We start from the raw sequence: 113,838 nt of genomic DNA on the forward strand, positions 1-113,838 counted from the left end.
TTAGCGCCACCGGGCTTAACTTTTAGCGCTTCAGGTCAGACTTAAAATCACGCTGCTCGTAGCCGGTATACAGCTGACGAGGACGGGCGATCTTCATGCCTTCGCTGTGCATTTCGTTCCAGTGCGCAATCCAGCCTACGGTACGGGCCATGGCGAAGATCACGGTGAACATGGAAGACGGAATGCCCATCGCTTTCAGAATAATGCCAGAGTAGAAATCGACGTTCGGGTAGAGTTTCTTCTCGATGAAGTACGGGTCGTTCAGCGCGATGTGTTCCAGCTCCATCGCCACTTCCAGCAGGTCATCTTTGGTACCCAGCTCTTTCAGCACTTCGTGGCAGGTTTCACGCATCACGGTGGCGCGCGGGTCATAGTTTTTGTAAACACGGTGACCGAAGCCCATCAGGCGGAAGGAGTCATTCTTGTCTTTCGCGCGACGCACGAACTCAGGAATGTGCTCAACGGTGCTGATCTCTTCCAGCATCTTCAGCGCCGCTTCGTTGGCGCCGCCGTGCGCCGGTCCCCACAGGGAGGCGATGCCCGCAGCGATACAGGCGAACGGGTTCGCGCCTGAAGAGCCTGCGGTACGAACGGTTGAGGTCGAGGCGTTCTGTTCGTGGTCAGCATGGAGGATCAGAATACGGTCCATCGCGCGTTCCAGAACCGGGTTCACTTCGTACTCTTCGCACGGCGTGGAGAACATCATGCGCAGGAAGTTGCCCGCGTAGGAGAGGTCGTTACGCGGATACACAAACGGCTGGCCGATGGAGTATTTGTAACACATCGCCGCCATGGTCGGCATTTTGGACAGCAGACGGTAAGCAGCGATTTCACGGTGACGCGGGTTATTCACGTCAAGGGAGTCGTGGTAGAACGCTGCCAGCGCACCGGTAATCCCGCACATCACCGCCATTGGGTGAGAGTCACGACGGAACGCATGGAACAGACGGGTAATCTGCTCATGGATCATGGTGTGACGGGTCACGGTGGTTTTAAATTCATCGAACTGGGCCTGCGTCGGTTTTTCGCCGTTCAGCAGGATGTAGCACACTTCCAGATAGTTGGATTCGGTGGCTAACTGATCGATAGGGAAGCCGCGATGGAGCAGGATACCTTCGTCACCGTCGATAAAGGTGATTTTGGATTCGCAAGATGCGGTAGAGGTAAATCCAGGGTCAAAGGTGAATACCCCTTTGGAACCCAGCGTACGGATATCAATAACATCCTGACCGAGCGTGCCTTTTAGCACATCCAGTTCAATAGCAGTGTCACCATTTAGGGTGAGCGTTGCCTTTGTATCAGCCATTTACGGTCTCCTTAGCGCCTTATGCTTAAGACTGCGCTTTACCGGATTTGCTTTCAGCTGTTAATCACCGTTACCAGATTGTTATTTGGCTTACCGCTCAGCTCACGAGGACAAACCAGGGTACAGAGCTATGGCGCCTTGCAGGTAAACGAATGAAATATCAGTGAAACAACAGCAAATCAGCGTTTTTGCAGTCCGAATTATTCAAACCTGTATATCACTAATAACTGTCCTGATAACTTCGGTCAATACCATCACACTGTTACATAACTATTTGTCAGGTGAAAGAGAGACCTCATAACTTTTGCGCATTATATGCCTTTTCTGATGACGTTTGTAACAATATTGTTTAACATTTGTCAAATCAGATGATTAAAAATTAAAAAGATGTTGTTATCGTGACCCTGATCACTGTTCCAGAGAAAACCCGACAAACTGTATGTAGGTTAATTGTAATGATTTTGTGAACGGCCTATACTGCCGCCAGGTCTCCGGAACACCCTGCAATCCCGAGCCACCCAGCGTTGTAATGTGTCGTTTAAGCATCTGGAAGCACTGTTTTGCATGACGCGCAGTTATAGAAAAGGAACGCTGTCTGACCCGCATCGCAGTCCGGAGGAAGGAAACAATAAGAACAGCATGTGGGCGTTATTCATGATAAGAAATGTGAAAAAACAAAGACCTGTCAATCTGGATCTGAAAACGATCCGGTTCCCCGTAACAGCAATAGCGTCCATTCTGCACCGTGTTTCTGGTGTGATTACGTTTGTGGCGGTCGGTATTCTGCTGTGGTTACTGGGCACCAGCCTCTCTTCTCCTGAAGGATTCCTCCAGGCCTCTGCCATCATGAACAGCTTCTTCGTGAAATTCATCATGTGGGGCATTCTGACCGCGCTGGCGTACCACGTTGTGGTGGGTGTTCGCCATATGCTGATGGACTTTGGCTACCTGGAAGAGACTTTCGAAGCCGGGAAGCGCTCCGCTAACATTTCATTTGTGATTACAGTCGTGCTTTCACTTCTCGCAGGAGTTCTCGTATGGTAAGCAACGCCTCCGCATTAGGACGCAACGGCGTACATGACTTCATTCTGGTCCGTGCTACCGCCATCGTTCTCACCCTCTACATCATCTATATGATCGGTTTCTTCGCGACCAGCGGCACGCTGACGTGGGAAATCTGGAGTGGGTTCTTCGGATCCGCCTTCACCAAAGTGTTCACCCTGCTGGCCCTTTTCTCCATCCTTATTCATGCCTGGATTGGCATGTGGCAGGTGTTGACCGATTACGTTAAACCGCTGGCGATTCGCCTTCCACTGCAGCTGGCCATTGTGGTTGCACTGGTGGTTTACGTTATTTATGGATTCGTTGTGGTGTGGGGTGTGTAATGAAACTGCCAGTCAGAGAATTTGATGCTGTTGTGATTGGTGCCGGTGGCGCAGGTATGCGTGCCGCACTGCAAATTTCCCAGAGTGGCCAGAGCTGTGCGCTGCTCTCTAAAGTCTTCCCAACCCGTTCCCATACTGTGTCTGCGCAGGGCGGTATTACCGTTGCGCTGGGTAACTCCCATGAAGATAACTGGGAATGGCACATGTATGACACGGTAAAAGGTTCCGATTACATCGGTGACCAGGATGCCATCGAATATATGTGTAAAACCGGCCCGGAAGCGATTCTGGAGCTGGACCACATGGGGCTGCCGTTCTCCCGTCTGGAAAATGGCACCATCTATCAGCGTCCGTTTGGCGGCCAGTCGAAAAACTTCGGCGGCGAGCAGGCGGCACGCACCGCGGCGGCGGCTGACCGTACCGGTCACGCGCTGCTGCACACCCTGTATCAGCAGAACCTGAAAAACCACACCACCATCTTCTCCGAATGGTATGCGCTGGATCTGGTGAAAAACGCCGATGGCGCCATCGTTGGCTGTACCGCGCTGTGTATCGAAACCGGTGAAGTGGTTTACTTCAAAGCCCGCGCTACCGTGCTGGCGACCGGCGGTGCAGGCCGTATTTACCAGTCCACCACCAACGCCCACATCAACACCGGTGACGGTGTCGGTATGGCTATCCGCGCGGGCGTGCCGGTGCAGGATATGGAGATGTGGCAGTTCCACCCAACCGGTATCGCCGGTGCGGGCGTTCTGGTGACGGAAGGCTGCCGTGGTGAAGGTGGCTACCTGCTGAACAAACACGGCGAGCGCTTCATGGAGCGTTATGCCCCGAATGCGAAAGACCTTGCGGGTCGTGACGTGGTGGCGCGTTCCATCATGATCGAAATCCGTGAAGGCCGCGGCTGTGACGGCCCTTGGGGTCCACACGCCAAGCTGAAACTCGACCACCTGGGTAAAGAAGTGCTGGAATCCCGTCTGCCGGGCATCCTGGAACTGTCCCGCACCTTCGCGCACGTCGATCCGGTGAAAGAGCCGATTCCGGTTATCCCAACCTGCCACTACATGATGGGCGGTATTCCGACCAAAGTGACCGGTCAGGCGCTGACCGTGAACGAGCAGGGCGAAGACGTGGTTATTCCTGGCCTGTTCGCGGTGGGCGAAATTGCCTGCGTATCCGTACACGGCGCAAACCGTCTGGGCGGCAACTCGCTGCTGGACCTGGTGGTGTTTGGTCGCGCAGTGGGTCTGCATCTGCAGGAATCCATTGCCGAGCAGGGCGCGCTGCGTGACGCGACCGACGACGAAATTGATGCCTCTCTTGAGCGCCTCAACCGCTGGAACGGCAACCGTAACGGCGAAGATCCGGTGGAAATCCGTAAAGCGCTGCAGGAATGCATGCAGCACAACTTCTCGGTATTCCGTGAAGGCGACGCGATGGCCAAAGGTCTTGAGCAGCTGAAAGCGATCCGCGAGCGTCTGAAAAATGCCCGTCTGGACGACACCTCCAGCGAGTTCAACACCCAGCGCGTTGAGTGCCTGGAGCTGGATAACCTGATGGAAACCGCGTTCGCGACCGCGATGTCGGCAAACTTCCGTACCGAAAGCCGTGGCGCGCATAGCCGCTTCGACTTCCCGGAACGTGATGACGAAAACTGGCTGTGCCATTCCCTGTATCTGCCAGAGTCGGAAACCATGACGCGTCGTAGCGTCAACATGGAACCGAAACTGCGTCCGGCGTTCCCGCCGAAGATTCGTACTTACTAATGCGGAGACAGGATAATGAAACTCGAATTCTCAGTTTATCGTTATAACCCGGATGTAGACGACGCTCCGCGCATGCAGGACTACACCCTGGAAGCGGAAGAAGGTCGCGACATGATGCTGCTGGATGCCTTAATCCAGCTGAAAGAAAAAGATCCAACCCTGTCGTTCCGTCGCTCCTGCCGTGAAGGGGTGTGTGGTTCTGACGGTGTGAACATGAACGGCAAAAATGGCCTGGCCTGCATCACGCCAATTTCAGCGTTGCAGCGTCCTGGTCAGAAAATTGTTATCCGTCCTCTGCCAGGCCTGCCGGTCGTGCGTGATTTGGTGGTAGACATGGGGCAATTCTATGCACAATATGAGAAGATTAAGCCTTACTTATTGAATAATGGGCAAAATCCACCGGCTCGTGAGCACTTACAGTCTCCTGAGCAGCGTGAAAAACTCGATGGTCTATACGAGTGTATTCTCTGCGCATGCTGTTCTACGTCCTGCCCGTCGTTCTGGTGGAACCCGGACAAGTTTATCGGCCCGGCCGGTCTGCTGGCTGCCTATCGCTTCCTGATCGATAGCCGCGACACCGAAACCGACAGCCGTCTGGAAGGACTGAGTGACGCTTTCAGCGTATTCCGCTGCCATAGCATTATGAACTGCGTCAGTGTGTGTCCGAAGGGGCTGAACCCGACGCGCGCCATCGGCCATATTAAGTCGATGCTGCTGCAGCGCAGTGCGTAAGTAACGTTGCCGGATGGCGCTGCGCTTATCCGGCCTACGAAACTGTAGGCCCGGCAAGCGTAGCGCCACCGGGCAAAATGCAGAAACCTTTAAAAACTGCCCTGTACTACCCTGAAGTCCAGACAGTTTCTAAAGGTTCCTTCGCGGGCCAAATGAAAAGAGCTCGCAGGTGAACCCCGGCACGTACACGTGGTGTGCGTGGTAGTTTCTACGGCGAAAGTAAGCATAAAAATGCTTAAGGGATCACGATGCAGAACGGCGCAATGAAAGCCTGGCTGGACTCTTCTTATCTCTCTGGTGCCAACCAGAGCTGGATAGAACAGCTCTATGAAGACTTCTTAACCGATCCTGACTCAGTGGACGCAAACTGGCGTTCCATGTTCCAGCAGTTGCCTGGTACAGGGGTCAAACCGGATCAATTCCATTCCAAAACACGTGATTATTTCCGTCGTCTGGCGAAGGATGCCTCACGTTACTCTTCTGCGATTTCCGACCCTGACACCAATGCGAAGCAGGTTAAAGTCCTGCAGCTTATCAACGCTTATCGCTTCCGTGGTCACCAGCATGCGAATCTCGATCCGCTGGGACTGTGGAAACAAGACCGTGTGGCCGATCTCGATCCGGCGTATCACGATCTGACCGAGGCCGATTTCCAGGAAAGCTTTAACGTAGGTTCCTTTGCCATCGGCAAAGACACGATGAAGCTGGGCGATCTGATTGATGCGCTCAAGCAAACCTACTGCGGCTCCATCGGCGCGGAATACATGCACATTACCTCTACCGAAGAGAAGCGCTGGATCCAGCAGCGCATCGAATCCGTAGCGGGCCACGCGACCTTCTCGGCTGATGAGAAAAAACGCTTCCTCAGCGAACTGACCGCAGCGGAAGGCCTTGAGCGCTATCTGGGCGCGAAGTTCCCGGGCGCAAAACGCTTCTCGCTGGAAGGCGGTGACGCCCTGGTGCCGATGCTGAAAGAGCTGATTCGTCACGCAGGCAAGAGCGGCACCCGTGAAGTGGTGCTGGGCATGGCACACCGTGGTCGTCTGAACGTACTGGTCAACGTGCTGGGTAAAAAACCGCAGGACCTGTTCGACGAATTCGCAGGCAAACATAAAGAACACCTCGGCACCGGCGACGTGAAGTACCACATGGGCTTCTCGTCAGATATCGAAACCGAAGGCGGTCTGGTTCACCTGGCGCTGGCGTTTAACCCGTCACACCTCGAGATCGTCAGCCCGGTGGTTATCGGTTCCGTGCGCGCGCGTCTGGATCGTCTGGACGAGCCGAGCAGCAACAAAGTTCTGCCAATCACCATCCACGGTGATGCGGCGGTGACAGGGCAGGGCGTGGTGCAGGAAACCCTGAACATGTCCAAAGCGCGTGGTTATGAAGTGGGCGGTACCGTTCGCATCGTGATCAACAACCAGGTGGGCTTCACCACCTCTAACCCGCTTGACGCACGTTCTACCCCGTACTGCACCGACATCGGTAAGATGGTTCAGGCGCCGATCTTCCACGTTAACGCGGATGACCCGGAAGCCGTGGCTTTCGTTACCCGTCTGGCGCTGGACTTCCGTAACACCTTCAAACGCGATGTGTTCATTGACCTCTTCTGCTACCGCCGTCACGGCCACAACGAAGCGGATGAGCCAAGTGCAACCCAGCCGCTGATGTATCAGAAAATCAAAAAACACCCGACGCCGCGCAAAATCTATGCTGACAAGCTGGAAAGCGACAAAGTGGCGACGCTGGAAGATGCGACCGAAATGGTCAACCTCTACCGCGACGCGCTGGACGCGGGTGAATGCGTAGTGAAAGAGCTGCGCCCGATGAACATGCACTCCTTTACCTGGTCGCCGTACCTCAACCACGAGTGGGATGAGAGCTATCCGAACAAGGTGGAGATGAAGCGCCTGCAGGAGCTGGCTAAACGCATCAGCACCGTGCCGGACGCTATCGAGATGCAGTCTCGCGTGGCGAAAATTTATGCTGACCGTCAGGCCATGGCGGCAGGCGAGAAGCTGTTCGACTGGGGCGGCGCGGAAACGCTGGCTTACGCGACGCTGGTTGACGAAGGCATTCCTGTTCGTCTGTCCGGTGAAGATGCGGGCCGTGGCACCTTCTTCCACCGTCACGCGGTGGTTCACAACCAGTCTAACGGTTCAACCTACACCCCGCTGCAGCACGTGCACAACGGTCAGGGCCAGTTCAAGGTCTGGGACTCCGTGCTGTCTGAAGAAGCGGTACTGGCTTTCGAATACGGTTACGCCACGGCAGAACCGCGCACCCTGACCATCTGGGAAGCGCAGTTCGGCGACTTCGCCAACGGTGCGCAGGTGGTTATCGACCAGTTCATCTCCTCCGGCGAACAGAAATGGGGCCGTATGTGTGGCCTGGTGATGCTGCTGCCGCACGGCTATGAAGGCCAGGGTCCGGAGCACTCCTCCGCGCGTCTGGAACGTTATCTGCAGCTCTGCGCCGAGCAGAACATGCAGGTTTGCGTGCCGTCGACCCCGGCGCAGGTTTACCACATGCTGCGTCGTCAGGCGCTGCGCGGTATGCGTCGTCCGCTGGTGGTCATGTCGCCGAAATCCCTGCTGCGTCACCCGCTGGCGGTGTCCAGCCTGGAAGAGCTGGCGAACGGTACCTTCCTGCCAGCCATCGGTGAAATTGACGAGCTGGATCCACAGGCCGTGAAGCGTGTGGTGATGTGTTCTGGTAAGGTTTATTACGACCTGCTGGAACAGCGCCGTAAGAACGATCAGAAAGATGTCGCCATCGTGCGTATCGAACAGCTTTATCCGTTCCCGCACCAGGCGGTGCAGGAAGCGCTGAAACCGTACGCTCACGTTCATGATTTTGTCTGGTGCCAGGAAGAGCCGCTCAACCAGGGCGCATGGTACTGCAGCCAGCATCATTTCCGTGAAGTGATTCCATTTGGGTCAGCCCTGCGCTATGCAGGTCGCCCGGCCTCCGCCTCTCCGGCGGTAGGGTATATGTCCGTTCACCAGAAGCAGCAACAAGATCTGGTCAATGACGCGCTGAACGTCGATTAATTAAAGGATACATAATGAGTAGCGTAGATATTCTTGTTCCCGACCTGCCTGAATCTGTAGCAGATGCGACCGTCGCTACCTGGCACAAAAAACCAGGCGATGCCGTTAAGCGCGATGAAGTGCTGGTAGAAATCGAAACTGACAAAGTGGTACTGGAAGTACCGGCTTCGGCGGATGGCGTTCTGGACGCGGTGCTGGAAGACGAAGGCACCACCGTCACCTCTCGTCAGATCCTGGGTCGCCTGCGTGAAGGCAACAGCGCGGGCAAAGAGTCCAGCGCGAAGTCTGAAGAGAAAGCCTCTACGCCGGCTCAGCGCCAGCAGGCTTCTCTGGAAGAACAGACCAACGACGCGCTCAGCCCGGCGATCCGTCGCCTGCTGGCGGAACACAGCCTTGACCCGGCAGCCATCAAAGGTACCGGTGTGGGCGGTCGTCTGACCCGCGAAGACATCGACAAGCATCTGGCGAAAGCGCCTGCTCAGGCCGAAGCGAAAGCCCCTGCGGCAGCACCGGCAGCACAGCCTGCTCTGGGTGCCCGCAGCGAAAAACGCGTGCCAATGACCCGCCTGCGCAAGCGCGTGGCCGAGCGTCTGCTGGAAGCGAAAAACTCTACCGCGATGCTGACTACCTTCAACGAAGTGAACATGAAGCCAATCATGGACCTGCGCAAGCAGTACGGTGACGCGTTCGAAAAACGTCACGGTATCCGTCTGGGCTTTATGTCCTTCTACGTGAAGGCGGTGGTTGAAGCGCTGAAACGCTACCCGGAAGTGAACGCGTCCATTGATGGCGATGACGTGGTTTACCACAACTACTTCGACGTCAGCATGGCGGTTTCTACCCCACGTGGCCTGGTGACCCCGGTTCTGCGTGATGTGGATACCCTGGGTATGGCCGACATCGAGAAAAACATTAAAGAGCTGGCGGTGAAAGGCCGCGACGGCAAGCTGACCGTAGACGACCTGACCGGCGGTAACTTCACCATTACCAACGGCGGCGTCTTCGGATCGCTGATGTCTACCCCGATCATTAACCCGCCGCAGAGCGCGATCCTGGGTATGCATGCCATCAAAGATCGTCCTATGGCGGTAGACGGTAAAGTTGAGATCCTGCCGATGATGTACCTGGCGCTCTCTTACGACCACCGCCTGATCGACGGCCGCGAGTCCGTGGGCTTCCTGGTAGCCATTAAAGAGCTGCTCGAAGATCCAACGCGTCTGCTGCTGGACGTCTAGTCACGATTTAGCATCACCTGCCCCGTAGGCCGGCACACGCTGCGCCGGTCTACAGGTTTGAAGATAACGATTACCCTGAAGGATGGATAGAACACATGAACTTACATGAATATCAGGCCAAACAGCTGTTTGCCCGGTATGGCTTACCGGCTCCGGTGGGTTATGCCTGTACTACCCCGCGTGAAGCAGAAGAAGCCGCATCTAAAATCGGTTCCGGCCCGTGGGTAGTTAAGTGTCAGGTTCACGCTGGTGGCCGTGGTAAAGCGGGCGGTGTGAAGGTTGTTAAGAGCAAAGAAGAGATTCGTGCGTTTGCTGAACATTGGCTCGGCAAGCGTCTGGTAACGTACCAGACAGATGCGAACGGCCAGCCGGTTAACCAGATCCTGGTTGAAGCTGCAACCGACATCGCGAAAGAGCTGTACCTGGGCGCGGTGGTTGACCGTAGCTCCCGTCGCGTGGTGTTCATGGCATCTACCGAAGGCGGCGTGGAAATCGAAAAAGTGGCGGAAGAGACCCCGCACCTGATCCACAAAGTGGCTATCGATCCGCTGGCAGGCCCAATGCCTTACCAGGGTCGCGAGCTGGCGTTCAAACTGGGTCTGGAAGGCAAGCTGGTTCAGCAGTTCACCAAGATCTTCATGGGTCTGGCGACCATTTTCCTGGAGCGCGATCTGGCGCTGATCGAGATCAACCCGCTGGTGATCACGACCCAGGGCGATCTGATCTGCCTCGACGGCAAGCTGGGCGCTGACGGCAACGCGCTGTTCCGCCAGCCGGATCTGCGCGAAATGCGCGACCAGTCTCAGGAAGACCCGCGTGAAGCGCAGGCGGCACAGTGGGAGCTGAACTACGTGGCGCTGGACGGTAACATCGGCTGCATGGTTAACGGTGCGGGCCTGGCGATGGGCACCATGGACATCGTTAAGCTGCACGGCGGCGAGCCAGCGAACTTCCTCGACGTGGGCGGTGGCGCAACCAAAGAGCGCGTAACCGAAGCGTTCAAAATCATTCTCTCCGACGACAACGTGAAGGCCGTTCTGGTTAACATCTTCGGCGGCATCGTCCGTTGCGACCTGATCGCCGACGGTATCATCGGTGCGGTAGAAGAAGTGGGTGTTAACGTTCCGGTGGTTGTGCGTCTGGAAGGTAACAACGCTGAACTCGGCGCGAAAAAACTGGCTGACAGCGGCCTGAATATTATTGCAGCGAAAAGTCTGACGGATGCAGCTCAGCAGGTTGTTGCCGCAGTGGAGGGGAAATAATGTCAGTTTTAATTAATAAAGATACCAAGGTTATCTGCCAGGGCTTCACCGGTAGCCAGGGGACTTTCCACTCCGAACAGGCGATTGCCTACGGCACGCAGATGGTTGGCGGCGTAACGCCAGGTAAAGGCGGCACCACCCACCTGGGCCTGCCGGTGTTCAACACCGTGCGTGAAGCCGTAGAAGCGACGGGCGCAACCGCGACCGTGATCTACGTTCCGGCGCCGTTCTGCAAAGACTCCATTCTGGAAGCGATCGACGCAGGCATCAAACTGATCATCACCATCACCGAAGGTATCCCGACGCTGGATATGCTGACCGTGAAGGTGAAGCTGGATGAAGCTGGCGTGCGTATGATCGGCCCGAACTGCCCAGGCGTGATCACCCCGGGCGAATGCAAAATCGGCATCATGCCGGGCCACATTCACAAGCCGGGTAAAGTGGGCATCGTGTCCCGTTCCGGTACCCTGACCTATGAAGCGGTTAAGCAGACCACCGACTACGGTTTCGGCCAGTCCACCTGCGTGGGCATCGGCGGTGACCCAATCCCGGGTTCTAACTTCATCGACATCCTGAAGCTGTTCCAGGAAGATCCACAGACCGAAGCGATCGTGATGATCGGTGAGATCGGTGGTAGCGCGGAAGAAGAAGCGGCTGCTTACATCAAAGAACACGTGACCAAGCCAGTTGTGGGTTACATCGCGGGTGTGACTGCGCCGAAAGGCAAGCGTATGGGTCACGCAGGCGCGATCATCGCCGGTGGTAAAGGTACGGCTGATGAGAAATTCGCAGCGCTGGAAGCCGCAGGCGTGAAGACCGTTCGCAGCCTGGCGGATATCGGCGAAGCACTGAAATCCATCATTAAGTAAGTCCTCTCTGCTCCCCGAAAGGGGGGCGTTGCAGTATAAAAATGTCCGTTTCGACATGGTTGGCCGCTGTAAAGCGGCCTTTTTTATTGCCTGCGTCTGGCGACTAGCGTGAACTTGTAATCATCGGTATTGAACACGTTGCGGCTGTATTCAAATACCCGCCCGTCCTTCAGAAACCCGCGGGAGACTTTTTCCAGGATCGGCTTTGCCGGATCGAGCGACAGCGCGGCGATCGCCTCCTCTGACGGCATGATCGGCACCAGCTCCTGCTCGCTGCGATCGATAACCAGCTTTTTGATCTGCTCAACGTAGTGGTATTTCGAATTCTCCATCACTTCCCAGGTGAGGTCGGGAAACAGGGCCAGCGGCATCCACGTTTCTTCCAGATTTACCGGTTTTTGTTTGATAAAGCGGACGCGTTTGACGTGCCAGACTTTATCGTCATGAGAGAGATTCAGCTTTTCGGCAAGTTTTGCATCGGCTTTCAGCACTTCGAAAATGCTCACCTCACTGTGGGTATCCACGTTCCGGTCCGCCAGTTTTTCGTAAAACCCGGTGAGCTGGTAAATGTCGTAATTGACGCGCTCTTCTTTTACGTAGGTGCCGCTGCCCTGAATGCTCTCGACGATCTGCTCTTCCGTAAGCAGCTTCAGCGCCTGTCTCACCGTGACGCGACTCACGTTGAATGCCTCCTGAAGGCTGGATTCCGTCGGTAACGCATCGCAAGGCTTTAACTCTCCCGCACTGATTTTTTCGCGAAGCGCATCGGCTATTTGCCGGTACATCGGTTTGTTACCCATCGAATCTGCCTTTCTAATACCTTTTCATGGAATTATGCCTCCCGCTTAAAATTTGTAAATAATACAACTTAAATACAAATTTGCGTTGTTAGTGAAAATGATCACATAAATGTATTGTGTGGCCTGTCACAATTGCCACCAGACAATAACAACGTATGTGTGAGGATCTTATGAACCTGACGACCCTGACCCACACCAGTGCTGTCTGCGTGCAGGCGCACTATGCCAGCCGTGATGAGGCCATTCGCCAGCTTACAATGCGGCTGGTGGCGCTGGGCAAAATTACCGATGGCGATGCATTTCTGGCGGAGGTCTACCGCCGCGAATCTCAGGGGCCGACCGCGCTGGGTGAAGGGCTGGCTGTCCCGCATGGTAAATCGAGCGCGGTGAACGAAGCGGCTTTTGCGGTTGCTACGCTGCGCGAACCGCTGGAGTGGGAGGGGGTGGACGGCCCTGAACAGGTAGAGCTGATCGTCCTGCTTGCCATCCCGCCAGCTGAAGCGGGATCCACGCATATCCAGGTGCTGACGGCGCTGACGTCTCGCCTGGCCGATGATGCCCTCCGGGAACGCGTTATGGCTGCTGAGACGGCAGAGGATCTGCTTGATGCGCTGAACGGTGTCTCGAAGGAAGACGAGGCTGATACGCCGGTGAATGCACCAACCGTCGTCTGTGTCACCGCCTGTCCGGCGGGGATCGCGCATACCTATATGGCCGCAGAGTATCTGGAAAAAGCGGGACGTAAGCTCGGCGTCAACGTGGTGGTCGAAAAGCAGGGGGCGAACGGTATTGAAGGGCGCATTACTGCCCAGCAGTTACTGGAGGCGAAAGCGTGTATTTTTGCCGCTGAAGTGGCGATCAAAGAGAGCGAGCGCTTTCAGGGGATCCCCGCCATTTCCGTTCCCGTTGCGGAACCCCTGCGTCATGCTGAAGCGCTGATTGAGCGCGCGCTGGCGCTAAAGCCTTCTACCGATGCGCGCCATGCGCAGGTCGATACCGAAACGAAAAAGCGCGTTAAAACTGAACTCAAGCAGGCGCTTCTCAGCGGCATCTCGTTTGCGGTGCCGCTGATCGTCGCCGGCGGGACGGTGCTCGCCGTGTCGGTACTGCTGGCGCAGATCCTTGGCCTGCAGCACCTGTTTGACCAGGAAAACTCGTGGCTGTGGATGTACCGCAAGCTTGGCGGCGGCATGCTCGGCATTTTGATGGTGCCTGTCCTGTCGGCCTACACCGCCTACTCGCTGGCGGATAAACCCGCGCTGACGCCGGGCTTTGCGGCCGGTCTGGCTGCCAACATGATCGGCTCCGGTTTTCTCGGCGCTATCGTCGGTGGGCTGATCGCGGGCTATCTGATGCGCTGGGTGAAAAACCACATCCGGCTCAGTAGCCGCTACAACGGCTTTCTGACTTTTTATCTCTATCCGGTGATTGGCGTGCTGGGCGCGGGCAGCCTGATGCTGTTTGTGATTGGCGAACCGGTGGCCTGGCTCAATAACACGCTCACCGTCTGGCTTAACGGTCTCTCCGGCGCGAATGCGCTGCTTCTGGGGGCAATCCTCGGGTTTATGTGCTCATTCGATTTGGGTGGCCCGGTCAACAAAGCCTCTTACGCGTTTTGCCTGGGGGCGATGGCGAACGGGGTATACGGTCCCTATGCGATCTTTGCTTCCGTCAAAATGGTCTCAGCTTTCACCGTCACGGCGTCAACGATGCTGGCACCGAAGCTGTTTAAGTCGTTTGAAATTGAAACCGGTAAATCGACCTGGCTGCTCGGCCTCGCGGGCATTACCGAAGGGGCGATTCCGATGGCGATTGAAGATCCGCTTCGCGTCATTGGCTCATTTGTACTCGGATCCATGGTGACAGGCGCGGCTGTCGGTGCGATGGGGATCGGGTTGTCTACGCCGGGGGCCGGGATTTTCTCTCTTTTTTTACTTCACGATGCCGGGTTGGGCGGTGTGGTTGCTGCGGCGGGCTGGTTTGGCGCGGCGCTGGTGGGTACCGCTATCTCCACCCTGGTTCTGCTGCTCTGGCGACGCCAGGCGGTAAAAAAGGGCAGCTACGCCACTGAAGACGCCTTATCGTAAAAACGCACAAACAGGAAACGAAGATGAAAGCTGTATCTCGCGTTCATATCACGCCGCATATGCACTGGGACCGTGAGTGGTACTTCACCACCGAAGAGTCGCGTATTCTTCTGGTCAATAATATGGAAGAGATCCTGACCCGGCTGGAGCAGGATGATGAGTACAAATACTATGTTCTCGATGGACAGACGGCTGTTCTGGAGGATTATTTTGCCGTTGTGCCCGAAAACCGCTCTCGCGTGAAGGCGCTTGTCGAGCGTGGAAAGCTGATTATCGGCCCCTGGTATACCCAGACCGATACCACCATTGTGAGCGGCGAGTCGATTGTCCGCAACCTGATGTACGGCATCCGGGATTGTATGGCCTTCGGCGAACCGATGAAGATCGGCTATCTGCCGGATTCGTTTGGCATGTCCGGCCAGCTTCCGCATATCTATAACGGGTTTGGCATTACTCGCACGATGTTCTGGCGCGGCTGTTCTGAACGCCACGGGACCGATAAAACCGAATTTCTCTGGCAGAGCCAGGACGGCAGTGAAGTGACGGCACAGGTGCTGCCGCTGGGCTACGCGATTGGTAAGTACTTACCGGAGGACGAAGCGGGGCTGCGAAAACGGCTCGACAGCTATTTCGAGGTTCTGGAAAAGGCGTCCGTTACTAAAGCGATTTTGCTGCCCAACGGCCACGACCAGATGCCGCTGCAGCAGAACATTTTCGCGGTGATGGATAAGCTGCGTGAAATCTATCCGCAGCGTCAATTTGTGATGAGCCGGTTTGAGGAGGTCTTTGATCGCATCGACGCGCACCGCGACGATCTGGCGACCTTAAAAGGTGAGTTTATCGACGGGAAATACATGCGCGTGCACCGGACCATCGGCTCCACGCGCATGGATATCAAAATCGCCCATGCGCGTATTGAGAACAAAATTGTCAACATCCTCGAGCCGCTGGCGACGCTTGCCTGGACGCTGGGCTTCGACTACCACCACGGCCTGCTGGAGAAGATGTGGAAAGAGATCCTCAAAAACCACGCTCACGACAGCATCGGCTGCTGCTGCAGCGACAAGGTGCATCGCGAGATTGTCTCCCGCTTTGAACTGGCTGAGGACATGGCAGATAACCTGGCGCGTTTCTATATGCGCAAGATTGTCGACAACATGCCGCAAAGCGATGCCGATAAGCTGGTGATGTTCAACCTGATGCCCTGGCCGCGTGAGGAGGTGATGAACACCACGATTCGACTGCGCGCCAGCCAGTTCCGTCTGCGGGATGACAAAGGCAACGAGATCCCGTATTTCATCCGCAGCGCGCGCGAGCTCGACCCGGGCCTCATTGACCGACAGATTGTCCACTACGGCAATTACGAACCGTTTATGGAGTTTGATATTCAGCTCAGCCAGATATTGCCGTCGATGGGCTACCGTACGCTGTTTATCGAACCTAACGTGGCCGGGAAGGTGCTCTCTCCCGGGGAAAATACCGCCTCCTTACTTGAAAACGCCTTCTGGCAGATTGACGTAAATGACGACGGTTCGCTGCGCCTGCGCGACAAAGAAACCGGGCTTATTTATGACCGCGTGCTGGAAATCGAAGAGAGCTCGGATGATGGCGATGAGTACGACTACTCGCCTTCGCGGGAAGAGTGGAGACTCACTTCCGCGCAGGGCGAGCATGAATTTGAGGTTACGCATGAAGGCTGGCAGAGCAGGGCAGTTATCCGCCATCGAATCGCCGTTCCGGCGAACCTGGCGGAACGCGCGGCGCGCCAGCGAAACGGCTACCTCGACGCTGAATTTGAAATTACGCTAAGCCGCAACAGCAGACGCATTGACGTGGCGGTGCGCCTGGATAATCAGGCCGACGACCACCGCGTTCGCGTGCTCATCCCAACGCCGTTTGCGACCCGGGAGGTGTTAGCGGATACGCAGTTTGGCACGATCTCTCGTCCGGTGCAGGACGCGGCGATGCAAAACTGGCAGGAGGAGGGGTGGAAAGAAGCGCCGGTTCCCGTCTGGAATTTACTCAACTACGCCGTCCTGCAGGAAAAACGAAACGGGCTTGCGCTATTTACCGAGGGGCTGCGTGAATTTGAAGTCGTGGGTGATGAACAAAAGGCATTTGCTCTGACCTTGCTGCGCGGCGTGGGGGTACTCGGCAAAGAAGATCTGCTCCTGCGCCCCGGCAGACCATCCGGTATCAAAATGCCGGTCCCGGACGCTCAGGTGCGTGGTCCGCTAAGCTGTCGCTTTAGCCTCTTCAGCTTCAGCGGCACGCAGGAAAACGCGGGTGTCGCGCAGCAGGCTCAATCGTGGTTAACGCCGGTGCAGTGTTATAACAAGATCCCCTGGGATGCAATGAAGCTGAATCGCGCGTCGTTGACCATGCCGGAAAGTTACAGCCTGTTAGCGCTTTCGCCAACGGGATGCGTACTCAGTGCGATCAAAAAAGCGGAAGATCGTGATGAGCTCATTCTTCGTCTGTTCAACCCTTCACAGTCCAGTGCATGTGACGCGACGCTATCCGTCAATCCGGCGGTGAAGCGGTGCTGCGAAACGGACATGAATGAACGGCTGATGGACCACGGTGAAGACGAAGGGATTGTCGGGGCGTTCAGACCGGGACAGTCGCGAACCTTTAGCCTTCTTCTTGCCTGAGAATCGCTGATATCATTAAAAGGCTGCACTGTTTGCGGCCTTTTTCATTAAATAGTCACGCCGCAGTGTTAAGTTATGGGGTGACAAAAGTAAAATAAATGTAATTGCGAAGGGTTGCATAAATGCCGTGGAAAAATAACCCGGCCCGACTATGCTTTATTGTTTGCCGCGCATCGAAATGAGGCTTTTGTTTCGCGTTAATTAAAATCACTTCTGTTTATATTTTTTTTCGTCTTCGATAACCAATCACATCTTTACATGCACATATCATTAACATGGTTTTTACCATTCTCACCACGATTAAACATAGTTAACATCAAGGTTTGTTTTTGATTTAAATCAAAGTTTAATCCTTGGAAAAAGGTGCTGAAAAGCGCTAAATTGTTCCCGATCAAAATGGCCGAAAAGTGGTAATTTTGCTATAAATTGATCACCGTCGAAAAACGTAAATGTGATTCAATAAAAACCTGTTTATTGTAAGGGTTTTGCAGCGTATTATATTTGCGGTATCAATTTGAGTTTTTTATTAACGTATTTGTAACCTCACGTCATCGTTTTTATCCTCCTTCAGGGTAATAACGACGACAAGGATGCGAATAATTTGTATTGGGGCATGCGTGTGGATCTCTTTCTAACGGGGTTCACTCTCGGAGTCTTCATGCGATGAGCAAGGAGTCATGATGTTAGATATAGTCGAACTGTCGCGCTTACAGTTTGCCTTGACCGCGATGTACCACTTCCTGTTTGTGCCACTGACGCTCGGTATGGCGTTCCTGCTGGCCATCATGGAAACGGTATACGTTCTCTCCGGCAAACAGATTTATAAAGATATGACCAAGTTCTGGGGCAAGTTGTTTGGTATCAACTTCGCACTGGGCGTGGCAACCGGTCTGACCATGGAGTTCCAGTTCGGGACTAACTGGTCTTACTATTCCCACTATGTAGGGGATATCTTCGGTGCGCCGCTGGCCATTGAAGGTCTGATGGCATTCTTCCTTGAATCCACCTTTGTAGGTCTGTTCTTCTTCGGTTGGGACCGTCTGGGTAAAGTCCAGCATATGGCGGTGACCTGGCTGGTGGCATTAGGTTCGAACCTGTCCGCGCTGTGGATCCTGGTCGCGAACGGCTGGATGCAGAACCCTATCGCGTCTGATTTCAACTTCGAAACCATGCGTATGGAGATGGTCAGCTTTGCCGAGCTGGTCCTGAACCCGGTTGCTCAGGTTAAATTCGTTCACACCGTCGCTTCTGGCTATGTGTGCGGCGCGATGTTTGTACTGGGTATCAGTTCTTACTACATGCTCCGCGGTCGTGACTTCGCGTTTGCTAAACGCTCCTTTGCTATCGCTGCAAGCTTCGGTATGGCTGCGATTCTCTCCGTTATTGTTCTGGGTGATGAATCCGGTTACGAAATGGGCGACGTGCAGAAAACCAAACTGGCCGCTATCGAAGCCGAATGGGAAACCCAGCCGGCACCTGCTGCCTTTACGCTGTTCGGTATTCCCGATCAGGACGCGCAGGAAAACCGCTTCGCTATTCAAATCCCTTACGCGCTGGGTATCATCGCCACCCGTTCTGTTGATAAGCAGGTGACGGGTCTGAAAGAGCTGATGGTGCAGCACGAAGAGCGTATCCGTAACGGTATGAAAGCCTACTCGCTGCTGGAACAGCTGCGTGCCGGTTCTACCGACCAGGCCGTTCGCGATCAGTTTAACGACGTGAAGAAAGATCTGGGTTACGGTCTGCTGCTGAAGCGTTATACCCCGAACGTTTCTGATGCGACGGAAGCGCAGATCCAGATGGCAACCAAAGACTCAATTCCACGCGTTGCGCCACTGTACTTCGCATTCCGTATCATGGTGGGCTGCGGCATCATCATGCTGCTGATCATTGCGGCGTCCTTCTGGTCCGTGATTCGCAACCGCATCGGCGAGAAAAAATGGCTGCTGCGCACCGCGCTGTACGGTATTCCACTGCCGTGGATCGCGATTGAGTCCGGCTGGTTTGTGGCGGAATATGGCCGTCAGCCATGGGCGATCGGTGAGGTGCTGCCAACGGCGGTAGCGAACTCGTCCCTGACCGCAGGCGACCTGATCTTCTCCATGCTGCTGATTTGTGGTCTGTACACCCTGTTCCTGGTGGCTGAACTGTTCCTGATGTTCAAGTTCGCGCGCCTTGGCCCAAGCAGCCTGAAAACCGGTCGCTATCACTACGAGCAGTCCACTGCGACTACTCAGCCGGCACGCTAAGACAGGAGTCATCAAATGATCGATTATGAAGTATTGCGTTTTATCTGGTGGCTGCTGGTTGGCGTTCTGCTGATCGGTTTCGCCGTCACGGATGGTTTCGACATGGGGGTGGGGATGCTCACCCGTTTCCTCGGTCGTAATGACACCGAGCGTCGAATCATGATCAACTCCATCGCCCCGCACTGGGACGGTAACCAGGTGTGGCTGATCACCGCAGGCGGCGCGCTGTTCGCTGCCTGGCCGATGGTCTACGCGGCTGCGTTCTCCGGTTTCTATGTGGCGATGATTCTGGTGCTGGCCTCTTTATTCTTCCGTCCGGTCGGTTTCGACTACCGTTCGAAGATTGAAGATACCCGCTGGCGCAACATGTGGGACTGGGGCATCTTCATTGGTAGCTTCGTTCCACCGCTGGTGATCGGCGTGGCGTTCGGTAACCTGCTGCAGGGCGTACCGTTCCACCTGGACGAGTACATGCGTCTTTACTACACCGGTAACTTCTTCCAGCTGCTGAATCCGTTTGGTCTGCTGGCCGGTGTCGTCAGCGTGGCGATGATCATCACTCAGGGCGCAACCTACCTGCAGATGCGTACCGTGGGCGAGCTGCATCTGCGTTCCCGCGCGACGGCTCAGGTTGCTGCGCTGGTTACGCTGGTCTGCTTCGCGCTGGCCGGTGTGTGGGTGGTGTACGGCATTGATGGCTACGTGGTGACGTCTGCGATTAACCACACCGCACCGTCTAACCCGCTGACCAAAGAAGTGGCGCGTCAGGCGGGAGCATGGCTGGTGAACTTCAACAATACCCCTGTGCTGTGGGCGATCCCGGCGCTGGGCGTGCTGCTGCCGCTGCTGACCATGTTGACGTCTCGTCTGGAAAAAGGCGCGCTGGCGTTCGTGTTCTCTTCACTGACTCTGGCATGCATCATCCTGACGGCGGGTATTGCGATGTTCCCATTCGTCATGCCATCCAGCACCATGCTGAATGCTAGTCTGACCATGTGGGATGCAACGTCCAGCCATATGACGCTGAACCTGATGACGTATGTTGCTTGCGTGTTCGTTCCGATTGTTCTGGCCTACACCATCTGGTGTTACTGGAAAATGTTCGGCCGCATCACGAAAGAACATATCGAAAGCAACACCCACTCTATGTACTAAGTAAGGAGCTGAATATGTGGTATTTCGCATGGATTTTAGGGACGCTTCTTGCCTGTGCATTTGGTGTCATCACTGCCCTGGCGCTTGAGCACGTAGAAGCGACCAAAGCGGGTGAAGAAAAACACTGATGAATATTATCGCGAAACTTTACGCGGTAATGGATAAGCGCCCGTTACGGGCGCTTTCTTTAGTGATGGCATTACTGCTGGCAGGCTGTATCTTCTGGGACCCTTCGCGCTTTGCAGCGAAAACCAGCGAGCTTGAAATCTGGCACGGCTTCCTCATTATGTGGGCGGTGTGCGCAGGTGTGATCCACGGCGTGGGCTTTCGTCCGAAAGCCGTTCACTGGCAGGGAATTTTTTGCCCGCTAATCGCCGATCTGGTGCTTCTCGCCGGTTTGATTTTCTTCTTCTTCTGAATAAGAAATGTCCGTTAACGTTATGGGCTTACCCGAGCCCATAAAAATTTACTCTCCGTTTACTTTCCCCCATTCCAAACCATCTTTCCCGCGCGTATAGTAGCGAAGTTTAAAAGCTCTAACTTTTGTTGCATTACTGGGATGTAAAGTGAATACAACGCTGTTTCGATGGCCGGTTCGTGTCTATTACGAAGATACCGATGCCGGTGGTGTGGTTTACCACGCCAGCTACGTTGCTTTTTATGAACGGGCACGCACAGAGATGCTGCGCCATCATCACTTTAGTCAACAGGTGCTGTTGGCTGAGCGAGTTGCCTTCGTGGTACGCAAGATGACGCTTGAGTATTTTGCGCCTGCCAGACTCGACGATATGCTCGAAGTCCAAACTGAAATTACATCAATGCGCGGGACCTCACTGGTTTTCACGCAGCGGATAGTCAACGCAGAGAATAACGTACTGAACTCAGCTGAAGTGCTGATTGTTTGTGTTGATCCAACCATAATGAAGCCTCGTGCGCTTCCTAAGTCTATTGTCGCGGAGTTTAAGCAGTGACTGACATGAATATCCTTGATTTGTTCCTGAAGGCAAGCCTTCTGGTTAAACTTATCATGTTGATTTTGATTGGTTTTTCAATCGCATCCTGGGCCATCATCATCCAGAGAACGCGTATCCTCAATGCCGCTGGCCGTGAGGCTGAAGCGTTTGAAGATAAGTTCTGGTCGGGCATTGAGCTTTCTCGTCTGTACCAAGAGAGCCAGGGACGTCGTGAAAACCTGACCGGCTCCGAGCAAATTTTCTATAGCGGCTTCAAAGAGTTCGCCCGTCTGCATCGTGCAAACAATCATGCGCCTGAAGCGGTGGTGGAAGGTGCCTCGCGCGCGATGCGCATTTCGATGAACCGCGAGCTGGAAAACCTTGAAACGCATATTCCGTTCCTCGGTACTGTCGGTTCCATCAGCCCGTATATCGGCCTGTTTGGTACCGTGTGGGGGATCATGCACGCCTTTATCGCGCTGGGCGCGGTGAAGCAGGCCACGTTGCAGATGGTTGCACCGGGTATCGCTGAAGCACTGATTGCGACCGCTATCGGTCTGTTTGCGGCAATTCCTGCGGTTATGGCTTACAACCGTCTGAACCAGCGCGTGAACAAACTGGAACTGAACTACGACAACTTTATGGAAGAGTTCACTGCGATTCTGCACCGTCAGGCGTTTACCAGCACCGAGAGCAACAAGGGGTAAACCATGGCCAGATCGCGTGGACGAGGTCGTCGCGAGCTCAAGTCCGAAATCAATATCGTTCCGCTGCTGGACGTCCTGTTGGTACTGCTGCTGATCTTCATGGCAACAGCGCCAATCATTACCCAGAGCGTGGAAGTGGATCTGCCGGATGCGACAGAATCACAGGCGGTGAGCACCAATGACGATCCTCCGGTTATCATTGAGGTTTCCGGCGTAGGGCAATACAGCGTCGTGGTAGAAAAAGATCGTATGGATCAGCTGCCACCTGAGCAGGTTATTGCCGAAGCGCAGCGTCGCCTGGAGTCAAATCCGAAAACGGTCTTCTTAATCGGTGGCGCGAAAGACGTACCCTACGATGAAATTATTAAAGCGCTGAACTTGCTACATAGTGCGGGTGTTAAGTCAGTTGGCTTAATGACCCAACCTATTTGATCATCCGCGTAGTTTTTGGGAACCGATAGTGTCAAAGGCAACCGAACAGAACGACAAGCTTAAGCGAGCGATAATCGTCTCCGCAGTGCTGCACGTTATTCTCTTTGCAGCGCTGATCTGGAGTTCGTTCGACGAGCATATTGATGCATCAGCCGGCGGCGGTGGAGGATCTTCCATTGACGCCGTCATGGTGGATCCCGGTGCGGTAGTACAGAACTATAATCGCCAACAGCAGCAGAAGGCGAGTGCAAAACGGGCTGAAGAGCAGCGTGAAAAACAGGCGCAACAGCAAGCGGAAGAACTGCGTGAAAAGCAGGCTGCCGAGCAGGAACGTCTGAAGCAGCTTGAAAAAGAACGTTTGCAGGCGCAGGAAGCCGCGAAAGCGCAGGCAGAGCAGCAGAAACAAGCCGAAGAGGCCGCGAAAAAAGCACAGGAACAGCAAAAGCAGGCGGAAGAGGCGGCAGCAAAAGCCGCAGCGGACGCGAAAGCACAGGCTGATGCCCAGGCGAAATTAGCGGCAGAAGCGGCGAAGAAAGCGGCTGCCGACGCCCAGAAGAAAGCGGAAGCCGAAGCGGCGAAGAAAGCGGCCGCTGATGCTCAGAAGAAAGCGGAAGCCGAAGCCGCGAAGAAAGCCGCAGCTGATGCTCAGAAGAAAGCAGAAGCGGAAGCCGCGAAGAAGGCCGCTCAGGAAGCAGAGAAGAAAGCTGCTGCCGAGGCCGCGAAGAAAGCGGCTGCTGCAGAGAAAGCAGCAGCAGAAAAAGCCGCGGCAGAAAAAGCGGCAGCCGCCGAAAAAGCCGCTGCTGACAAAAAAGCTGCAGCTGAGAAGGCCGCTGCCGATAAGAAAGCAGCAGCTGAAAAAGCGGCTGCTAAAAAGGCTGCCGCCGCTGAAAAAGCCGCTGCTGCCGCAGGGGTTGACGATCTGCTGGGCGATTTGAGCTCCGGTAAGAATGCGCCGAAAACGGGCGGTGGGGCGAAAGGAAGTAATGCTGCTCCTGCGGGAAGTGGTAACACTAAGAGTAACGGTGCGACAGGGGCTGAAATCAACGGTTATGCCGCGCAGATTAAATCCGCTATTGAAAGCCGATTCTATGATGCGTCTTCCTATACCGGTAAAACGTGTACGTTGCGTATAAAACTGGCTCCGGATGGCATGCTTCTGGATATTAAGTCTGAAGGTGGCGACCCGGCTCTATGTACTGCGGCCCTGGCTGCAGCGCGTCAGGCGAAGATGCCTAAACCGCCTTCGCAGGCAGTCTACGAAGTCTTCAAAAATGCGCCGCTGGACTTCAAACCTTAAGTTACATTTTCCCCGTGCAAACGGGGAAAAATAGACCAGGTTTAGTCACAGGGTTCGGGTAGTTTTGTCTATTTGAGTTTGTTAACATTCTGCTAAATTATCGTGGGTAAGGTTACCCGGATAAGGGAGATATGATGAAGCAGGCATTACGTGTAGCATTTAGTTTTTTAATGCTGTGGGCAGCAGTACTGCACGCAGAAGTACGTATCGAGATCACCCAGGGGGTGGACTCGGCACGCCCAATCGGTGTTGTTCCGTTCCAGTGGGCCGGTCCTGGCGCTGCACCTGAAGATGCCGGTGGCATCGTGGCGGCTGACCTGCGTAACAGCGGTAAATTCAACCCGTTAGATCGTTCTCGCCTGCCACAGCAGCCGGGTAGCGCGCAGGAAGTTCAGCCTGCAGCATGGTCTGCACTGGGTATTGATGCCGTGGTTGTGGGTCAGGTTACCCCTAATCCAGACGGTTCTTACAACGTGGCCTGGCAGCTGGTGGATACCGGCGGTGCACCAGGTACCGTTCTGGCCCAGAACTCTTACAAGGTCAGTAAGCAGTATCTGCGCTACGCGGCACACGCTGCCAGCGATGCGGTATTTGAAAAACTGACCGGCATTAAAGGTGCGTTCCGTACCCGTATCGCGTACGTGGTGCAGACCAACGGTGGTCAATTCCCGTATGAGCTGCGCGTATCTGATTACGATGGCTACAACCAGTTCCTGGTGAAACGCTCCTCGCAGCCACTGATGTCTCCAGCCTGGTCTCCGGACGGTTCTAAGCTGGCGTATGTGACCTTCGAAAGCGGCCGTTCTGCGCTGGTTATCCAGACGCTGGCAAACGGTGCGGTTCGTCAGGTGGCGTCTTTCCCACGTCACAACGGTGCGCCTTCGTTCTCTCCAGACGGCTCTAAACTGGCGTTTGCGCTGTCAAAAACCGGTAGCCTGAACCTGTACGTGATGGACATTGGCTCTGGCCAGATCCGTCAGGTGACCGACGGTCGCAGCAACAACACCGAACCTTCATGGTTCCCGGACAGTCAAAACCTGGCGTTTACCTCTGACCAGGCCGGCCGTCCACAAATTTATAAAGTCAACATCAACGGCGGTGCTCCGCAGCGTATTACCTGGGAAGGTTCTCAGAACCAGAACTCAGACGTGAGCAGCGACGGTAAATTTATGGTAATGGTCAGCTCCAACGGCGGGCAGCAGCACATTGCCAAACAAGATCTGGTAGCGGGTGGCGTGCAAGTTCTGTCGTCAACGTTCCTGGATGAAACGCCAAGTCTGGCACCTAACGGCACTATGGTAATCTACAGCTCTTCTCAGGGGATGGGATCTGTGCTGAATCTGGTTTCTACAGATGGGCGTTTCAAAGCGCGTATTCCGGCAACTGATGGACAGGTAAAATCACCTGCCTGGTCGCCGTATCTGTAAATAATAATTAATTGATTACTAAAGGAATCATAGAAATGCAACTGAACAAAGTGCTGAAGGGGCTGATGATCGCTCTGCCTGTAATGGCAATCGCAGCGTGTTCTTCTAACAAGAACGCCAGCAATGACCAGAGCGGCGAAGGCATGATGGGTGCCGGCACCGGTATGGACGCGAACGGCAATGGCAACATGTCTTCTGAAGAGCAGGCGCGTCTTCAGATGCAGCAGCTGCAGCAGAACAACATCGTTTACTTCGATCTGGATAAATACGACATCCGTTCTGACTTCGCTGCGATGCTGGATGCGCACGCTAACTTCCTGCGTAGCAACCCATCTTACAAAGTCACCGTAGAAGGTCACGCGGACGAACGTGGTACCCCAGAGTACAACATCTCCCTGGGTGAACGTCGTGCTAACGCTGTTAAAATGTACCTGCAGGGTAAAGGCGTTTCTGCTGACCAGATCTCCATCGTTTCTTACGGTAAAGAAAAACCTGCAGTACTGGGTCACGACGAAGCGGCTTACTCCAAAAACCGTCGTGCCGTACTGGTTTACTAAGAGAATTGCATGAGCAGTAACTTCAGACATCATCTGTTGAGTCTGTCGTTACTGGTTGGAATAGCGGCCCCCTGGGCCGCTTTTGCTCAGGCACCAATCAGTAGTGTCGGCTCAGGCTCGGTAGAAGACCGGGTCACTCAACTCGAGCGTATTTCTAACGCTCACAGCCAGCTTTTAACCCAACTCCAGCAACAACTTTCCGATAACCAGAATGATATTGACTCTCTCCGCGGCCAGATTCAGGAAAGCCAGTATCAGCTTAATCAGGTTGTGGAACGTCAGAAGCAAATCTTGTTGCAGATAGATAGCCTGAGCAGCGGTGGTGGTGCAGCAGCGCAGCCAGCCGCAGGCGATCAGAGCGGTGCGGCGACGTCTACGCCAGCGCCATCTGCTGATACGTCTGCCTCAACAGGCGCGCCTGTACAGAGCGGTGACGCGAATACGGATTACAATGCGGCCATTGCCCTGGTGCAGGATCAATCTCGTCAGGATGACGCGATTGCTGCGTTTCAGAGCTTTGTTAAGAAATACCCTGATTCCACTTATCAGCCAAATGCCAATTACTGGCTCGGTCAGTTGAATTACAACAAGGGTAAAAAGGACGATGCGGCGTTTTATTTTGCCTCAGTGGTGAAAAATTACCCAAAATCGCCGAAAGCGCCAGATGCGATGTATAAGGTTGGCGTGATCATGCAGGACAAAGGCGACACGGCGAAAGCCAAAGCGGTTTATCAGCAGGTGGTCGCAAAATTCCCGGGTACCGAAGGTGCTAAGCAGGCGCAAAAACGTCTGAATTCGATGGGATGATTATCGCATGACCAGAAATCGCGTTATTTCTGGTCGTGCAGCATGATTACTAAGCAGTTAAGTGATCTTCATCGAAATTTTTGTTGCGCAGAATTCTTAAATCAGTAATATATGCCGCCGTTGCCACGGGATATCAAACAACGTGAAAGCAGCATAAAAGTGGGTCGTTAGCTCAGTTGGTAGAGCAGTTGACTTTTAATCAATTGGTCGCAGGTTCGAATCCTGCACGACCCACCACTTAACGCAGTTCCGGCAGTACAGAGTGGGTGATTAGCTCAGTTGGTAGAGCATCTCCTTTACACGGAGGGGGTCGGCGGTTCGAGCCCGTCATCACCCACCACTCGGGTCGTTAGCTCAGTTGGTAGAGCAGTTGACTTTTAATCAATTGGTCGCAGGTTCGAATCCTGCACGACCCACCACTTTAAAGTGGTACCGAGTAAAAATCTTCGAAGTCAGCACCCGAATGGGTCGTTAGCTCAGTTGGTAGAGCAGTTGACTTTTAATCAATTGGTCGCAGGTTCGAATCCTGCACGACCCACCACTTCGAAGAAAAAAATCCCGCAAGGGGTCGTTAGCTCAGTTGGTAGAGCAGTTGACTTTTAATCAATTGGTCGCAGGTTCGAATCCTGCACGACCCACCAGTGTAGAAAGGCGCCCTAAAGGCGCCTTTTTGCTATCTGCGGTACAACAAATGCTCCGCCCATCTATTCCCGGTGACTTTTCACGCCAGATTCGCTATCTTGTTTAGTATACAAAACACAATTGCCACGCGTTTTGCTATGTCAGGCAAATGAAAGGCAATATTGTTAAGCCCGTAAAACGAGAAGCCATAATGAGTGTGATGTTTGATCCTGAAGCCGCAATCTATCCGTTTCCGCCTAAGCCTGTCCCGCTGAGCCAGGACGAAAAGCAGTTCTACCGCGAGAAGATTAAACGTCTTCTTAAAGAGCGCGACGCGGTGATGGTGGCCCATTACTACACCGACCCGGAAATTCAGCAGCTGGCGGAAGAGACCGGGGGCTGCATTTCTGACTCACTGGAGATGGCGCGCTTCGGTGCACGACATCCCGCTTCCACGCTGCTGGTGGCCGGCGTGCGTTTTATGGGCGAAACGGCAAAGATCCTGAGCCCGGAAAAAACCATTCTGATGCCCACGCTTAACGCGGAGTGTTCCCTGGATCTCGGCTGTCCGATTGACGAATTCACGGCCTTCTGTGATGCCCACCCTGACCGGACCGTGGTGGTTTACGCGAACACCTCGGCAGCAGTGAAAGCGCGGGCAGACTGGGTGGTCACGTCAAGCATCGCCGTTGAGCTGATTGAACATCTGGATAGTCTGGGGGAGAAAATTATCTGGGCGCCTGATCGTCATCTCGGCAATTATGTTCAGAAGCAGACGGGGGCTGACGTTCTTTGCTGGCAGGGCGCCTGTATCGTTCATGACGAGTTCAAGACGCAGGCGCTGGCGCGCATGAAGGCGCTTTATCCTGACGCCGCCATTCTTGTGCACCCTGAATCTCCGCAGTCGATTGTTGACATGGCGGATGCGGTGGGTTCAACCAGCCAGCTTATTAACGCGGCCAGGACTTTACCTCACAAGCAGCTTATCGTGGCGACCGATCGCGGTATCTTCTATAAGATGCAGCAGGCCGTGCCGGAGAAAGAGCTTCTCGAAGCGCCTACCGCAGGCGAGGGGGCAACGTGCCGCAGCTGTGCGCATTGCCCGTGGATGGCGATGAACGGCCTGAAAGCGATTGCCGAAGGGTTAGAAACCGGTGGTGCGGCGCATGAAATCCACGTGGATGCAGCCCTGCGTGAAGGCGCGTTAATTCCGCTTAACCGCATGCTGGATTTTGCGGCTACACTACGTACTTAATTCACTACGCCCCGGGGAAAAGATGGATTTTTTTAGCACACAGAACATTCTGGTTCATATACCGATTGGTGCAGGTGGCTATGACCTGTCATGGATTGAGGCCGTTGGTACGCTGGCGGGATTATTGTGTATCTGGCTGGCAAGCCTTGAGAAGATCAGCAATTATGCGTTCGGGCTGATTAACGTCACGCTGTTTGCGATTATCTTCTTCCAGATCCAGCTGTACGCCAGCCTGCTTTTGCAGCTGTTCTTCTTCGCCGCCAATATTTACGGCTGGTATGCGTGGTCGCGTCAGAACAGCCAGCAGGAGGCAGAGCTGCAGATTCGCTGGCTGCCCTTGCCGAAAGCCATCGCCTGGTTTGTCGCCTGCGTGGTGGCCATTGGCTTAATGACCGTCTTCATCAATCCGGTATTTGCGTTCCTGACCCGCATTGCCGTTTCGGTCATGTCCGGCATCGGCCTGAACGTGACGATGCCAGAACTCCAGCCGGATGCTTTCCCGTTCTGGGATTCCTGCATGATGGTGCTGTCGATTGCGGCGATGATTCTGATGACCCGTAAATACGTTGAGAACTGGCTGCTGTGGGTCATCATCAACGTTATCAGCGTGGCGATCTTCGCCCTGCAGGGCGTCTATGCCATGTCGCTGGAATATCTGTTGCTGACCTTCATCGCGCTGAACGGTAGCCGGATGTGGATTAACAGCGCGCGTGAGCGAGGCTCTCGCGCGCTTTCCAGCTAGTGGTCATGATGATGTGAATGACCGGACTGCGCCTCGTTAAGGTGGCAGTCCGGTCCGCTACAGGGCTGATACTCCATCTGAACGGTGGCATGGCTAATGTCGTAGTGATGTTCCAGGAAGTGCTGGATGCGATCGAGCAGCGCATCGTGGTCGTGAGGTGGGATCACCTGGACATGGAGCGTCATGACCGGTTTCTCCCCCACCAGCCAGACGTGCACGTGGTGGACATTACGGACTTCCGGAACAGTACGGCGCAGGTTGCGCTTCAGCTCGTCGATGTCCATGGATGCCGGAGCCCCTTCAAGCAGTTCATTCACGCTCTCCTTCAGCAGCCGCCAGGCGCTGCGCAAGACCAGACACGACACCAGCACGGACAGAATCGGATCGACAGGCGTCCAGCCGGTATAGAGGATCACCAGCGCGGCGACAATCGCCCCGACTGAGCCGAGCAAGTCCCCCAGCACATGCAGAGCCGCCGCGCGCACGTTGAGGTTCTTTTCCTCGCTGCCGCGGTGCAAAATCCAGAAGGCCAGGATATTCGCCACCAGCCCTGCCACGGCAATCACCATCATTGTCGCCCCGGCAATCGGCTGAGGATGTCTGAAGCGCTGAATGGCCTCCCAGACGATAAGAATGGTAATGACCACCAGGGCAATCGCGTTAACAAAGGCGGCAAGGGTCGTCAGCCTCAGCCAGCCGAAGGTATGGCGTGTATTGGGGGGACGACGGGCAAACTGTACGGCCAGAAGGGCGAAAAGTAGCGCCGCTGCATCGGTAAGCATATGCCCGGCGTCAGCCAGTAGCGCCAGAGAGCCGGAGACCAGACCGCCGATGACCTCAATAATCATGAAGGTTGCGGTGACGCCAAAGGCCAGCAGCAATCGTTTAGCGTTGTCGTCGCCAGCGGCGTGGGAATGTGTGTGTGCCATGTTATCTTTCCTGATTCGTTATCGTTTTTAGTGTAGCGTTTTTAATAGGTTACTCAAAAAGAAAGGAGAGCCTTAGCTCTCCTTTTATCATTAATTTCACAGCCGGTTACTGAGTCGTACCATCTGTTTTGGTATTGGCATCATCCCCCACTTTGTCATTCGGGTCGGGACATTTGCCATCTTTACACATGGAGTTCTTATGAACTTCATCTTTGCTCATGCTGTCATGATTCATGGTGCCGGAGTCGGTACCGTTGGGGTGCAGCATGGTGCCGCCGGTGTTGGTGTTTCCATTATTGATCTGACTATTATCGACATTGTTCGGGGCGACGTTCTGTTTGGCATCAGGGGCGACCTGGCCTGCTGACGCAGCCGCGTTTGCATCACCGTTACCCGATGAGCCCGTTTCGGCCGCAAGAACGCTACCGCTGGCCAGGGTGAGGGTGGCGGTCAGGAAGAGGGTTGCCAGTTTTGTCATTTTCATCATGGTGCTCCTGTTCTTGTCGTTACGCTGGATAACTTTTTCCAACAGTGCATCTTTTTCAGAGGCGAAAGATTCCGCCATACGGACTTACGTCAGTCGGGAATCGCGTTTAAGCGTGTAAAAATGGTTGTTACAGTTAAAAAGCTTAGGTTAGATCTCGTTTTTCGCTATTTTGTGGCGATTTTTAGGCGAATTCCAGGAATTATCTGCGTGAAGTGTAAAACCGTGTTTACACTTCCTGAGCGACAAGATAGATTGAAAGGATTGCTTTCATTACTAAAGATATGGCAGAGCTGGAACGAAGATGAATTATCAGAACGACGATTTACGTATTAAAGAGATCAATGAGTTATTACCTCCTGTAGCACTCCTTGAGAAATTCCCCGCCACTGAAAATGCCGCAAACACGGTTTCTCATGCTCGTAAAGCGATCCATAAGATCCTGAAAGGTAATGACGATCGTCTTCTGGTGGTGATTGGCCCATGCTCTATCCACGATCCTGCTGCCGCGAAAGAATACGCAGCCCGTCTGCTCACCCTGCGTGAAGAGCTGAAGGATGAGCTGGAAATCGTGATGCGCGTCTATTTTGAAAAACCGCGCACCACCGTTGGCTGGAAAGGGCTGATTAACGATCCGCACATGGATAACAGCTTCCAGATCAACGACGGCCTGCGCATTGCGCGCAAGCTGCTGCTGGAGATTAACGACAGCGGGCTGCCTGCGGCCGGTGAGTTCCTGGATATGATTACGCCCCAGTATCTGGCAGACCTGATGAGCTGGGGGGCAATTGGTGCCCGCACTACTGAATCTCAGGTTCACCGCGAGCTGGCGTCCGGTCTCTCTTGTCCGGTTGGCTTCAAAAACGGCACTGACGGCACCATTAAGGTGGCTATCGACGCCATCAACGCAGCGGGCGCACCGCACTGCTTCCTGTCCGTGACCAAATGGGGCCACTCCGCCATCGTTAACACCAGCGGTAACGGTGACTGCCATATCATTCTGCGCGGCGGCAAAGAGCCGAACTACAGCGCAAAGCATGTGGCCGAAGTCAAAGTCGGGCTGGAAAAAGCCGGGCTGCCACCGCAGGTGATGATCGATTTCAGCCACGCCAACTCCAGCAAGCAGTTTAAAAAGCAGATGGAAGTGGGCGCAGACGTCTGTCAGCAGATTGCCGGCGGTGAGAAGGCGGTAATTGGGGTGATGATCGAAAGCCATCTGGTTGAAGGTAACCAGAACCTGGAAGGCAGCGAGCCGCTGGTGTACGGCAAGAGCGTGACCGATGCCTGCATCGGCTGGGATGACACCGACGCCATCCTGCGCCAGCTGGCGAATGCGGTGAAAGCGCGTCGCGGTTAATTCTGACGGCTCAAATAAAAAAGCGCGGACGGTTCCGCGCTTTTTTTATGGTCAGCGAAAATTACTTCGCTTTACCCTGGTTCGCAACGGCCGCCGCTTTCGCTGCGATTTCGTCCGCGTTACCCAGGTAGTAGTGTTTGATTGGCTTGAAGTTTTCGTCGAACTCATACACCAGCGGTACGCCAGTTGGGATGTTCAGTTCGAGAATTTCGTCTTCACCCATGTTGTCCAGGTATTTCACCAGCGCACGCAGGGAGTTACCGTGAGCGGCGATAATCACGCGCTCGCCGCTTTTCAGACGTGGCAGAATGGTTTCGTTCCAGTAAGGCACAACGCGGTCGATGGTCAGCGCCAGGCTCTCGGTGGTTGGCAGCTCAGCGTCGGTCAGTTTCGCGTAACGCGGGTCGTGGCCCGGGTAGCGCTCGTCATCTTTGGTCAGCTCTGGTGGGGTGACCGCGAAGCCGCGACGCCACTGTTTAACCTGCTCGTCACCGTATTTCTCAGCGGTTTCCGCTTTGTTCAGGCCCTGCAGCGCACCGTAGTGACGCTCGTTCAGTTTCCAGGATTTCTCAACCGGCAGCCAGGCCTGGTCCAGTTCGTCCAGCACGTTCCACAGGGTATGGATGGCACGTTTCAGCACAGAGGTGTAAGCAAAATCAAAGCTGAAGCCTTCTTCCTTCAGCAGTTTACCTGCTGCTTTTGCTTCGCTTACGCCTTTCTCGGACAGGTCAACGTCGTACCAACCGGTAAAGCGGTTTTCGTTGTTCCACTGGCTTTCGCCGTGACGCACCAGAACCAGCTTAGTAATAGCCATCTCTTACTCCTCAAGCATTTTTAGAATGATAACAATTCTCATTATATTGCCGTGGCCGTGCCAGCAGCAACGCTTAACCCTAACCATAGCGAAAATAGTCTCTGAGTGTAAGATGCTTGTGAATCCAGGGTTATGATTTTGTCTGCGATCGGCGCTATTTTCAGCAAGGCGCACAGAAAAAAGCCCTCCGGAGGGAGGGCTGAATATTAATGTGGAATAAAATGATATTCCGTCACGCTAACGTACTCTTCACCTGGGCGCAGCACGCAGTCCGGCTGCGGCCATTCCGGATGATTCGGGCTGTCCGGCAGGAACTCGCTCTCCAGCGCCAGCCCTTGCCAGTCGCTGTACTCTTCGTGTTCGCGCGCCGTCGTGCCGCCGAGATAGTTACCTGAGTAGAACTGCAGGGCAGGAGCGGTGGTATAAACCGTCATCTGCAGCTTCTCATCGGTGGACCAGACCTGTGCGGCAGGTTGTTTCACATCGCCTTTAGCCTGTAGCAGGAACGCGTGGTCGTAGCCTTTCACCTTGCGCTGGTCGTCATCGCTCAGGAAATCCTGGGCGATGGATTTCGCGCTGCGGAAGTCAAAGCTGGTGCCGCTCACGTCTTTGAGGCCCTGGTACGGAATGCCCATCTCATCAACCGGCAGATACGCATCCGCCAGGATCTGAAGCTTGTGGTTCCGCACGTCGCACTGGTTACCGTCCAGATTAAAGTACGCGTGATTGGTCAGGTTGACCGGACACGGCTTGTCGACCGTCGCACGGTATTCAATGGCGATACGGTTGTCGTCGGTCAATGTAAAGCGCGCGGAGGCGATAAGGTTACCCGGGAAGCCCTGATCGCCGTCCTGCGAATCCAGCGAGAACAGCACTTCGCCGTCGTTTTGACGAACAATTTTCCAGCGACGTTTATCAAACCCGTCCGGGCCACCGTGCAGTTGGTTCTCACCCTGGCTTGGCAGCAGGGTGTACTGCACGCCGTCGAGTTCAAAACGGCTCTTCGCGATGCGGTTCGCATAGCGCCCTACGGATGCACCCAGATAGGCAGACTGATTAACATACTGCTCGGGCGATGCGCAGCCGAGCAGGGTTTCGCGCACGCTGCCGTCCGGCATCGGTACGCGTGCTGAAAGAAGGGTTGCACCCCAGTCCATGAGCGTAACCACCATCCCCGCGCGATTGCGCAGGGTTAACAGGCGATACGGCAGACCATCCGGTGCGAGGGTAGGTGTTTCGTTTAGCACTGTCCGGCTCCTTGTGATGCTTTGCAAACATAGAAGGTTTCTTTGATACCTGTTTTTGCTTCGTACTGCTTCGCCACGGCGTCCTGTACAGCAGGGACCAGCTCCTCAGGCACCAGCGCAACGATGCAGCCGCCAAAACCGCCGCCCGTCATGCGCACGCCGCCTTTGTCGCCAATGACCGCTTTGACGATCTCCACCAGGGTGTCGATCTGCGGCACGGTGATTTCAAAATCATCGCGCATGGAGGCGTGAGATTCCGCCATCAGTTCACCCATGCGTTTCAGGTCACCTTTCGCCAGCGCGGACGCGGCTTCAACGGTACGGGCATTCTCCGTCAGCACGTGACGAACGCGTTTGGCGACAATCGGGTCCAGCTCGTGCGCCACTTTGTTAAATTCATTGAGCGTGACGTCGCGCAGGGCGGGCTGCTGGAAGAAGCGGGCGCCGGTTTCGCACTGCTCGCGGCGAGTGTTGTACTCGCTGCCCACCAGCGTGCGCTTAAAGTTGCTGTTGACGATCACGACAGCCGCGCCTTTTGGCAGGGGTACGGCTTTGGTGCCCAGCGAGCGGCAGTCGATCAGCAGCGCGTGCTCTTTTTTGCCCAGCGCGGAGATCAGCTGGTCCATGATGCCGCAGTTGCAGCCCACGAACTGGTTTTCCGCTTCCTGACCATTCAGGGCGATTTGTGCGCCATCCAGCGGTAAATGATAGAGCTGCTGGAACACGGTGCCGACGGCGACCTCCAGAGACGCAGAGGAGCTTAAGCCCGCCCCCTGCGGCACGTTGCCGCTGATGACCAAATCGGCGCCGCCGAAGTTTTTATTACGCTTCTGCAGATGCTTCACCACGCCGCGCACGTAGTTAGACCACTGCTGGCTGTCGTGCGTCACAATCGGGGCATCGAGGGAAAACGCGTCCGTCTCATTACCGTAATCCGCCGCAATCACGCGAACCTGGCGGTCGTCGCGCTTCGCGCAGCTGATGACCGTCTGGTAATCGATGGCGCACGGCAGCACAAAGCCGTCGTTGTAGTCAGTGTGTTCACCAATCAGGTTGACGCGGCCAGGTGCCTGAATTACGTGGGTGGCAGGGTAGCCAAATTTCTCAGCAAACAGGGATTGTGTTTTATCTTTCAGACTCATTTTTTAGACTCCTGATTCGCGATAGTGGACGTCGCTAACGGCACGCAGACGTTCAGCCGCCTGTTCCGCCGTCAGGTCACGCTGGGTTTCCGCCAGCATTTCGTAGCCCACCATAAATTTACGCACCGTCGCAGAGCGCAGCAGCGGCGGATAGAAATGGGCATGCAGCTGCCAGTGCTGATTCTCTTCGCCGTTAAACGGTGCGCCGTGCCAGCCCATGGAGTACGGGAAGGAGCACTGGAACAGGTTGTCGTAACGGCTGGTCAGCTTTTTCAGCGCCAGGGCAAGGTCGTCGCGCTGCGCGTCGCTGAGCTCGGTGATGCGCTGCACGTGCGCTTTCGGCAGCAGCAGCGTCTCAAACGGCCAGGCGGCCCAGTAAGGCACGACGGCCAGCCAGTGTTCGGTCTCCACCACGGTACGGCTGCCGTCGGCCAGCTCACGCTGCGCGTAATCCACCAGCATCGGCGAGCCGTTTTCCACGTAATACGCTTTTTGCAGGCGGTCTTCACGCTCGGCTTCGTTAGGCAGGAAGCTGTTCGCCCAGACCTGGCCGTGCGGGTGCGGGTTGGAGCAGCCCATGGCCGCACCTTTATTTTCAAACACCTGCACCCATGGGTAAGTTTGACCCAGCTCGGCAGTTTGCGCCTGCCAGGTGCTGACCACCTCTTTCAGTGCCTCAACGCTCAGCTCCGGCAGCGTTTTGCTGTGATCGGGGGAGAAGCAGATCACGCGGCTGGTACCGCGCGCGCTTTCACAGCGCATCAGCGGATCGTGGCTTTCCGGCGCGTCCGGCGTGTCGGTCATCAGGGCGGCAAAATCGTTGGTAAACACGAAGGTGCCTTTGTAGTCCGGGTTTTTATCCCCGGTGACGCGCGTATTGCCCGGACAGAGGAAGCAGTCCGGGTCGTGCTGCGGCAGCGTCTGTTTTGCAGGCGTCTCCTGCGCCCCCTGCCAGGGGCGCTTGGCGCGATGCGGAGAAACTAAAATCCATTGCCCGCTTAACGGGTTAAAGCGACGATGCGGATGATCGACGGGATTAAATTGCGTCATGACGGATCCTTAGTCCGGATAGCCTTGCGGGTGGCGTGACTGCCAGTGCCAGGTATCCTGTGCCATTTCATCAAGCGTGCGCGTGACACGCCAGTTAAGCTCTTTGTCGGCTTTGGTGGCGTCGGCCCAGTAAGCAGGCAGATCGCCCTCACGACGCGGTGCGAAGTGGTAGTTCACCGGCTTGCCGCAGGCTTTGCTGAAGGCGTTAACCACGTCCAGCACGCTGCTGCCGACGCCAGCGCCGAGGTTGTAAATATGCACGCCCGGTTTATCCGCCAGCTGCTGCATGGCCGCAACGTGGCCGTCGGCCAGATCCATCACGTGGATATAGTCGCGCACGCCGGTGCCGTCTTCGGTCGGGTAGTCATTGCCAAAAATCGCCAGCGACTCGCGGCGGCCTACGGCCACCTGGGCGATATACGGCATCAGGTTGTTCGGAATGCCCTGCGGATCTTCCCCCATATCGCCAGACGGATGCGCACCGACCGGGTTGAAGTAGCGCAGCAGCGCGATGCTCCACTCCGGCTGGGCTTTTTGCAGATCGGTCAGGATCTGCTCCACCATCAGCTTGCTTTTGCCGTACGGGCTCTGCGGCGTCCCGGTCGGGAAGCTTTCAACGTAAGGGATTTTAGGCTGATCGCCGTAGACGGTGGCGGAAGAGCTAAAGATGAAGTTTTTGACGTTGGCCGCACGCATGGCGGAGATGAGACGCAGGGTGCCGTTGACGTTGTTGTCGTAATACTCAAGCGGCTTAGCAACGGATTCACCGACCGCTTTCAGACCCGCGAAGTGGATCACCGCTTCAATGGCGTGGTCGTGAAGGATCTCGGTCATCAGCGCTTCGTTACGGATGTCGCCTTCCACGAACGTCGGGTGTTTACCGCCAAGACGTTCAATCACAGGCAGCACGCTGCGCTTACTGTTGCACAGGTTGTCGAGAATGATGACGTCATGGCCGTTTTGCAGCAGCTGCACGCAGGTATGACTACCGATGTAACCGCTACCACCTGTTACCAGAACTCGCATATTTCGCTCCATTGGGCTTATGGTATGTAATAACCATAGCATAACAGAGACGCGAAAAGTGTGACATGGGATAAAATAGTGGAATCGTTTACACTGTTTTTAAAATCCGATTTTCAGCTATCGTGAGGCATTGTAGATCAACGGGATAGCAATGTATTAGTGCAGGTTATCTGAAAAACGGAGGGCGGTGCCCTCCGGGGATTAATCGATTTTGCTTTGCCGATAGTAATAGTGCTCACCGTCCGGAACAAACTCCAGGCGGTGGGTGATGCAGGAGGGGGCATCTTCGGCATGATGTGAAACGAACAGCAGCTGCGTTTCACCTTCGCTAATCAGCACGTCCACAAAGCGGCGGATAAGCTGGCGGTTCAACGGGTCGAGTCCCTGCAGCGGTTCGTCGAGGATCAGCAGCGTAGGGTGTTTCACCAGCGCGCGAACGATCAGCGCCAGACGCTGCTGCCCCCACGAAAGACTATGAAACGGCGCGTCAGCAACCCGGTTGTCCATGCCCAGAATGTCCAGCCACTGCTGGGCCAGCTTGTGCTGTTTGTCCGACACCGCCTGATAAATGCCGATGGAGTCAAAATACCCGGAGAGGATCACGTTGCGTACCGTGGTACTGACCCGGTAATCCAGATGCAGGCTGCTGCTGACGTAGCCGATATGTTTTTTGATATCCCAGATGGTTTCGCCGCTGCCGCGACGCCGACCGAACAGCGTGAGGTGGTTGCTGTAGCCCTGCGGATGATCGCCGGTGATCAGGCTCAGCAGCGTGGATTTACCCGCGCCGTTGGGGCCGACAATCTGCCAGTGCTCGCCTGGATTGACAGTCCAGCTGAGGTGATTGAGGATAGCGCGATCGTCATAAGAGACCACCCCATCGCGCAGCACGATGCGCGGCTGGTGGGGATCAAGCGCGTGGCGCGCCGACGGGGCGTCGGGTTCCGGAAGGGTAATACCGTCGAGCTGTTCGCTGTGCGCGAGCTGGGCAATCAGCGCCTGCTTAAGCAGTGCGGTTTTTTCGCCGGTCTCGGTCAGGTTACAGTCGGCCAGGACGCCCGCGTGCTGGATAAAGTCCGGAATTTCATCAAAACGGTTAAGCACCAGCACGAGGGTATATCCCTGCTGATTAAGCGACGCCAGCAGAGACGCCAGCTGCGCCCGGGACTGCACGTCAAGACCGTCGAACGGTTCGTCCAGAATAAGCAGTTCAGGTTCGCTCATCAGCGCCTGACAAAGCAGCGTTTTTCGCGTCTCGCCGGTCGAAAGGTATTTAAAGCGCCGGTTCAGCAGAGGGGTGATACCGAACTGTTCTGCCAGGCGCTGGCAGCGGGCGGGATCCTTCACTTCATCCTGAATAATTTCCGCCGTCGTACGGCCGGTATCGTCTTCGCCAGGGCTGAGCAAATCGGTGTTGTTGCGCTGCCACTCGTCGCTGACCAGCTTTTGCAGTTGTTCAAACGACAGGCGCGTCAGGCGCGTAAAGTCGCTCTGGTATTGGCCCTTGAGGAGGTTGAGCTCTCCGGCCAGCGCGCGGGCCAGCGCGGATTTACCGCTGCCGTTTGTGCCGACAAACGCCCAGCTTTCACCCGCGCGTAGCGTCAAATCAGCAATCGTCAGCGTTCGGGTATCGCTAAGACGAAACGTGCCTTGCGAAATATGCAATGATGACATGATTTATCCCTGTTTTTGCAGCACCAGATATCAGGGATACGCACTGTCGGTACGATTGTCAATGTGCTCAGCACAAAGTGGCGATAATCACCCGGTCCGCGTTGAAATACGCGGTGACGGCAGCACCTTCTTCTACGTTGTCCGACTCGCTGAGCGGTATGGTCGCGCAAAGCGGCTGCCCATCTGCCAGGGTCATCAGCACTTCGCACTGCGCCTGGCCGCGTTCGATATGGCTGATGGTGCCCTGCAGCTGGTTATCTGCTCCCTTTGCCGCGTCGGGATCGCGTGTGATACTGACCCACGGCGCCTTCAGGAGCACCAGCACCTCTTTCCCTTCATCCAGTTCAAGACGTTCCGCGCTTTGCGCCGTTATGGCGGCCTTCAGACGGGTGGTGCCATCGGCAAGCAGGATCTCAATATGCTGCTGTATCTGCAGATTGTCGCGCGCCGTCACCGTACCAAACCACTGGTTGCGGGCGCTGGTTTGTAGCGAGAAGCGGGAAATGGCGGCCAGCAGACTGTCCAGCGGAACGTTATCGTCATCGCTTAACGCATCGAACGCTTTTTGCTGAATCTGGGCCAGCAGATCGTAAAGCTGAATAAGACGCTGACCATAGCGCGTCACGATTGCACCGCCGCCGCCTTTGCCGCCCGTGGCTCTGTCCACCAGCGGCTGTTCACTCAGGGTGTTCATGTCGTTGATGGCGTCCCAGGCACTTTTGTAGCTGATGCCCGCGTTTTTCGCCCCCTGGCTAATCGAGCCCGTTTGTTCTATTTGTTTAAGCAGGGCGATACGTCGCGGATCGGCGAAAAGCTTTTGCTGAAGTCGGAGTGTGAGGAGAATTTCGGCCTGCATAACAGTGTCCTGGCAAAAAGGGTATTGTGACCCAAATGGTGCAGGGCGCAAAGGGTACCGCACAAAAGGGGATGTTTTTCTCAGTTGAAAGGGTAGAATAAGCTGTTCACAATATCTGGAGAAAACCATGTTAGAGTTGTTGAAAAGTCTGGTATTCGCCGTGATCATGGTACCAGTAGTGATGGCCATCATCCTCGGTGCCATCTACGGCCTGGGTGAAGTGTTCAACGTCTTTTCGAACATTGGTCACAGAGACCAGGCTAAAAAGCAGCATTGATTCCCCCCCAAAACGCCCGGCTTGTCCGGGCGTTTTGCTCTCAAGATTTTCCCATTTTCGCCGATACTCTTTAACGCACTACGCCGGTTTACCTCTTCAGCGGTACGATTAAACGCTGGGATCTCCCTGACGTTACCGTTATATTAATGTGTATATAACGCTACTCACAGGAGTTACAGATGGCACGTTCATGGGTACGCCTTTTTGCAGGGGCAACGTTGACGCTTTCCCTTACCGGACACGCGCTGGCGGACGACGGTAAAATCACGGTCTTTGCGGCGGCGTCGCTGACTAACGCGCTGCAGGATATCGCGGCGGCGTATAAAAAAGAGAAAAACGTCGAGGTGGTCTCCTCGTTTGCCTCTTCCTCGACGCTCGCTCGCCAGATAGAAGCGGGCGCGCCGGCGGATCTGTTCATCTCGGCTGACCAGAAGTGGATGGATTACGCGGCGGAGAAAAAAGCGATTGATGCGGCAACCCGCGAAACGCTGCTGGGGAATAGCCTGGTTGTCGTGGCGCCAAAAGCCAGCGCCCAGGCTGACTTCACCATCAACAAAGAGACCCACTGGATAAGCCTGCTGAACGGCGGGCGTCTGGCGGTGGGCGATCCGGAGCACGTTCCGGCCGGGATCTACGCCAAAGAAGCGCTGCAAAAATTGGGCGCATGGGAGACATTGTCACCGAAGCTGGCCCCGGCGGAAGATGTCCGCGGCGCGCTGGCGCTGGTGGAACGCAACGAAGCCCCGCTGGGCATTGTGTATGGCTCTGATGCCGTTGCCAGTAAGGGTGTGAAAGTGGTGGCAACGTTCCCGGAAGACTCCCACAAGAAAGTGGAATATCCTGTTGCGATTGTTGATGGACATAAAAATGCGACCGTGACGGCCTTCCGCGATTATCTGAAGGGGCCGGAAGCGTCCGCGATCTTTAAACGTTACGGATTTACGACTCACTGATGATATTGACCGATCCTGAATGGCAGGCTGTTCTGCTGAGCCTTAAAGTCTCTTCCCTGGCGGTTGCGCTGAGTTTGCCCTTTGGGATCTTCTTTGCCTGGCTACTGGTTCGCTGTCGGTTTCCCGGCAAAGCGCTGCTCGACAGCGTGCTTCATCTTCCGCTCGTGTTGCCGCCCGTGGTGGTCGGTTATCTGCTGTTAATTTCCATGGGGCGACGCGGTTTTATTGGCGAAAAACTTTATGACTGGTTTGGGCTGACCTTTGCGTTTAGCTGGCGCGGAGCGGTACTGGCGGCGGCGGTAATGTCATTCCCGCTGATGTTGAGGGCGATCCGCCTCGCGCTGGAAGGCGTGGACATGAAGCTCGAACAGGCGGCCCGTACGCTGGGTGCCGGGCGCTGGCGCGTTTTTTTCACCATCACGCTTCCCCTGACGTTACCCGGCATTATTGTCGGGACGGTACTGGCGTTCGCCCGCTCGCTGGGCGAGTTTGGCGCGACCATCACCTTCGTCTCGAACATCCCCGGCGAGACGCGAACGATTCCGTCGGCCATGTATACCCTGATCCAAACGCCGGGCGGAGAGGGCGCGGCGGCGCGGCTGTGTATCATTTCAATCGTACTAGCCCTGGTATCGCTGCTGGTGTCGGAATGGCTGGCGCGGCTGAGCCGCGAGCGGATGGGGAAATAAGCATGCTGGAACTGAATTTCACCCAGACGCTGGGAAACCATACCCTGACGCTTAACGAGATGCTGCCTGCAAGCGGTATCACTGCCATCTTCGGCGTCTCGGGGGCGGGAAAAACGTCGCTGATAAATGCCATCAGCGGCCTGACGCGCCCGCAGTCAGGACGGATTGTATTGAATAACCGCGTCTTAAACGACGTGGAAAACAAGGTTTATCTCACGCCGGATAAACGCCGCATTGGCTATGTTTTCCAGGACGCGCGCTTATTCCCGCACTACAGCGTGCGCGGCAACCTGCGTTACGGCATGGCGAAAAGCATGGCCGGACAGTTTGATAAGCTGGTGACGCTTTTAGGCATTGAGCCACTGCTCGACAGACTGCCCTCGTCGCTTTCCGGCGGAGAAAAACAGCGCGTAGCCATTGGCCGCGCGTTGCTGACCGCACCCGAACTGCTGCTGCTCGACGAACCGCTGGCCTCGCTGGATATTCCGCGCAAACGTGAGCTCCTGCCCTACCTGCAGCGCCTGACGCGGGAAATTAATATTCCGATGCTCTACGTCAGCCATTCGCTGGATGAGATCCTCCATCTGGCCGACAAAGTGCTGGTGCTGGAAGAGGGCAGCGTCAAGGCCTTCGGCAACCTGGAAGAGGTCTGGGGCAGCAGCGTAATGAACCCGTGGTTACCCCGGGAACAGCAGAGCAGCATTCTGAAGGTGAGCGTCCTGGAACACCATCCGCACTACGCGATGACGGCGCTGGCGCTCGGCGATCAGCACCTGTGGGTCAATAAGATCGACAAGCCGTTGCAGTCCGCGCTGCGTATTCGTATTCAGGCATCAGACGTCTCGCTGGTGCTGCAGCCGCCGCTGCAAACCAGTATTCGAAATATTCTGCGCGCCAAAGTCGCGGAGTGTTTTGATGATAACGGCCAGGTGGAAGTGAAGCTCGAGGTGGGAAGCCGGACGCTCTGGGCGCGCATCAGCCCGTGGGCCAGGGATGAGTTAGGGATCAAACCCGGCCTGTGGCTTTACGCGCAAATTAAGAGCGTCTCGATCACCGCCTGATTACAGCAGGTGGGTATAAATATACTGCGCGATGCTGTCGGTGGTGTTGTCGCCAATCACCACGTTAGCGCGCGCTTTTACCGCGTCGTCGGCATTGCCCATCGCCACGCCCGTACCGACGGCTTCCAGCATGCTGATGTCGTTGTAGTTGTCGCCGAAGGCGATCGCGTCCTGCATTGACCAGCCCTGTGATTCCACATACTGCGTCAGACGCTTGCCTTTGCTGTTGCCTTTGCGGGCAATATCCACCTGATCGTGCCAGGACCACTCGCACTCCAGCCCCAGCGTTTCCTCGACGTGCTTCGCGAAGGTATTCAGTTTGGTCGTGTCTTCATCCGTCAGGGCGAATTTCCAGATAGCCTCAACGTCCTGGGCTGCCTGACGCAGGGAGGATACCTGGGTAAAGACCGGACGCTGCGCTTCAGGCAGGGACAACGCCCAGTTGCTGGTGCGCACCACGTGGCCGGTAGGGCGCTCGTAGACCATTGCGTTATCCACATACATCAGGCCGTGAATGGCATGCTCATCCAGCAGATCAATCAGTTGCAGCGCCTGGGGAACCGGCAGCGGGTCGGAGGCTAAAACCTTTTTTGTCTGATAATCATACAAATAAGTGCCATTACAACAAATTGCAGGTGTATCTAACGCCAGTGCCTGATAAAAAGGGTGAATGGCTACGTGATGTCGACCCGTTACGATAAGGAGTTGATATCCCGCTTCCTGCGCGCGTTTAAGCGCTTCAAGGGAGGAGGGGAGAAGGGTTTTTTGCGGCGTCAGTAAGGTACCGTCTAAATCCAGAGCAATCACACGCGAGGTCATCTGTTTTCCCGGGTTAATATTGAATTTACGTTTTGATGGGATGGTACACCGAGAGGCGAATGCTTCAAAATTCCTGTCGACAATTCAGCATTCACCGTCAAAAGTTAATTACTTTCATGCGCAGTGAGGAGTGAATATTCATGAAACAAACCGTTTATACCGCCAGTCCTGAAAGCCAGCAGATCCACGTCTGGCGCTTAAATACCGAAGGGACACTCACGCTGGTTCAGGTTGTTGATGTGCCAGGCCAGGTACAGCCGATGGTCATCAGCCCGGATAAACGTTTCTTGTACGTGGGTGTGCGCCCGGAGTTTCGCGTGCTGGCCTATCGCATCTCTCCGGACGACGGCGCGCTGACTTACACTGCCGAAGCGCCGCTGCCGGGCAGTCCAACCCATATCTCAACCGATCGTAAAGGCAACTTTGTCTTCAGCGGCTCGTATAATGCGGGCTGCGTCAGCGTAACGCGTCTGGAAGATGGCATTCCGGTCGAAACCGTGGATGTGGTGGAAGGGCTGGAAGGCTGCCACTCGGCGAATATCTCTCCGGATAACCGCACGCTGTGGGTGCCTGCCCTGAAGCAGGATCGTATCTGCCTGTTCACCCTGAGCGACGATGGTCACCTCGTGGCGCAGAATCCAGCTGAAGTCACGACGGTAGAAGGCGCGGGCCCGCGTCATACGGTCTTCCATCCGAACCAGCAGTACGCCTACGTGGTCAACGAACTGAACAGCTCCGTGGACGTATGGGAGCTGAAAGATCCAAACGGTCAGATTGAGTGCGTGCAGACGCTGGACATGATGCCGTCTGATTTCTCCGACACCCGCTGGGCGGCGGATATTCACATTACGCCAAATGGCCGTCATCTGTACGCCTGTGACCGCACCTCCAGCCTGATCACCGTGTTTAGCGTTTCCGAAGACGGCAGCGTGCTGGCGATTGAAGGCTTCCAGCCGACGGAAACCCAGCCGCGCGGCTTTAATATCGATCACAGCGGCAAATACCTGATTGCGGCGGGGCAGAAATCCCACCACATCGCGCTGTATGAAATTAAAGGCGAGCAGGGGCTGCTGGAAGAGAAAGGGCGCTACGCCGTAGGCCAGGGGCCGATGTGGGTGGTGGTTAACGCTCACTAAGCGGCTTAAAACAAAAAACCTCGCGAATGCGAGGTTTTTTTATGCCCGGTGGCAGTGCGTTTACCGGGCTTACATAACCTGTAGGCCGGGTAAGGCAAAGCCGCCACCCGGCAAAAGGAGAGCTTACTGCTTCGGCTCAGCAACCACTTTGCTACCCAGACCGCGGTTGTTGTACTCCCACATACGGTTGAAGTTAGCGTCGTTCAGGTTGCGCTGCACGTTCCCTTTATCGTCCACCGCACCGGTATTGCCGGAGAACGGACGTTTAGAGATCGCCGCATCCGCCCACGGCTTCGCCATGTTGAAGCCTTCGTTGATCACGCTGTCGCGGATCACCACCTGACCGTTGGTCGCCGCGTCCACGTCCAGGGAGCGTCCCAGCTGCGCCACGCCGTCACCGGCAGCGTTAAAGCGGCTGTTCACGGCCAGGAAGCCGAAGAAGAGGTTTGACGGGGTTGCCGGAGCAAACACGTAACCTTCCTGCTGGGTACGTGAGTTCACCACGCGGAAATCGGTGTTATCAAATACCACCGCGCCGCGGCCGGAGACCAGATCCACGTCACCTTCAACGTAGCTGTTGGTTACCAGCGTACGGGTCAGACGGTTATTCTGCAGGGTGTTCTGCACGCCGCTGTTGGTCACGAAGAAGGTGTTCTGACGACCCAGAATGTTGACGTTGTTAATCTGCACCTTATCGCCATCGCTGCGCAGCGCGACGGCCTGGTGGTTACCGGCGTCAACGCTGTCGCCCAGGGTATTCTGAATGGTCAGGTTCTGCAGCTGCAGACCGTTATTCTGGGACCAGAACACCGCAGAGCACATCACGCCAACCGTGGCGGAACGCTTGCTCTGGCAGTTATCAAACATGTACCACGCCGGTTTGCCCGGCATATATTTACCGGCCGGGTTCACCAGGTGACGCCAGGTGTTGCCGTCGATTTCAGAATCAATCGCCAGGCCAATTTTTACGTCGATTGCTTTTTCGCCCAGACCGTAAAGCGTAATGCTGCCCGGTGCCGCCGGAACATACACGGTGCCTTCATATTCGCCTGGCAGGATCGCGATGTACTGGCGAGACGCGCTGTGTTTCGTGATGGCAGCATCTACCGCAGCCTGAATAGAGGTATGCGTTACGCCCTGCGCACCTGCCGGGCCAACCACGAAGTCAGGCTGTTTCGGCAGGTTAATCGAAGACGGGGTCCACGGCGCAGCGTTAGGATCCATCGACGAGAAGTAGTGCGCACGGTCGAAGTTCTTCGCTTCATCAGCGGACAAAATCGGGCGGGAGGCGGTACCGGGCGCGACCTGCTCAGAAGGGCGCTGATCCGGTGGGGTTGAACTGCATGCGGATAAGGTCACGCCAAAGGCGAGCGCTAACGCCAGACGGGAAATCCTGGAAATGTTCAAGGTGAAGCTCCTGGGTATGCAAGTCTTTACGGGATAGACGAAATAGCCTGCTTTTTTATACTAAGTTGAGCGAAACGGGAAGATAAAAAGGGTAAAAGTTGCATTTTTAGCCCTGGAGCGGCGGGTAAGTGATCACAAATAAATAACATTTTCCGCAAAGTCGGTTGACAGCAGACAACAGATGAAAATAAATGTCTATACAACCCATGACAAGTGAAAGCCCATGCAGCAGATTCATCCTGACGATGTGATATGGCGAAATGCGCGACTGGCTACGATGGCGCCGGACGTCCGTGCGCCCTATGGACTGAAAGATCAACACGCCCTGGTTATACGGGGTCAAACTATCCTGGCCGTGATCCCTGAATCTGACATTCCGGCCGGACACACTCACTGTGTCGATCTTCAGGGTCGTCTGGTCACCCCGGGCCTGATTGACTGCCATACCCACCTGGTGTTTGGCGGCGATCGCGCGGCGGAGTGGGAGCAGCGTCTGAACGGTGTCTCTTATCAAACCATCAGCGCCCAGGGGGGCGGGATTAACGCGACCGTGACGGCGACGCGCAGCAGTTCACCCGAAACCCTGCTTAATCTGGCACAGCAGCGGCTTCAGCGTCTGATAAATGAAGGCGTCACCACGGTTGAAATAAAATCGGGATACGGCCTCAACGCCGATGCCGAAGAGAAAATGCTGCAGGTCGCACGCCAGCTGGGCCTCAATAATCCGATCGATATCAGCCCAACGCTGCTGGCGGCCCATGCCGTTCCGCCGGAATACCGACAGGATCCGGATGCCTACCTCACGCTGGTCTGCGATCAGATATTGCCCACGCTGTGGCAAAAAGAGTTGTTTGAAGCGGTCGACGTGTTCTGTGAAAACGTCGGCTTTACCCCGTCGCAAACCGAGCGCCTCTTCAAGGCGGCGACCGCGCTCGGTATTCCGGTGAAAGGGCACGTCGAGCAGCTGTCGAATCAGGGCGGGGCGGCGCTGGTCAGCCGGTATAAAGGACTCTCCGCCGATCATATCGAATATCTTGACGACGCAGGCGTTCAGGCGATGGCGCAAAGCGGCACGGTTGCGGTCCTGTTGCCGGGCGCGTTCTATTTTCTGCAGGAGCGCCAGCGTCCGCCGGTGGAACAGCTCAGAAAACAGGGCGTGCCAATGGCGGTCGCCACCGACTATAACCCCGGCACCAGCCCGTTTGCCAGCCTGCACCTGGCGATGAACATGGCCTGCGTCCAGTTTGGCCTGACGCCCGAGGAAGCCTGGGCTGGCGTCACGCGCCATGCCGCGCAGGCGCTGGGCCGCGGGGAAACCCACGGACAGCTACGAGCCGGGTTTGTCGCTGATTTTATCGTCTGGGATGCGCATCATCCGGTAGAGATGGTCTACGAGCCGGGACGCAATCCGCTGTATCAACGTATTTTCCGTGGGGAGGCAGTATGAGGTTATGGCGGCCCGTCGCCGAAACGGTCTGGCAGGGGCGCGACGACAGCGCCGAGGCCAGCAACGCAACGCGCATTTTCCAGACGATACGGCAGCAGGGAGCGTTCACGCCGCTGGCACCCGGCATTGCGCTGATAGGCTTTGAATGTGATGCAGGGGTAAAACGTAATCAGGGCAGGCCCGGCGCCGTGCAGGCGCCTGATGTGCTGCGTAAGGCGCTGGCAAATATGGCAAGCCATCTGGGACACGAGCGGCTGGCGGATATGGGGTCGGTTTACGTTGAAGGTGACGAGCTGGAAGCGGCACAGCAGGCGTTAAGCGATGCCGTGACAGCCTGCCAGCGGTCCGGGATGCGCACGCTGGTCTTTGGCGGCGGACACGAAACCGCGTGGGCGCACGGTCGCGGCGTGCTGGACGCCTTCCCGAACGAGCGGGTGGTCATTATCAACCTGGATGCCCATCTCGATCTGCGCAAGGCCGACCGGGCGACGTCCGGCACGCCGTTTCGCCAGCTGGCGCACTACTGCGATGAGCGCGGGCGGGCATTTCAGTACGCCTGTTTTGGCGTGAGCCGGGCGGCGAACACGCAGGCGCTGTGGGATGAGGCTGAACGCCTGAACGTCACGCTGGTGGAGGATCTCCATTTCAAGCGCGATGCGCTATCCGCGCTGGAAAAGGTGTTGGCCCAGGCCGATCGCGTCTACCTGACAATCGATCTGGACGTCCTGCCCGCCAGCGAAATGCCTGCCGTTTCCGCTCCGGCTGCGTTAGGCATACCGGCACTGGATCTCCTCCCCGTTATCGAACAAATCTGCCGTAGCGGTAAGCTACAGGCCGCCGATCTGGTAGAGTTTAACCCGCAGTTCGATCGGGACGGGCAGGGCGCAAAGCTTGCCGCCCGTCTGGCCTGGCAAATTGCTCACTGGTGGGCATAACACTATTCAAGGAGTCACGATGTTTTCACGCTCACCCCTGCCGCCGTCGAGCCCTCCCGCGCCTTTCTACGAAAAGGTGAAGCAGGCGATCAGCGAAAAAATCGCCACCGGCGTCTGGCGGCCGCACGACCGCATTCCCTCGGAGGCCGATCTGGTGGCGCAGTTTGGCTTTAGCCGGATGACCATCAACCGGGCGCTGCGCGAGCTGACCGACGAAGGGCTTCTGGTACGCCTGCAGGGCGTCGGGACGTTTGTGGCGGAGCCGAAAGGGCAGTCCGCCCTGTTTGAAATCCGCAGCATTGCGGACGAGATTGCCGCGCGTAATCATCAGCACCGCTGTGAGGTGCTGGTGCTCGAAGAGACCCAGGCCAGCGCCGAGCAGGCGGTAGAGCTGAACGTCAAAGAAGGCAGCCGCATCTTCCACTCCGTGATGGTGCATTTCGAAAACGACGTTCCGGTGCAGATTGAAGATCGCTGCGTGAACGCCGAACGGATACCGGACTATCTGAACCAGGATTACACCCAGACCACGCCGCATGCCTATCTCTCGCTCGTCGCACCGCTGACGGAAGGGGAGCACATTGTGGAGGCCGTGCGCGCCACGCCGCAGGAGTGCGAACGGCTGCGCATTAAAGAGCACGACCCGTGCCTGCTGATCCGCCGTCGAACCTGGTCCTCATCGCACATCGTGTCACATGCCCGGCTGCTTTTCCCGGGGAACCGTTACCGGCTGCAGGGCCACTTTATGTCATAAGTTTTATAAGCGTGATCGCTAACGCAATATAACAAAATTGTATCTTTTTTGTTAAATCTGACCTTGTGTGTGCTTGTCTATACAAGTATATCTAAATGCATCATCTGTCCCGTATAGGAGCACACAATGTCGTCAGGTAAATACCGCCAGCAGGACGTCCGCGCCGCGCGCGGCACCACCCTTACTGCCAAAAGCTGGCTCACCGAAGCCCCGCTGCGCATGTTGATGAACAACCTTGATCCTGAGGTGGCGGAAAACCCCCACGAGCTGGTGGTCTACGGCGGCATTGGCCGCGCCGCGCGCAACTGGGAATGCTATGACGCCATTGTTAAGGCACTGACCGAACTCGAAAACGACGAAACCCTGCTGGTGCAGTCCGGCAAGCCGGTTGGCGTGTTTAAAACCCACAAAAACGCCCCGCGCGTGCTGATCGCCAACTCTAACCTCGTACCGCACTGGGCCACCTGGGAACACTTCAACGAACTCGACGCGAAAGGGCTGGCGATGTATGGCCAGATGACCGCCGGGAGCTGGATCTACATCGGCAGCCAGGGGATCGTGCAGGGCACCTACGAAACCTTCGTGGAGGCCGGTCGCCAGCACTACAACGGCTCGCTGAAAGGCCGCTGGGTATTGACCGCCGGTCTTGGCGGGATGGGCGGCGCGCAGCCGCTGGCCGCCACGCTGGCCGGCGCGTGCTCGCTGAACATTGAGTGCCAGCAGAGCCGCATTGATTTCCGTCTGCGTACCCGTTACGTCGACGAACAGGCCGAGAATCTCGATGACGCGCTGGCGCGCATCAAAAAGTACACATCCGAAGGCAAAGCGGTGTCGATTGCCCTGTGCGGCAACGCGGCGGACATTCTTCCTGAACTCGTTGCCCGCGGCGTGCGCCCGGATCTGGTCACCGACCAGACCAGCGCCCATGACCCGCTGCACGGCTACCTGCCAAAAGGCTGGACGTGGGAAGCCTACCAGCAAAAAGCGGAAACCGATCCGGAAGGCACGGTGCTTGCCGCGAAACGCGCCATGGCGGAACACGTCTCCGCGATGCTGGCCTTCAGCCAGATGGGCATTCCGACCTTTGACTACGGCAACAACATCCGCCAGATGGCGAAAGAGATGGGCGTGAGTAACGCCTTCGACTTCCCGGGCTTCGTCCCGGCCTATATCCGCCCGCTGTTCTGCCGCGGCATCGGTCCGTTCCGCTGGGTTGCCCTGTCCGGTGACCCGGAGGATATCTACAAAACCGACGCCAAAGTGAAGGAGATTGTCGCGGATGACGAGCATCTTCACCACTGGCTGGACATGGCCCGCGAGCGCATTAACTTCCAGGGCCTGCCGGCGCGTATCTGCTGGGTAGGGCTGGAGTGGCGTCAAAAACTGGGCCTCGCCTTCAACGAAATGGTGCGCAACGGTGAAGTTTCCGCGCCGATCGTCATCGGCCGAGACCACCTGGACTCCGGCTCCGTCGCCAGCCCGAACCGCGAAACCGAAGCCATGCGCGACGGCTCGGACGCGGTCTCCGACTGGCCATTGCTGAACGCCCTGCTCAACACCGCCAGCGGCGCGACCTGGGTGTCGCTGCACCACGGCGGCGGCGTGGGAATGGGCTTCTCCCAGCATTCCGGGATGGTCATCGTCTGCGACGGTACCGATGAAGCCGCCGCGCGTATCGCTCGCGTGCTCCACAACGACCCGGCCACCGGCGTGATGCGTCACGCGGATGCGGGTTACGAGATTGCCATTGACTGTGCCAAAGAGCAGGGACTTAACCTGCCGATGATCCCTGCCACACAAGGAAAGCATGAATGAACGCGTTAACACTCACTCCCGGCTCACTGACGCTCAAGCAGCTGCGTAACGTCTGGCGTCAGCCGGTCACCCTGTCGCTGGATGAAAGCGCCCACGCCGCCATTAACGACAGCGTCGCCTGCGTTGAAGCCATCGTTGCTGAAGGGCGCACGGCTTACGGGATTAATACCGGCTTTGGGCTGCTGGCGCAGACCCGCATCGCGACGCACGATCTGGAAAACCTGCAGCGTTCGCTGGTGCTGTCGCACGCGGCGGGCGTCGGTCAGCCGCTTGACGATGAGATTGTCCGTCTGATGATGGTGCTCAAAATCAACAGCCTGGCGCGCGGTTTCTCCGGCATTCGCCTGAGCGTGATTCAGGCGCTGATGGCGCTGGTGAATGCGGAGGTCTATCCGTGGATCCCGGCGAAGGGCTCCGTCGGTGCCTCCGGCGATCTCGCGCCGCTGGCGCACATGTCGCTGCTGCTGCTGGGCGAAGGCAAAGCGCGCTGGCAGGGCGAGTGGCTGCCTGCGAAAGAGGCGCTGAAAAAAGCCGGCTTAACGCCGATCACGCTGGCGGCGAAAGAGGGGTTGGCGTTGCTGAACGGCACTCAGGCATCGACCGCCTTCGCGCTGCGCGGCCTGTTTGAAGCGGAAGATCTGTTTGCCTCGGCGGTGGTGTGCGGTGCGCTGACCACCGAAGCGGTGCTGGGCTCGCGTCGCCCGTTCGATGCCCGCATCCACGAGGTGCGCGGTCAGCGGGGACAGATTGATGCCGCCGCGATGTACCGTCACGTGCTTACCGACACCAGCGAGATCGCGGAGTCACACCACAACTGTGAGAAGGTGCAGGATCCGTATTCCCTGCGCTGCCAGCCGCAGGTGATGGGCGCGTGCCTGACGCAGCTGCGCCAGGCGGCGGCGGTGCTGCTGGTGGAGGCCAACGCGGTCTCCGATAACCCGCTGGTGTTCGCCCAGGAAAACGAGGTGGTCTCCGGGGGCAACTTCCACGCCGAGCCGGTGGCAATGGCGGCGGATAATATCGCGCTGGCGATTGCCGAAGTCGGCGCGTTGTCCGAGCGCCGCATCGCGCTGATGATGGATAAACATATGTCCCAGCTGCCACCGTTCCTGGTGCGTAACGGCGGGGTTAACTCGGGCTTTATGATTGCCCAGGTGACCGCAGCAGCGCTGGCAAGCGAGAACAAGGCGCTGTCGCACCCGCACAGCGTGGACAGCCTGCCAACCTCGGCCAATCAGGAAGATCACGTTTCGATGGCACCGGCTGCCGGGCGTCGTCTCTGGGAAATGGCCTCCAACACCCGCGGCGTGCTGGCGGTGGAATGGCTGGCGGCAAGTCAGGGTATCGATCTGCGTGAAGGGCTTAAATCCAGCCCGCTGCTGGAGCAGGCGCGTCATGCGCTGCGCGAGCACGTATCGCATTACGACGACGACCGCTTCTTTGCCCCGGATATTGATAAGGCGATGCAGCTTCTGGAAGAGGGGCGGCTGGTGGGGCTGTTACCTTCGGTGCTGTGATTTTTTTGCCCGGTGGCGCTGCGCTTACCGGGCCTACGAGTACGAAATCCAGGCCGGGTAAGGCGTAGCCGCCACCCGGCTTTTTTTACGAATACATCGCCGTAATCGACGCGCTCCCCAGGGAATGGAAATGCACGTTAAACCCGACCATCGCGCCGCTCGCGCCTTCATCGACGTCAATCTTCTCCACATCCAGCGCGTGCACCGTGAAGATATAGCGGTGAGTTTCACCTTTTGGTGGCGCCGCGCCGCCGTAGCCCGCTTTACCAAAGTCAGTACGCGTCTGAATGGCACCTTCAGGCAGGGCAACCAGGCCTGAACCGGAACCCTGCGGCAGCACGCGCGTGTCGGCAGGCAGGTTCGCCACGATCCAGTGCCACCATCCGGAACCGGTTGGCGCATCCGGGTCATAGCATGTCACGACAAAGCTTTTGGTGCCTGCCGGAACCTCGTCCCACGCCAGGTGCGGGGAGATGTTATCGCCCTGATACCCCATGCCGTTGAAAACGTGCCGTTCCGGCAGCTTTTCGCCGTCGCGCAGATCTTTACTGATGATTTTCATACGGTTTACCCTCGTTGATCGCTCGTTCAGCAAGTGTAATGCATTGGGTTAAATCGTGAAATGCGCGGGAATGTTAACGGCTGTTACAACCGCGTCGGTTAATTTTCGAAGCTGCTCTGGCGTGATGCTGTACGGCGGCATCAGATAGATAAGCTTGCCGAAAGGCCGGACCCACACGCCCTGGTCCACGAAGAAGCGCTGCAGCGCCGCCATATTCACCGGATGGGTGGTTTCAATCACCCCGATGGCGCCCAGCACGCGCACGTCCGCCACGAAATTCGCGCCCGAGGCGGCGCTCAGCTCCGATTTCAGCTGCGCTTCTATCGCCGCAACCTGCGTCTGCCACTCGCCGCTCTCCAGAATCGCAAGGCTTTCACTCGCCACGGCGCAGGCCAGCGGGTTACCCATAAACGTCGGGCCGTGCATAAAGCAGCCGGCTTCACCGTCGCTGATGGTGTCGGCCACCTGGCGGGTCGTGAGCGTGGCGGAGAGCGTCATGGTGCCGCCCGTCAGCGCTTTGCCGAGGCATAGAATATCCGGGGCGATACCCGCATGTTCGCAGGCAAACAGCTTGCCGGTGCGGCCAAAGCCGGTGGCGATCTCATCGGCAATCAGCAGAATGCCCTCGCGGTCGCACATCCTGCGAATACGCTTCAGCCATTCCGGGTGGTACATCCGCATCCCGCCCGCGCCCTGCACGATCGGTTCAAGAATGACGGCGGCAATCTCATGACGATGCGCCGCCATCAGTCGGGCGAAGCCGACCATGTCCATCTCGTTCCACTCGCCGTCGAAGCGGCTCTGCGGCGCCGGGGCGAACAGGTTTTCCGGCAGATACCCCTTCCACAGGCTGTGCATGGAGTTGTCCGGATCGCACACCGACATCGCTCCGAAGGTATCCCCGTGATAGCCGTTGCGGAAGGTGAGGAAACGCTGGCGCGCTTCGCCCTTCGCATGCCAGTACTGCAGCGCCATTTTCATCGCCACTTCCACCGCCACGGAGCCGGAATCCGCCAGGAACACGCACTCCAGCGAGTCAGGCGTCATCGCCACCAGACGGCGGCATAAATCCACCGCGGGCTGGTGGGTGAGCCCGCCAAACATCACGTGCGACATCTGGTCAATCTGCGCCTTCATCGCCGCGTTCAGGCGCGGGTGGTTATACCCGTGAATCGCCGCCCACCAGGAGGACATCCCGTCAACGAGCTGTTCGCCGCTGGCGAGGTGCAGCTCGCAGCCGTGGGCGGAGGCCACCGGATAGACGGGAAGGGGGCGGGTGGTGGAGGTGTAAGGGTGCCAGATATGCTGCTTGTCGAAGGCGAGATCGTCCTGGGTCATAATCGACTTGTAAACCATTTTGAAAAGTTTTAGGTTTACGAGTATAAACCGAACCGAAAATTAACAAAACCCTTTGGAGAAGCCCGATGGCTCACCACGCACGCTGGACGATGTCGCAAGTTACTGAATTATTCAACAAACCTTTCCTTGAGCTGATGTTCGAAGCCCAACAGGTGCATCGTCAGCACTTCGATCCCCGCCATGTTCAGGTCAGCACGCTGCTGTCGATCAAGACCGGCGCCTGCCCCGAAGACTGCAAATATTGCCCGCAGAGCGCGCGCTACAAAACCGGCCTGGAGTCAGAGCGCCTGATGGAGGTCGAGCAGGTCCTCGACTCCGCGCGCAAGGCGAAAAACGCCGGCTCGACCCGCTTCTGCATGGGCGCGGCGTGGAAGAACCCGCACGATCGCGACATGCCGTATCTTGAGCAGATGGTGAAGGGCGTGAAGGAGATGGGCCTCGAAGCCTGCATGACCCTCGGCACGCTCAACGAAGAGCAGGCGCAGCGCCTCTCGGCGGCGGGGCTGGATTACTACAACCACAACCTCGACACCTCGCCGGAATTTTACGGCAATATCATCACCACGCGTACCTACCAGGAGCGTCTGGATACGCTGGATAAGGTGCGTGACGCGGGGATCAAGGTCTGCTCCGGCGGCATCGTGGGCTTAGGCGAGACGGTGAAAGACCGCGCGGGCCTGCTGCTGCAGCTGGCGAACCTGCCGACCCCGCCGGAAAGCGTGCCGATCAACATGCTGGTGAAGGTCAAGGGCACGCCGCTGGCGGATAACGAGGACGTGGATGCGTTTGATTTTATCCGCACCATCGCGGTGGCGCGCATCATGATGCCAACGTCTTACGTTCGCCTCTCAGCGGGCCGCGAGCAGATGAACGAGCAGACCCAGGCGATGTGCTTTATGGCCGGCGCCAACTCCATCTTCTACGGCTGCAAGCTGCTGACCACGCCGAACCCGGAAGAGGACAAAGACGTTCAGCTGTTCCGCAAGCTGGGGCTGAACCCGCACCAGACCGAGGTGCTGACGGGCGATAACGAGCAACAGCAGCAGCTGGAGCAGCAGATTTTTAACGCCGACACCGACCAGTTCTACAACGCGGCAGCCGTATGACCTGGCAGGCACGTATCAACTCTGCGCTTGACGAGCGTCGGGCGGCAGAGGCATTTCGCGTTCGCAGGGTGGTGGAAAACGGCGCGGGCCGTTTTCTTACCCGTGAAGGCCAGCAGTTCTGCAATTTCTCCAGCAACGACTATCTCGGGCTGAGCCAGCATCCGGCCATTATCCGCGCCTGGCAGCAGGGCGCGGAGCGGTTTGGCGTGGGCAGCGGCGGATCGGGACACGTCAGCGGATACACCACGGCGCATCAGGCGCTGGAAGAGGCGCTTGCCGACTGGCTGGGCTACCCGCGCGCGCTGCTGTTTATCTCTGGGTTTGCCGCCAACCAGGCGGTCATCACGGCCCTGATGGGCAAGGACGATCGCATTGTCGCCGACCGCCTGAGCCACGCCTCCCTGCTGGAGGCGGCAAATTTAAGCCCGGCGCAGCTGCGGCGTTTTGCCCATAACGATGCGGGGCAGCTTGCTGCGCTGCTGGATAAACCCTGCGACGGACAACAGCTGGCGGTCACGGAAGGGGTGTTCAGCATGGACGGCGACAGCGCGCCGCTTGCCGCGCTGCACGAGGCCGCAAAGCGGCAGCATGCCTGGCTGCTGGTGGACGATGCCCACGGCACTGGCGTGATGGGCGACGAAGGGCGCGGGAGCGCATACCAGCAAAACGTGAAGCCGGAGCTGCTGATTGTCACCTTCGGCAAAGGCTTTGGCGTCAGCGGCGCCGCCGTGCTGTGCAGCGAATCCGTCGCCGACTATCTGCTGCAGTTTGCCCGCCACCTGATTTACAGCACCAGCATGCCTCCGGCGCAGGCCGTAGCGCTGTCGGCGTCGCTGGCTGTCATCCGCAGCGCAGAAGGGGAGGAGCGTCGCCAGCGGCTGGCAGAGCATATCTCCCGCTTCCGTCAGGGACTCGCGGCGCTGCCTTTCCACAGTCCCGATTCGCAGAGCGCTATTCAGCCGGTGATTGTCGGTGAAAACGGCCGCGCGCTGGCACTGGCACAGGCGCTGCGCCAGCGGGGCATGTGGGTCACGGCCATCCGCCCGCCCACCGTCCCACCGGGCACGGCGCGGCTGCGCTTAACCCTGACGGCGGCGCATGAAGCACAGGATATTGAGACGTTGCTGGAGGCGCTCCATGATGCCGGTGAATAAGCAGGCCATCGCGGCCGCATTTGGCCGCGCCGCGCAGAGCTATTCGCAGCATGATGAGCTGCAGCGTCTGAGCGCGCAGGGGCTTCTGGCCGCCCTTGGCGAGAACGGTTTTCCACAGGTGCTGGACGCCGGCTGTGGTCCCGGCAGCAACAGCCGCTACTGGCGCGGGGCGGGAAGCCAGGTGACGGCTATCGATCTCTCAGCCCGGATGCTGGAAGAGGCACGCCAGCGGCAGGCGGCAGATCGTTATCTGCTGGCCGATATCGAGGCGATCCCGCTGGCGGACGCGCAGTTCGATCTGGTCTGGAGCCATCTGGCGGTTCAGTGGTGCAGCAGCCTGCCGCAGGCCCTGCGCGAGCTTTATCGCGTGGCGCGGCCGGGCGGGAAGGTGGCCTTTACCACCCTGCTGGAAAGTTCGCTGCCGGAGCTGAATCAGGCCTGGAAAGCGGTGGATGAACAGCCGCACGCTAACCGGTTTTTATCGCATGAGCAGGTGACGCAGGCGCTGGCAGGCTGGCGCTATCGCAGCACGGTGCAGACCATCACGCTCAATTTTAGCGATGCGTTCAGCGCCATGCGTTCGCTGAAGGGCATCGGCGCCACGCACCTGCATACCGGACGCGAGAAAAAACCGCTTACCCGGGGGCAGCTGCAGCGCCTTGAGCTGGCCTGGCCGCAGCAGCGGGGGCATTTCCCGCTCTCCTATCAACTTTTTCATGGGGTTATCGAACGTGACTGAACGTTATTTTGTCACCGGCACGGACACAGAAGTGGGCAAAACGGTTGCCAGCACGGCATTGCTGCAGGCGGCACGGCTGCTCGGGAAAAACACCGCCGGGTATAAGCCCGTGGCGTCCGGCAGCGAGATGACGGCGGAAGGGTTACGCAACACCGACGCGCTGGCGCTCCAGCGTAACAGCACGCGTGAACTCGCCTATTCTGCAGTGAATCCGTACACCTTTGCCGAGCCGACCTCACCGCACATTATCAGCGCCGATGAAGGCCGTCCGATTGATTTCACCGTGCTTTCCGCCGGACTGCGGACGCTGGAAAGCCAGGCCGACTGGGTGCTGGTGGAAGGGGCTGGCGGCTGGTTTACGCCGCTTTCAGACACGCAGACGTTTGCTGACTGGGTGCAGGCCGAGCAGCTTCCGGTCATTCTTGTCGTCGGCGTCAAGCTGGGCTGCATCAATCACGCCATGTTGACCGCGCAGGCCGTACAGCAGGCAGGGCTGCGTCTTGCGGGCTGGATAGCCAACGACGTGGTTGCGCCGGGTAAACGCCATCAGGCGTATCTGGCGACGCTCAGGCGCGTCCTTCCCGCGCCGTGCCTCGGGGAGATCCCCTGGCTGGCTGACGGCGCGGAAAATGCCGAAATCGGACGTTATCTCGATCTCAGCGTTTTGCTTCCCGCGACATCCAGTGAGCGATAAGCTCATCATCCAGTTCGGTAACGTGGCCCTGCGCCACGTTACGCCCGCGATAGAGCAGACAGAAACGGTCCGCCACCCGGCGGATAAACGACAGCTGCTGCTCCGCTAACAGCACCGTCATCCCTAACTCCCGGTTTAAGCGCCCCAGCAGCTGCACCAGCTTCTGGGCAACGCTGTGCCCCGCGCCGTGCAGCGGTTCATCCAGGATCAGCAGGTGAGGGCGGTTCACCAGCGCATTAGCCAGCGCCAGCTGATACTGGTCGTCCGGAGAGAGCGTGTTGGCGCGGGTTCGTCGCAAAGCATAGAGCGCCGGGAACAGGTCGTAAACGTCATTTTTCGCCTCTGGGTTCGGTTTTCCCGTCGCCCGCATGGCGATATGCAGGTTCTCCTCAATCGTGAGCTGGGAGAAGATCCGCCTGTCCTGCGAGACATAGCCTATCCCCGGCCCGGAACGCTGTTCTGGTGGCGGATTGAGCAAATCGCGCGGCGGCGCGCCCGCCTCATACCAGATGATGCTGCCGCTTTCGACGGGCACTTTCCCGGCGATGCAGTTCATGAGGGTGGTTTTCCCCATCCCCGGCAGGCCAACGACGCCTGTACACATCCCTTGCGGAAAATCTAAATCCACATTCCATAGCGTATGTTGACTTCCGTAAAACTGATTCACTGCACGCAGGCTCAACATCTTTCTCTCCTTAAAAATGTGTGTAGGTGTGGCTCGTTGTTAAACTGCAAAACCCCTGCCATAAAGCGGAAAGTGATTAAAAAAGCGTCTTTTTTAGGAATAAGTCACAGAAGCGCGGGGGATAAAAAGGGGGATTGCACATCGACGGTGCCGACGGTGGTGAGTTGTGGTGCAGAGCCAGAAATGATGGAAATGTGAGCAAGATCTCGTCAGTTGGTTATGAATGACGCGACTGTTAATCAGCAAAAAAGAGCTATAAAAATTTTTTGCTGCCGCCTCGTGGGAAAATCCGGGAATTTGCAGAGCGCCAGTCTGTATGGGCTGGAAGCAGTTATCCACTATTCCTGTGGATAACCATGTGCATTAGAGTTAGAAAACACGCGATAAGCGAGAGAAGACGCGGCTTACGCCCAAATTGACGCGAAACGCGGCTTTAGAAAATATCGTTTATTTTTTAATTGGTTAGATAAAATCAATTCCCGTCATGAAAGTGTCACCCGTTGCCATAAAACTATCATTACCTGGCTTGACAAATGTTAAAAAAGAAAAAGTTCTGGGGATAACCTGACCTGACTGGTGTTTTATGTTGCCACTGTCCAAATTTTGGCCGCTATCGCGCTAATCATTCAGGCGCTATGCTAAATATCCTGACATGCTACTGGTTTTTCATCCAGTGTTTTTTACTGGCATTCCTGGCAACAAGGAGTAAAATTATTCACCTGCCGCTTATAACGTCATCAGGTTGTCGCCCATGAGTAAACCGTTCAAATTGAATTCTGCTTTCCGTCCGTCTGGCGATCAGCCTGAAGCGATCCGTCGTCTGGAAGAGGGGCTGGAAGATGGGCTGGCGCACCAGACGCTGCTCGGGGTTACCGGCTCGGGTAAAACCTTTACCATTGCCAACGTGATTGCGGATCTCCAGCGCCCTACGATGGTGCTGGCGCCCAACAAAACCCTGGCGGCGCAGCTTTACGGCGAGATGAAAGAGTTCTTCCCGGAAAACGCCGTTGAGTATTTCGTCTCCTACTACGATTACTACCAGCCAGAAGCCTATGTGCCGAGCTCTGATACCTTCATCGAGAAAGATGCGTCGGTGAACGAACACATTGAGCAGATGCGACTGTCGGCCACTAAGGCGCTGCTGGAGCGTCGCGATGTGGTTGTGGTGGCCTCTGTTTCGGCGATTTACGGCCTGGGCGACCCGGATCTCTATCTCAAGATGATGCTGCACCTGACGCAGGGGATGATCATCGACCAGCGCGCGATTTTGCGTCGTCTGGCGGAGCTGCAGTACACCCGCAACGACCAGGCCTTCCAGCGTGGTACGTTCCGCGTGCGCGGCGAAGTGATCGACATCTTCCCGGCGGAATCGGACGATATGGCGCTGCGCGTTGAGCTATTTGACGAGGAGGTCGAACGCCTGTCGCTCTTCGACCCGCTGACCGGACACGTTGAGTCAGTGATCCAGCGCTTCACCATCTACCCGAAAACGCACTACGTGACGCCGCGCGAGCGTATCGTGCAGGCGATGGAAGAGATCAAAGTGGAGCTGGCCGAGCGCCGCAAAGTGCTGCTGGCGAACAATAAGCTGCTGGAAGAGCAGCGCCTCAGCCAGCGTACTCAGTTCGACCTGGAGATGATGAACGAGCTGGGCTACTGCTCCGGCATCGAAAACTACTCCCGCTTCCTCTCCGGGCGCGGGCCGGGCGAGCCGCCGCCGACGCTGTTTGATTACCTGCCAGCAGACGGTTTGCTGGTGATCGACGAATCCCACGTCACGATCCCGCAGATCGGCGGAATGTACCGCGGCGACCGGGCGCGTAAAGAGACGCTGGTGGAGTACGGATTCCGCCTGCCGTCAGCGCTGGATAACCGTCCGATGAAGTTTGAAGAGTTTGAGGCGCTGGCGCCGCAAACCATCTACGTCTCTGCCACGCCGGGCAACTACGAGCTGGAAAAATCGGGCGATGAGGTGGTTGACCAGGTAGTGCGTCCGACCGGGCTGCTGGACCCGATTATCGAGGTGCGTCCGGTGGCGACGCAGGTAGACGACCTGCTCTCTGAGATCCGCGCCCGTTCCGCCATTAACGAGCGCGTGCTGGTGACCACGCTCACCAAGCGTATGGCGGAAGACCTGACCGAGTATCTCGAAGAGCACGGCGAGAAGGTGCGTTATCTGCACTCGGATATCGATACCGTGGAGCGCATGGAGATTATCCGCGACCTGCGTCTGGGCGAGTTTGACGTGCTGGTAGGGATTAACCTGCTGCGGGAAGGTCTGGATATGCCGGAAGTCTCCCTGGTGGCGATTCTGGACGCGGATAAAGAGGGCTTCCTGCGTTCCGAGCGTTCGCTGATTCAGACCATTGGCCGCGCCGCGCGTAACGTCAACGGTAAAGCGATTCTGTACGGTGACAAAATTACCCCGTCGATGGCGAAAGCGATCGGTGAGACGGAGCGCCGCCGCGAGAAGCAGCAGCGCTACAACGAAGAGCACGGCATTACCCCGCAGGGGCTGAACAAGAAGGTGGTGGATATTCTGGCGCTGGGCCAGAACATTGCCAAAACCAAAGCGAAAGGCCGCGGCAAGGCGCGTTCAGTGGTGGAAGAAGATACCGTCGTGCTGACGCCGAAGGCGCTGCAGCAGAAGATCCACGAGCTGGAAGGGCAGATGATGCAGCACGCGCAGAACCTGGAGTTCGAAGAGGCGGCGCAGATCCGCGACCAGCTTCATCAGCTGCGGGATCTGTTTATCGCGGCATCGTGAGTTTTTTGCCCGGTGGCGCTGCGCTTACCGGGCCTACAGGTTTAGCGTCTTTTGTCGCCCCGGTAAGCGCAGCGCCACCGGGGTTTTTGTTAACCCAACGCCTGAATCGCTTTCTCCAGCGCCTCGCGCAGCAGGTGGCGGTCGTGACGGTACTTGATGTCTGAGGCCTCCAGCGGCTCCTGCACCACCAGACGATCGCCGATACCGGATACATCCACCTTTGGCCCCACCACCACGCCGTCAATGATCTTTTTACCGACGTAGTGCTCCATCAAACTGAGTTTATCCGCCAGCGACAGGCTTGCGGCTGCCGGGCTCAGCTCACGCCCTAAATTGCCGATGTAGACCATCGGCGCCGGGGTGCGGCGCAGCGCCTGCGCCAGCTCTTTCACCAGCAGGATCGGCATCAGGCTGGTGTAAAAGCTGCCCGGACCGATCAGAATTAAATCCGCATCGCCAATTGCTTCTACGGCTTCACGCGTCGCCGGCACGCTCGGGTAAGTCATCAGCTCTTTGGGCGGCAGCAGAAGCTGGTCAATATTCACCTCGCCGTACACTTCATGCCCTTCGGCGTCGATGGCCATCAAATCGACCGGTTGTTCAGACATCGGGATCAGAAATGCGTCCACTTTGAGCAGGTTACGGATCAGATTGATGGCTTCAAGAGGCCTTACGCTCAGGTGATCCAGCGCCTTTAACATCAGATTTCCGAGGTTATGCCCGGAAAGTTCGCCATTGCCGCCAAAACGGTACTCAAACATCGCCGATGCGACGCTCGGCTCGGTAATTAACTGGTTCAGGCAGTTGCGCATATCGCCCCAGGCAATGCCGCCTTCGGCACGTCTGATCCGCCCGGTTGAGCCGCCGTTATCGGTGGTGGTCACTATCCCTGTCAGCCTTGAGCCGAGTGACGACAAAGAGGACATAACGCGGCCCAGGCCGTGGCCTCCGCCAAGAGCGACCACTCGGTCAAGATCCGCAAAAGTGCGATTGCGCATACGTATTCCTTATCACGTTCGATCGCGTAACAGTAACCTAACTACCCCTAAAAGACGATGCCTCACCCGAAGCAAAATGACGTATATCAATGTGAAAGTGCAATTTTTAGGTATTCTGTAGCGAAAATGCAGGATTGATTCGCTATATACGTAATTATATAGCGAAAAGCGATAATGGCGCTGTCAGACTTTCCGCGCTACTATCGCCTTAACCACGTTTTCAACACTGAAAACATACACTCTAGCCCTTGTGCCTGTGTCGAAAGATATGGCGCTCTGGCCGTGGCGAATTTGCCACCAGGGTACAGAAAGAAATGACTGTGCCTCCCGTATCTGGAAAGGTGTACATGGCTTCACAACTTACTGATGCTTTCGCGCGTAAGTTTTATTACTTACGTCTGTCGATTACCGATGTGTGCAACTTCCGTTGCACCTACTGCCTGCCCGACGGCTACAAACCGGGCAGCGTCACCAATAACGGCTTTCTCTCCGTGGATGAAGTGCGCCGCGTTACGCGCGCCTTCTCTGAGCTCGGCACCGAAAAAGTGCGTCTGACCGGCGGTGAACCCTCTCTGCGCCGTGATTTCCCGGACATCATTGCTGCCGTGCGTGAAAACGACCGCATTCGCCAGATTGCCGTGACCACCAACGGTTACCGCATGGCGCGCGACGTGGCCACCTGGCGCGATGCGGGCTTAACCGCCATTAACGTCAGCGTGGACAGTCTCGACGCCCGCCAGTTTCACGCCATTACCGGCCAGGATAAATTCCGCCAGGTGATGGACGGCATCGACGCGGCGTTCAGCGCCGGGTTCGAGAAGGTCAAAGTCAATACGGTGCTGATGCGCGACGTCAACCACCATCAGCTGGACACCTTCCTCGCCTGGATCAAATCCCGCCCCATTCAGCTGCGCTTTATTGAGCTGATGGAAACCGGCGAGGGCAGCGAGCTGTTCCGCCGTCATCACATCTCCGGCATGGTCCTGCGCGACGCGCTGCTGAAACGCGGCTGGATCCACCAGATCCGCCAGCGCAGCGACGGCCCGGCGCAGGTCTTCTGCCATCCTGATTACGAAGGCGAAATTGGGCTTATCATGCCTTACGAGAAAGACTTCTGCGCCAGCTGCAACCGCCTGCGCGTCTCTTCCGTCGGCAAGCTGCACCTGTGCCTGTTCGGGGACGGCGGCGTAGACCTGCGCGATCTGCTGGCAGACGATGCCCAGCAGGAGGCGCTTGAAGCGCGCATTTCTGAAGCGCTGACGCATAAAAAACAGACCCACTTCCTGCATCAGGGCAATACCGGCATTACTCAGAACCTGTCTTACATCGGCGGGTAATCAGGCTTAAGAAGGAATCAGAAGATGAGTCAGGTAAGCGCAGAATTTATCCCGACACGCATTGCTATCCTTACCGTTTCCGATCGCCGTGGCGAAGAGGATGATACCTCCGGCCACTGGCTGCGCGAGGCGGCCCATGACGCGGGACATCACATCGTCGATAAAGCGATCGTGAAGGAGAACCGCTACGCCATTCGCGCGCAGGTCTCTCAGTGGATCGCCAGCGATGAGGTGCAGGTGGTGCTGATCACCGGCGGCACCGGCTTTACCGCGGGCGATCAGGCCCCCGAAGCGCTGATCCCGCTGTTCGACCGCGAGGTGGAAGGCTTCGGCGAGGTGTTCCGCATGCTCTCCTTTGAAGAGATTGGCACCTCCACGCTGCAGTCGCGCGCCGTTGCCGGGGTGGCGAACAACACCCTGATTTTCGCCATGCCGGGCTCGACCAAAGCCTGCCGCACCGCGTGGGAAAACATCATCGCCCCGCAGTTGGATGCCCGTACCCGTCCGTGTAATTTCCATCCCCATTTAAAGAAATAAGCTATGTCACAACTGACCCACATTAACGCCGCTGGCGAAGCGCATATGGTGGACGTCTCCGCCAAAGCGGAAACGGTGCGCGAAGCGCGCGCCGAAGCGTTCGTCACCATGCTGCCGGAAACGCTGGCGATGATTATCGACGGCAGCCACCATAAGGGCGACGTCTTTGCCACTGCGCGCATCGCGGGTATTCAGGCCGCCAAGCGCACCTGGGACTTAATTCCGCTGTGCCATCCGCTGATGCTGAGCAAGGTGGAGGTAAACCTGCAGGCGCAGCCGGAGCACAATCGCGTGCGCATTGAATCGCTGTGCCGCTTAACCGGCAAAACCGGCGTGGAGATGGAGGCGCTGACGGCAGCGTCCGTGGCCGCGCTGACCATCTATGACATGTGCAAAGCGGTGCAGAAAGACATGGTGATTGGCCCGGTTCGCCTGCTGGCAAAAAGCGGCGGCAAATCCGGTGATTTTAAGGTGGACAGCCATGATTAAGGTGCTCTTTTTTGCGCAGGTGCGCGAGCTGGTGAATACCGACAGCCTGACGCTGGATGCCTCTTTTGAAAACGTTGCGGCCCTGCGCGCGCATCTGGCGGCACAGGGCGACCGCTGGGCGCTGGCGCTCGATGAAGGGAAGCTGCTGGCCGCCGTTAACCAGACGCTGGTGGAGCTTACCCATCCGCTGAAGGCCGGGGATGAAGTGGCCTTCTTCCCGCCGGTCACAGGGGGCTAATATGAGTGAAACCCGCATTCTGGTTGGCCCTGAGCGCTTTAACGTAGGGACAGAATACAGCTGGCTGGCGGAACGCGACGAAGACGGTGCGGTCGTGACCTTTACCGGCAAAGTGCGCAATCACAACCTCGGTGACAGCGTGAAGGCGCTGACGCTGGAGCACTATCCCGGCATGACCGAGAAATCGCTGGCGGAGATAGTGGACGAGGCGCGAGGCCGCTGGCCGCTCGGACGCGTCACGGTGATTCACCGTATCGGCGAGATGTGGCCCGGCGAGGAGATTGTCTTTGTCGGGGTGACCAGCGCGCACCGCGGCAGCGCGTTTGCGGCAGGGGAGTTCATTATGGATTACCTCAAAACCAGAGCGCCGTTCTGGAAGCGCGAAGCCACGCCGGAAGGCGATCGCTGGGTAGAATCTCGCGACAGCGATAAACAGGCCGCCAGCCGTTGGTAGTCGGTTTACGTGGATGTGTTACTCTTAACGTGTGTGTTTACTTAATCTTAATCAGGAGTGAATCATGGACCGATTTCCGCGTTCCGATTCAATAGTGCAGCAGACCCGTAGCGGCCTGCAGACGTATATGGCGCAGGTGTACGGCTGGATGACGGTTGGCCTGCTGCTTACCGCGTTTATCGCGTGGTATGCGGCGAATACGCCGGAGCTGATGATGTTTATCTTCTCCAGCAAAATCACCTTCTTTGGGCTGATTATTGCGCAGCTGGCGCTGGTGTTTGTGCTTTCGGGTCTGGTGCACAAGCTAAGTGCCGGCATGGCAACGACCCTGTTTATGCTCTATTCGGCGCTAACGGGGCTGACGCTTTCCAGTATTTTCATCGTTTACACCTACTCCTCCATCGCCAGCACCTTCGTGGTCACCGGCGGGATGTTTGGTGCGATGAGCCTGTACGGCTACACCACGAAGCGCGATCTGAGCGGTTTCGGCAGCATGCTGTTTATGGGGCTGATCGGGATTGTGCTGGCGTCGCTGGTGAACCTGTGGCTCAAGAGCGACGCGCTGATGTGGGCCGTGACCTATATCGGGGTGGTGCTCTTCGTCGGGTTGACGGCTTATGACACGCAGAAGCTGAAAAACATCGGCGAGCAGATCGACGTGCGCGACAGTTCAAACCTGCGCAAATACTCGATTCTGGGCGCGCTGACGCTCTATCTGGACTTCATCAACCTGTTCCTGATGCTGCTGCGGATTTTAGGCAACCGTCGCTAAGGTTGCTTTGCCGGGTGGCGGCTTCGCCTTACCCGGCCTGCAAAGCGCGAACCGTAGGTCGGGTAAGGCGAAGCCGCCACCCGACTTATTCACTTCGCTAGCATCCTCTCATTCTTCGCCCGCAGCTTCTTCGCCCGGCTCTCCAGCACCAGATAACAGACCGTCGCCAGCGCCAGCGGCAGGAAGTAATACAGCATGCGGTACGCCAGCAGGGCGGCGATAATCGTTCCCTGAGAAACATGCTCTCCGGCCAGCAGGGCAATAAATACCGCCTCCAGCACGCCGATCCCCGCCGGAATGTGCACAATCACCCCGGCAATGCTGCTCACCAGCAGCACGCCCAGCACGAAGAAGTAATTCACGTCCTCACCAATCAGCAGCCAGATAATCGCCCCCATCGCCATCCAGTTGGCGCTGGAGACCGCCATCTGCAGTACCGCAAACTTCCACGAGGGCAGGACCAGCTTTTGCCCTTTGATGGTCATATGGCGGCGCTTTGCAAACGCGCAGGCCCAGAGATAAACGGCGATAATCAGCAGCAGCACGATGCCCAGAATGCGCAGCGTGGCCTCGTCGATATACCAGTGAGCGGGCAGCTGCACCACGCCGATGGTGAAGATCACCCCGCCGAGCAGAATATAGCCCAGCCAGTTGGTGGTAATGCTCAGGGAAAAAATACGCGTGATGGTCCCGCCCGGCAGGCCGAGCCGCGAGTAGAGGCGATAGCGCATGCCAATCCCCCCGACCCAGGTGCTCAGCGTCAGGTTAAAGGCGTAGCAGATAAACGACACCAGCATCACCTGACGTTTGGCCAGCTTGTGGCCGCAGTAGGCCCGACCCAGCAGATCATAGCAGCCGTACATCAGGTAGCTCACGATAACCAGCCCCGTCGCGCCCAGCAGCACCATCCGGTTATAGTTGCGGATGACCTTCCACACCTCTTCCCAGTCCACTTTCTGCGCGTAGACCACCAGCAGCACCGCGACGGCAATAAAGAATACCCAGGTGAGGATCTTTTTTGCCAGACGCCAGCGTGGATGCGATTTTGACATCAGGGTTTGCCTCCGTCTTCCGCTTCTATGCGGTCCTGGGTTTCCATTTCGGGTTGTACCGGCGGGTCCACCTGCGCCAGCTTCGGCGTATGCGCCGGCAGCCAGCCGACCATCGCCGGGAAATGCCGCAGGAAGTGGAACACCACCACGCTGATGCCCAGGTTCCACCAGGTGCGTTTGGGAACCATAGACTCATCCACGCGCACGCAGTCGTTAACGATCAACGCCTGCAGGTTATCCCGCAGGGTCTGGTTAAACTGGCGGTCGTGTATGATCAGGTTGGCTTCAAGATTCAGCGACAGGCTCAGCGGATCGAGGTTACTGGAGCCCACGGTGGCCCAGTGATCGTCCATCAGCGCGACTTTGCCGTGCAGCGGTCGGCGGCGGTATTCGTAGATCTGTACGCCGCCCTTCACCAGATAGTTATACAGCAGCCGCGCCCCGACTTTGACGATCGGCATATCCGGCTCGCCCTGGACAATCAGCTTCACGCGCACGCCGCGTCTTGCAGCATTTCGCATGGCATGCAGCAGGCGATAGCCCGGGAAAAAGTAGGCGTTAGCGATGATCACTTCGCGCTTGGCGTTGGCCAGCATCTTGAGATAGTGACGTTCAATGTCGTCCCGGTGCTCGCCGTTGTCGCGCCAGACGAAAAGCGCCTGCGCTTCGCCGGGCTTCCGGTTCTCTTCCGGGCGATGGCGGCGTCGCCACCAGCGGCGTACGGCCTCTTTCCCCGGCAGGTTCTCCAGCTCAAACAGCAAGATATCCTGCACTACCGGGCCTTCAATGCGAATGGCGTAATCCTGCTTTGCTTCCGGGCCGTAGTCGGACATATGTTCCGCCGAGTAGTTAATGCCGCCGACAAACGCTACCGTCTCATCCACCACCACAATTTTGCGGTGCATTCGGCGGAAAAGATTGGTCCGCATGCCGAACAGGCGAGGGCCGGGATCGTAGTAGCGGAATACCACGCCTGCGGCGGTCAGTTCATTGACGAACGCATCGCTGAGGTCCGGCGAGCCGTAGCCATCCAGCAGTACTTCAATTTTGACGCCGCGCTGTGCGGCGCGCAGGAGCACGCTGTGCAGCTGCTTGCCGACGTTGTCTTCGAACCAGATAAAGGTTTCGAGGATCACCTTCTGCTGGGCGTTATCAATTGCCTTAAACACGGCCGGGTAATACTCGTCCCCGTTGACCAGCAGCGTGATCCGATTGCCTTCCTGCCAGGAACATTTCATAAGTGGATCTCCGCGCTGAGCGGGGCATGGTCGGAAAGATGCCGCCAGTTGAGAAGCGCCAGGGCGGTCGGGCTGCTGGCGTGGGCATTTTTAACGTAGATGCGGTCAAGCCGCAGCAGCGGGAAACGGACCGGGAACGTGCGCGCAGGCCTGCCGTTCGCCCGGGTGAAGATCTCCTCCAGCCCGGCATCCACCTTCAACGGATGGTTTGCCCGCTGGCGCCAGTCGTTGAAATCGCCTGCCACGACAACAGGTTCACCGTCAGGCAGCGCGTTGGCCCATTCGGCCAGCATTTTCAGCTGCGCCTGACGATGGGCTTCGCGCAGTCCCAGATGAACGCAGCCGACGTGGATGGGCAGCTCAAGGTCGGGCGGGGTAATGCGGCAGTAGAGCAGGCCGCGTTTTTCGCTCTCCCCGACGGAAACGTCGCGGTTTTCATAATGTTCAATGGGATAACGCGACAGCACCGCGTTGCCGTGATGACCTTCAGGATAGACCGCGTTGCGGCCGTAGGCGTAATCGCTCCACATGGTATCGGCCAGAAATTCATAGTGCGGCGTGTCGGGCCAGTTCTCAAAGTGAAGCGGATGTACTTCGTGTGCGCCCATCACCTCCTGCAGGCAGACAATATCCGCGCTGACGGTGCGCACCGCGTCGCGCAGCTCCGGTAAAATGAAGCGGCGGTTAAATGCTGTGAAGCCCTTATGAATGTTTATCGTCAGCACTTTAAGCGAGAAATGCTGCATTTTTTTCGTCATAAGCTCCTTCCTGAGTGACTATCCCGATGAAAATAAAGTGTAGTCGTCGTCACAAAAAGATGCGGCGTTACGGAATTTTCCGTAAAGTGCGGTAGTCTGATTAAGCAGAGAAAAATCCTTCAGGAGAGAAGCCATGAAGTGGCAACAACGTGTTCGTGTCGCAACTGGCCTGAGTTGCTGGCAGATAATGTTGCATTTACTGGTCGTGGCCGTACTGGTGATGGGCTGGATGAGCGGCACGCTGGTGCGTGTTGGCCTGGGGCTATGCGTCCTTTACGGCGTCACCGTGCTGTCGATGCTGTTTTTACAGCGCCACCATGACGCGCGCTGGCGGGAGGTGGGTGACGTGCTCGAAGAGCTCACCACCACCTGGTACTTTGGTGCGGCGATGATTGTTCTGTGGCTGCTGTCACGCGTGCTGCAAAACAACCTGCTGCTGGCCCTGGCGGGTCTGGCCATCCTCGCAGGGCCTGCGGTGGTCTCGTTGCTGACCAAAGAGAAAAAGCTACGCGATGTTGCGTCTAAACATCGCATAGGCCACTGAGCCTGTCGTGGCCGCGATGACCAGTAGCGGCCACAAACTTCCCCAGACAATATCCAGACTCGCATCCTTCAGATAGATCTGCTTGGTGATATCCGTAAAGTGGCGTATCGGGTTTATCCACGTCAGATCCTGGAGCCACACCGGCATATTCTCAACCGGCGAGACGTACCCGGAGAGCAGGATCGCGGGCATCATAAAGACGAATACCCCGATAAACGCCTGCTGCTGTGTCGAGCAGAGTGCGGAAATCAGCAGCCCAAACCCCACCAGCGACAGCCCGTAAATCACCATCGTGAAGTAAAACAGCGCCAGCGATCCGGCGAACGGGATCTGGTAGGCCCAAATTCCCACGCCCAGCACGATGGTGGCCTGGAAGGTGGCGACAATGAGCGCCGGCACCGCTTTGCCGACGAAAATTTGCCAGGTGGCGAGCGGAGAGACCAGCAGCTGATCCAGCGTGCCCTGTTCGCGCTCGCGGGCGACGGAGAGAGAGGTGACGATCATCACCCCGATGGTGGTGATCATGGCGATCAGCGACGGCACCACAAACCACTTGTAGTCCAGATTAGGGTTATACCAGTTGCGCACCACCAGTTCGCTGTTGTTGGGCTTCGGTTTGCCGTCCATCAGCTCCTGCTGGTAATCCTTCACCACCTGCTGGAGGTAGTTGGCTGCGATCTGGGCGCTGTTGGAGTTACGCCCGTCGAGGATCAGCTGCATCGGCGCGGTCTGGAAGGTATCCAGATTGCGGGAGAAATCCGCCGGGAAGCGCACCAGCAGCAGCGCTTTTTGCGTGTCGATGGTGGGCTGAATGTCCTGCGGGCTTTTTAGCAGCAGGATGTGGGTAAAGGCCTTCGCACGCGCAAAGCGCTGCGTCAGCTCGACGGAATGTTTGCCGTTGTCTTCGTTGTAAATGGCAATGGTGGCGTTGGTCACCTCAAGGGTGGCGGCAAACGGGAACAGTAAAACCTGGATCAGCACCGGCAACACCAGAATGGCGCGGGTTTGCGGCTCGCGCAGCAGGGATTGCAGCTCTTTGCGTATTAACGTCCATAAACGGTGAAACATGCGCGCTCCTTAATCTAACCGCCGTTTGGTTTTCATCCACGTCAACCCGATAAACATCACCGCCGACGCCATTAAAAACAGCGTGTTGATAATCAGCACTACCGGAATATTCCCCGCCAGGAACAGGCTTTGCAGCGTGCTCACGAAGTAGCGCGCCGGGATAATGTAGGTCACGGCGCGGATGACGGCAGGCATGCTGTCTATCTGGAAGATAAACCCTGAAAGCATTATCGACGGCAGAAAAGCGGCGTTCAGCGCCACCTGCGCGGCGTTAAACTGGTTGCGGGTGATGGTGGAGATGAGCAGCCCCATCCCCAGCGTGCTGAGTAAAAACAGGCTGGTGATAAAGAACAGCACCACCAGCGAGCCGCGGTACGGCACGCCGAGGATAAAGACGGACACCAGCATGCAGAGCAGCATCGCCAGCATGCCGAGGAAGTAGTAGGGAATAAGCTTGCACAGCAGCAGCTCGACGCGCGTCACTTCGGTGGAAAGCAGCGCCTCCATGGTGCCGCGCTCCCACTCGCGGGCGATGACCAGCGAGGTCAGAATCGCGCCAATGACCGTCATAATAATCGTCACCGCGCCCGGAATAATAAAGTGCTGGCTGATGGCGGCGGGGTTAAACCAGTAGCGCGTCTGCACGTCGATAAGCGGTTCAAACGTCTCGCCCCGGTCTTCCGCGCGCTGCATCTGCCAGAGTTGCCAGATCCCCTCCGCGTAGCCCTGCACGAAGTTCGCGGTGTTCGGCTCGCTGCCGTCGGTGATGACCTGGATCGGCGCATCGGTATTCGCCCGCGCCATGTTGGCGGCAAAATCCACCGGAATGACGATAAGACCGCGAATCTTCCCGGCCTGCATCTTCTGGATCAGCTCCTGGCGGTTGTCGCTGATGGTGGCATCAATGTAGGGCGAACCGGTCATGGCGTGAGTAAAGTCCAGCGCCTCTTCGCTCTGCTGTTCGAGTAAAATCCCGACCCGCAGCTTGCTGGAGTCCAGGTTAATGCCGTAGCCAAAGATAAACAGCAGCAGCAGGGGGATCACCACCGCAATCAGCCAGCTGCTGGGATCGCGCACGATCTGCCGCGTCTCTTTAACGCACAGCGCGCGCACCCGGCGCCAGGAAAGGGCGTTACTGCGCATGGGCATTCTCCTTATCCCAGTCGTGGATGAGGGTGATAAACGCCTGCTCCATGGTCGGGTCCGGCACCGCGTCGTCGGCGGCCTGGTTTTTCAGGTCGTCCGGCGTGCCGTGGGCAATCAGCTTGCCGCGATACACCAGCCCGATGCGGTCGCAGTACTCCGCCTCGTCCATAAAGTGGGTGGTCACCATGACGGTTACCCCTTTTTCCACCATGCTGTTGATATGCAGCCAGAACTCGCGACGGGTGAGGGGATCAACGCCGGAGGTCGGCTCGTCCAGAAACAGAATATCCGGCTCGTGCATCAGCGAGCAGGCCAGCGCCAGCCGCTGCTTAAAGCCGAGCGGCAGTTCGTCGGTGGCGTGGGAAGCGATAGTTGTTAACCCGAAGGCGTCGCTCATGCGGCGAATTTTCTCGTTCTGCGCACGCCCGCGCAGGCCGTACACGCCGGAGAAAAAGCGCAGATTCTGCTCGACCGTCAGGTTGCCGTACAGCGAGAACTTCTGCGCCATATAGCCCAGGTGCTGGCGCGCCTTGCCGGAGCTGACTTTGAGATCCATATCCAGCACCAGCGCTTTGCCGGACGTTGGCACCAGCAGGCCGCACATCATCTTAAAGGTGGTGGATTTTCCCGCGCCGTTCGGTCCGAGGAGACCAAAAATCTCGCCGCGCTTCACGGCAAAATTGACGTTGTCGGTGGCGGCGAAATCCCCGAACTTTTTGGTGAGGGATTTGGCTTCGATCACCGTTTCGCCCGGCGTACCTTCCACCGTGTGCAGGATCGCCCCAAGCGGCGACTCGGAGGTCCCCGCGCCGCCCAGCAGGTCGATGAACGCATCTTCAAAACGCGGCGCCGTCTCTTCCATCTCAATCGTCGGCATTCCAGGCGCCCGGCGAATATCGTCGACGGTGGCCTCTTTTTTGAGGATGACCCGCACCGAGCGGCCCTGAATCATCCCGTCGCTGACCTGCGGCAGCCTGAGCACCCGCTGCAGCAGCGAGCGGTTGGACGCCTGCGGGCTGTGCAGCAGGAAGCTGCGCCCGGCCATGCTCTGCGTCAGCGTCGTCGGCTCGCCCTGATAGAGTAGCTCGCCTTCGTTCATCAGCAGCACGTCCCGGCACTGCTCCGCTTCGTCGAGGTAGGAGGTGCTCCAGAGGATCAGCATCCCGTCGCCCGCCAGCTCGTGCACCATCTGCCACAGCTCGCGGCGGGAAATCGGGTCTACGCCGACGCCGGGCTCGTCCAGCAGCAGCACCTTCGGCTCGCCCACCAGCGTGCAGGCCAGCCCCAGCTTCTGCTTCATCCCACCGGAGAGCTTGCCCGCCAGCCGGTCGGTGAACGGGCCGAGCGAGGTAAATTCCAGCAGGCGGGCGAAGGTTTTCTCCCGGGTTTCGCCGGTGACGCTGCGCAGGTCGGCGTACAGGTTCAGGTTTTCCATTACCGTCAGGTCTTCATACAGGCCAAACTTCTGCGGCATATAGCCGAGCATGGCGTGGAGCGGGCCGTCGTCCTTTATCGGATCCAGGCCCAGCACGCGGGCCGATCCTTCATCCGGCTTCAGCAACCCCGCAAGCATCCGCATCAGCGTGGTCTTTCCCGCGCCGTCCGGGCCTACCAGGCCGGTCACATAGCCCTTCTGGATGGTGCAGTTCAGCGGCGCGACCGCAGGCTTATCCATCCCCTTAAAGCGTTTAACCAGACTGTTGAGCTGAATAACCGCGTCATTCATGTCGTTCCCCGCTGTTCACTTTTACGGTGACGGGCATGCCCTGGCGCAGGGCGTCGTCCGCATCGGTCACGATGATGCGCAGGCGATACACCAGGTCGGTACGCAGGTCCGGCGTTTCTACCGTTTTCGGCGTGAATTCGGCGGTAGGGGAGACAAACCCCACCTTGCCGTGATACGGCTTGTCCGGGCGACCGTCGGTATAAAGCAGCAGCTCGCGGCCCGGCTGCATCTGGCCGAGATTAGGCTCATCAATGTAGGCACGTACCCAGACCGGGCGGGTCAGGGAGAGGGTTAACACGGTGCTGCCCGCGCTGAGCATGCTGCCCGGCTCGACGGCGCGGGTCATCAGCGTGCCGTCAGACGGTGCGATGAGCGTGGTGTCGTGCAGATCCAGCTCTGCCTGCGCCAGCTGGGCCTGCGCCTGTTCAAGGCTGGCTTTCGCCTGGGCGATATCCTGCGGGCGGTTACCGGTGTGGTACTGGCTTAATTTATCCTGCGCGGACTTCAGGGTTGCCTGCGCCTGGTCGCGGGAGGAGCGCGCATTTTCCAGGTCATTCGCGGAAATGGTGCGGCTTTTCCAGAGCCCCTGCTGGCGAGCGTAGAAGTTCTGCGCGTAGTCATAGGCCGCCTGCGCCTGTTTGACGGCCGCTGCGGCCTGAGCGATCTCTTCGTCGCGATAGCCGGCCAGCATCAGGTCATACTGCGCCTGCGCAACGGAGACGCCCGCTTTGGCCTGCAGCAGCGCGTTCTCATAGGGCGCTTTGTCCAGCATCCCCAGCGTCTGCCCGCTTTTAATGGCATCGCCTTCGTCCACGTTCAGCGAGGCGAGACGTCCGCCCACGCGGAAGCTCATGTTCACCGTGCGAATATCCACGTTACCGTACAGCGTCAGGCCTTTATCCTGATGGCTCTGATACCACAGCCATCCACCGACGCCCGCGGCAAGCAAAACAATGACCACCAGAATGATGGCGACAGGTTTTTTCATGACTTCAGGCTCCTTTGCGTTAAGCCTTGCAGGATCAGATCGAGATGACAGGCGATCACCTCACCGATCTGCGCGGCTTTATCCTCATCAAATTGTGTCCAGCCGGTGCGTAACAGGATGGTTTCCCGGCCCAGACGGAAGGCAAGGATTTCACCCAGCAGGGCGTGGGTATGCAAAATTGTCGCGGTATCGCCGGCATCCCGCCCGGTATAGGCGGCGATCAGCCGGGTCAGGTGGGTATGCATCGGGGCAATGACCCGATCGTGTACCCGCTGGTAGGCGGCAGTGGGGGAGAGCTGCTCGCGGGAGATAAACTTGCTCAGGTTGAGCGTATCGTCGTGCGTCAGCACGCGGATCATGTTGTGGCAGGCACTCAGGATCAGCTGGCGGATGGCCTCGCGATCGGGCGACGGCTGGCCGAGCAGCGCGGTGGCCTCCTCGACGTGAGGGTGAAACTGCGTGCCGATAAAATCGGCGATCCACTCGGCGCAGGCGAGATATAAATCCTCTTTTGAGCCAAAATAGTAGGTAATCGCCGCAATGTTCTGCCCCGCCAGCGCCGCGATATCCCGGGTGGTCGCGTGCAGCCCGTACTCGCCAAACTGCGCCAGCGCGGCGGCAATAAGCTGGTTTTTGGCCTGTTCACCTTTGGTTGTTGTGGGTGTTGTATTCATGGCGGCATTAAAAATTAATCAATCGATTGATTAAGATTATGCCTGATTCGCATCCCCGTCGAGGGAACGCGGAGGGATATTTTATGCGCCACGTCACAAAAGCTGCTACACTCCGCCCCTTCGCGACATTGTGGTTTTTGTCCTCTCAATTGTTATATCTCCCTGAAAACTACACCTGTGATGGTCGGGGCGGTTCGGAGTTTTTATGTCTTTTGATTCCCTTGGCCTGAACCCGGAAATTCTGCGCGCGATCGCAGAGCAGGGCTACGTTGAGCCAACCCCAATCCAGCAGCAGGCTATTCCTGCCGTTCTTCAGGGTCGTGACCTGATGGCCAGCGCCCAGACCGGCACCGGTAAAACCGCGGGCTTTACGCTGCCGCTGTTAGAGCTGCTGGTAAAAAACCAGCCGCACGCCAAAGGCCGTCGTCCGGTTCGTGCCCTGATCCTCACCCCAACCCGCGAGCTGGCCGCGCAGATTGGCGAGAACGTGCGTGACTACAGCCGCTATCTCAACATTCGCTCGCTGGTGGTGTTCGGCGGGGTCAGCATCAACCCGCAGATGATGAAGCTGCGCGGCGGCGTGGACGTGCTGGTGGCAACGCCGGGCCGTCTGCTGGATCTGGAACACCAGAACGCGGTGAAGCTGGATAACATCGAAATTCTGGTGCTGGACGAAGCCGACCGCATGCTCGACATGGGCTTTATTCACGACATTCGTCGCGTGCTGGCCAAGCTGCCGCCGCGTCGTCAGAATCTGCTCTTCTCCGCGACCTTCTCCGACGAGATCAAGGCGCTGGCGGAAAAGCTGCTGCATAACCCGCTGGAAGTAGAGGTGGCGCGCCGCAACACCGCCTCTGAGCAGGTGACGCAGCACGTTCACTTTGTGGATAAAAAGCGCAAGCGCGAACTGCTCTCCCAGATGATCGGCCAGGGTAACTGGCAGCAGGTGCTGGTCTTTACCCGCACCAAGCACGGCGCGAACCACCTGGCGGAACAGCTGAACAAAGACGGCATCCGCAGTGCGGCGATCCACGGCAACAAGAGCCAGGGGGCGCGTACCCGTGCGCTGGCGGACTTCAAGTCTGGCGACATCCGCGTGCTGGTGGCGACCGACATCGCCGCCCGTGGCCTCGACATTGAAGAGCTGCCGCACGTGGTGAACTACGAGCTGCCAAACGTGCCGGAAGACTACGTGCACCGTATCGGCCGTACCGGTCGTGCGGCGGCCACCGGTGAAGCGCTCTCTCTGGTGTGCGTGGACGAGCACAAGCTCCTGCGCGACATCGAACGCCTGCTGAAGAAAGAGATCCCGCGCATCGAAACCCCGGGCTATGAAGTGGATCCGTCGATCAAAGCCGAGCCGATTCAGAACGGTCGCGGTCAGGGCGGCGGTGGTCGCGGCCAGCAGCCGCGTCGTGCCGAAGGTGGCGCGCCGAAGACAGCGGGCAAACCGCCGCGTCGTAGCAACGACAGCAAACCGGCCGGTGACAATCCGTGGCGCAGCGGCGAAGGCAAGCCGGCAGGGGAAGGGCAGCGCCGACGCCGCCCTCGCAAGCCTGCTAACCCGCAGTAATCTGGAAGCCCGGTCGTAAAGCCGGGCTTTTCTTTTTGCGGCAGCGAAGAGAAAGTGCCACAATAGTGGCTGTTTATACAGTATTTCAGGTTTTCCAATGGCTTTAACCGCGGCGCTGAAAGCGCAAATAGGCGCCTGGTATAAGGCGCTACAGCAGCAGATCCCCGATTTTATCCCCCGAGCGCCGCAGCGGCAGATGATTGCCGACGTGGCAAAAACGCTCGCCGGGGACGACGGGCGACATCTGGCGATTGAAGCCCCGACCGGCGTCGGGAAAACCCTGTCGTATCTCATTCCCGGCATCGCCATCGCGCGGGAGGAGGACAAAACGCTGGTGGTCAGCACCGCCAACGTGGCCTTGCAGGACCAGATCTTCAGCAAAGATTTGCCCCTGCTGCGCAAAATCATCCCCGACCTGCGGTTTACGGCCGCCTTTGGCCGCGGGCGCTACGTCTGCCCGCGTAACCTGGCAGGGCTTGCCAGCAGCGAGGCGTCGCAACAGGATCTGCTGGCGTTCCTCGACGACGATCTCACGCCCAACAACAAAGCCGAGCAGGAGCTCTGCGCAACGCTGAAAGGCGATCTTGATGGCTATAAATGGGATGGCCTGCGCGATCACACCGATAAAGCCATCAGCGACGATCTGTGGCGCAGGCTCAGCACCGACAAGGCCAGCTGTCTGAACCGCAACTGTCACTACTACCGAGAATGCCCGTTCTTCGTCGCGCGGCGCGAAATTCAGGAAGCCGAAGTGGTGGTGGCTAACCACGCGCTGGTGATGGCGGCGCTGGAGAGCGAAGCGGTGCTGCCGGAGCCGAAAAACCTGCTGCTGGTGCTCGACGAAGGCCACCATCTGCCCGACGTGGCGCGCGACGCGCTGGAGATGAGCGCAGAAATTACCGCGCCCTGGTTCCGCCTGCAGCTGGATCTCTTCTGCAAGCTTGTCGCCACCTGCATGGAGCAGTTCCGGCCGAAAACCACGCCGCCGCTGGCGGTGCCGGAGCGTCTGAGCGATCACTGCGAAGAGGTTTACAGCCTTATCTCGTCTCTGAACAACATCCTGAATCTTTATCTTCCCGCTACCCAGGAGGCGGAACACCGCTTTGCGATGGGCGAACTGCCGGAGGAGGTGATGGAGATTTGCCAGCAGCTGGCGAAGCATCTGGAAAAGCTGCGCGGGCTGGCGGAGATGTTCTTTAACGATCTCAGCGAGAAAACCGGCACCCATGACGTTGTTCGCCTGCACCGCATTCTGCTGCAAATGAACCGTGCGCTCGGCATGTTCGAAGCCCAGAGCAAGCTCTGGCGGCTGGCCTCGATGGCACAGGCGTCGGGCGCGCCGGTCACCAAATGGGCCACCCGTGAAGTGCGCGACGGCCAGGTCCACCTGTTTTTCCACTGCGTGGGCATCCGCGTGGCCGATCAGCTGGAAAAAATCATCTGGCGCAGCGTGCCGCACGTGGTCGTGACCTCCGCCACGCTGCGCTCCCTGAACAGCTTCTCGCGGCTGCAGGAGATGAGCGGCCTGAAAGAGAAAGCGGGCGATCGTTTTGTCGCGCTGGATTCGCCGTTTAACCACTGCGAGCAGGGGAAGCTGGTGATCCCGCGCATGAAGTATGAGCCGCTTATCGACAACGAAGAGCAGCACATTGCGGAGATGGCAGCCTACTTCCGCGAACAGGTTGAGAGCAGAAAGTACCCAGGCATGCTGGTGCTGTTCGCCAGCGGACGGGCGATGCAGCGTTTTCTGGAACATGTGACCGACCTGCGCCTGCTTCTGCTGGTCCAGGGCGACCAGCCCCGTTACCGGCTGGTGGAAACCCATCGCAAGCGCATCGATAACGGCGAGCGCAGCGTGCTGGTAGGATTGCAGTCCTTCGCGGAAGGTCTGGATTTGAAGGGCGATTACCTGACGCAGGTGCATATTCATAAAATTGCCTTCCCGCCCATCGACAGCCCGGTCGTTATCACCGAGGGCGAGTGGCTTAAGAGCCTCAACCGTTATCCGTTTGAGGTGCAGAGTTTACCTGCGGCGTCGTTTAATCTTATTCAGCAGGTCGGGCGTCTGATCCGTAGCCACGGCTGCTGGGGGGAGGTGGTGATTTATGACAAGCGTCTGCTCACTAAAAATTACGGCCAACGGTTGTTAAACGCGCTGCCGATCTTTCCGATTGAACAGCCAGAGGTCCCCGAGGTAAAAAAACGCCCGGCAACACTGACCGCCGGGCGCAGGAAAAGCATCCGTGCTAAGGGGCGCGGTCCTACTGGTAAGTGAAGGTCACCTGCACCACGCTGCTGAACGTCCCCGCGCTCACCGGCATGGAGGTGGCGTAGTAGCGTGCGGCGAGTGGGAAGGTGGCCGTATGATCGTTTTGATTAATCACCGCGTTAAAGCTCGCCTGCGGAGCGATGAGAATATTGTCCTGCCGGTCTGCCAGCTCCAGCGCCAGCCCCTTTGCGCTGCCGATATTGGCGAATTTAGTGGGGTGCGTGCTGTCCGCCTGGCCATAGAAGTAGGCGGTGGCAAGCGCGAGGCTTGGCGGGCAGTGGGATACTGACAGGGAAAAGTCTTTCCACTCGCCAGTATCGCCCACGTCTTTAAAATCACCGGATGCCGCCTGACCTAAATCCACCGTCAGGTTCCGGCTGGCGCTGTCGATGATGCAGGTATTGGCGTAAATGTTGCCCGTCATCTGGATCTGAATATCCTCGGCGTGTGCCTGGGCGATCAGCCCCAGCGCCAGAAACGCAATTATCTTCTTCATGTCAGTTACTTATAAGCAAGCGTGATGGTGGCAACGGTGTTGGCCGGACCGGGAGTGACCACGTCGCTGACCTGCTCGTAGCGCACCTCAAACGGTATGGTCAGCGTTTCGTTGGCAATGGCTTCGCTTCGGGTGTTAACGTAGGTATCAAAGGTGGCGATATTGTCGTCGAACAGCATTCGGACACCGACGCCCGTCGCGACGCCGGTCTGCTGCGTGAGTTTCAGCACCCCTTCGAAGGCCGTTTCATAGCCGTTTGAGCTGGTAATTTTCACTTCAGGCTGTACGGTGCTGTTGCAGTTCACCGTGACGTCAAAGTTTCGTGCCGGGGAAGAGAGCATCCCCACGCTGATAAAATCGCTGACCGGGAAATCCCCCAGATTGACCGTCAGGTTTTTCGGCAGGACGGAGCAGGTGACCTCTTTCAGAATAACGTTGCCTGCATAGGAGATGGTGTTGGGATCGCCCAGCCCTTCGTGGTGATAAACCCCGATCCCAAAACGGGTCTGACTTTGATTCAGCGTGCCTGACGCTACGGTATCGCTGGTTTTGACCAACTCCAGCGTAACGTCGAAATTAAAGGTCTGTTTGCCATCGCTGGAAACATAACCCAACGGCGTTCCTGTGGAAATGCAGTTAACGCCTCCGGCTCCGCTGATGCGCTGCCCCTGATCGTTCATCAGGGCCACACCGATCCCAGGAACTCCCGAATCGTAGACACCTTTCAGGCCTGGAATCTCAGCCCCAGTGCCGTAGTAACAAGAGACAATTTCCAGCCCCTTATCTTCCGCATTATCACAATTACCGGCGATATGGGCGGTTTGCTCTGTACCCGGGATCGTTTCGCCAACGGCCAGCGTCGTGGGAACGGAGATAGAGGCCACGTTGATCATTTTCGGCAGATCTGGCGTAGTACAGGTCGCCTTCGCATGCGGCATAAATAACGCGGCGGTTCCCAGAACCAGTAAGAAAAAGCACTGTTTAATCATTTGCATAATCGTTAGCCTGAACGGTGGATCAGTGACACTGCGCGGCAGCGTTAATGATGCTGGTTTTCTCTTTCTCATCCGTTAGCGCATAGTCAGCGACGCAGTGCTCGTTCGCCCCCTGTCCCCAGGAAACGTAGAGATGCCCTTGCTGCGGCAGACCAGAGAGGTAGGTCTGGCCGTCATTCCCGACAATAAATTCGCTGTCCTTATCCTCGGTGGTGACCGTTGCGCCGAAGGGCAGCGGTTTACCCTTTTGCGTAAGCGTCATCAGGACGCGGTTACCCACGCGGGTGTTAAAGCTGGCGCGCACCACGGCCCCGCGGGTTGGCGTCACGATCTGCGCCGCGTGGGTGACGTCGGCGTTGTCCGGTAGCGTTTCGGTATCCAGCGCGATGGTGTTGTGGCGATACGCGGTAACAAACGGCACGACGGTGTAGCCGCGGAAGTCGGTCTCGACGCCCGTCTGGTTTGTGATATGGGTTCCGTGCGTGCCCGGCGCTTTCACCAGCGCGATGGTGTCACCGAGCGGCTGGCTCAGGGTTATTCCGTTCGCATGGGCAACCACGCCACCCTGCAAACCGACGTTCACGGTCTGCTGATATTTATCCTGACTGACGCCTGCGCTCACTTCACCATAGGTCGCTTTATAATCGGCGTTGATGCTGGTGGAGTTACCGCTGCCGGTGCTGCTCAGCCCTTCCTGGGTGTTCCAGTTCAGGTTGTCCTCTTTCAGCGCCGTGCCGTTCAGGCCGATGTTCTGCGTCGTGCCGTCTTTGGTGTTGTTCAGGTTGTAGGTGGCCCAGGTGTTATGCATCCAGCGGTCCAGCGGCACCGAGACGCTCAGCGAGAACTGGTTGTCGTTTGTCACCTCGTTACCGTCTTCATCGCTGTCCCGGGTGTTTTTGTTCATGCTGTAGCTGAGGCTGTAGCTCACCCCGTGCCAGCTATTGTTGTAGCTGACGCTCATCGAGGTCATGTTCTGGCTCTGACTCCAGAACGTCTCTTTCACCATGCTCAGGGTGACGGATCCCCAGCCTTCCGGCAGCGTCTGGTCGATGGTGGCTTCGGTTCGGGCGCGGCGCTGCTGCGGTGCAGACCAGTCGTCGGAGCGGGTATATGACTCCATGGTGTCTTCAAGGGTGTAAAACCCTTTGCTGTTATAGCGATAGCCGGCCAGCGAGAAGTTGGTGCCTGACCGGGCGATGTCTTTGCTATAGCGCACGCGCCACGACTGGCCTTTGCTGGCCTGCTGTTTTTTCAACAGGGCCTTCGCGCGGGTCACGTCAATGGAGAAGGCGCCTAAATCGCCCATGTTTTTCCCGACGCCAGCCGCCTGAGACTGGTAATGGCTGCTCTGCTGCACGCCACCGTAGGCGGTGAAACCGTAGGGTAAACCGTAGATGGCGCTGCCCTGGGCAAACGGGGTCTTCTCGACGTCGTTGTCATAAGAACGGTAGTGTCCGGCAGTCACGCTGTAGCGCAGATTTTTTTCACGCTGCAATACCGGCACGGAGGCAAACGGCACGACGAAATGGCTTTCGCTGCCGTCGGTCTCTTTCACGGTGACCTGAAGATCGCCGCTGCTGCCGGTGGGGTAGAGATCGTTAATTTCGAACGCGCCGGGGGCGACCGTATTCTGATAAATGATGTAACCGTTCTGGCGTACCACCACCTGCGCGTTACTGTGGGCGGTGCCGCGAATAATAGGGGCGTAGCCTTTTTCACTGTCCGGCAGCATGTCGTTATCGGATTTCAGCTCCACGCCGGTGTAGGGTACGCTGTCAAAAACGTCGGAAGGCGAGGAACTCTGGCCGACGGTGAGGTCGCTTTTCATCGCCACAATATCGCGTTGCGCGTAGGTATATACGGAGGTGAATTTTTGGTCCTCCTCGTTACCCGTGGTGCTGCGATTCCAGGTGGAATAGTTGCGAATGCGCCATGCGCCAATGTTCAAACCCGGACGCAGGTTAACGTACTGGCTGCTGTTATCCTGTTCACCCGGCTGGCGCGCATGGCTTTGGCTGGCATTTGCACTGTAGTTAAGCAGGCCCGCGTTAATTCCTTCGTCAAACTCTTTTGGGTCAATGTAGCCGCGAGGCACCTGACCGAGCGCCGACTGGGGAATGCTCAGCAGCAGTTGCTGGTTGCGAACGCGGAAGGTCGCGGATGCCGCAGGGATGGCGTGTAAATCGGCGCACTGGCCTTTGGCTTTCAGCTGCGGATATTTTTGGGTTTTGATCCCGAGGCTTTTTAAATCGTCCACGGTAAAGCAAGGTTGCAGCGTGCTGTTGTCCTGATCGTCTTTCTGCAGCGTAAAGGTGACATCGCGGGTATCAATTTTATTATTATTGATAAACACCGTAACCTGATATTTACCCGGCGCCTGGCCTGGGCCTTTTTCATAGACGGATAAATCGGTTTTTCCCTGCTGGGGATTATCAATATCCAGCAGGGCAGGGTTAAAATAATCATCAGCCATAACCTGATGCGCAAAGATCGCCATCGCCAGGCCAAAAAGAATGACCAGCAATGACGAAAATCGGCAGGTGAACGGCTTTTTATGGCTGTACATGATTATTTTATTACCGGGGAAAAGTATTAATGAACGGATTTCGACCAGGTATGGCTGATGCTGCCGTAATCAGTAATAATGGAATACGTCACGTTCGAGCCTCTGACATTACCCGGTATGGCAAAATGCGTTTCTGTTTTTGGAACGGCCCAGGTCGCTTTCGTCACTTTCTGACCATTCAGGGTGACCGCCTGGAAATTCATATAAAACGGCGTGGGGTTATTCACCACCAGCTCGTTACCTTCGCGACGCCATTCAAGCTTATCGGCCACGTCTTCTGGTCTGCCTTTTACCGCAGACGGGCGATACAGCAATTTAATACGGGTATTAATCGCAATTTGCAGCGTATTCACGCCTGCCACCTGCTTTGAGGAAGGGATCGCTTTAATATTCAACCAGTACAGGGATTCCCTGTCTTCAGGCAAATTTCCGCCCGTACGTACCACGCGCAGAACGTTATCTTCTTTCGCATCCAGACGGAAAAGCGGCGGGGTGATGAGGAACGGGGCTTTGGCCAGGTTTTTGCCGCCGGAATCAACCCAGGACTGCACCAGATAATCCGTCGCATCTGGATTTGAAAGACCAAGAGATGATTCCTTTTTATCTCCCTGGTAGACCAGACGGGTGCCATTAATAATGACGCCCGCATGTGCAGTGGCGGCTACCAGTAAAAGCGTGCTCAGTAAATAACCGTGGCGCATACAGATTTCTCAATAAATAGATGAGATATTAATGCCCGCAAAAGCATTAATATCTCAGGATTGATAAGATCAGTTATAAATAACGGTGAAGGTCGATACAGAGTTAGCAGGGCCTGCGGTGATCGCAGCGCCGGTTTGGATATAACGGGCACCAAATTCCAGATCGTTAACCGCCGTACCGGAGGTTAATTGATACTGCTGCGATGGCGTATACAGGCTGACAGGCTGCTCTGAGGCATCAACCAGCTGAATTGCCACACCGGTCGCCGCATCGCTATCTGGCCTTAAGGCCAGCGTAGCGTTGTTATTCGCATCTGGCGTACCGCCGAAATTAATGGCTGCGGAGGTGACCGTGTCAGGACAATTCGTTAACTGAATATCAAACTTCGTTAATGTGCTGGTAGAGCCAGCGCCGGTAAATACCGTTTTAGACACTTTTCCCAGCTGAACATTTAATGGATTACTTAATCCATTCACGACCTGACAAGCAGAATCGATAATTTCACCGGTGAAATTGATCTGACCTTCACCGTTTGTTGCCGCAAACGTGGATGCAGAACATCCCACCGCTGCGGCGATGATTAAACCTAAAGCAACCTTGTTCATAACAAATCCTGATATGTTTCTGGTGAGAGCGTTGCCTGGACGTTTTCACCGTTGACCCTTAATGACTTTCCGCTGGTTATTTAAACAAATAATGATGCATTAAGAATCTTCTGCAGGAATCACAAATAATTGAAATAATGCTTGAGTTTCATTTTTATCCTTAAAAACAGAGCGTTGATGATGTAGAAAAAAACTAACGTCCGAACGTTTAACAGGGCTATATTGTTACCAGAAGGATATTTTCAGGAGAGATGTCGTGGATTATCGCAAGATTATCAAAGAGGTAGGCAGGGGCAAAAACCACGCCCGCGATCTGGACCATGAAACTGCTCGCGCCCTGTATACCCGAATGCTCGATGGCGAGGTACCTGACCTGGAGATGGGCGGCATCCTGATTGCGCTGCGTATCAAAGGCGAAGGCGAAGCGGAGATGCGCGGTTTTTACGAGGCGATGCAGGCGCAAACGCTGCGCCTGACGCCGCCGGTGGCAAAACCGATGCCGATTGTCATCCCGAGCTATAACGGCGCGCGCAAGCAGGCAAACCTCACTCCGCTGCTGGCGATCTTACTGCATAAGCTGGGGTTCCCGGTGGTAGTTCACGGGGTCAGCGAAGATCCCACCCGCGTGTTGACGGAGACCATTTTCGGCATGTTGGGGATTGAGCCAACGCGTCATGCAGGACAGGCGCAGGCGAAGCTGGATGGCCATCAGCCGGTTTACATCCCCGTCGGAGCCCTGTGTCCGCCGCTGGAAAAGCAGCTGGATATGCGCTGGCGGATGGGCGTGCGCAACAGCGCCCACACCCTGGCGAAGCTGGCGACGCCGTTTGCAGAAGATGCCGCATTGCGCCTTTCCAGCGTATCGCACCCGGAATACGTGGGGCGTGTCGGGAAATTTTTTGAGGAGATTGGCGGCAGGGCGCTGCTGATGCACGGTACAGAAGGTGAGGTGTATGCCAATCCACTCCGCTGCCCTCAGCTGATGCTGATCGATTCTGCCGGTACGCGCGCTGTTCTGGCGCGCGGGGAAGAGAATACGAACGTCATTCTCCCTGAAGCGAAAGACCCGCACACCACCGCGCACTGGATTGAACAGTGCCTCGCCGGAAGCGTGCCTGTGCCGCAGTCTATTAAGCTGCAGATGGCCTGCTGCCTGCTGGCAACCGGGGAAGTTGATACGGTCGAGGCCGGTCTCAAACGCGTGGACGCGGCGTTTTAGACAAAAAAAAGCCCGTCCAGTGGCGGACGGGCAAGCAAGGGTAACAAACAACAGGGTCAATGAGGGTTGGAGCAGCTCACCAGAGGGTTTGGCGAGGGGACAGCATTCATTCAGGCGATTATTTGTAGATAACCGCGGTACCGCTCAGCTTGTTATTGCCGTTAGCGGAGGTAATAGTGTATCCGCTTGCACCGGCAGCAGCCGCTTTCTCAGCCAGTTTGGCTTCCAGACCGTCCAGGGTGGTCGCGCCATCAGCACTCACCACACCGACTTTGTTCATGTTCTGTGCCTGAGCAGAAGAGACTGGCTCTACGGCGAAAGCGCCGAAAGACAGAGCGGACAGGGCAACAGCAGCTACAGCATATTTGATGGTTTTCATAAGTAATCTCTCGCAGGTGTTTCTGTTAAGGGGACGATGTTCCGTCGATGTGATGAGTATCACGTTTTTTCTTGAGAGATAAAATCGAAGAGAATTGACGTGGTCAATCAAAAAAATTGAATGACAAATAACTTATTGATTACTAATAAATTCAAAGTGGCGCTTTACACTTCTTGTGGATGCGCTTTACAGAACAAAAATGAAGGGCACATTTTGCTACGCGGTTCGCTAAAAATCGTGAGCGTAAAGGTAAGTGCCCCGGCGGTTAACTTAGGTAAAGGAAAGTCAACGTAACTGGCTGTCTTTCGAACCTCTGCGATTATAACCTGAATGTGAAGCATTTTTTGAATCTTTATTCTGCTGACACGTAATACATAACCTTACTCCTGGAATGGCTTTTCGCCGCGCCTCCGGGATCGGTTCTCCACACTCTTCGCACTCCGCCAGGCTTTCGCCGCGTGGGATTTCACCGCGAGCGCGCGCAACCGCATCTTCAATCGTACTGTTGATCTGTTCGTTTACGGCGTCATCATTCGCCCAACCGGAAGCCATAGCATCCTCCTGAAATGGTGTTATGCCCTGCTTTTAATGTGGGGTTAAAAAATGAACAATCAAGGCGAGGAAGAGAGCAAACTGCATCTGGCAGGCAGATGCAGTCATGGGGTGGGGCAGATTATTTATAGATGGTCGCTGTGCCGTACATATGGTTATCTCCGCCAGCGGAATTCACCACGAAGCCTTTTGCACCTTCCTGGCGGGCTTTTTCCGCCAGTTTATTCTGCAGATCGTCCAGGTTACTTGCGCGGCTTACGGAGACGGTGCCTGCAGGCTGAAGCTGGCTGGTGTCGGTACTCTGGGTTAGCGACTGAATGGCCATCGCAGAAAATGACGCGGTCGTCAGGGCGGCGGCGATAACAACAAGGGTCAGGTACTTTTTCATAATCACATCCTCATGAGGAAACAACAGGTGATTCCCCTTAAGTTTAGAAGCCTGACGAGTGTGACTTAGCGCAAATATTTGATGATGATCTGCTTATTTTTTGAACGATAAAAATTGACATTGCGCTGACAGATCATAGACATAAAGGTGTTTGATTTATGGCGGCTTTTTAAGCGCCGCAGAGAAAGATTTACCGTTGGGCCAGCAAAGGGTATCTTACGCCGCTGTTTAAAGGAGAACGCCATGACTTCCCAAAAGCCGGGATTGCACCCACGAAACCGCCACCGCAGCCGCTACGACATGAATGCGTTATGCCTGAGCTGCCCGCCGTTAAAGGACTACATTGTCCAGACCCCCGCGGGTGAACCTTCGGTCAACTTTGCTGACCCCCAGGCGGTTAAAATGTTGAACAAAGCGCTGCTCGCACATTACTACGATGTGGCGAACTGGGATATTCCGGAAGGCTTTCTCTGCCCACCCGTTCCGGGCCGCGCGGATTACCTTCATCACCTTGCCGATCTTCTGGCTGAAGACCGTGATGGCATTATTCCTCAGCAGGCGACCGTGCTGGATATCGGCACCGGGGCGAACCTGATTTACCCGCTGATCGGCGCGCATGAGTATCACTGGCGCTTTACCGGAAGCGAAATCGGTGCCGAGGCCTTCGCCAGCGCCCAGGCGATTATCAACGCGAACCCGGGATTAAGCCGCGCCATTCGCCTGCGTCGTCAGAAAGAGGCCGCCTCAATCTTCAACGGCATTATTCATAAAAATGAAACCTATGACGCCACGATGTGCAACCCGCCGTTCCACGATTCGGCGGCAGCAGCCCGCGCGGGCAGCGAGCGCAAGCGCCGCAACCTGGGTCAGGCTGAAGACGCCGCGCTGAACTTCGGCGGTCAGCAGCAGGAGCTGTGGTGTGAAGGCGGCGAGGTGGCCTTTATCCTGCGCATGATTGCGGAAAGCAAACAGTTTGGCCGTCAGGTGAAGTGGTTTACGACGCTGGTTTCCCGCGGAGATAACCTGCCGCCACTTTACCGCGCGCTCACCGAAGCGGGCGCGGTGAAAGTAGTGAAAAAAGAGATGGCGCAGGGCCAGAAGCAAAGCCGCTTTATCGCCTGGTCATTTATGGACGATAACAAACGCCGCAAATAGCGCTGCGTCGCAGGCCGGGTCAGGCGAAGCCGCCACCCGGCAACCCGGCTACAGCGTCGGCTCCTGCGGAGGGAGCGGCGCTGCGGGCGGCGGCAGGACCTGATACGTCTGTACCGGCATCCGCACGTTCGCCAGATCGAAGTGCTTTTTCACCATGCTGTCGAGCGCAAAGCGCACCGTCCACTGCTTCAGCGGCTGGGTGGTGAACGACACGCGCAGGGTAAAGGCCGTGTTCGTCAGCCCGACAATGCCGGCAAATGACGGCTCGCCAATCACCAGCCCGCGAATATCTTCCATCTGCATCAGCTCTTCTACCGCATCGCGCAGCGCCTGCTTCGCTTTATCGGCATCCTCATGACGGTCCACATCGTAGTTCGCCACCACGGAACCAATGCCGCGCACAAAGTTGGCAAAGGTGGTGATCGAAGACCAGGGGATGATGTGGTACGCCCCGGTATCCTGACGCACGCCCACCGAGCGAATCGACATCCGCTCCACCGTGCCGGTCAGCGGCCCGATGGTCACCAGATCGCCCGTGTTCATCCCGTTCTCAAACTGGATAAAGATGCCGGTAATAATATCCTTCACCAGCGTTTGCGACCCGAAGGAGATCGCCAGCCCCAGGGCACCTGCACCGGCCAGCAGCGGGGCGATATTCACCCCGATTTCTGACAGCACAATCATGATGGTGATGGTACTGATGATGACCGCCAGCGCGTTGCGGAACAGCGTCAGTAAGGTGCGGGCCCGCGCGCTGGGCAGGGGCCTGCCGTGAATATCCGACACCAGACGGTTCTCGATGAGGCTCGCCAGCAGCGTCCAGCCGACGGCAGAGAAGAACAAAATCAGCGCGATGCGAATCAGAATGTCGACCGTTTTTTCACCTGCGCCGTTGTGCAGCCAGTTCCAGAAATCAAACAGGCTCCACGCGTTAAGGAGCAGCATGATCGCCACGCAGACGGTGAGAATGCGCGCCACCTTGAGGGATACCGACATCCAGCCGTTCACCCGTTTTTGCAGTTCCGGGTAATTACGCTGTACCTGCGGCGACAGGGTGATGGTTTTCGAGATCCAGCGCGACAGCAGCCCCGAGACAAATGCCGCGATGCCGATAATGGCCAGGCTTTTGAATGTTGCCCCCATCATAAATTTCAGGCTGTTTCCCGGGTCGAACAGCGAGAAGAAGCACAATACGATGAAGTAGGCGCTTGCCAGCCAGTGCCACACTAGGGCGAATGCGCGAATAAACAGGCTGAAGAACGAGAGGGAACGATCGGCCAGATGCAGCAGGCTCTCAGTGATGGTCTTTTTATTGTGGAAGATAAGGTACAGCGACCAGACGGTAATGCAGAGCATGATAATGACGTTTGCCAGCGCGCCAAACTGGACGTTCACCTGGTTGGAGATGATCGGCACGGCAACCAGCAGACCGTAACCAATCAGCCCGCTGAGCACGCTCAGGCGCAGCGCCCAGTATGTCGCGCTCTCGTCCCGAATGGAGAAGGGACGCAGCGCCGGCACGTGGGGGCAAAAGAGTAACCGCAGCAGCGCCTTGAAGAACTCAATCAGGGCAAAGGCATTCAGGAAAAGCGACTGCTGGAAGGCGATGGTTTTGTTGCCCGCGTTCAGCCTGTCGGCCAGCATCTGGCCTAAGAACAGCGTCAGCGCCAGCAGCAGTAAATCGATGATAAACGCTGAGGCGATCATCAGCGGCAGGTGCAGCCAGCTGCTTTTCTGCTGATTCTTTCTGCGTCCCCATTGCCCCATTTTGCGGTACAGCGGCCACGCGCACAGGCGCACCAGCCAGTAAAAAAGGAATACTGCACCGGCCAGCATCAGGAACTGCATGGCGGCGGCGGTAAACGTTTGTGGGTTAAACGGCTTATGCGGTGAGCCAATCAGGTTGCGGTAGAGCTGGGCAAAGCGCGAGGAGAGCGCTTCCCCATAGTGGCGGCTCACGTCGGTGACATTTTCCAGCACCGTTTTTTGCTCCTCCTCCTGCGGAGGGGTGAGGGTCGGAACGGTTTCCTGGGGCGGCGTGGCGGCGGCTTTGCGCAACTGCTCGATTAATTCCTTTCGGGAGGTGTCGTTCTCAAGAACGTCGGCAAGCGCGCCGTAAGCCGCTTTCTTCTGTTCAACATCCGGTTCCGGAGGGGGCGTATTTTGCTGGCTGGCGGTTGTTCCGGTGGTCACACCGGGGATCGCGACGGCGAACGATGGCGCACTAAACAGGCTAATCAACAGCAACAGGATCCACGGCACGGCGTCCTCCGGTGAAAATGTCGAACAAAATGATAAGTATAGAAGTCGGGACGCGGAGGGGGATTTTTGGGAACAATCTGGCGTAAAAAAGCCGGGCAGGCCCGGCTTAGCGTAACGCGAGGGATCAGGAGACGTGCTGCAGGAACTCCTGCAAACGCGGGCTCGGCGGATTCGCAATCAACTCCTGCGGGTTACCGTCTTCCGCGATACGGCCTTTATCAATGAAGATAAGGCGGGACGCCACTTTCTCCGCGAAGCCGATTTCGTGGGTCACGATAACCATCGTCATCCCTTCTTCCGCCAGATCCTGCATGACCTTCAGCACCTCGTGACGCAGCTCCGGGTCGAGTGCGGACGTAGGCTCATCAAACAGCATCAGCTTCGGCTTTACCGCCAGCGCACGGGCAATCGCCACGCGCTGCTGTTGACCACCGGACAGCTCGGAAGGGTAGTGATGGGCGCGTTCAGCCAGGCCGACTTTCGCCAGTAGATCTTTGGCCAGCGCTTCTGCCGCCGCTTTGTTGGCACCGCGCACGCGCAGCGGGCCAAACATCACGTTCTCCAGCGCCGTCAGGTGCGGGAAAAGGTAGAACTGCTGGAACACCATGCCCGCTTCCTGACGAATCAGACGGTCATCCACTTTCGGGTCATTCACCTTCAGACCGTCGACAATCAGGTCGCCGCTGGTGATCTCTTCCAGCTTGTTGATGCAGCGCAGCAGGGTTGACTTACCGGAGCCGGATGGCCCGATAATCACCACCACTTCACCCTGTTTGATGTTCAGATCGATATTGTGCAGCACCTGGGTTGGGCCAAAGTGCTTGGAAACGTTTTTAAATTCAATCACAGGATTTTCATCCTTCTTTCAAGACGACGCAGAACGAAGCTCAGAACCAGAGTAATGATCAGGTAGACAACGGCCACCGCACTCCAGATTTCCAGCGCGCGGAAGTTGCCAGCAATGATCTCCTGCCCCTGACGGGTCAGTTCGGCCACGCCGATAACAATGAACAGCGACGTATCTTTAATGCTGATGATCCACTGGTTACCCAGCGGTGGCAGCATGCGACGCAGCGCCAGCGGCAGAATAACGTGGCGGATCGTTTCGCGACGTGAAAGGCCTAATGCCAGACCGGCTTCACTGAACCCTTTATGAATCGACAGCACCGCACCGCGGGTAATTTCCGCAATGTAGGCGCCCGAGTTGATCATAATGGTGACGACGGCGGCGCTGAACGGGTCGATGCGCAGGTCGGTGAATGCCATAGGCAGGGCGAAGTAGATGAACATGACCTGCACGACAATGGGGGTGCCGCGGATCACTTCGATGAAAACCAGTGCGATGTGGTTTGCAATCCAGCCACCGTAGGTGCGGGCGAAACCGGCGACAAGACCGATAATCAACCCGCCAACCAGACCCAGGACCGAAATCCACAGGGTCATTTTAGCGCCTTCAAGCAAGAGTGGAATGGCAGGCCAGATGGCGCTCCAGTCAAACTGCATGATGTATTCCTGTATACCGTGGTGAAAAACGAAAAACGTAGGCCCGGTAAGCGGCAGCGCCACCGGGCGTTACAAACCTGAATTCAGGTGAAATTATTTAGGCTCGGTACCGAACCATTTTTTGTAGATTTCGTTATAGGTGCCGTTCTCTTTCAGCGTTTTCAGCGCGCCGTTAACTTTCGTGCGCAGGTCGTCGCTGCCTTTCGGGAAGGCGATACCGTACTGCTGAGCTTCCAGAGATTCGCCCACAGATTTGAACTTGCCGTTGCCCGCGGTTTTGATGAAGTACAGGATGTTTGGCGTGTCGTGCAGCACTGCGTCAGCGCGGCCGGTACCCAGCTCCATGTACGCATTGTCGATGTTCGGGAACTGGCGCAGGTCTTTGGTTTTGATATTCGCTTTCGCGTAATCAACTGACCCGGTGCCGCTCTTCACTGCCACCACTTTGCCGTCGAGATCTTTCACGCTTTTTACGTCGTTATTATCGGCTTTGACCATCACCAGCAGGCCGCTTTTGTAGTAGCCGTCAGAGAAGTCGATCGCTTTTTTACGCTCGTCGGTAATGGTGATACCCGCCAGCGCCAGATCAACGTTCTTGGTTTGCAGTGCCGGGATGATGCCGCTGAAGTCCATCGGCTTCAGGGTATAATCCAGCTTGAGTTCTTTTGCGACTGCGGCCCACAGATCCACATCAAAACCAACGTATTTATCACCCTGTTTGAATTCAAACGGAACGAACGCCGTGTCGGTCGCCACAACCAGTTTGTCGGCAGCCTGAGAGGACACCGCAAAAGCGAGGGTAAGTGCAGCCAGTGAAACTTTTAATACAGACTTCATAGCATTTCCTTTTATATCCACGGGGCGATCCCCTGCGAGAACAGGTGGCACAATGAAAAAATCGTGCCAACTTTACAAGCTGTTGTTTTGCAAAGGGGATGATGTCATGCATTGCACAATAAATGGGGCAATGAGGTTTTATTGCACCAAAGTGGAGCACTGTTTTGGTGCGCCTCGTTTGGCTCAACTGACGGGGAGATATTTAGCGTAAATTCTGACGAAAAAACAATCTTCCGTTAACGGTTGTGTGAGGTGATTATTACAATTTCTTCACTTTTGCACGTTCTCAGGCAAAAAACGTGCACCATAGATGTGCAAAACCCTCACCGGAAGGCGAGGGTTTGATAGAAAATTCGTATGAATTATTCGATGTTAGATTCGATGAACCACAGGAACTGATCCAGATCGCGGGACGCGGCGGTGAAGATATCTGCGGTATCTTCGTCTTTCGCTTCGCTAATCGCTTTGCGCACATCGTTCGCCACAATCGCGTAGCGGTCCGCCAGCTCTTTCAGGTGATCCTGAACGGTATGGATATCCAGCGGATAGCTTTTCAGCGGGGTTTTGCTGTTGATCACCTGTGTGGTACCCAGCGCCACGCCGCCTAACTGAACGGCACGTTCAGCCATCGTATCGAGGTGGGTAACCAGTGCTGTGCGGAAGCCATCCAGCATTTCATGAACGGCAATAAAGTTTGCACCGCGCATATTCCAGTGGGCCTGTTTGGTGATCAGCGAAAGATCGATGAACTGGATCACCTGGCGATTCAGCAACTCAATGGTCGCTTTTTTGTCGCTGTCCGATACATCGTTACGGGTATAAAGCAGATTAGACGCTTTCGTTTTCACCAGTTTAGCGGTACTCATAATCTCATATCCTCTTGATGTTTATGTCCCAGGTAATTACGGAACTAAGTATAGCACCGGATTTTTTCTCTGCGGTTTGGCTGTGCCTATCGGTTTAATAGCGAGAAGGAGGTTGAGAAATTAATATATTGAAAATATTGAATAATTTTTAAATTGATACAGATCAATCTTAATTGCTGAATGAGGAAGTCAGCGCAGAGGGATATTTAGCTGGCAGGAATCAGAGTGTAAGAAATTATAACGACTGTCTTTTGGGCCTTTATTCTGCATGGCGCGGAAGCCATGCAGAATATATGGCCTTAGTTGATATCCACTTTCTCAACTTTAGGTTCGGGGCGCATGGTGAGCGTCGATCCCATTGATGCCGCGATAATCGAGCAGAGCGCCAGCGTCTGGGTCAATGTCAGGGTTTCACCGAGAAACACCATCCCGGAAATGGCTGCAAGCGCAGGCTCCATGCTCATCAGGGTGCCAAATATGCGCGTCGGCAGACGCGTAAGGGCAATCATCTCCAGAGAGTAGGGGAGTGCGGTAGAGAGAATCGCAACCGCCAGCCCGATGGGCATGACGGACCATTGCCAGATCGATTCTGTCGCCTGCGCCATGCCGATGGGCACAAACACGATGGCCGCAATCAGGGAACCCAGCGCCACCGTTGCCGGTCCGTGCTCTTCCCCTGCGCGCTGGCCGGTGAGGATATAGACAGCCCAGCAGGCACCTGCGCCCAGCGCCAGCGCTGCGCCCGTCAGGTCAATCTCAGAAACACTCTGGCCCAGCGGCAGCAGGAACCATAAGCCCAGTACGGCCAACACAACCCAGATAAAATCGACCGGACGTCGGGAGGAGAACAGCGCCACCGCCAGCGGGCCGGTAAACTCCAGCGCGACGGCAATACCCAGCGGTATCGTCTGGATGGAGAGGTAGAACAGGTAGTTCATCGCCCCCAGGGAGAGTCCATAAAACAGCAGCGGTAAACGCTGCTCCTTTTTAAAGCGCAGTCGCCACGGTTTGAAAATGACCACCAGTATCGCCGTGCCCAGAACAATACGCAGGGCGGTCACCCCGGGCGCGCCAACCAGTGGAAAAAGCGATTTTGCCAGCGAGGCGCCGCTTTGAATGGACAACATGGCAATGAGTATGACTGCAACCGGCAACCAGACCGACGACGTGCGGGATAACCCAGGCATCCTTTCTCCTGTCAGCTTATGTCAAATGAGGTAAAGGTTGCAGTGTAAAGGAAATATGCGGCGACGGTTGAGGCGCTGTTGAAAAAAAAGCAGGTGAAATCCGTAAAATGGATAAGCGCTGGTGGATTTATCGCCTGTCAGATTAGGAATAATCTGGATGAATGTAACGGCGCAGACGCGCACTATGCGCATTTAGTAGTGAAAATTGCATGTGATTTGAAAGAGATAGCTTACGCTGGAAACGTTCTGTTACAGGAAAGGCTTCTTTAGACATCACGAATCACAAAGAGTTTCGCAAATTTTTTTGATATATTTAAAACTTACGGACTTACTTGGATCACATTTGAGGTGGTTATGAAAAAAATTGCATGTCTTTCAGCACTGGCCGCTGTACTGGCTGTTTCCGCAGGTACCGCTGTAGCTGCTACTTCTACTGTTACTGGTGGTTACGCTCAGAGCGACTATCAGGGCGTGATGAACAAAGCTAACGGTTTCAACCTGAAGTATCGTTACGAGCAGGATAACAACCCACTGGGCGTGATCGGTTCTTTCACCTACACCGAGAAAGATCGTTCTGAAAACGGCGCATACAACAAAGGCCAGTACTACGGTATCACTGCTGGTCCAGCTTACCGTCTGAACGACTGGGCAAGCATCTACGGTGTTGTAGGTGTTGGCTACGGTAAATTCCAGCAGACCGAAAACGAAGGTCTGAACCGCACTGCAAGCAACAGCGACTACGGCTTCTCCTATGGCGCAGGCCTGCAGTTCAACCCAATCCAGGACGTTGCTCTGGACTTCTCCTATGAGCAGAGCCGTATCCGCAACGTTGACGTTGGCACCTGGATCGCGGGCGTAGGTTACCGCTTCTAATCACTTCGGTGATTAAATAAAAAATCCGCCCACTGTGGCGGATTTTTTTTGTCGAAGATAAAAGCAAAACGGCAACCTGAGGTTGCCGTTTTGAGTGTTGGTTCCCTCTCCCCGTGGGAGAGGGCATCGGTCCGCACGAGACGGCAATTACTTATTCTTAATATCAAAAATATCCGTACCCAGATGGTTGTAGTCAACTTTCTGTAACTTGAAGTTGGTAACGTACACTGGGGGAGCTTTCTTGTTAGAGACAAACGGGTAAACATTTTTTATCTGCCCGGCGGTAATCCCCGTCCACTGCGAGAAAAACTGCAGGAAATCATTTGCTGAACGGCGTGCTTTAATGACGCGATGCGTTTTATCGTCACTCGACAGCACCATAAACGGCACCTGGAAGTTCTGCTGGAACTTGTCATCGTGCGCCAGATACTGCACCTCTTTACCGCGCTCTTTAAACGCCAGCCCGTGATCCGAGAAATAGACCATGGAGAAGCTGTCGCCCGTATTGCGCAGCTGATCGTACAGCTTGCTCAGCAGGTCGTCGGTTTGCGTCATGGTGTAGAGATAGCAGGAGGTCTCTTTGGACTGCACAAACTCCGCGTACTTTCCGCCTGTCCGATCGCAGGCCTGCGGGTGCGACCCCATGAGGTGCAGGACGATCAGCTGCGGCTGGGTGCGCGGGGTGGCGAAGACCTGCGCCGTCATTTTCAGCAGCGCTTCGTCTTTAGTGTTTTTGTCAGCTTCAAAGTCGCCATTTTTCAGGAACTGCACTTCGTCAGCCCGTTTGGCGATGCTGGCAATCGCCGTATCGTATTCGCCAATTTGCCCCTGATTAGAGAACCACCACGTCTGAAAACCCGCGCGGTTTGCCAGGGTGACGAAATTATCCTGATACTGCGGTTTGCCATCCACCACCCGGTTAAGGGTCAGACCGAGTGATTTCTGCGTCGAGCCGCTGGCCGCGACATAATCGGTAAACAGGGTGCCTTTGACCGAACTCGCAAACGGGGTGTTATCCCAGTGGCCGCCAAACGCGCCCATTGCATCGCGACGCGCGCTTTCACCAATCACCACTACATAGGTGTGATATTTCGGCTTCACGGCCAGCACGTTCCAGGTATCTTTCATATTGGAAAGCTCAGCCATGCGGGCCTGTTCGTCGAGAACCTCTTTATTGTTAACAACGACGTCTTTCACGAAGCGGAAAACCGGGTAGCCGATATTGGTGAGCCTTAGCTTACCGTCCCAGGGAATGTTCTGGATGGGGGCGACAAACGCCACGGCAACGCTGAATACCAGACAGAGTATGTCGATCTTACCCCAGGATTTTTTCTCGCCCGGCTGACGACGAATGGCGATAACGCCCAATGCGAAGATAAAGAGCCCGACCACGTAGCTGTACCACGGGAAGATCGTCAGGATCTCCGTCGACTCTTCCATATTGGTCGAGTGCAGCGCCAGCAGGGTATTAAAGTTTGGTGAGCCGTACGCCTGACCAAACGGGAAATAGAGTGCCGCAACCAGCGAACAGATGCCGATTAACGCTTTTTGCGCGCGCGGGGCGGCGCGCCATAGCACATGCAGAATGCAGGTGAAGGCCACCGCGTAGAGCAGACTAAAGTGATAACCCAGCGCAAAGTTAATCAGTAATGACTGCAAAAAGTAAAAACCCGTCCACGGGCTTAAGGCCCGGCTGCGGGTCACAACGGTATCTATCAGGGTTACATTCATAGGTCACTATCATGGATGAAAACGCCATGTGCTCACCCTGGCGTCAAGGGTCATAACCTGCCTGACAGTGCGTGGAGAGGGAATGAGGGTCCGCTTCAGCGAGCCGCAAATTGTGCAGGGCTGCAAGAAGATAGTGCGAGCGCTAAATAATATCAACAGTTGCTAAGCAGATGTTTTGCGAAGGGGATTGCAAATCCGTAAAAAAGATCGGGAATAAGGCGGCTGGGAGCCAGTTTAGAGCGAGATTGTGACGGGAAAATGAAGCGGCGTACCGCAACGCCGCTTAGTGGGAAGGTTTATCATCCTGATGCGGTTTGCCGTTAAACATATCGCACAGCATGTTCAGCAGCATTAAGCGCACTTTAAAGGGGGAGTGGGTAAACACGGTCATGCACCTCTTGAATTCGTTCATAAGACCTCCTGATTTTTGATCCCTTCGATCCGTGAAGGGTGACTGCATTACATACAGATATAGCACAGGCTATATTGTATAGCTATGGCTATTTCGTTAATTTTTTGTGCTTGTGGAGGGATGGTTTACAATGTGCGCTCTCGATACCGGGCGCTGGAAGCGTCACCCCACTGAGGAAGTACAATGAACCGTCGCGCAGGTAAGCCAACCATTAAAAAAACGACGCAACTGGTGAATGTTGAAGAGCATGTCGAAGGTTTTCGCCAGGTCCGAGAAGCGCACCGGCGTGAACTGATTGATGATTATGTTGAACTCATTTCCGATCTGATTCGTGAGGTCGGGGAAGCGCGTCAGGTCGATATGGCCGCCAGGCTGGGGGTATCGCAGCCAACTGTCGCAAAAATGTTAAAACGTCTCGCCTCCGTGGGCCTAATTGAAATGATCCCCTGGCGCGGGGTCTTTCTGACGCCAGAAGGGGAGAAACTCGCGCAGGAGAGCCGCGAGCGCCACCAGCTTGTCGAGAATTTTTTACTGGTGCTGGGCGTCAGCCCGGAGATTGCCCGCCGGGATGCGGAAGGCATGGAACACCACGTCAGCGAAGAGACGCTGGTGAAGTTTCGCGAATTTACCCTTAAATATGGTCCCTCCGCTGAATGAAAATCCCTGGACTGCAGGCCCTGGCACGCGATCGTTTCTTCCATCTCTTATTACTCATTGGCGCAGGGTTAAGCCTCTTTGTGCCGTTTGCGCCGCAGGCCTGGCCCGCTGCCATTGACTGGCGCACCATCATTACCCTGAGCGGCCTGATGATGCTCACCAAAGGGGTTGAGCTGAGCGGCTATTTTGACGTTCTGGGCCGTAAAATGGTGCGCCGCTTTGCCACCGAGCGCAGGTTGTCCCTGTTTATGGTGTTTTCCGCCGCGGTGCTGTCGACGTTTCTGACCAACGACGTGGCGCTGTTTATCATCGTGCCCCTCACCCTCACGCTGCGTAAGCTTTGCGAGATCCCGGTAAGCCGGCTGATCATCTTCGAAGCGCTCGCCGTTAACGCCGGTTCTCTGTTAACGCCCATCGGTAACCCGCAAAATATCCTCCTCTGGGGCCGTTCCGGGCTGTCGTTCGCCGCTTTTACCTGGCAGATGGCGCCGCTGGCGCTGGTGATGATGCTGTCGCTGCTGGCGGTCTGCTGGTTTGCCTTTCCGGATAAAAAACTGCAGTACCACAGCGGCACCACGGGCCCGCAGTGGCAGCCGCGTCTGGTCTGGAGCTGCCTCGGGTTATACATCGTCTTTCTGTTCGCGCTGGAGCTGAAGTATGAGGTGGCGGGCGTGTTGCTTGTCGCCGCGGGCTTTGTCGTCCTGGCGCGGCGCGTGCTGGTCAGCGTGGACTGGACGCTGCTGCTGGTCTTTATGGTGATGTTTATTGATGTGCATCTGCTTATCCAGCTTCCGGTGCTGCAAAACGTGCTCCACAGCGTCAGTACACTGTCTCAGCCGGGACTGTGGCTGACGGCGATTGGCCTGTCGCAGTTTATCAGCAACGTGCCTTCCACCATTCTGCTGCTCAACTATGTTCCGCCGGACACGCTGCTGGCCTGGGCGGTGAATATCGGCGGGTTTGGGCTGCTGCCCGGCTCGCTGGCCAACCTGATTGCCCTGCGCATGGCCAACGATCGCCGCATCTGGTGGCGCTTCCATCTCTGGTCAATCCCGATGCTGGTTTGGGCCGCGGCGATCGGTTTCGGAATATTCCTTCTCATATAGTGCGCAATTTGTCAGTTTTTCCTGGCAAACGTATAGCAACGTCCTAGCTTTAGTGAACGGCATAGTGTGATGCCGCTCACTGACAGGACCGTTGCTGAACTATGGCTGAAGATCAAAATCCGCCTGCTGACGAGCAGGACAAAAACAATAATGAGCGTAAGCGCCCGGGCAAAAAACCGTTAATTATCCTCGGCATTGTCGTGGTGGTGATGGTCGTCGTGGCGCTGGTCTGGTGGTTTTTAACCCGTAACGAAGAGACGACCGACGACGCCTTTACCGACGGCGACGTGGTGACGATTGCCCCGAAAACGGCAGGCTACGTCACCGAGCTGCGGGTGCGCGATAACCAGCGCGTGAAAAAAGGCGATCTGCTGGTGGTCATCGATCCGCGGGATACCACCGCGCAGCGCGATCAGGCTCAGGCCCAGCTTGGGCTGGCCATCGCACAGCTGCATCAGGCCCAGGCGCAGCTCGCACTCTCCAAAGTGCAGTATCCCGCCCAGCGTGACGAAGCCAAAGCGCAGGTGCTGAAAGCGCAGGCCGATCTGGCGAACGCGCAGGCGGAGTATCGCCGCCAGCGCGGCGTCGATCCGCGGGCGACCACCCAGCAAAGTATTGATTCTGCGAATGCGCAACTGCGCAGCGCCCAGGCGGGTCTGGCCAGCGCTCAGGCGCAGCTGGAAGTGGCAGAGCAGGTACAGCTGCAAATCCGCCAGCAGGAAACCAACGTTGAAGCGCGCGAGCGTCAGGTCGAACAGGCCAAAGCGCAGCTGGAAACGGCCAATCTGAACCTCTCTTACACCGAAGTCCGCGCCCCGTTCGACGGGTTTGTCACCAAACGCAACGTGCAGCCCGGTACGCTGGTGCAGGCGGGAACGGCGCTGTTCTCACTGGTTTCGCCGAACGTGTGGGTGGTGGCGAACTTCAAAGAGTCCCAGCTTGAGCGCATGAAGCCCGGCGATAAAGTCACCGTGTCGGTCGACGCGTGGCCGGATATGGCGCTTGAGGGCCACGTTGACAGTATCCAGCAGGGCAGCGGCTCGCGCTTCTCCGCCTTCCCGGCTGAAAATGCCACCGGTAACTTTGTCAAAATTGTGCAGCGCGTGCCGGTGAAAATCGTGATTGATAAGGGGCTCGATCCGAACAAACCGCTGCCGCTGGGGCTGTCGGTCGCGCCGAAGGTGACGGTGGAATGACGGATCACAGCCACGACAGCTGGAAGCCCGCCAGCAATCCGTGGGCGGTGGCGATTGTCGTCACCCTGGCGGTGTTTATGGAAATTCTGGACACCACCATCGTGAACGTGGCGCTGCCCCACGTGGCAGGTTCGCTCTCGTCCAGCTATGACGAATCCACCTGGGTATTAACCAGCTACCTGGTCGCGAACGGCATCGTGCTGCCTATCTCGGCCTTTCTGAGCCGGGTGTTTGGCCGCAAGCAGTTCTTCCTGATCTGCATCGTCATGTTCACCGTCTGCTCGTTCCTCTGCGGCATCGCCACCGAGCTGTGGCAGATCATCCTGTTCCGCGTGATGCAGGGCTTTTTTGGCGGCGGGCTGCAGCCCACGCAGCAGTCGGTACTGCTCGACTACTTCAAGCCGGAGGACAGGGGCAAAGCGTTCGGCCTTTCCTCCATCGCGATTATTGTTGCACCGGTCCTCGGCCCGACGCTGGGGGGCTGGATCACCGACAACTACTCCTGGCGCTGGGTGTTCTTTATCAACATCCCGGTGGGGATTGTTACGGTGCTGGCGATCTACCAGCTGCTGGAAGATCCGCCGTGGGAGAGCAAGTCTAAAGAGAAGCTGACCATCGACTGGACGGGGATCGGCCTGATCGCCTTAGGGCTTGGCTGCCTGCAGGTGATGCTTGACCGGGGAGAAGATGAGGACTGGTTCTACTCGAACTTTATCCGTACCTTCGCGGTGTTAACGCTAATCGGCATAATCGGTGCCATTTACTGGCTGGTGTATGCCAAAAAACCGGTGGTGGATCTGCACTGCATGAAGGACCGCAACTTTGCAATTTCCAGCCTGCTGATGGCGGGGATGGCGATGATTTTGTACGGCAGCTCGGTGGTGATCCCCCAGCTGGCGCAGCAGGATTTAGGCTATACCGCCACCTGGTCCGGGCTGGTGCTGTCGCCCGGGGCGGTGCTGATTGTATTAACGATCCCGCTGGTGCTGAAGCTGATGCCGGTGGTGCAGACGCGCTGGATTATCGCCTTTGGCTTTACCTGCCTGGCGGTGTCGTTCTTCTGGTCGCGCACGCTGACCCCGGATATCGACTTTGAAACCCTGGTGCTGTTCCGCAGCGCCCAGTCGCTGGGGCTGGGGTTCCTGTTTGTGCCCCTGACCACCATTGCCTTTATTTCGATCCCAAGACGGCTGAATGCCGACGCGGCGGCGCTGTTCACTATGTTCCGTAACGTCGCGGGCTCGGTCGGGATCTCGCTGTCGACGGCGGCCATCACCGAACGGTCTCAGGCGCATAGCGCGCACCTTGCGTACCACGCCTCGCCGTTTAACGAACAGTTTCAGCAGGCAATACGCGAAAGCGCCCAGGCAATCCAGAACTTCACCACCCAGGTAGGGGACCCCACTGGGATTGCCACCGGACGCCTGTACCAGACCATGATCGAGCAGTCGCGCTTTTTGGCCTACATCGACGTCTTCACCCTTCTGAGCGCGGTGGCCTTGCTATTGATTCCGTTTTGTTTGTTGCTCTCGCCGGTTAAGAGCGAGGGGAGTGCAGGAGCACATTGATGATACACAGACGTTTACACCCCCTGATGATAATGATGCTGCTGGCAGGCTGCGCCGTCGGGCCGGACTATCAGCCGCCCGCGCCGCCTGCCGTGACGCACTGGAACGATAAGGGCGACAGCGGGGTAAAATCGCAGACGACCTCCGCCGCGACCAACCCGCGCTGGTGGAAGACCTTCGGCTCGCCGGAGCTCGACAGCCTGGTTGAGCGCGCCATCGCCGGAAACCTGACGCTGCAGCAGACGGTGCTGCGCATCGCCGGCGCGCGCGAGCAGATTAATCAGGCGGGCGGGGCGTTTTACCCGTCGGTGAACGGCAATCTGCAGGCGACGCGCCAGCAGCTCGGGCTGGAAGGGGAGCTGAAATCCCACGGCGTGTATGACCAGCTGGATAATGTCGATCCTGAGCTGCGGGGTGCGTTAGGCCCCCTGACGCAGCCGATCAACCTCTACCAGGGCAGCTTCGACGCCCAGTGGGAAATTGACCTCTGGGGAAAGGTGCGTCGACAGGTGGAAGCCGCCGAGGCGCAGCAGAAAGCGGCTATCGAGCAGCGTAACGACGCGCTGGTGTCGCTGGAGGCGGAAGTGGCGCGCGCGTGGCTCCAGCTGCGCGGGGCGCAGAGTATTATCGCCACGCTGAACACCCAGATTAAAAGCGCGCAGCAGACGCTGGATCTGACCGAGAGCCGCCAGCGCGGCGGGCTGTCGCCGCAGATGGACGTGGAGAATGCGCGGGCACAGCTGGGTAACCTGGAGGCGCAGCTGCCGCAGTACCAGGCGCAGGCGCGGCAGGCGATGAATGGCCTGGCGATCCTCCTTGGCAAGCCGCCGGGTGCGCTCGATGCGGAGTTACAAAGCGTGCAGCCGATGCCCGCATTGCCGGATATCGTACAAACCGGCATTCCGTCTACGCTCGCGCGACGCCGTCCGGACGTGCGCGAAGCGGAGGCGAATCTTCATGCCGCCACGGCGCAGATTGGCGTGTCGGTGGCCCAGCTGTTCCCGAGTTTTACCCTCTCCGGGCAGTTTGGCCTGCGCAACAGTGAAACCAACTGGCTGACCGACTGGAGCAGCCACTTCTACAGCTTTGGTCCGCAGGTCTCCATCCCCATCTTCCAGGGCGGTCGACTGGTTTCCAGCGTGAAGGTGGCGCGCGCGCAGCAGGGGGCCGCGGTGCTGGACTATCGGCAGACGGTGCTCACCGCGCTCGGCGATGTCGAAAATGCGCTGGTGAGCTATCGCACCGACCAGCAGCGTGAAGCGGGCCTGGCGAAAACCATTGATGCCCTGCAAAACGCCTTTGACCTGGCGAGCGACAGCTATCGGCAGGGGATCGCCAGCTTTATCGACGTGCTGGACGCCCAGCGGCAGCTGGCGCAGGCCCAGCAGCAGCGCGCACAGGCGCAGGTGCAAAGCGCACTCGATCTGGTGGCGCTCTACAAGGCGCTCGGCGGCGGCTGGGAGCCGTATCAGCAGGTGCAATTACCGGACTACAGCGTCTTTGGCGACGCCCCGCGCGGATAAATTTTCAGAGGATTGGGCAAGAAACGGACAGGAACGCCACATTCGCGATGGTTGAGGGGCGGGTATAACTAACAGACACCCAATCGACATGCGAGGAAAGCGTTATGCGTTATCAAAAACTGGGCAATACCGGACTGTTCGTTTCTGAACTCTGCCTCGGCACCATGACCTTCGGCGGTGAAGGCGGCATGTGGGGCAAGATTGGTCAGCTCCAGCAAAGCGAAGCAGAACAGCTGGTGGGCCGCGCGCTGGATGCCGGGATCAACTTTATCGACACCGCGGACGTTTACTCGGAAGGGCGTTCGGAGGCGATCGTCGGCCAGGCGCTGAAAAACCTGAAAATTCCGCGCGAGAACGTGGTAGTCGCCACTAAAGTATTTGGCGAAACGGGAACGGCAGGAGTGAACTCGCGCGGCAGCTCGCGCTATCACATCATCAGCAGCGTGAAGGAGAGCCTGCGCCGCCTGCAGCTCGATCATATCGATCTCTATCAGCTGCACGGCTTCGACCCGGCCACGCCGATTGAAGAGACGCTGTATGCGCTGGATAACCTGGTGCAGCACGGCCACGTGCGCTATATCGGCGTCTCGAACTGGGCGGCGTGGCAGATTGCCAAAGCGCTGGGTATTTCCGAGCGCCTCGGGCTGGCGCGCTTCGCTTCCCTCCAGGCGTATTACACCATCGCCGGACGCGATCTTGAGCGCGAGCTGGTGCCGATGATGCAGAGCGAAGGCGTCGGGCTGATGGTCTGGAGCCCGCTGGCGGGCGGCCTGTTGAGCGGAAAATATGGCCGCGACGGGCAGAGCGAAGCCGGTAGCCGCCGTCTGGAGTTTGACTTCCCGCCGGTGAACAAAGAGCGCGCCTTTGACTGCGTGGACGTGATGCGCGTGATTGCCGAAAGCAAGGGCGTCTCCGTCGCGCAAATCGCGCTGGCGTGGCTGCTGCATCAGAAAGCCGTCACCAGCGTCATCATTGGCGCGAAGCGCGTTGAGCAGTTGGACGACAACATTGCCGCCACCGGGATCCGCTTAAGCGAAGACGAGCTCAAACAGCTGGATGCGGTGAGCGCGCTGCCGCGCGAGTATCCCGGCTGGATGCTGGAGCGGCAGGGAGAGTATCGCCGTAATCAGCTCGCGCAACAGTAACTCTCCGCATCAGGTAATTTTTAAATTTGTTTGCCCATCGGTACAGAAATCGGCGAAAGCGGCTTATTTCACTGAGCACGCTTTTGCCGATTCAACGATGGGCTGTGGCGGGAATCAGCAACCGTCTTTGCAGGTTGCCGCTGGGTTTTGCTCAAGGATTCTTACCAGCAGGGCTCGGGGTTCTCTCACGACATCTGTTCCAACTGACAGTACTTTGCCGTCCCGCTCTGCTGAATACTTCGCGACAACATCACCGAATGCATTTCGCTGCAGGGCGACCTCTTGTCCTGCTTTGACCCTGTCGCCGGGTTTAACGAAAACTTCCGCAAACCCACCCGTGGTTGCTCGTATTGAACTGATCGCATTACCAATATACGTTTTATTGCTGCTGGCGCTTGCGCCGATTTTGCCTTCAATCACCTTGTAATGAATCAGTACATTGAGGGCACCCTCTACACCCCTGGCAATCATATCCTGCTGGTAAATCCTGGGCTCTCCCGTCTCGGCCGTTATCGCCGGGATACCATTTTGAATAAAGGTGGTTTCCATTGAGCCGGCTTCGCCGGGATCTTTCTTAATTTGATCGGCCGGAAAAAGTTCTGCAATCGTCCGGGCATCCGCATTGCGGTAGTCGGCATAAATGAACAGCGGATAAGCCGTTCCGGTAGACTGGGTGTGATAGTCAATCGCCAGGTCGACATTTCCTTTGTAAACCTTATTCCACATCATCCATGCCTGTCGCTCGGCAGGGTTACCCGTTTCTTTTCCTGGATGCACGCGGTTGTAGTCGATCGTCTCACCCCCATCGGTTGAAACGGACCATGTCCGGGAGATCCTTTCAAGTCCAGAACGGTTTGGACCTATAATGCCAATAACGCTGCCGTTCATTTTTGCGGGGTCCAGTTGTTCCATCACTTTTTGTACGATGCGCACTCCGTTTAGCTCATCGCCATGGACGCCCGCCTGCAGAAGGACTTTCTTCCCGTCCGTTTTGCCTTTTGCCACCATGATGGGGACATACCAGCGCTGTCCTGTTCCTGTCTCAACCCCCTCGAACATGAAGCGATGTTGTCCTGCTGTCAGGTCTGATACATCCAGAGTCGAGATAACCGGCACTCCCTGCACCTTATCACCCGTATACACCGTTGCCGCGTGAGTCATTGAGCATGGCAACGCTAAGCTGAGAGCGAATGCGATACGGCTAGTAGATATCTTCATGAGCGTCATTTTCCATTTGATAGGGTTGAGATTTTTATTTTTCGGCCTGGGCCGTGGTTCGTGCTAATTAAGTTAATAGTGATTTTATGAGGCCAGCCAGCGGCACGATCGGGAAATGTGATTTTGCATAGGCTAACGCACCGGCCTCAATAACAGGGTTTGCGCGATTCATTTTTCCTGCCCGGCGTCTTCTTTCTAACCTACCTCACAAAAAACGATCCTCCGCTTTGATCGACATGCCATCTTCGCCTATATGACTAGTCATGAAATTTTAAATGACTAGTCATATAGGGAGGAAACATGAGCAATCAGCTGCCGGCCAACTTTTTATGGGGCAACTCGGTATCGAGCATGCAGACGGAAGGGGCCTGGAACGAGGGCGGGAAGGGGATGTCGGTGTACGACATTCGCGAAGCTGGGGAGAACATCTCCGACTGGAAAGTCGCGACCGACTCCTACCATCGCTACCGGGAAGATTTCGACCTGATGCAGGATCTGGGCATGAACTGCTACCGCTTCCAGATCTCCTTGAGCCGCGTCTGTCCGCAGGGTGACGGCGCGTTCAACGACGAGGGCATCGCGTTTTACGACCGCTTTATTGAAGATCTCATCGCCCGCGGTATTGAGCCGATGATCTGCCTCTACCACTTCGATATGCCGCTGGCGCTGGCGCAGGAGTACAACGGCTTCAATGACCGCCGCGTAATGGACGCCTTTATCCGCTACGGTAAAAAGATGATCGACTGCTTTGGCGACCGCGTGAAGTACTGGCTGACCTTCAACGAGCAGAACATCTTCCATATGCCGGAAGCGTTTCGTATTTCCGGCTACATGAAAGGCGATCAAACCCTGCGCGAGCTGTACGAGCTGCAGCATCACACCATGGTGGCGCACATGGCGCTGACCGAGTATCTGCACCAGACGAAACCGGGCCAGCTGATGGGCGGCATGCTGGCGCACCAGCTGGTTTATCCGGCCACCTGCAAACCGCGCGATATCTTCTGCGCCCAGCAGTATGACGAGTTCCTTAACCAGAACCTGCTGCGCGTCTTTGCCGGGCAGGGCTACAGCCCGGCGGTGATGGCGGTGGTGGAGCAGGAAGGCTTTGGTGATATCTACCGTGCCGAAGATTTAGCGCTACTGGCGCGCACCAGAAACGACTATATGGCCTTCAGCTACTACGCCAGCAAAACGCTGGACAGCGATGCGATTCCGGAAGGCACGCCGGTCAACTATTACCTGCTGCACGGCGAGAAAAATAACCCCTACCTGAAAGCCACCGAGTGGAACTGGCAGATCGACCCGCTCGGTTTTCGCACCATCATTACCCGCTACGCCAACGACTGGCGCATGCCGGTGTTCCCGATTGAAAACGGGATTGGCGTGATTGAGTCCTGGGATGGCGTCAACCCCATCGAGGATACCTACCGCATCGACTACCACCGGGCGCACATCGAGGCGATGAAAGCGGCGATATTCGAGGATGGGGCAGAGGTCATGGGCTACCTCGGCTGGGGGTTAATCGACATTCTCAGCTCCCAGGGCGACATGCGTAAGCGCTATGGCGTGGTCTACGTCAACCGGGAAAACCACGACCTGAAAGACCTCAGGCGCGTGCCGAAGAAGAGCTACGCGTGGTTAAAACAGGTTATCCATACCAACGGACGCGAGATGTAAGCCGTACGCTGCCGGGCCGTTTTTGTGACTGATTGATGGGAACACTCCGCTATGTCTGAAACAAAAATCACACCGCATATGCAGTCCTTTGTCGATAAGTTTGTCGAGTTCTCGGCGCGCCTGGCAAACCAGGTGCACCTGCGCTCCCTGCGCGACGCCTTCGCCACGGTGATGCCGATTTTCATCCTCGCCGGTCTGGCGGTGCTGGTGAACAACGTGGTGTTCCCGTGGATTTTTCACGGCGATACGCTGGCACACTTCAAAGTGTGGGGCGAGGCGATTATCAACGGCACGCTTAACATCGCCGCGCTGCTGCTGGCCCCGATGATCGCCTGGTCACTGGCGCGCAACAAAGATTTCGACAACCCGGTCTCGGCAGTGGTTATCGCCGTCAGCAGTTTTATCATCATGATGCCGATGCGCTTACAGGTTACGCCCGTTGGCAGCGACGCCGCGGTGAACGTCACGCAGGTGCTGACCTTCGCCAATATCGGCTCCACCGGCATTTTCGCCGGGGTGCTGATTGGGCTGCTCTCAACGGAAGTGTTTATCGCGATTTCGCGCCTGAAGGCGCTGCACATATCGCTCGGGGAAAATGTGCCCCCAGCGGTCAGCAAATCCTTTACCGCGCTGATCCCGACGATCCTCACGCTCTCCCTGTTCGCGGTGCTGGCGGCCGTGCTGGCAAACGTGCTGCACACGGATCTGATCCATCTCATTACCACCTTTATCCAGCAGCCGCTGCGGCTGATCAACACCAGCCTGCCGGGGACGATTTTCATCTACAGCTTCGGCAACTTCCTGTTCACGCTCGGTATCCATCAGTCGGTGGTCAACAGCGTGGTGCTGGAGCCGTTTCTGCTGATCAACACCAACGAGAACATGCTGGCCTTCGCCAACGGCCAGCCCATTCCGCACATCATCAACAACATCTTCGTGCCGACGTTTGGCATGGTGGGCGGAACCGGCAGCACGATCTCGCTGCTGATCGCCATCTTTATCTTCTCACGACAACAGTCGGCGAAACAGGTGGCGCGTCTGTCGCTGGCGCCCGGCTTATTTAACATCAACGAGCCGGTGATCTTCGGCCTGCCGATTGTCTTTAACCTGCCGCTAATGATCCCGTTTGTGCTGTTGCCCGCGATAGGCATTTACTTCGCCTGGCTCTGTACCACGCTGGGATTCATGTCGCGCTGCGTGGTGATGATCCCGTGGACCACGCCGCCGATTCTCAGCGCCTGGCTGGCGACGGCAGGGGACTGGCGGGCGGTGGTGGTGCAGTTGGCAATCATTATATTTGGTGTATTCTTCTACCTGCCTTTCCTCAAGATTGCCGAGCGAGTGGCGTTGAAAAACAGCGGGATAGAAAACTAACTGTAAGGAAGGACGATGGCGGCGAAGTACATCACCATAGCGCGGGAAATCAAGAAACGCATTATCAGCCAGCAGTACGCCGCCAATGAACCGCTCCCGGACCAGTTTGCGCTGGCGGCGGAGTTCAGCACCAGCCGGATGACCATCCAGCAGGCGATGCGCCAGCTGATCGTCGAAGGGCTGGTCTACACCCGTCAGGGGCAAGGGACGTTCATCCGCAAAAACTTCCTCCAGCTCTCGCAGTGGGATCTCTCCGGCAGCGACTATTTCGGTGCCACCAAAACCTGGGCGCATCTGGGTACGGTCACGAGCCAGGTGGTGCATTTCGAACTGCGCTTCCCGAACGAAAAAGAGCAGGCGTCGCTGATGATTAACGCCGATGCGCCGATCTACGACTTCATTCGCCTGCGTTTACTGAACGGCGAACCGATGTCGCTGGATTCCACGGTGATGCCGATGAATCTGGTGCCGGGCCTGACGAAAAACCACCTTGAAGGGTCAGTGTTTCAGTACGTTCAGGAAACCCTGGGGCTGAAAATTATGGGATCATACCGGGTCGTGCGGGCGCTAAAGCCCAGCGCGCTGGACAGAGAGCATCTGGTCTGTGAGGAAACCGATCCGGTGCTGGAGGTGGAGCAGGTCATTTATCTGGAAGATGGCACGCCGCTGGAGTATGCCCACTGCCACTATCGGTACGACCACGGCGGGATTGTTATCGTGAATAACGGATAGTCCGTCCTTCAGGCACACGACTCGAAATAGCTGTCTGTATCTTTTATGTAAAGATCGTTCTGACACAGATGCTGAATATGACCCGGCTTAAATGTAAAACGGATTTTTTGGATCCAGGATCGTTTTATTTTGCTGGTATTGTCGCGTGATAATCCATAATCATGAATTATCTCATGAACAAAACGAATGCTCTTTGCAGAAACATAGACCGGTGTTTTGGTGAGCTGAATCAGTTTGCTGATCCAAATATCATCTGCGCGAGGACAAACCCGAATAAAATCCTCGTTAAAATGGAAATACTCCGGAATCATATTTTTCTTGAGGACAACGCCACCAAGACCGGTGATGATATAGTTTTGCTTAACAACTTTTGGCACAGTGATAAGCGGGAAATTACGATAGGTATCAAGAAGTTCTTTCTTCTTCTTTACCGTTTCGCGCACGCGCGCAGCAACCACATATTCCTGATTGTGGTGGTAAAAATCATCTAGTAGGGTTTCTGCCCACATTTCGTTATAAATGGCGTCATCGTCGGCATAAATCAGAATATCCTCTTCCGTTGCCGCTTGTAACGCAGGAAACAATTTACGATAAGGCCCGGTGTTTTTAACCCATTTAAAAACCAGGTTTGTACCTGTCTGGCGAATTTTCTGCGCCCATTCAGGCTCTTCAGTGATGCCTTCATCACTGAGATAAGGTGTACTGGAGACCCATACAACAATTTGATCGACTTTTTTACTCTGGTTCGCTAGTGACCACACTGTCTGCGAACAGAGATAAAGGCGCGATTTTGTTGTTGTTAAGTTAATACTGATCATTGTACTAAGTGTGCTCCAGGAAATAAAAAGACCCTATAAATACAGATTAAACTGATGTTATAAGTAGGCGCATCATAACACTTAGAGGATCAGATGTAACCACGCCGGGTTGGCAGAAAATGGCAAGAATGGGAATTACGGCAATAATTGCTGTTCAGAAACGATGAGTGCAGTGGGTATCGCGGAGTAATAAGACCCCGAGATTTCGAGGTCTTATAATGTACTTTAAAGATTCAGATTGATCAGTTCAGACGCACCGGCATACCGGAACGGTTCTGAATCGCCTGGTCGACGATGGTGGTTTCCACGTCAGGCTGAGAGGTCACGGACTGCACCGCGCTGTTCAGCGTAATCGGCACGATCTCGTTGTTGTTGATCTGGTCTTCGCTGGTGGACAGCGGGTTGTGCACTTCGATGTAGCGGCTGCCGTCTGGCTCAGACGTCGCTTTCACCGGTTCGTTGATGAACTGCACGCGCGTACCGACCGGCACGTTTTCGAACAGGAACTTGATGTCGTCGTTACGCAGGCGCACGCAGCCGTGGCTCACGCGCAGGCCGATACCGAAGTTGGCGTTGGTGCCGTGAATCGCATACAGACGACCAATATACAGGGCATACAGACCCATCGGGTTATCCGGGCCGGCTGGCACAACGGCTGGCAGCGGTTCGCCCGCAGCGATGTATTCCGCGTGCATTTTGGCGGTAGGGGTCCAGGTTGGGCCCGCTTTCTTACGTTCAACTTTGGTGGTCCAGTTCAGCGGGGTATCTTTGCCCAGCTGGCCGATACCGATTGGCAGCACGATAACGGTGTTGGTGCCTTTCGGGTAGTAATACAGACGCATTTCGGCGCTGTTGATCACGATACCTTCATGAACGGTATCCGGCAGGATCAGCTGCTGAGGAATATTCAGCACGGTACCTGCTTTTGGCAGATACGGGTCAACGCCCGGGTTCGCTTCCAGCATGTTAGACAGGCCCAGCTGGTACTGCGCGGCGAAATACTCCAGCGGCTGAGAGTTACCCTCAGGCACCGTCACCACCTGGTTTTGACCCACCAGACGGCTTCCGTCGGTCGGCAGGGGATACGTCACCGCAGACGCGGTCTTACAAAAACCTACTACGGCTAACGCCGCCGCAAAAAGCGTTGTTAATTTCATGTTCATGTTGTGCGAGGTATCTAAGCCATTCTGGCGATGAGTTGATAAGTCTGAATCTGTGATGGGAGCGCATTATATGTGCATTCCCGCTCACTGGGAATTCAGATGTGTACGAAATCACATTTTTTTCGATTTTGTTAAAGTTTAGTGGATTGCCGCAACACGGGATCTCAATTCGGAATTGTGGCATAATGCCGTGTTTATCACACTTTTCGCAGGAATCTCCCCGTGTTAGTTACCAGCAACGTCACTATGCAGTTTGGCAGTAAGCCGCTGTTCGAAAACATTTCCGTCAAATTTGGCGGCGGCAACCGTTACGGCCTGATTGGCGCCAACGGTAGCGGAAAATCCACCTTCATGAAGATCCTCGGCGGCGATCTGGAGCCGACCCTCGGCAACGTGTCGCTCGATCCGAACGAGCGTATCGGTAAGCTGCGTCAGGATCAGTTCGCCTTCGAAGAGTTCACCGTGCTGGACACCGTGATCATGGGGCACGCGGAGCTGTGGGAAGTGAAGCAGGAGCGCGATCGCATCTACGCGCTGGCCGAAATGAGCGAAGAAGATGGCTATAAGGTGGCCGATCTGGAAACGCAGTACGGCGAGATGGACGGTTACTCTGCGGAAGCGCGTGCGGGCGAGCTGCTGCTGGGCGTCGGCATTCCGGTTGAACAGCATTACGGCCCGATGAGCGAAGTTGCGCCAGGCTGGAAGCTGCGTGTGCTGCTGGCTCAGGCGCTGTTCTCTAACCCGGACATCCTGCTGCTCGACGAACCCACGAACAACCTGGACATCGACACCATCCGCTGGCTGGAGCAGACGCTCAACGACCGCGACAGCACCATGATCATCATCTCGCACGACCGTCACTTCCTGAACATGGTCTGTACGCACATGGCGGATCTGGACTACGGCGAGCTGCGCGTTTATCCGGGCAACTATGACGAGTACATGACCGCCGCCACCCAGGCGCGCGAGCGTCTGCTGGCGGACAACGCCAAGAAGAAAGCGCAGATTGCCGACCTGCAGTCCTTCGTTAGCCGCTTCAGCGCCAACGCCTCTAAGTCGCGTCAGGCGACCTCGCGTGCGCGTCAGATTGATAAAATCAAGCTGGAAGAGGTTAAAGCCTCCAGCCGTCAGAACCCGTTCATCCGCTTCGAGCAGGACAAGAAGCTGTTCCGTAACGCGCTGGAAGTGGAAGCCCTTACCAAAGGCTTCGATGAAGGCCCGCTGTTTAAAAACTTCAACCTGCTGCTGGAAGTGGGCGAGAAG

105 protein-coding genes, 5 tRNA genes and 1 riboswitch (1 of these 111 only partly in view) are annotated in these 113,838 nt (G+C 56.7%); of the genes, 66 read left to right on the forward strand and 44 right to left on the reverse strand.

Translation table 11 applies throughout. The features are described from left to right. Positions 1-22 precede the first annotated feature (22 nt). The gene (locus tag ACVCAM_RS00005; RefSeq protein ID WP_008501086.1) at positions 23-1,306 is read right to left on the reverse strand and encodes a citrate synthase; all 1,284 of its coding nucleotides are present in this window, start codon (positions 1,304-1,306) and stop codon (positions 23-25) included. Between the two features lie 639 nt (positions 1,307-1,945). Here ACVCAM_RS00005 and sdhC point away from each other — a divergent pair. The 8 genes from sdhC to sucD all read left to right on the forward strand — a co-directional run bounded on the left by sdhC (position 1,946) and on the right by sucD (position 11,611). Further along, positions 1,946-2,350: a succinate dehydrogenase cytochrome b556 subunit gene (sdhC, locus tag ACVCAM_RS00010; RefSeq protein ID WP_020684965.1), complete on the forward strand. Its 405-nt coding sequence runs from the start codon at positions 1,946-1,948 to the stop codon at positions 2,348-2,350. Further along, positions 2,344-2,691, forward strand: coding sequence for a succinate dehydrogenase membrane anchor subunit (sdhD, locus tag ACVCAM_RS00015; protein WP_008501088.1), 348 nt, complete (start codon positions 2,344-2,346; stop codon positions 2,689-2,691). Before sdhC ends, sdhD begins: the two co-directional genes overlap by 7 nt. After that, the gene (sdhA, locus tag ACVCAM_RS00020; protein WP_008501089.1) at positions 2,691-4,457 is read left to right on the forward strand and encodes a succinate dehydrogenase flavoprotein subunit; all 1,767 of its coding nucleotides are present in this window, start codon (positions 2,691-2,693) and stop codon (positions 4,455-4,457) included. The genes sdhD and sdhA overlap by 1 nt, the downstream gene beginning before the upstream one ends. A gap of 15 nt (positions 4,458-4,472) precedes the next feature. Next, a complete protein-coding gene (sdhB, locus tag ACVCAM_RS00025) occupies positions 4,473-5,189 on the forward strand; it encodes a succinate dehydrogenase iron-sulfur subunit SdhB (protein WP_008501090.1) in 717 nt (238 codons plus the stop codon). A gap of 248 nt (positions 5,190-5,437) precedes the next feature. Continuing rightward, entirely contained in the window at positions 5,438-8,245 is a 2,808-nt protein-coding gene (gene sucA, locus ACVCAM_RS00030) for a 2-oxoglutarate dehydrogenase E1 component (RefSeq protein WP_008501092.1), read from the forward strand. Positions 8,246-8,259: 14 nt separating this feature from the next. Then, positions 8,260-9,480 carry a 2-oxoglutarate dehydrogenase complex dihydrolipoyllysine-residue succinyltransferase gene (odhB, locus tag ACVCAM_RS00035; RefSeq protein WP_025912846.1) on the forward strand — a complete coding sequence of 407 codons (1,221 nt, stop codon included), beginning with the start codon at positions 8,260-8,262 and terminating at the stop codon, positions 9,478-9,480. 95 nt (positions 9,481-9,575) lie between these two features. Beyond that, complete coding sequence (gene sucC, locus ACVCAM_RS00040) at positions 9,576-10,742, forward strand: ADP-forming succinate--CoA ligase subunit beta (protein WP_006809579.1); 1,167 nt, start codon at positions 9,576-9,578, stop codon at positions 10,740-10,742. Next, positions 10,742-11,611, forward strand: coding sequence for a succinate--CoA ligase subunit alpha (gene sucD, locus ACVCAM_RS00045; RefSeq protein ID WP_008501094.1), 870 nt, complete (start codon positions 10,742-10,744; stop codon positions 11,609-11,611). The genes sucC and sucD overlap by 1 nt, the downstream gene beginning before the upstream one ends. Before the next feature lie 83 nt (positions 11,612-11,694). Here sucD and ACVCAM_RS00050 read toward each other — a convergent pair whose 3' ends face one another. After that, positions 11,695-12,411, reverse strand: a complete 717-nt coding sequence (locus ACVCAM_RS00050) for a GntR family transcriptional regulator (protein WP_407223176.1) — start codon at positions 12,409-12,411, stop codon at positions 11,695-11,697. Positions 12,412-12,581: 170 nt separating this feature from the next. Here ACVCAM_RS00050 and mngA point away from each other — a divergent pair, with 170 nt between their 5' ends. From mngA to pnuC, 20 genes are all read left to right on the forward strand, one after another. Beyond that, complete coding sequence (gene mngA / locus ACVCAM_RS00055) at positions 12,582-14,498, forward strand: PTS 2-O-a-mannosyl-D-glycerate transporter subunit IIABC (RefSeq protein WP_407223177.1); 1,917 nt, start codon at positions 12,582-12,584, stop codon at positions 14,496-14,498. A gap of 23 nt (positions 14,499-14,521) precedes the next feature. Further along, the gene (gene mngB, locus ACVCAM_RS00060; RefSeq protein WP_407223178.1) at positions 14,522-17,152 is read left to right on the forward strand and encodes a mannosylglycerate hydrolase; all 2,631 of its coding nucleotides are present in this window, start codon (positions 14,522-14,524) and stop codon (positions 17,150-17,152) included. A gap of 680 nt (positions 17,153-17,832) precedes the next feature. Then, positions 17,833-19,401 carry a cytochrome ubiquinol oxidase subunit I gene (cydA, locus tag ACVCAM_RS00065; protein ID WP_008501098.1) on the forward strand — a complete coding sequence of 523 codons (1,569 nt, stop codon included), beginning with the start codon at positions 17,833-17,835 and terminating at the stop codon, positions 19,399-19,401. Between the two features lie 15 nt (positions 19,402-19,416). Beyond that, entirely contained in the window at positions 19,417-20,556 is a 1,140-nt protein-coding gene (gene cydB / locus ACVCAM_RS00070; protein WP_023293006.1) for a cytochrome d ubiquinol oxidase subunit II, read from the forward strand. Between the two features lie 14 nt (positions 20,557-20,570). Then, positions 20,571-20,684 carry a cytochrome bd-I oxidase subunit CydX gene (gene cydX, locus ACVCAM_RS00075; RefSeq protein ID WP_003858598.1) on the forward strand — a complete coding sequence of 38 codons (114 nt, stop codon included), beginning with the start codon at positions 20,571-20,573 and terminating at the stop codon, positions 20,682-20,684. Then, positions 20,684-20,974, forward strand: a complete 291-nt coding sequence (gene ybgE, locus ACVCAM_RS00080) for a cyd operon protein YbgE (RefSeq protein WP_008501100.1) — start codon at positions 20,684-20,686, stop codon at positions 20,972-20,974. The genes cydX and ybgE overlap by 1 nt, the downstream gene beginning before the upstream one ends. Positions 20,975-21,122: 148 nt before the next feature. After that, positions 21,123-21,527: a tol-pal system-associated acyl-CoA thioesterase gene (gene ybgC, locus ACVCAM_RS00085; RefSeq protein ID WP_126349077.1), complete on the forward strand. Its 405-nt coding sequence runs from the start codon at positions 21,123-21,125 to the stop codon at positions 21,525-21,527. Then, positions 21,524-22,216: a Tol-Pal system protein TolQ gene (gene tolQ, locus ACVCAM_RS00090; RefSeq protein WP_008501101.1), complete on the forward strand. Its 693-nt coding sequence runs from the start codon at positions 21,524-21,526 to the stop codon at positions 22,214-22,216. Before ybgC ends, tolQ begins: the two co-directional genes overlap by 4 nt. A 3-nt stretch (positions 22,217-22,219) precedes the next feature. Continuing rightward, positions 22,220-22,648, forward strand: a complete 429-nt coding sequence (gene tolR, locus ACVCAM_RS00095) for a colicin uptake protein TolR (protein ID WP_003858589.1) — start codon at positions 22,220-22,222, stop codon at positions 22,646-22,648. A gap of 28 nt (positions 22,649-22,676) precedes the next feature. Continuing rightward, positions 22,677-23,945: a cell envelope integrity protein TolA gene (gene tolA, locus ACVCAM_RS00100; protein ID WP_126349078.1), complete on the forward strand. Its 1,269-nt coding sequence runs from the start codon at positions 22,677-22,679 to the stop codon at positions 23,943-23,945. 134 nt (positions 23,946-24,079) lie between these two features. Further along, entirely contained in the window at positions 24,080-25,372 is a 1,293-nt protein-coding gene (gene tolB, locus ACVCAM_RS00105; RefSeq protein WP_447093494.1) for a Tol-Pal system beta propeller repeat protein TolB, read from the forward strand. A gap of 35 nt (positions 25,373-25,407) precedes the next feature. Continuing rightward, positions 25,408-25,929: a peptidoglycan-associated lipoprotein Pal gene (gene pal / locus ACVCAM_RS00110; RefSeq protein ID WP_003858578.1), complete on the forward strand. Its 522-nt coding sequence runs from the start codon at positions 25,408-25,410 to the stop codon at positions 25,927-25,929. A gap of 9 nt (positions 25,930-25,938) precedes the next feature. Next, a complete protein-coding gene (cpoB, locus tag ACVCAM_RS00115; RefSeq protein WP_021241013.1) occupies positions 25,939-26,736 on the forward strand; it encodes a cell division protein CpoB in 798 nt (265 codons plus the stop codon). Between the two features lie 161 nt (positions 26,737-26,897). Continuing rightward, positions 26,898-26,973: transfer RNA gene (locus tag ACVCAM_RS00120), tRNA-Lys, on the forward strand. A gap of 27 nt (positions 26,974-27,000) precedes the next feature. Beyond that, positions 27,001-27,076: transfer RNA gene (locus tag ACVCAM_RS00125), tRNA-Val, on the forward strand. 3 nt (positions 27,077-27,079) lie between these two features. Beyond that, positions 27,080-27,155, forward strand: a tRNA-Lys gene (locus ACVCAM_RS00130). A gap of 46 nt (positions 27,156-27,201) precedes the next feature. Further along, positions 27,202-27,277, forward strand: a tRNA-Lys gene (locus tag ACVCAM_RS00135). 24 nt (positions 27,278-27,301) lie between these two features. Then, positions 27,302-27,377 (forward strand) — tRNA-Lys (locus ACVCAM_RS00140). Positions 27,378-27,568: 191 nt separating this feature from the next. Further along, positions 27,569-28,612: a quinolinate synthase NadA gene (gene nadA / locus ACVCAM_RS00145; protein WP_008501105.1), complete on the forward strand. Its 1,044-nt coding sequence runs from the start codon at positions 27,569-27,571 to the stop codon at positions 28,610-28,612. 22 nt (positions 28,613-28,634) lie between these two features. Further along, complete coding sequence (pnuC, locus tag ACVCAM_RS00150; RefSeq protein WP_023293003.1) at positions 28,635-29,354, forward strand: nicotinamide riboside transporter PnuC; 720 nt, start codon at positions 28,635-28,637, stop codon at positions 29,352-29,354. Here pnuC and zitB read toward each other — a convergent pair. Both zitB and ACVCAM_RS00160 read right to left on the reverse strand, forming a co-directional pair. Then, the gene (gene zitB, locus ACVCAM_RS00155) at positions 29,351-30,283 is read right to left on the reverse strand and encodes a CDF family zinc transporter ZitB (protein ID WP_008501107.1); all 933 of its coding nucleotides are present in this window, start codon (positions 30,281-30,283) and stop codon (positions 29,351-29,353) included. The two genes, pnuC and zitB, sit on opposite strands and share 4 nt — an antisense overlap. Positions 30,284-30,389: 106 nt before the next feature. Further along, complete coding sequence (locus tag ACVCAM_RS00160; protein ID WP_008501109.1) at positions 30,390-30,767, reverse strand: YbgS-like family protein; 378 nt, start codon at positions 30,765-30,767, stop codon at positions 30,390-30,392. A 304-nt stretch (positions 30,768-31,071) separates the two neighbouring features. Here ACVCAM_RS00160 and aroG point away from each other — a divergent pair, with 304 nt between their 5' ends. Beyond that, on the forward strand, positions 31,072-32,124 hold the full coding sequence (gene aroG / locus ACVCAM_RS00165) for a 3-deoxy-7-phosphoheptulonate synthase AroG (RefSeq protein ID WP_008501110.1): 1,053 nt from the start codon (positions 31,072-31,074) through the stop codon (positions 32,122-32,124). A gap of 61 nt (positions 32,125-32,185) precedes the next feature. Here aroG and gpmA read toward each other — a convergent pair whose 3' ends face one another. From gpmA to modE, 7 genes are all read right to left on the reverse strand, one after another. Further along, on the reverse strand, positions 32,186-32,938 hold the full coding sequence (gpmA, locus tag ACVCAM_RS00170; protein ID WP_008501111.1) for a 2,3-diphosphoglycerate-dependent phosphoglycerate mutase: 753 nt from the start codon (positions 32,936-32,938) through the stop codon (positions 32,186-32,188). A 206-nt stretch (positions 32,939-33,144) separates the two neighbouring features. After that, positions 33,145-34,185: a galactose-1-epimerase gene (gene galM, locus ACVCAM_RS00175; protein WP_021241010.1), complete on the reverse strand. Its 1,041-nt coding sequence runs from the start codon at positions 34,183-34,185 to the stop codon at positions 33,145-33,147. Then, the gene (gene galK / locus ACVCAM_RS00180) at positions 34,179-35,327 is read right to left on the reverse strand and encodes a galactokinase (RefSeq protein ID WP_021241009.1); all 1,149 of its coding nucleotides are present in this window, start codon (positions 35,325-35,327) and stop codon (positions 34,179-34,181) included. The genes galM and galK overlap by 7 nt, the downstream gene beginning before the upstream one ends. 3 nt (positions 35,328-35,330) lie before the next feature. Beyond that, positions 35,331-36,377 carry a galactose-1-phosphate uridylyltransferase gene (gene galT, locus ACVCAM_RS00185; RefSeq protein WP_095443214.1) on the reverse strand — a complete coding sequence of 349 codons (1,047 nt, stop codon included), beginning with the start codon at positions 36,375-36,377 and terminating at the stop codon, positions 35,331-35,333. 9 nt (positions 36,378-36,386) lie between these two features. Then, the gene (galE, locus tag ACVCAM_RS00190; RefSeq protein WP_008501115.1) at positions 36,387-37,403 is read right to left on the reverse strand and encodes a UDP-glucose 4-epimerase GalE; all 1,017 of its coding nucleotides are present in this window, start codon (positions 37,401-37,403) and stop codon (positions 36,387-36,389) included. 201 nt (positions 37,404-37,604) lie between these two features. Next, the gene (gene modF / locus ACVCAM_RS00195) at positions 37,605-39,077 is read right to left on the reverse strand and encodes a molybdate ABC transporter ATP-binding protein ModF (RefSeq protein ID WP_407223179.1); all 1,473 of its coding nucleotides are present in this window, start codon (positions 39,075-39,077) and stop codon (positions 37,605-37,607) included. A 67-nt stretch (positions 39,078-39,144) separates the two neighbouring features. Further along, positions 39,145-39,933, reverse strand: coding sequence for a molybdenum-dependent transcriptional regulator (gene modE / locus ACVCAM_RS00200; RefSeq protein ID WP_126349081.1), 789 nt, complete (start codon positions 39,931-39,933; stop codon positions 39,145-39,147). A gap of 127 nt (positions 39,934-40,060) precedes the next feature. Between modE and ACVCAM_RS00205 the strand changes: the two genes are divergently transcribed. The 4 genes from ACVCAM_RS00205 (at position 40,061) to modC (ending at position 42,913) form a co-directional block, all read left to right on the forward strand. Continuing rightward, entirely contained in the window at positions 40,061-40,210 is a 150-nt protein-coding gene (locus ACVCAM_RS00205; RefSeq protein WP_008501118.1) for an AcrZ family multidrug efflux pump-associated protein, read from the forward strand. A gap of 179 nt (positions 40,211-40,389) precedes the next feature. Then, positions 40,390-41,163 (forward strand): molybdate ABC transporter substrate-binding protein, encoded by a 774-nt coding sequence (gene modA, locus ACVCAM_RS00210; RefSeq protein WP_045405886.1) that lies wholly within the window; start codon positions 40,390-40,392, stop codon positions 41,161-41,163. Beyond that, positions 41,163-41,852 (forward strand): molybdate ABC transporter permease subunit, encoded by a 690-nt coding sequence (modB, locus tag ACVCAM_RS00215; RefSeq protein ID WP_447093475.1) that lies wholly within the window; start codon positions 41,163-41,165, stop codon positions 41,850-41,852. The genes modA and modB overlap by 1 nt, the downstream gene beginning before the upstream one ends. Before the next feature lie 2 nt (positions 41,853-41,854). Continuing rightward, positions 41,855-42,913: a molybdenum ABC transporter ATP-binding protein ModC gene (gene modC, locus ACVCAM_RS00220; RefSeq protein ID WP_126349082.1), complete on the forward strand. Its 1,059-nt coding sequence runs from the start codon at positions 41,855-41,857 to the stop codon at positions 42,911-42,913. On the opposite strand, the gene ACVCAM_RS00225 is transcribed toward modC, so the two are convergent. Continuing rightward, entirely contained in the window at positions 42,914-43,732 is an 819-nt protein-coding gene (locus ACVCAM_RS00225; protein WP_063453815.1) for a pyridoxal phosphatase, read from the reverse strand. A 140-nt stretch (positions 43,733-43,872) separates the two neighbouring features. On the opposite strand from ACVCAM_RS00225, the gene pgl reads away from it, so the two are divergent. Continuing rightward, entirely contained in the window at positions 43,873-44,868 is a 996-nt protein-coding gene (gene pgl / locus ACVCAM_RS00230) for a 6-phosphogluconolactonase (RefSeq protein ID WP_407223180.1), read from the forward strand. Between the two features lie 123 nt (positions 44,869-44,991). On the opposite strand, the gene ACVCAM_RS00235 is transcribed toward pgl, so the two are convergent. Beyond that, positions 44,992-46,275: a putative acyl-CoA thioester hydrolase gene (locus tag ACVCAM_RS00235; RefSeq protein WP_407223181.1), complete on the reverse strand. Its 1,284-nt coding sequence runs from the start codon at positions 46,273-46,275 to the stop codon at positions 44,992-44,994. Between the two features lie 223 nt (positions 46,276-46,498). Here ACVCAM_RS00235 and hutI point away from each other — a divergent pair, with 223 nt between their 5' ends. From hutI to hutH, 5 genes are all read left to right on the forward strand, one after another. Next, on the forward strand, positions 46,499-47,722 hold the full coding sequence (gene hutI, locus ACVCAM_RS00240) for an imidazolonepropionase (protein ID WP_407223182.1): 1,224 nt from the start codon (positions 46,499-46,501) through the stop codon (positions 47,720-47,722). Next, complete coding sequence (hutG, locus tag ACVCAM_RS00245) at positions 47,719-48,657, forward strand: formimidoylglutamase (RefSeq protein ID WP_407223183.1); 939 nt, start codon at positions 47,719-47,721, stop codon at positions 48,655-48,657. Before hutI ends, hutG begins: the two co-directional genes overlap by 4 nt. 19 nt (positions 48,658-48,676) lie before the next feature. Continuing rightward, positions 48,677-49,411 carry a histidine utilization repressor gene (locus tag ACVCAM_RS00250; RefSeq protein WP_023326935.1) on the forward strand — a complete coding sequence of 245 codons (735 nt, stop codon included), beginning with the start codon at positions 48,677-48,679 and terminating at the stop codon, positions 49,409-49,411. A 126-nt stretch (positions 49,412-49,537) separates the two neighbouring features. Beyond that, on the forward strand, positions 49,538-51,226 hold the full coding sequence (gene hutU / locus ACVCAM_RS00255) for a urocanate hydratase (RefSeq protein WP_045405901.1): 1,689 nt from the start codon (positions 49,538-49,540) through the stop codon (positions 51,224-51,226). Beyond that, positions 51,223-52,743 (forward strand): histidine ammonia-lyase, encoded by a 1,521-nt coding sequence (gene hutH / locus ACVCAM_RS00260; RefSeq protein WP_126349085.1) that lies wholly within the window; start codon positions 51,223-51,225, stop codon positions 52,741-52,743. Before hutU ends, hutH begins: the two co-directional genes overlap by 4 nt. 85 nt (positions 52,744-52,828) lie before the next feature. On the opposite strand, the gene ACVCAM_RS00265 is transcribed toward hutH, so the two are convergent. Beyond that, entirely contained in the window at positions 52,829-53,305 is a 477-nt protein-coding gene (locus ACVCAM_RS00265; RefSeq protein ID WP_126349086.1) for a kinase inhibitor, read from the reverse strand. 48 nt (positions 53,306-53,353) lie between these two features. Then, positions 53,354-54,643 carry an adenosylmethionine--8-amino-7-oxononanoate transaminase gene (bioA, locus tag ACVCAM_RS00270; protein ID WP_376744024.1) on the reverse strand — a complete coding sequence of 430 codons (1,290 nt, stop codon included), beginning with the start codon at positions 54,641-54,643 and terminating at the stop codon, positions 53,354-53,356. Positions 54,644-54,729: 86 nt separating this feature from the next. On the opposite strand from bioA, the gene bioB reads away from it, so the two are divergent. Genes bioB through bioD form a run of 4 tightly spaced genes read left to right on the forward strand, consistent with a single transcriptional unit; the run spans position 54,730 to position 58,357 of the window. Next, the gene (gene bioB / locus ACVCAM_RS00275; protein WP_008501133.1) at positions 54,730-55,770 is read left to right on the forward strand and encodes a biotin synthase BioB; all 1,041 of its coding nucleotides are present in this window, start codon (positions 54,730-54,732) and stop codon (positions 55,768-55,770) included. After that, entirely contained in the window at positions 55,767-56,924 is a 1,158-nt protein-coding gene (gene bioF / locus ACVCAM_RS00280) for an 8-amino-7-oxononanoate synthase (RefSeq protein WP_126349088.1), read from the forward strand. Before bioB ends, bioF begins: the two co-directional genes overlap by 4 nt. Continuing rightward, a complete protein-coding gene (gene bioC / locus ACVCAM_RS00285) occupies positions 56,908-57,663 on the forward strand; it encodes a malonyl-ACP O-methyltransferase BioC (protein ID WP_045336678.1) in 756 nt (251 codons plus the stop codon). The genes bioF and bioC overlap by 17 nt, the downstream gene beginning before the upstream one ends. After that, positions 57,656-58,357, forward strand: coding sequence for a dethiobiotin synthase (gene bioD / locus ACVCAM_RS00290; protein ID WP_126305876.1), 702 nt, complete (start codon positions 57,656-57,658; stop codon positions 58,355-58,357). Before bioC ends, bioD begins: the two co-directional genes overlap by 8 nt. Here the strand turns inward: bioD and ACVCAM_RS00295 are convergent. Beyond that, entirely contained in the window at positions 58,320-59,042 is a 723-nt protein-coding gene (locus ACVCAM_RS00295; RefSeq protein WP_044596955.1) for an ABC transporter ATP-binding protein, read from the reverse strand. The two genes, bioD and ACVCAM_RS00295, sit on opposite strands and share 38 nt — an antisense overlap. Positions 59,043-59,793: 751 nt before the next feature. Between ACVCAM_RS00295 and uvrB the strand changes: the two genes are divergently transcribed. Beyond that, on the forward strand, positions 59,794-61,809 hold the full coding sequence (gene uvrB / locus ACVCAM_RS00300; RefSeq protein WP_008501138.1) for an excinuclease ABC subunit UvrB: 2,016 nt from the start codon (positions 59,794-59,796) through the stop codon (positions 61,807-61,809). An 89-nt stretch (positions 61,810-61,898) separates the two neighbouring features. On the opposite strand, the gene yvcK is transcribed toward uvrB, so the two are convergent. After that, the gene (gene yvcK / locus ACVCAM_RS00305) at positions 61,899-62,807 is read right to left on the reverse strand and encodes a uridine diphosphate-N-acetylglucosamine-binding protein YvcK (RefSeq protein WP_021240993.1); all 909 of its coding nucleotides are present in this window, start codon (positions 62,805-62,807) and stop codon (positions 61,899-61,901) included. Between the two features lie 225 nt (positions 62,808-63,032). Beyond that, a riboswitch (molybdenum cofactor riboswitch) is annotated at positions 63,033-63,167 on the forward strand. Between yvcK and moaA the strand changes: the two genes are divergently transcribed. The 6 genes from moaA (at position 63,155) to ACVCAM_RS00335 (ending at position 66,634) form a co-directional block, all read left to right on the forward strand. Beyond that, positions 63,155-64,144, forward strand: a complete 990-nt coding sequence (gene moaA / locus ACVCAM_RS00310; RefSeq protein ID WP_008501140.1) for a GTP 3',8-cyclase MoaA — start codon at positions 63,155-63,157, stop codon at positions 64,142-64,144. (Overlaps the previous riboswitch by 13 nt.) Positions 64,145-64,168: 24 nt before the next feature. Further along, the gene (moaB, locus tag ACVCAM_RS00315; protein WP_023292963.1) at positions 64,169-64,681 is read left to right on the forward strand and encodes a molybdenum cofactor biosynthesis protein B; all 513 of its coding nucleotides are present in this window, start codon (positions 64,169-64,171) and stop codon (positions 64,679-64,681) included. Positions 64,682-64,684: 3 nt separating this feature from the next. Then, positions 64,685-65,170, forward strand: a complete 486-nt coding sequence (moaC, locus tag ACVCAM_RS00320) for a cyclic pyranopterin monophosphate synthase MoaC (RefSeq protein ID WP_008501142.1) — start codon at positions 64,685-64,687, stop codon at positions 65,168-65,170. Beyond that, positions 65,163-65,408 (forward strand): molybdopterin synthase sulfur carrier subunit, encoded by a 246-nt coding sequence (moaD, locus tag ACVCAM_RS00325; RefSeq protein ID WP_048222134.1) that lies wholly within the window; start codon positions 65,163-65,165, stop codon positions 65,406-65,408. The genes moaC and moaD overlap by 8 nt, the downstream gene beginning before the upstream one ends. A gap of 1 nt (position 65,409) precedes the next feature. Further along, positions 65,410-65,862 (forward strand): molybdopterin synthase catalytic subunit MoaE, encoded by a 453-nt coding sequence (gene moaE / locus ACVCAM_RS00330; protein WP_025912864.1) that lies wholly within the window; start codon positions 65,410-65,412, stop codon positions 65,860-65,862. A gap of 64 nt (positions 65,863-65,926) precedes the next feature. After that, entirely contained in the window at positions 65,927-66,634 is a 708-nt protein-coding gene (locus tag ACVCAM_RS00335) for a Bax inhibitor-1/YccA family protein (protein WP_008501145.1), read from the forward strand. Between the two features lie 89 nt (positions 66,635-66,723). Here ACVCAM_RS00335 and ACVCAM_RS00340 read toward each other — a convergent pair whose 3' ends face one another. The 3 genes from ACVCAM_RS00340 to ACVCAM_RS00350 are packed head-to-tail and all read right to left on the reverse strand — an operon-like array spanning position 66,724 to position 69,682. Next, positions 66,724-67,686 carry a lysylphosphatidylglycerol synthase domain-containing protein gene (locus tag ACVCAM_RS00340; protein ID WP_008501146.1) on the reverse strand — a complete coding sequence of 321 codons (963 nt, stop codon included), beginning with the start codon at positions 67,684-67,686 and terminating at the stop codon, positions 66,724-66,726. Further along, complete coding sequence (clsB, locus tag ACVCAM_RS00345; RefSeq protein WP_023343620.1) at positions 67,686-68,924, reverse strand: cardiolipin synthase ClsB; 1,239 nt, start codon at positions 68,922-68,924, stop codon at positions 67,686-67,688. Before clsB ends, ACVCAM_RS00340 begins: the two co-directional genes overlap by 1 nt. Further along, positions 68,921-69,682, reverse strand: a complete 762-nt coding sequence (locus tag ACVCAM_RS00350) for an endonuclease/exonuclease/phosphatase family protein (RefSeq protein ID WP_008501148.1) — start codon at positions 69,680-69,682, stop codon at positions 68,921-68,923. The genes clsB and ACVCAM_RS00350 overlap by 4 nt, the downstream gene beginning before the upstream one ends. 133 nt (positions 69,683-69,815) lie before the next feature. Between ACVCAM_RS00350 and ACVCAM_RS00355 the strand changes: the two genes are divergently transcribed. Further along, on the forward strand, positions 69,816-70,226 hold the full coding sequence (locus tag ACVCAM_RS00355) for a YbhQ family protein (protein ID WP_008501149.1): 411 nt from the start codon (positions 69,816-69,818) through the stop codon (positions 70,224-70,226). Here the strand turns inward: ACVCAM_RS00355 and ACVCAM_RS00360 are convergent. From ACVCAM_RS00360 to cecR, 5 genes are read right to left on the reverse strand one after another with little or no spacing between them, the layout of a single operon-like run. Continuing rightward, positions 70,188-71,294, reverse strand: a complete 1,107-nt coding sequence (locus ACVCAM_RS00360) for an ABC transporter permease (protein ID WP_008501150.1) — start codon at positions 71,292-71,294, stop codon at positions 70,188-70,190. The two genes, ACVCAM_RS00355 and ACVCAM_RS00360, sit on opposite strands and share 39 nt — an antisense overlap. A 9-nt stretch (positions 71,295-71,303) precedes the next feature. Next, positions 71,304-72,437 (reverse strand): ABC transporter permease, encoded by a 1,134-nt coding sequence (locus ACVCAM_RS00365; RefSeq protein ID WP_063453043.1) that lies wholly within the window; start codon positions 72,435-72,437, stop codon positions 71,304-71,306. Further along, positions 72,427-74,166: an ATP-binding cassette domain-containing protein gene (locus ACVCAM_RS00370; protein WP_023326949.1), complete on the reverse strand. Its 1,740-nt coding sequence runs from the start codon at positions 74,164-74,166 to the stop codon at positions 72,427-72,429. Before ACVCAM_RS00370 ends, ACVCAM_RS00365 begins: the two co-directional genes overlap by 11 nt. Beyond that, positions 74,159-75,154 (reverse strand): secretion protein HlyD, encoded by a 996-nt coding sequence (hlyD, locus tag ACVCAM_RS00375; RefSeq protein WP_047745315.1) that lies wholly within the window; start codon positions 75,152-75,154, stop codon positions 74,159-74,161. Before hlyD ends, ACVCAM_RS00370 begins: the two co-directional genes overlap by 8 nt. Beyond that, entirely contained in the window at positions 75,151-75,828 is a 678-nt protein-coding gene (gene cecR, locus ACVCAM_RS00380; protein WP_023343624.1) for a transcriptional regulator CecR, read from the reverse strand. Before cecR ends, hlyD begins: the two co-directional genes overlap by 4 nt. A gap of 205 nt (positions 75,829-76,033) precedes the next feature. Here cecR and rhlE point away from each other — a divergent pair, with 205 nt between their 5' ends. Together rhlE and dinG are read left to right on the forward strand one after the other, a co-directional pair. Beyond that, entirely contained in the window at positions 76,034-77,401 is a 1,368-nt protein-coding gene (gene rhlE, locus ACVCAM_RS00385; protein WP_126348731.1) for an ATP-dependent RNA helicase RhlE, read from the forward strand. Between the two features lie 97 nt (positions 77,402-77,498). Then, entirely contained in the window at positions 77,499-79,676 is a 2,178-nt protein-coding gene (dinG, locus tag ACVCAM_RS00390) for an ATP-dependent DNA helicase DinG (RefSeq protein ID WP_447093476.1), read from the forward strand. Here the strand turns inward: dinG and ACVCAM_RS00395 are convergent. The 5 genes from ACVCAM_RS00395 to ACVCAM_RS00415 form a co-directional block, all read right to left on the reverse strand. After that, positions 79,663-80,166: a fimbrial protein gene (locus ACVCAM_RS00395; protein ID WP_008501157.1), complete on the reverse strand. Its 504-nt coding sequence runs from the start codon at positions 80,164-80,166 to the stop codon at positions 79,663-79,665. The two genes, dinG and ACVCAM_RS00395, sit on opposite strands and share 14 nt — an antisense overlap. A 5-nt stretch (positions 80,167-80,171) precedes the next feature. Further along, a complete protein-coding gene (locus ACVCAM_RS00400; RefSeq protein WP_045336697.1) occupies positions 80,172-81,161 on the reverse strand; it encodes a fimbrial protein in 990 nt (329 codons plus the stop codon). Between the two features lie 22 nt (positions 81,162-81,183). After that, positions 81,184-83,727, reverse strand: a complete 2,544-nt coding sequence (locus ACVCAM_RS00405; RefSeq protein ID WP_447093477.1) for a fimbria/pilus outer membrane usher protein — start codon at positions 83,725-83,727, stop codon at positions 81,184-81,186. Between the two features lie 26 nt (positions 83,728-83,753). Then, the gene (locus ACVCAM_RS00410; RefSeq protein ID WP_248250000.1) at positions 83,754-84,428 is read right to left on the reverse strand and encodes a fimbrial biogenesis chaperone; all 675 of its coding nucleotides are present in this window, start codon (positions 84,426-84,428) and stop codon (positions 83,754-83,756) included. A 69-nt stretch (positions 84,429-84,497) separates the two neighbouring features. Continuing rightward, positions 84,498-85,034 carry a fimbrial protein gene (locus tag ACVCAM_RS00415; protein WP_447093478.1) on the reverse strand — a complete coding sequence of 179 codons (537 nt, stop codon included), beginning with the start codon at positions 85,032-85,034 and terminating at the stop codon, positions 84,498-84,500. Positions 85,035-85,290: 256 nt separating this feature from the next. Here ACVCAM_RS00415 and ybiB point away from each other — a divergent pair, with 256 nt between their 5' ends. Beyond that, complete coding sequence (gene ybiB, locus ACVCAM_RS00420; RefSeq protein ID WP_126324809.1) at positions 85,291-86,253, forward strand: DNA-binding protein YbiB; 963 nt, start codon at positions 85,291-85,293, stop codon at positions 86,251-86,253. Positions 86,254-86,371: 118 nt separating this feature from the next. Here ybiB and ybiJ read toward each other — a convergent pair whose 3' ends face one another. The 3 genes from ybiJ to mcbA all read right to left on the reverse strand — a co-directional run bounded on the left by ybiJ (position 86,372) and on the right by mcbA (position 87,572). Continuing rightward, positions 86,372-86,632 carry a DUF1471 family protein YbiJ gene (gene ybiJ / locus ACVCAM_RS00425; RefSeq protein ID WP_013097471.1) on the reverse strand — a complete coding sequence of 87 codons (261 nt, stop codon included), beginning with the start codon at positions 86,630-86,632 and terminating at the stop codon, positions 86,372-86,374. Between the two features lie 285 nt (positions 86,633-86,917). Then, positions 86,918-87,184 carry a DksA/TraR family C4-type zinc finger protein gene (locus ACVCAM_RS00430; RefSeq protein WP_407223189.1) on the reverse strand — a complete coding sequence of 89 codons (267 nt, stop codon included), beginning with the start codon at positions 87,182-87,184 and terminating at the stop codon, positions 86,918-86,920. Between the two features lie 121 nt (positions 87,185-87,305). Further along, positions 87,306-87,572 (reverse strand): DUF1471 family periplasmic protein McbA, encoded by a 267-nt coding sequence (gene mcbA, locus ACVCAM_RS00435; RefSeq protein ID WP_447093479.1) that lies wholly within the window; start codon positions 87,570-87,572, stop codon positions 87,306-87,308. Positions 87,573-87,815: 243 nt separating this feature from the next. Here mcbA and rlmF point away from each other — a divergent pair, with 243 nt between their 5' ends. After that, on the forward strand, positions 87,816-88,727 hold the full coding sequence (gene rlmF, locus ACVCAM_RS00440) for a 23S rRNA (adenine(1618)-N(6))-methyltransferase RlmF (RefSeq protein WP_046092311.1): 912 nt from the start codon (positions 87,816-87,818) through the stop codon (positions 88,725-88,727). 48 nt (positions 88,728-88,775) lie between these two features. Here the strand turns inward: rlmF and ybiO are convergent, their stop codons facing one another. The 6 genes from ybiO to rhtA form a co-directional block, all read right to left on the reverse strand. Next, complete coding sequence (gene ybiO, locus ACVCAM_RS00445; RefSeq protein ID WP_063418056.1) at positions 88,776-90,989, reverse strand: mechanosensitive channel protein; 2,214 nt, start codon at positions 90,987-90,989, stop codon at positions 88,776-88,778. 124 nt (positions 90,990-91,113) lie between these two features. Next, the gene (gene glnQ, locus ACVCAM_RS00450; RefSeq protein ID WP_008501169.1) at positions 91,114-91,836 is read right to left on the reverse strand and encodes a glutamine ABC transporter ATP-binding protein GlnQ; all 723 of its coding nucleotides are present in this window, start codon (positions 91,834-91,836) and stop codon (positions 91,114-91,116) included. Then, a complete protein-coding gene (gene glnP / locus ACVCAM_RS00455; protein WP_003858462.1) occupies positions 91,833-92,492 on the reverse strand; it encodes a glutamine ABC transporter permease GlnP in 660 nt (219 codons plus the stop codon). The genes glnQ and glnP overlap by 4 nt, the downstream gene beginning before the upstream one ends. Before the next feature lie 93 nt (positions 92,493-92,585). Continuing rightward, a complete protein-coding gene (glnH, locus tag ACVCAM_RS00460) occupies positions 92,586-93,329 on the reverse strand; it encodes a glutamine ABC transporter substrate-binding protein GlnH (protein ID WP_008501170.1) in 744 nt (247 codons plus the stop codon). A 362-nt stretch (positions 93,330-93,691) separates the two neighbouring features. Continuing rightward, positions 93,692-94,195, reverse strand: a complete 504-nt coding sequence (gene dps / locus ACVCAM_RS00465) for a DNA starvation/stationary phase protection protein Dps (protein ID WP_008501171.1) — start codon at positions 94,193-94,195, stop codon at positions 93,692-93,694. A 299-nt stretch (positions 94,196-94,494) separates the two neighbouring features. Further along, on the reverse strand, positions 94,495-95,382 hold the full coding sequence (gene rhtA, locus ACVCAM_RS00470) for a threonine/homoserine exporter RhtA (RefSeq protein WP_008501172.1): 888 nt from the start codon (positions 95,380-95,382) through the stop codon (positions 94,495-94,497). 354 nt (positions 95,383-95,736) lie between these two features. Between rhtA and ompX the strand changes: the two genes are divergently transcribed. Beyond that, complete coding sequence (gene ompX, locus ACVCAM_RS00475; protein ID WP_008501173.1) at positions 95,737-96,255, forward strand: outer membrane protein OmpX; 519 nt, start codon at positions 95,737-95,739, stop codon at positions 96,253-96,255. 147 nt (positions 96,256-96,402) lie between these two features. Here the strand turns inward: ompX and ACVCAM_RS00480 are convergent, their stop codons facing one another. After that, the gene (locus ACVCAM_RS00480) at positions 96,403-97,986 is read right to left on the reverse strand and encodes a phosphoethanolamine transferase (protein WP_447093480.1); all 1,584 of its coding nucleotides are present in this window, start codon (positions 97,984-97,986) and stop codon (positions 96,403-96,405) included. 283 nt (positions 97,987-98,269) lie between these two features. Next, on the reverse strand, positions 98,270-98,398 hold the full coding sequence (mntS, locus tag ACVCAM_RS00485; protein ID WP_008501175.1) for a manganase accumulation protein MntS: 129 nt from the start codon (positions 98,396-98,398) through the stop codon (positions 98,270-98,272). A gap of 183 nt (positions 98,399-98,581) precedes the next feature. On the opposite strand from mntS, the gene mntR reads away from it, so the two are divergent. The 6 genes from mntR (at position 98,582) to ACVCAM_RS00515 (ending at position 105,593) form a co-directional block, all read left to right on the forward strand. Continuing rightward, entirely contained in the window at positions 98,582-99,055 is a 474-nt protein-coding gene (gene mntR, locus ACVCAM_RS00490; RefSeq protein ID WP_008501176.1) for a manganese-binding transcriptional regulator MntR, read from the forward strand. Next, positions 99,052-100,161, forward strand: a complete 1,110-nt coding sequence (locus ACVCAM_RS00495) for an anion transporter (RefSeq protein ID WP_021240969.1) — start codon at positions 99,052-99,054, stop codon at positions 100,159-100,161. The genes mntR and ACVCAM_RS00495 overlap by 4 nt, the downstream gene beginning before the upstream one ends. Positions 100,162-100,262: 101 nt before the next feature. After that, on the forward strand, positions 100,263-101,357 hold the full coding sequence (locus ACVCAM_RS00500; RefSeq protein WP_021240968.1) for an HlyD family secretion protein: 1,095 nt from the start codon (positions 100,263-100,265) through the stop codon (positions 101,355-101,357). Continuing rightward, entirely contained in the window at positions 101,354-102,925 is a 1,572-nt protein-coding gene (locus tag ACVCAM_RS00505) for a DHA2 family efflux MFS transporter permease subunit (protein ID WP_008501179.1), read from the forward strand. The genes ACVCAM_RS00500 and ACVCAM_RS00505 overlap by 4 nt, the downstream gene beginning before the upstream one ends. Further along, positions 102,925-104,448: an efflux transporter outer membrane subunit gene (locus ACVCAM_RS00510; RefSeq protein ID WP_407223190.1), complete on the forward strand. Its 1,524-nt coding sequence runs from the start codon at positions 102,925-102,927 to the stop codon at positions 104,446-104,448. The genes ACVCAM_RS00505 and ACVCAM_RS00510 overlap by 1 nt, the downstream gene beginning before the upstream one ends. Before the next feature lie 104 nt (positions 104,449-104,552). Next, positions 104,553-105,593 (forward strand): aldo/keto reductase, encoded by a 1,041-nt coding sequence (locus tag ACVCAM_RS00515; protein ID WP_025912876.1) that lies wholly within the window; start codon positions 104,553-104,555, stop codon positions 105,591-105,593. 114 nt (positions 105,594-105,707) lie between these two features. Here ACVCAM_RS00515 and ACVCAM_RS00520 read toward each other — a convergent pair whose 3' ends face one another. Beyond that, on the reverse strand, positions 105,708-106,811 hold the full coding sequence (locus ACVCAM_RS00520; RefSeq protein ID WP_025912877.1) for a succinylglutamate desuccinylase/aspartoacylase family protein: 1,104 nt from the start codon (positions 106,809-106,811) through the stop codon (positions 105,708-105,710). A gap of 300 nt (positions 106,812-107,111) precedes the next feature. Between ACVCAM_RS00520 and ACVCAM_RS00525 the strand changes: the two genes are divergently transcribed. The 3 genes from ACVCAM_RS00525 to ACVCAM_RS00535 are packed head-to-tail and all read left to right on the forward strand — an operon-like array spanning position 107,112 to position 110,594. Beyond that, entirely contained in the window at positions 107,112-108,488 is a 1,377-nt protein-coding gene (locus ACVCAM_RS00525) for a glycoside hydrolase family 1 protein (RefSeq protein ID WP_407223191.1), read from the forward strand. A 51-nt stretch (positions 108,489-108,539) separates the two neighbouring features. Then, the gene (locus tag ACVCAM_RS00530; RefSeq protein WP_025912879.1) at positions 108,540-109,862 is read left to right on the forward strand and encodes a PTS sugar transporter subunit IIC; all 1,323 of its coding nucleotides are present in this window, start codon (positions 108,540-108,542) and stop codon (positions 109,860-109,862) included. A gap of 15 nt (positions 109,863-109,877) precedes the next feature. Then, positions 109,878-110,594 carry a GntR family transcriptional regulator gene (locus tag ACVCAM_RS00535; protein WP_025912880.1) on the forward strand — a complete coding sequence of 239 codons (717 nt, stop codon included), beginning with the start codon at positions 109,878-109,880 and terminating at the stop codon, positions 110,592-110,594. A gap of 8 nt (positions 110,595-110,602) precedes the next feature. Here the strand turns inward: ACVCAM_RS00535 and ACVCAM_RS00540 are convergent, their stop codons facing one another. Further along, on the reverse strand, positions 110,603-111,412 hold the full coding sequence (locus tag ACVCAM_RS00540; protein ID WP_023615566.1) for a glycosyltransferase: 810 nt from the start codon (positions 111,410-111,412) through the stop codon (positions 110,603-110,605). A gap of 242 nt (positions 111,413-111,654) precedes the next feature. Then, positions 111,655-112,575, reverse strand: a complete 921-nt coding sequence (gene ldtB / locus ACVCAM_RS00545; RefSeq protein WP_008501186.1) for a L,D-transpeptidase — start codon at positions 112,573-112,575, stop codon at positions 111,655-111,657. A gap of 222 nt (positions 112,576-112,797) precedes the next feature. Between ldtB and ACVCAM_RS00550 the strand changes: the two genes are divergently transcribed. Then, positions 112,798-113,838, forward strand: partial view of an ABC-F family ATPase gene (locus ACVCAM_RS00550; protein ID WP_008501187.1) — the 5' portion only. It continues 555 nt past the right edge of the window; the window shows 1,041 of its 1,596 coding nt (coding positions 1-1,041); the start codon lies at positions 112,798-112,800; the stop codon falls past the right edge of the window.

Source organism: Enterobacter sp. CFEC122, from assembly GCF_052983755.1.

What these genes read in the sequence shown, in the direction of transcription:
- mntS (WP_008501175.1), bottom strand. Translation starts at nt 98,398, where the DNA reads ATGAACGAATTCAAGAGGTGCATGACCGTGTTTACCCACTCCCCCTTT.
- bioC (WP_045336678.1), top strand. Translation starts at nt 56,908, where the DNA reads ATGATGCCGGTGAATAAGCAGGCCATCGCGGCCGCATTTGGCCGCGCC.
- moaA (WP_008501140.1), top strand. Translation starts at nt 63,155, where the DNA reads ATGGCTTCACAACTTACTGATGCTTTCGCGCGTAAGTTTTATTACTTA.
- ACVCAM_RS00365 (WP_063453043.1), bottom strand. Translation starts at nt 72,437, where the DNA reads ATGCGCAGTAACGCCCTTTCCTGGCGCCGGGTGCGCGCGCTGTGCGTT.
- sdhC (WP_020684965.1), top strand. Translation starts at nt 1,946, where the DNA reads ATGTGGGCGTTATTCATGATAAGAAATGTGAAAAAACAAAGACCTGTC.
- ACVCAM_RS00205 (WP_008501118.1), top strand. Translation starts at nt 40,061, where the DNA reads ATGTTAGAGTTGTTGAAAAGTCTGGTATTCGCCGTGATCATGGTACCA.
- ACVCAM_RS00530 (WP_025912879.1), top strand. Translation starts at nt 108,540, where the DNA reads ATGTCTGAAACAAAAATCACACCGCATATGCAGTCCTTTGTCGATAAG.
- sdhA (WP_008501089.1), top strand. Translation starts at nt 2,691, where the DNA reads ATGAAACTGCCAGTCAGAGAATTTGATGCTGTTGTGATTGGTGCCGGT.
- cydB (WP_023293006.1), top strand. Translation starts at nt 19,417, where the DNA reads ATGATCGATTATGAAGTATTGCGTTTTATCTGGTGGCTGCTGGTTGGC.
- uvrB (WP_008501138.1), top strand. Translation starts at nt 59,794, where the DNA reads ATGAGTAAACCGTTCAAATTGAATTCTGCTTTCCGTCCGTCTGGCGAT.
- aroG (WP_008501110.1), top strand. Translation starts at nt 31,072, where the DNA reads ATGAATTATCAGAACGACGATTTACGTATTAAAGAGATCAATGAGTTA.
- tolB (WP_447093494.1), top strand. Translation starts at nt 24,080, where the DNA reads ATGAAGCAGGCATTACGTGTAGCATTTAGTTTTTTAATGCTGTGGGCA.
- rhlE (WP_126348731.1), top strand. Translation starts at nt 76,034, where the DNA reads ATGTCTTTTGATTCCCTTGGCCTGAACCCGGAAATTCTGCGCGCGATC.
- odhB (WP_025912846.1), top strand. Translation starts at nt 8,260, where the DNA reads ATGAGTAGCGTAGATATTCTTGTTCCCGACCTGCCTGAATCTGTAGCA.
- ACVCAM_RS00520 (WP_025912877.1), bottom strand. Translation starts at nt 106,811, where the DNA reads ATGAAGATATCTACTAGCCGTATCGCATTCGCTCTCAGCTTAGCGTTG.
- modA (WP_045405886.1), top strand. Translation starts at nt 40,390, where the DNA reads ATGGCACGTTCATGGGTACGCCTTTTTGCAGGGGCAACGTTGACGCTT.
- sucD (WP_008501094.1), top strand. Translation starts at nt 10,742, where the DNA reads ATGTCAGTTTTAATTAATAAAGATACCAAGGTTATCTGCCAGGGCTTC.
- ACVCAM_RS00400 (WP_045336697.1), bottom strand. Translation starts at nt 81,161, where the DNA reads ATGCAAATGATTAAACAGTGCTTTTTCTTACTGGTTCTGGGAACCGCC.
- ldtB (WP_008501186.1), bottom strand. Translation starts at nt 112,575, where the DNA reads ATGAACATGAAATTAACAACGCTTTTTGCGGCGGCGTTAGCCGTAGTA.
- moaC (WP_008501142.1), top strand. Translation starts at nt 64,685, where the DNA reads ATGTCACAACTGACCCACATTAACGCCGCTGGCGAAGCGCATATGGTG.
- ACVCAM_RS00505 (WP_008501179.1), top strand. Translation starts at nt 101,354, where the DNA reads ATGACGGATCACAGCCACGACAGCTGGAAGCCCGCCAGCAATCCGTGG.
- sdhB (WP_008501090.1), top strand. Translation starts at nt 4,473, where the DNA reads ATGAAACTCGAATTCTCAGTTTATCGTTATAACCCGGATGTAGACGAC.
- hutU (WP_045405901.1), top strand. Translation starts at nt 49,538, where the DNA reads ATGTCGTCAGGTAAATACCGCCAGCAGGACGTCCGCGCCGCGCGCGGC.
- ACVCAM_RS00495 (WP_021240969.1), top strand. Translation starts at nt 99,052, where the DNA reads ATGAAAATCCCTGGACTGCAGGCCCTGGCACGCGATCGTTTCTTCCAT.
- dinG (WP_447093476.1), top strand. Translation starts at nt 77,499, where the DNA reads ATGGCTTTAACCGCGGCGCTGAAAGCGCAAATAGGCGCCTGGTATAAG.
- moaE (WP_025912864.1), top strand. Translation starts at nt 65,410, where the DNA reads ATGAGTGAAACCCGCATTCTGGTTGGCCCTGAGCGCTTTAACGTAGGG.
- glnP (WP_003858462.1), bottom strand. Translation starts at nt 92,492, where the DNA reads ATGCAGTTTGACTGGAGCGCCATCTGGCCTGCCATTCCACTCTTGCTT.
- moaB (WP_023292963.1), top strand. Translation starts at nt 64,169, where the DNA reads ATGAGTCAGGTAAGCGCAGAATTTATCCCGACACGCATTGCTATCCTT.
- ACVCAM_RS00415 (WP_447093478.1), bottom strand. Translation starts at nt 85,034, where the DNA reads ATGAACAAGGTTGCTTTAGGTTTAATCATCGCCGCAGCGGTGGGATGT.
- pnuC (WP_023293003.1), top strand. Translation starts at nt 28,635, where the DNA reads ATGGATTTTTTTAGCACACAGAACATTCTGGTTCATATACCGATTGGT.
- modE (WP_126349081.1), bottom strand. Translation starts at nt 39,933, where the DNA reads ATGCAGGCCGAAATTCTCCTCACACTCCGACTTCAGCAAAAGCTTTTC.
- ACVCAM_RS00265 (WP_126349086.1), bottom strand. Translation starts at nt 53,305, where the DNA reads ATGAAAATCATCAGTAAAGATCTGCGCGACGGCGAAAAGCTGCCGGAA.
- ACVCAM_RS00510 (WP_407223190.1), top strand. Translation starts at nt 102,925, where the DNA reads ATGATACACAGACGTTTACACCCCCTGATGATAATGATGCTGCTGGCA.
- bioA (WP_376744024.1), bottom strand. Translation starts at nt 54,643, where the DNA reads ATGACCCAGGACGATCTCGCCTTCGACAAGCAGCATATCTGGCACCCT.
- sucC (WP_006809579.1), top strand. Translation starts at nt 9,576, where the DNA reads ATGAACTTACATGAATATCAGGCCAAACAGCTGTTTGCCCGGTATGGC.
- ACVCAM_RS00515 (WP_025912876.1), top strand. Translation starts at nt 104,553, where the DNA reads ATGCGTTATCAAAAACTGGGCAATACCGGACTGTTCGTTTCTGAACTC.
- sdhD (WP_008501088.1), top strand. Translation starts at nt 2,344, where the DNA reads ATGGTAAGCAACGCCTCCGCATTAGGACGCAACGGCGTACATGACTTC.
- gpmA (WP_008501111.1), bottom strand. Translation starts at nt 32,938, where the DNA reads ATGGCTATTACTAAGCTGGTTCTGGTGCGTCACGGCGAAAGCCAGTGG.
- ompX (WP_008501173.1), top strand. Translation starts at nt 95,737, where the DNA reads ATGAAAAAAATTGCATGTCTTTCAGCACTGGCCGCTGTACTGGCTGTT.
- hutH (WP_126349085.1), top strand. Translation starts at nt 51,223, where the DNA reads ATGAACGCGTTAACACTCACTCCCGGCTCACTGACGCTCAAGCAGCTG.
- pgl (WP_407223180.1), top strand. Translation starts at nt 43,873, where the DNA reads ATGAAACAAACCGTTTATACCGCCAGTCCTGAAAGCCAGCAGATCCAC.
- clsB (WP_023343620.1), bottom strand. Translation starts at nt 68,924, where the DNA reads ATGAAATGTTCCTGGCAGGAAGGCAATCGGATCACGCTGCTGGTCAAC.
- ACVCAM_RS00335 (WP_008501145.1), top strand. Translation starts at nt 65,927, where the DNA reads ATGGACCGATTTCCGCGTTCCGATTCAATAGTGCAGCAGACCCGTAGC.
- cydA (WP_008501098.1), top strand. Translation starts at nt 17,833, where the DNA reads ATGTTAGATATAGTCGAACTGTCGCGCTTACAGTTTGCCTTGACCGCG.
- mcbA (WP_447093479.1), bottom strand. Translation starts at nt 87,572, where the DNA reads ATGAAAAAGTACCTGACCCTTGTTGTTATCGCCGCCGCCCTGACGACC.
- hutI (WP_407223182.1), top strand. Translation starts at nt 46,499, where the DNA reads ATGCAGCAGATTCATCCTGACGATGTGATATGGCGAAATGCGCGACTG.
- ACVCAM_RS00480 (WP_447093480.1), bottom strand. Translation starts at nt 97,986, where the DNA reads ATGAATGTAACCCTGATAGATACCGTTGTGACCCGCAGCCGGGCCTTA.
- ACVCAM_RS00295 (WP_044596955.1), bottom strand. Translation starts at nt 59,042, where the DNA reads ATGTTGAGCCTGCGTGCAGTGAATCAGTTTTACGGAAGTCAACATACG.
- cydX (WP_003858598.1), top strand. Translation starts at nt 20,571, where the DNA reads ATGTGGTATTTCGCATGGATTTTAGGGACGCTTCTTGCCTGTGCATTT.
- tolR (WP_003858589.1), top strand. Translation starts at nt 22,220, where the DNA reads ATGGCCAGATCGCGTGGACGAGGTCGTCGCGAGCTCAAGTCCGAAATC.
- modF (WP_407223179.1), bottom strand. Translation starts at nt 39,077, where the DNA reads ATGTCATCATTGCATATTTCGCAAGGCACGTTTCGTCTTAGCGATACC.
- pal (WP_003858578.1), top strand. Translation starts at nt 25,408, where the DNA reads ATGCAACTGAACAAAGTGCTGAAGGGGCTGATGATCGCTCTGCCTGTA.
- ACVCAM_RS00225 (WP_063453815.1), bottom strand. Translation starts at nt 43,732, where the DNA reads ATGACCTCGCGTGTGATTGCTCTGGATTTAGACGGTACCTTACTGACG.
- bioB (WP_008501133.1), top strand. Translation starts at nt 54,730, where the DNA reads ATGGCTCACCACGCACGCTGGACGATGTCGCAAGTTACTGAATTATTC.
- ACVCAM_RS00050 (WP_407223176.1), bottom strand. Translation starts at nt 12,411, where the DNA reads ATGGGTAACAAACCGATGTACCGGCAAATAGCCGATGCGCTTCGCGAA.
- ybiJ (WP_013097471.1), bottom strand. Translation starts at nt 86,632, where the DNA reads ATGAAAACCATCAAATATGCTGTAGCTGCTGTTGCCCTGTCCGCTCTG.
- mntR (WP_008501176.1), top strand. Translation starts at nt 98,582, where the DNA reads ATGAACCGTCGCGCAGGTAAGCCAACCATTAAAAAAACGACGCAACTG.
- dps (WP_008501171.1), bottom strand. Translation starts at nt 94,195, where the DNA reads ATGAGTACCGCTAAACTGGTGAAAACGAAAGCGTCTAATCTGCTTTAT.
- ACVCAM_RS00350 (WP_008501148.1), bottom strand. Translation starts at nt 69,682, where the DNA reads ATGACGAAAAAAATGCAGCATTTCTCGCTTAAAGTGCTGACGATAAAC.
- ACVCAM_RS00360 (WP_008501150.1), bottom strand. Translation starts at nt 71,294, where the DNA reads ATGTTTCACCGTTTATGGACGTTAATACGCAAAGAGCTGCAATCCCTG.
- ACVCAM_RS00370 (WP_023326949.1), bottom strand. Translation starts at nt 74,166, where the DNA reads ATGAATGACGCGGTTATTCAGCTCAACAGTCTGGTTAAACGCTTTAAG.
- glnH (WP_008501170.1), bottom strand. Translation starts at nt 93,329, where the DNA reads ATGAAGTCTGTATTAAAAGTTTCACTGGCTGCACTTACCCTCGCTTTT.
- ACVCAM_RS00405 (WP_447093477.1), bottom strand. Translation starts at nt 83,727, where the DNA reads ATGTACAGCCATAAAAAGCCGTTCACCTGCCGATTTTCGTCATTGCTG.
- ACVCAM_RS00355 (WP_008501149.1), top strand. Translation starts at nt 69,816, where the DNA reads ATGAAGTGGCAACAACGTGTTCGTGTCGCAACTGGCCTGAGTTGCTGG.
- cecR (WP_023343624.1), bottom strand. Translation starts at nt 75,828, where the DNA reads ATGAATACAACACCCACAACAACCAAAGGTGAACAGGCCAAAAACCAG.
- ACVCAM_RS00500 (WP_021240968.1), top strand. Translation starts at nt 100,263, where the DNA reads ATGGCTGAAGATCAAAATCCGCCTGCTGACGAGCAGGACAAAAACAAT.
- modC (WP_126349082.1), top strand. Translation starts at nt 41,855, where the DNA reads ATGCTGGAACTGAATTTCACCCAGACGCTGGGAAACCATACCCTGACG.
- ACVCAM_RS00395 (WP_008501157.1), bottom strand. Translation starts at nt 80,166, where the DNA reads ATGAAGAAGATAATTGCGTTTCTGGCGCTGGGGCTGATCGCCCAGGCA.
- hutG (WP_407223183.1), top strand. Translation starts at nt 47,719, where the DNA reads ATGAGGTTATGGCGGCCCGTCGCCGAAACGGTCTGGCAGGGGCGCGAC.
- ACVCAM_RS00540 (WP_023615566.1), bottom strand. Translation starts at nt 111,412, where the DNA reads ATGATCAGTATTAACTTAACAACAACAAAATCGCGCCTTTATCTCTGT.
- nadA (WP_008501105.1), top strand. Translation starts at nt 27,569, where the DNA reads ATGAGTGTGATGTTTGATCCTGAAGCCGCAATCTATCCGTTTCCGCCT.
- yvcK (WP_021240993.1), bottom strand. Translation starts at nt 62,807, where the DNA reads ATGCGCAATCGCACTTTTGCGGATCTTGACCGAGTGGTCGCTCTTGGC.
- bioF (WP_126349088.1), top strand. Translation starts at nt 55,767, where the DNA reads ATGACCTGGCAGGCACGTATCAACTCTGCGCTTGACGAGCGTCGGGCG.
- cpoB (WP_021241013.1), top strand. Translation starts at nt 25,939, where the DNA reads ATGAGCAGTAACTTCAGACATCATCTGTTGAGTCTGTCGTTACTGGTT.
- ACVCAM_RS00525 (WP_407223191.1), top strand. Translation starts at nt 107,112, where the DNA reads ATGAGCAATCAGCTGCCGGCCAACTTTTTATGGGGCAACTCGGTATCG.
- sucA (WP_008501092.1), top strand. Translation starts at nt 5,438, where the DNA reads ATGCAGAACGGCGCAATGAAAGCCTGGCTGGACTCTTCTTATCTCTCT.
- zitB (WP_008501107.1), bottom strand. Translation starts at nt 30,283, where the DNA reads ATGGCACACACACATTCCCACGCCGCTGGCGACGACAACGCTAAACGA.
- galK (WP_021241009.1), bottom strand. Translation starts at nt 35,327, where the DNA reads ATGAGTCTGAAAGATAAAACACAATCCCTGTTTGCTGAGAAATTTGGC.
- ACVCAM_RS00005 (WP_008501086.1), bottom strand. Translation starts at nt 1,306, where the DNA reads ATGGCTGATACAAAGGCAACGCTCACCCTAAATGGTGACACTGCTATT.
- ybgE (WP_008501100.1), top strand. Translation starts at nt 20,684, where the DNA reads ATGAATATTATCGCGAAACTTTACGCGGTAATGGATAAGCGCCCGTTA.
- hlyD (WP_047745315.1), bottom strand. Translation starts at nt 75,154, where the DNA reads ATGAAAAAACCTGTCGCCATCATTCTGGTGGTCATTGTTTTGCTTGCC.
- mngB (WP_407223178.1), top strand. Translation starts at nt 14,522, where the DNA reads ATGAAAGCTGTATCTCGCGTTCATATCACGCCGCATATGCACTGGGAC.
- galE (WP_008501115.1), bottom strand. Translation starts at nt 37,403, where the DNA reads ATGCGAGTTCTGGTAACAGGTGGTAGCGGTTACATCGGTAGTCATACC.
- ACVCAM_RS00535 (WP_025912880.1), top strand. Translation starts at nt 109,878, where the DNA reads ATGGCGGCGAAGTACATCACCATAGCGCGGGAAATCAAGAAACGCATT.
- ACVCAM_RS00430 (WP_407223189.1), bottom strand. Translation starts at nt 87,184, where the DNA reads ATGGCTTCCGGTTGGGCGAATGATGACGCCGTAAACGAACAGATCAAC.
- rhtA (WP_008501172.1), bottom strand. Translation starts at nt 95,382, where the DNA reads ATGCCTGGGTTATCCCGCACGTCGTCGGTCTGGTTGCCGGTTGCAGTC.
- galT (WP_095443214.1), bottom strand. Translation starts at nt 36,377, where the DNA reads ATGACGCAATTTAATCCCGTCGATCATCCGCATCGTCGCTTTAACCCG.
- ACVCAM_RS00250 (WP_023326935.1), top strand. Translation starts at nt 48,677, where the DNA reads ATGTTTTCACGCTCACCCCTGCCGCCGTCGAGCCCTCCCGCGCCTTTC.
- rlmF (WP_046092311.1), top strand. Translation starts at nt 87,816, where the DNA reads ATGACTTCCCAAAAGCCGGGATTGCACCCACGAAACCGCCACCGCAGC.
- modB (WP_447093475.1), top strand. Translation starts at nt 41,163, where the DNA reads ATGATATTGACCGATCCTGAATGGCAGGCTGTTCTGCTGAGCCTTAAA.
- moaD (WP_048222134.1), top strand. Translation starts at nt 65,163, where the DNA reads ATGATTAAGGTGCTCTTTTTTGCGCAGGTGCGCGAGCTGGTGAATACC.
- ACVCAM_RS00160 (WP_008501109.1), bottom strand. Translation starts at nt 30,767, where the DNA reads ATGAAAATGACAAAACTGGCAACCCTCTTCCTGACCGCCACCCTCACC.
- ACVCAM_RS00410 (WP_248250000.1), bottom strand. Translation starts at nt 84,428, where the DNA reads ATGCGCCACGGTTATTTACTGAGCACGCTTTTACTGGTAGCCGCCACT.
- ACVCAM_RS00340 (WP_008501146.1), bottom strand. Translation starts at nt 67,686, where the DNA reads ATGTCAAAATCGCATCCACGCTGGCGTCTGGCAAAAAAGATCCTCACC.
- mngA (WP_407223177.1), top strand. Translation starts at nt 12,582, where the DNA reads ATGAACCTGACGACCCTGACCCACACCAGTGCTGTCTGCGTGCAGGCG.